At 62.5% G+C, this 111855-nt stretch carries 112 protein-coding genes (2 of these 112 running past the window's edge); 54 read left to right on the top strand and 58 right to left on the bottom strand.

Annotated features, from left to right (window positions below):
• The 3 genes from AB4Y81_RS10300 to AB4Y81_RS10290 form a co-directional block, all read left to right on the top strand.
• Positions 1–91 carry the final stretch of an SDR family NAD(P)-dependent oxidoreductase gene (locus tag AB4Y81_RS10300; protein ID WP_441995772.1) on the top strand. It extends 674 nt beyond the left edge of the window, so 91 of the gene's 765 nt are visible here — the last part of the coding sequence; its start codon lies beyond the left edge, outside the window; the stop codon is at positions 89–91.
• A gap of 154 nt (positions 92–245) precedes the next feature.
• Positions 246–1595 carry an MFS transporter gene (locus AB4Y81_RS10295; protein WP_018777127.1) on the top strand — a complete coding sequence of 450 codons (1350 nt, stop codon included), beginning with the start codon at positions 246–248 and terminating at the stop codon, positions 1593–1595.
• A gap of 17 nt (positions 1596–1612) precedes the next feature.
• Entirely contained in the window at positions 1613–2407 is a 795-nt protein-coding gene (locus tag AB4Y81_RS10290; RefSeq protein ID WP_441995771.1) for a triose-phosphate isomerase family protein, read from the top strand.
• Here the strand turns inward: AB4Y81_RS10290 and AB4Y81_RS10285 are convergent.
• On the bottom strand, positions 2394–6035 hold the full coding sequence (locus AB4Y81_RS10285) for a TM0106 family RecB-like putative nuclease (RefSeq protein ID WP_441995770.1): 3642 nt from the start codon (positions 6033–6035) through the stop codon (positions 2394–2396). The genes AB4Y81_RS10290 and AB4Y81_RS10285 overlap by 14 nt on opposite strands.
• Positions 6036–6144: 109 nt before the next feature.
• Between AB4Y81_RS10285 and AB4Y81_RS10280 the strand changes: the two genes are divergently transcribed.
• The 3 genes from AB4Y81_RS10280 (at position 6145) to AB4Y81_RS10270 (ending at position 9674) form a co-directional block, all read left to right on the top strand.
• Positions 6145–6600, top strand: a complete 456-nt coding sequence (locus AB4Y81_RS10280) for a nucleoside deaminase (protein WP_189075989.1) — start codon at positions 6145–6147, stop codon at positions 6598–6600.
• Between the two features lie 101 nt (positions 6601–6701).
• Positions 6702–7136 carry a CBS domain-containing protein gene (locus AB4Y81_RS10275; RefSeq protein ID WP_018777131.1) on the top strand — a complete coding sequence of 145 codons (435 nt, stop codon included), beginning with the start codon at positions 6702–6704 and terminating at the stop codon, positions 7134–7136.
• A gap of 99 nt (positions 7137–7235) precedes the next feature.
• Complete coding sequence (locus AB4Y81_RS10270) at positions 7236–9674, top strand: Tex family protein (protein WP_441995769.1); 2439 nt, start codon at positions 7236–7238, stop codon at positions 9672–9674.
• A gap of 111 nt (positions 9675–9785) precedes the next feature.
• On the opposite strand, the gene AB4Y81_RS10265 is transcribed toward AB4Y81_RS10270, so the two are convergent.
• From AB4Y81_RS10265 to AB4Y81_RS10255, 3 genes are read right to left on the bottom strand one after another with little or no spacing between them, the layout of a single operon-like run.
• Positions 9786–10805, bottom strand: a complete 1020-nt coding sequence (locus AB4Y81_RS10265; protein ID WP_441995768.1) for an alpha/beta hydrolase — start codon at positions 10803–10805, stop codon at positions 9786–9788.
• A complete protein-coding gene (locus AB4Y81_RS10260; RefSeq protein WP_018777134.1) occupies positions 10802–11194 on the bottom strand; it encodes a DUF1622 domain-containing protein in 393 nt (130 codons plus the stop codon). The genes AB4Y81_RS10265 and AB4Y81_RS10260 overlap by 4 nt, the downstream gene beginning before the upstream one ends.
• Positions 11195–11224: 30 nt before the next feature.
• Complete coding sequence (locus AB4Y81_RS10255; protein WP_441995767.1) at positions 11225–12139, bottom strand: MSMEG_6728 family protein; 915 nt, start codon at positions 12137–12139, stop codon at positions 11225–11227.
• A gap of 83 nt (positions 12140–12222) precedes the next feature.
• On the opposite strand from AB4Y81_RS10255, the gene AB4Y81_RS10250 reads away from it, so the two are divergent.
• The 3 genes from AB4Y81_RS10250 (at position 12223) to AB4Y81_RS10240 (ending at position 14685) form a co-directional block, all read left to right on the top strand.
• A complete protein-coding gene (locus tag AB4Y81_RS10250) occupies positions 12223–13254 on the top strand; it encodes an adenosine deaminase (protein WP_064722035.1) in 1032 nt (343 codons plus the stop codon).
• A 145-nt stretch (positions 13255–13399) separates the two neighbouring features.
• The gene (locus AB4Y81_RS10245) at positions 13400–14308 is read left to right on the top strand and encodes a pullulanase X25 domain-containing protein (protein WP_039240145.1); all 909 of its coding nucleotides are present in this window, start codon (positions 13400–13402) and stop codon (positions 14306–14308) included.
• A gap of 92 nt (positions 14309–14400) precedes the next feature.
• Positions 14401–14685, top strand: a complete 285-nt coding sequence (locus tag AB4Y81_RS10240) for an acylphosphatase (RefSeq protein ID WP_055974464.1) — start codon at positions 14401–14403, stop codon at positions 14683–14685.
• A 6-nt stretch (positions 14686–14691) separates the two neighbouring features.
• Here AB4Y81_RS10240 and AB4Y81_RS10235 read toward each other — a convergent pair whose 3' ends face one another.
• Together AB4Y81_RS10235 and AB4Y81_RS10230 are read right to left on the bottom strand one after the other, a co-directional pair.
• On the bottom strand, positions 14692–15084 hold the full coding sequence (locus tag AB4Y81_RS10235) for a type II toxin-antitoxin system VapC family toxin (protein ID WP_018777139.1): 393 nt from the start codon (positions 15082–15084) through the stop codon (positions 14692–14694).
• Positions 15081–15347 carry a type II toxin-antitoxin system Phd/YefM family antitoxin gene (locus AB4Y81_RS10230; protein ID WP_039240147.1) on the bottom strand — a complete coding sequence of 89 codons (267 nt, stop codon included), beginning with the start codon at positions 15345–15347 and terminating at the stop codon, positions 15081–15083. The genes AB4Y81_RS10235 and AB4Y81_RS10230 overlap by 4 nt, the downstream gene beginning before the upstream one ends.
• An 87-nt stretch (positions 15348–15434) precedes the next feature.
• Here AB4Y81_RS10230 and AB4Y81_RS10225 point away from each other — a divergent pair, with 87 nt between their 5' ends.
• Both AB4Y81_RS10225 and AB4Y81_RS10220 read left to right on the top strand, forming a co-directional pair.
• Complete coding sequence (locus tag AB4Y81_RS10225) at positions 15435–16037, top strand: TetR/AcrR family transcriptional regulator (RefSeq protein WP_434328158.1); 603 nt, start codon at positions 15435–15437, stop codon at positions 16035–16037.
• The gene (locus tag AB4Y81_RS10220) at positions 16034–17095 is read left to right on the top strand and encodes an SDR family oxidoreductase (RefSeq protein ID WP_434328159.1); all 1062 of its coding nucleotides are present in this window, start codon (positions 16034–16036) and stop codon (positions 17093–17095) included. The genes AB4Y81_RS10225 and AB4Y81_RS10220 overlap by 4 nt, the downstream gene beginning before the upstream one ends.
• Here the strand turns inward: AB4Y81_RS10220 and AB4Y81_RS10215 are convergent.
• The gene (locus AB4Y81_RS10215; RefSeq protein ID WP_354627239.1) at positions 17041–17949 is read right to left on the bottom strand and encodes a ribokinase; all 909 of its coding nucleotides are present in this window, start codon (positions 17947–17949) and stop codon (positions 17041–17043) included. The two genes, AB4Y81_RS10220 and AB4Y81_RS10215, sit on opposite strands and share 55 nt — an antisense overlap.
• A gap of 33 nt (positions 17950–17982) precedes the next feature.
• The gene (locus AB4Y81_RS10210; protein ID WP_018777144.1) at positions 17983–18756 is read right to left on the bottom strand and encodes a GntR family transcriptional regulator; all 774 of its coding nucleotides are present in this window, start codon (positions 18754–18756) and stop codon (positions 17983–17985) included.
• Between the two features lie 136 nt (positions 18757–18892).
• Here AB4Y81_RS10210 and AB4Y81_RS10205 point away from each other — a divergent pair, with 136 nt between their 5' ends.
• Positions 18893–20353: an MFS transporter gene (locus tag AB4Y81_RS10205; protein WP_434328160.1), complete on the top strand. Its 1461-nt coding sequence runs from the start codon at positions 18893–18895 to the stop codon at positions 20351–20353.
• A gap of 78 nt (positions 20354–20431) precedes the next feature.
• Positions 20432–21424 (top strand): nucleoside hydrolase, encoded by a 993-nt coding sequence (locus AB4Y81_RS10200; protein WP_434328161.1) that lies wholly within the window; start codon positions 20432–20434, stop codon positions 21422–21424.
• A 70-nt stretch (positions 21425–21494) separates the two neighbouring features.
• Here AB4Y81_RS10200 and AB4Y81_RS10195 read toward each other — a convergent pair whose 3' ends face one another.
• Complete coding sequence (locus AB4Y81_RS10195) at positions 21495–22247, bottom strand: ArsR/SmtB family transcription factor (protein ID WP_434328341.1); 753 nt, start codon at positions 22245–22247, stop codon at positions 21495–21497.
• Between the two features lie 388 nt (positions 22248–22635).
• Here AB4Y81_RS10195 and AB4Y81_RS10190 point away from each other — a divergent pair, with 388 nt between their 5' ends.
• The 7 genes from AB4Y81_RS10190 to AB4Y81_RS10160 all read left to right on the top strand — a co-directional run bounded on the left by AB4Y81_RS10190 (position 22636) and on the right by AB4Y81_RS10160 (position 30341).
• Positions 22636–24717 (top strand): beta-galactosidase, encoded by a 2082-nt coding sequence (locus AB4Y81_RS10190; RefSeq protein ID WP_434328162.1) that lies wholly within the window; start codon positions 22636–22638, stop codon positions 24715–24717.
• Positions 24708–25688, top strand: coding sequence for an ABC transporter permease (locus tag AB4Y81_RS10185; RefSeq protein WP_026267079.1), 981 nt, complete (start codon positions 24708–24710; stop codon positions 25686–25688). The genes AB4Y81_RS10190 and AB4Y81_RS10185 overlap by 10 nt, the downstream gene beginning before the upstream one ends.
• A 56-nt stretch (positions 25689–25744) precedes the next feature.
• On the top strand, positions 25745–26614 hold the full coding sequence (locus AB4Y81_RS10180; protein ID WP_026267080.1) for a carbohydrate ABC transporter permease: 870 nt from the start codon (positions 25745–25747) through the stop codon (positions 26612–26614).
• A 4-nt stretch (positions 26615–26618) separates the two neighbouring features.
• Positions 26619–28268 (top strand): ABC transporter substrate-binding protein, encoded by a 1650-nt coding sequence (locus tag AB4Y81_RS10175; protein ID WP_079581160.1) that lies wholly within the window; start codon positions 26619–26621, stop codon positions 28266–28268.
• Positions 28269–28342: 74 nt separating this feature from the next.
• On the top strand, positions 28343–28960 hold the full coding sequence (locus AB4Y81_RS10170) for a DUF624 domain-containing protein (RefSeq protein ID WP_231375218.1): 618 nt from the start codon (positions 28343–28345) through the stop codon (positions 28958–28960).
• A gap of 134 nt (positions 28961–29094) precedes the next feature.
• The gene (locus AB4Y81_RS10165; protein WP_189075977.1) at positions 29095–29730 is read left to right on the top strand and encodes a matrixin family metalloprotease; all 636 of its coding nucleotides are present in this window, start codon (positions 29095–29097) and stop codon (positions 29728–29730) included.
• Between the two features lie 29 nt (positions 29731–29759).
• A complete protein-coding gene (locus AB4Y81_RS10160; protein WP_144027595.1) occupies positions 29760–30341 on the top strand; it encodes a hypothetical protein in 582 nt (193 codons plus the stop codon).
• Positions 30342–30424: 83 nt separating this feature from the next.
• Here the strand turns inward: AB4Y81_RS10160 and AB4Y81_RS10155 are convergent, their stop codons facing one another.
• Genes AB4Y81_RS10155 through AB4Y81_RS10145 form a run of 3 tightly spaced genes read right to left on the bottom strand, consistent with a single transcriptional unit; the run spans position 30425 to position 32129 of the window.
• Positions 30425–30910: a DinB family protein gene (locus tag AB4Y81_RS10155; protein ID WP_416429221.1), complete on the bottom strand. Its 486-nt coding sequence runs from the start codon at positions 30908–30910 to the stop codon at positions 30425–30427.
• On the bottom strand, positions 30907–31338 hold the full coding sequence (locus tag AB4Y81_RS10150; RefSeq protein WP_441995766.1) for a VOC family protein: 432 nt from the start codon (positions 31336–31338) through the stop codon (positions 30907–30909). The genes AB4Y81_RS10155 and AB4Y81_RS10150 overlap by 4 nt, the downstream gene beginning before the upstream one ends.
• Positions 31339–31373: 35 nt before the next feature.
• Positions 31374–32129, bottom strand: coding sequence for an SDR family oxidoreductase (locus AB4Y81_RS10145; protein ID WP_416429217.1), 756 nt, complete (start codon positions 32127–32129; stop codon positions 31374–31376).
• Between the two features lie 257 nt (positions 32130–32386).
• On the opposite strand from AB4Y81_RS10145, the gene AB4Y81_RS10140 reads away from it, so the two are divergent.
• Positions 32387–33076: a hypothetical protein gene (locus AB4Y81_RS10140; protein ID WP_441995765.1), complete on the top strand. Its 690-nt coding sequence runs from the start codon at positions 32387–32389 to the stop codon at positions 33074–33076.
• Between the two features lie 14 nt (positions 33077–33090).
• On the opposite strand, the gene AB4Y81_RS10135 is transcribed toward AB4Y81_RS10140, so the two are convergent.
• Both AB4Y81_RS10135 and AB4Y81_RS10130 read right to left on the bottom strand, forming a co-directional pair.
• Positions 33091–33591, bottom strand: coding sequence for a GNAT family N-acetyltransferase (locus AB4Y81_RS10135; RefSeq protein ID WP_441995764.1), 501 nt, complete (start codon positions 33589–33591; stop codon positions 33091–33093).
• A gap of 158 nt (positions 33592–33749) precedes the next feature.
• Positions 33750–36095: a glycoside hydrolase family 3 N-terminal domain-containing protein gene (locus tag AB4Y81_RS10130; RefSeq protein ID WP_416429213.1), complete on the bottom strand. Its 2346-nt coding sequence runs from the start codon at positions 36093–36095 to the stop codon at positions 33750–33752.
• A gap of 196 nt (positions 36096–36291) precedes the next feature.
• Between AB4Y81_RS10130 and AB4Y81_RS10125 the strand changes: the two genes are divergently transcribed.
• The 4 genes from AB4Y81_RS10125 to AB4Y81_RS10110 are packed head-to-tail and all read left to right on the top strand — an operon-like array spanning position 36292 to position 40183.
• A complete protein-coding gene (locus tag AB4Y81_RS10125) occupies positions 36292–37398 on the top strand; it encodes a Gfo/Idh/MocA family protein (RefSeq protein ID WP_441995763.1) in 1107 nt (368 codons plus the stop codon).
• A gap of 23 nt (positions 37399–37421) precedes the next feature.
• Positions 37422–38384: a PmoA family protein gene (locus tag AB4Y81_RS10120; RefSeq protein ID WP_441995762.1), complete on the top strand. Its 963-nt coding sequence runs from the start codon at positions 37422–37424 to the stop codon at positions 38382–38384.
• A gap of 1 nt (position 38385) precedes the next feature.
• Entirely contained in the window at positions 38386–39132 is a 747-nt protein-coding gene (locus AB4Y81_RS10115) for a cupin domain-containing protein (protein WP_441995761.1), read from the top strand.
• Positions 39133–39157: 25 nt separating this feature from the next.
• Complete coding sequence (locus AB4Y81_RS10110; protein WP_441995760.1) at positions 39158–40183, top strand: LacI family DNA-binding transcriptional regulator; 1026 nt, start codon at positions 39158–39160, stop codon at positions 40181–40183.
• On the opposite strand, the gene AB4Y81_RS10105 is transcribed toward AB4Y81_RS10110, so the two are convergent.
• Positions 40173–41051: a LysR family transcriptional regulator gene (locus AB4Y81_RS10105; RefSeq protein ID WP_441995759.1), complete on the bottom strand. Its 879-nt coding sequence runs from the start codon at positions 41049–41051 to the stop codon at positions 40173–40175. The two genes, AB4Y81_RS10110 and AB4Y81_RS10105, sit on opposite strands and share 11 nt — an antisense overlap.
• A gap of 111 nt (positions 41052–41162) precedes the next feature.
• Here AB4Y81_RS10105 and AB4Y81_RS10100 point away from each other — a divergent pair, with 111 nt between their 5' ends.
• From AB4Y81_RS10100 to AB4Y81_RS10090, 3 genes are all read left to right on the top strand, one after another.
• Complete coding sequence (locus tag AB4Y81_RS10100; protein WP_441995758.1) at positions 41163–42140, top strand: nitrilase family protein; 978 nt, start codon at positions 41163–41165, stop codon at positions 42138–42140.
• A gap of 223 nt (positions 42141–42363) precedes the next feature.
• Complete coding sequence (locus AB4Y81_RS10095; protein ID WP_039240170.1) at positions 42364–43101, top strand: ANTAR domain-containing response regulator; 738 nt, start codon at positions 42364–42366, stop codon at positions 43099–43101.
• Between the two features lie 167 nt (positions 43102–43268).
• Complete coding sequence (locus tag AB4Y81_RS10090; protein WP_441995757.1) at positions 43269–44636, top strand: MFS transporter; 1368 nt, start codon at positions 43269–43271, stop codon at positions 44634–44636.
• Between the two features lie 136 nt (positions 44637–44772).
• Here AB4Y81_RS10090 and AB4Y81_RS10085 read toward each other — a convergent pair whose 3' ends face one another.
• On the bottom strand, positions 44773–45960 hold the full coding sequence (locus AB4Y81_RS10085) for a TerC/Alx family metal homeostasis membrane protein (protein WP_018777168.1): 1188 nt from the start codon (positions 45958–45960) through the stop codon (positions 44773–44775).
• Between the two features lie 180 nt (positions 45961–46140).
• Between AB4Y81_RS10085 and AB4Y81_RS10080 the strand changes: the two genes are divergently transcribed.
• Both AB4Y81_RS10080 and AB4Y81_RS10075 read left to right on the top strand, forming a co-directional pair.
• The gene (locus AB4Y81_RS10080; RefSeq protein ID WP_441995756.1) at positions 46141–46584 is read left to right on the top strand and encodes a hypothetical protein; all 444 of its coding nucleotides are present in this window, start codon (positions 46141–46143) and stop codon (positions 46582–46584) included.
• Positions 46581–46886, top strand: a complete 306-nt coding sequence (locus AB4Y81_RS10075) for a winged helix-turn-helix domain-containing protein (RefSeq protein ID WP_189075963.1) — start codon at positions 46581–46583, stop codon at positions 46884–46886. Before AB4Y81_RS10080 ends, AB4Y81_RS10075 begins: the two co-directional genes overlap by 4 nt.
• A gap of 105 nt (positions 46887–46991) precedes the next feature.
• Here AB4Y81_RS10075 and AB4Y81_RS10070 read toward each other — a convergent pair whose 3' ends face one another.
• The 6 genes from AB4Y81_RS10070 to AB4Y81_RS10045 all read right to left on the bottom strand — a co-directional run bounded on the left by AB4Y81_RS10070 (position 46992) and on the right by AB4Y81_RS10045 (position 50191).
• A complete protein-coding gene (locus AB4Y81_RS10070; RefSeq protein ID WP_441995755.1) occupies positions 46992–48068 on the bottom strand; it encodes a hypothetical protein in 1077 nt (358 codons plus the stop codon).
• A 129-nt stretch (positions 48069–48197) separates the two neighbouring features.
• Positions 48198–48614, bottom strand: coding sequence for a DUF6188 family protein (locus AB4Y81_RS10065; RefSeq protein ID WP_441995754.1), 417 nt, complete (start codon positions 48612–48614; stop codon positions 48198–48200).
• Positions 48611–49087, bottom strand: a complete 477-nt coding sequence (locus tag AB4Y81_RS10060; RefSeq protein WP_441995753.1) for a hypothetical protein — start codon at positions 49085–49087, stop codon at positions 48611–48613. Before AB4Y81_RS10060 ends, AB4Y81_RS10065 begins: the two co-directional genes overlap by 4 nt.
• A gap of 14 nt (positions 49088–49101) precedes the next feature.
• Positions 49102–49281 carry a PLD nuclease N-terminal domain-containing protein gene (locus tag AB4Y81_RS10055; RefSeq protein ID WP_416429304.1) on the bottom strand — a complete coding sequence of 60 codons (180 nt, stop codon included), beginning with the start codon at positions 49279–49281 and terminating at the stop codon, positions 49102–49104.
• A gap of 192 nt (positions 49282–49473) precedes the next feature.
• Positions 49474–49881, bottom strand: coding sequence for an SRPBCC family protein (locus AB4Y81_RS10050; RefSeq protein WP_441995752.1), 408 nt, complete (start codon positions 49879–49881; stop codon positions 49474–49476).
• Positions 49874–50191 (bottom strand): ArsR/SmtB family transcription factor, encoded by a 318-nt coding sequence (locus tag AB4Y81_RS10045; RefSeq protein ID WP_441995751.1) that lies wholly within the window; start codon positions 50189–50191, stop codon positions 49874–49876. Before AB4Y81_RS10045 ends, AB4Y81_RS10050 begins: the two co-directional genes overlap by 8 nt.
• A gap of 120 nt (positions 50192–50311) precedes the next feature.
• Between AB4Y81_RS10045 and AB4Y81_RS10040 the strand changes: the two genes are divergently transcribed.
• Complete coding sequence (locus AB4Y81_RS10040; protein WP_189075959.1) at positions 50312–50506, top strand: hypothetical protein; 195 nt, start codon at positions 50312–50314, stop codon at positions 50504–50506.
• A 28-nt stretch (positions 50507–50534) separates the two neighbouring features.
• Here AB4Y81_RS10040 and AB4Y81_RS10035 read toward each other — a convergent pair whose 3' ends face one another.
• Both AB4Y81_RS10035 and AB4Y81_RS10030 read right to left on the bottom strand, forming a co-directional pair.
• The gene (locus AB4Y81_RS10035; protein ID WP_441995750.1) at positions 50535–51125 is read right to left on the bottom strand and encodes a hypothetical protein; all 591 of its coding nucleotides are present in this window, start codon (positions 51123–51125) and stop codon (positions 50535–50537) included.
• Between the two features lie 31 nt (positions 51126–51156).
• Complete coding sequence (locus AB4Y81_RS10030; RefSeq protein ID WP_441995749.1) at positions 51157–51660, bottom strand: MarR family winged helix-turn-helix transcriptional regulator; 504 nt, start codon at positions 51658–51660, stop codon at positions 51157–51159.
• Positions 51661–51756: 96 nt separating this feature from the next.
• Between AB4Y81_RS10030 and AB4Y81_RS10025 the strand changes: the two genes are divergently transcribed.
• Positions 51757–52647 (top strand): EamA family transporter, encoded by an 891-nt coding sequence (locus AB4Y81_RS10025; RefSeq protein WP_441995748.1) that lies wholly within the window; start codon positions 51757–51759, stop codon positions 52645–52647.
• A 179-nt stretch (positions 52648–52826) separates the two neighbouring features.
• Here the strand turns inward: AB4Y81_RS10025 and AB4Y81_RS10020 are convergent, their stop codons facing one another.
• Positions 52827–53036 carry a hypothetical protein gene (locus AB4Y81_RS10020; protein WP_179128330.1) on the bottom strand — a complete coding sequence of 70 codons (210 nt, stop codon included), beginning with the start codon at positions 53034–53036 and terminating at the stop codon, positions 52827–52829.
• Here AB4Y81_RS10020 and AB4Y81_RS10015 point away from each other — a divergent pair.
• A complete protein-coding gene (locus AB4Y81_RS10015; protein WP_441995747.1) occupies positions 53023–54054 on the top strand; it encodes a serine hydrolase domain-containing protein in 1032 nt (343 codons plus the stop codon). The two genes, AB4Y81_RS10020 and AB4Y81_RS10015, sit on opposite strands and share 14 nt — an antisense overlap.
• A 350-nt stretch (positions 54055–54404) precedes the next feature.
• A complete protein-coding gene (locus tag AB4Y81_RS10010; protein WP_441995746.1) occupies positions 54405–55532 on the top strand; it encodes an HNH endonuclease in 1128 nt (375 codons plus the stop codon).
• 410 nt (positions 55533–55942) lie between these two features.
• Here the strand turns inward: AB4Y81_RS10010 and AB4Y81_RS10005 are convergent, their stop codons facing one another.
• The gene (locus AB4Y81_RS10005; protein WP_441995745.1) at positions 55943–57829 is read right to left on the bottom strand and encodes an AAA family ATPase; all 1887 of its coding nucleotides are present in this window, start codon (positions 57827–57829) and stop codon (positions 55943–55945) included.
• A gap of 3 nt (positions 57830–57832) precedes the next feature.
• Positions 57833–61168: a helicase-related protein gene (locus AB4Y81_RS10000; protein ID WP_441995744.1), complete on the bottom strand. Its 3336-nt coding sequence runs from the start codon at positions 61166–61168 to the stop codon at positions 57833–57835.
• A 285-nt stretch (positions 61169–61453) separates the two neighbouring features.
• Between AB4Y81_RS10000 and AB4Y81_RS09995 the strand changes: the two genes are divergently transcribed.
• Positions 61454–61654 carry a hypothetical protein gene (locus AB4Y81_RS09995; protein ID WP_079581136.1) on the top strand — a complete coding sequence of 67 codons (201 nt, stop codon included), beginning with the start codon at positions 61454–61456 and terminating at the stop codon, positions 61652–61654.
• Positions 61655–61820: 166 nt separating this feature from the next.
• Complete coding sequence (locus AB4Y81_RS09990) at positions 61821–62441, top strand: dihydrofolate reductase family protein (protein ID WP_441995743.1); 621 nt, start codon at positions 61821–61823, stop codon at positions 62439–62441.
• Positions 62442–62478: 37 nt separating this feature from the next.
• Here the strand turns inward: AB4Y81_RS09990 and AB4Y81_RS09985 are convergent, their stop codons facing one another.
• Positions 62479–62754 (bottom strand): HNH endonuclease, encoded by a 276-nt coding sequence (locus AB4Y81_RS09985; protein ID WP_441995796.1) that lies wholly within the window; start codon positions 62752–62754, stop codon positions 62479–62481.
• 6 nt (positions 62755–62760) lie between these two features.
• Between AB4Y81_RS09985 and AB4Y81_RS09980 the strand changes: the two genes are divergently transcribed.
• Positions 62761–62907: a hypothetical protein gene (locus tag AB4Y81_RS09980; RefSeq protein WP_441995798.1), complete on the top strand. Its 147-nt coding sequence runs from the start codon at positions 62761–62763 to the stop codon at positions 62905–62907.
• A gap of 223 nt (positions 62908–63130) precedes the next feature.
• Here AB4Y81_RS09980 and AB4Y81_RS09975 read toward each other — a convergent pair whose 3' ends face one another.
• Positions 63131–64375, bottom strand: a complete 1245-nt coding sequence (locus AB4Y81_RS09975; RefSeq protein WP_441995742.1) for a flavin-containing monooxygenase — start codon at positions 64373–64375, stop codon at positions 63131–63133.
• 9 nt (positions 64376–64384) lie between these two features.
• Complete coding sequence (locus tag AB4Y81_RS09970) at positions 64385–64717, bottom strand: hypothetical protein (protein WP_441995741.1); 333 nt, start codon at positions 64715–64717, stop codon at positions 64385–64387.
• A gap of 163 nt (positions 64718–64880) precedes the next feature.
• Here AB4Y81_RS09970 and AB4Y81_RS09965 point away from each other — a divergent pair, with 163 nt between their 5' ends.
• Both AB4Y81_RS09965 and cspE read left to right on the top strand, forming a co-directional pair.
• Positions 64881–65456: a hypothetical protein gene (locus tag AB4Y81_RS09965; protein ID WP_018777191.1), complete on the top strand. Its 576-nt coding sequence runs from the start codon at positions 64881–64883 to the stop codon at positions 65454–65456.
• Positions 65457–65688: 232 nt separating this feature from the next.
• On the top strand, positions 65689–65892 hold the full coding sequence (gene cspE, locus AB4Y81_RS09960) for a transcription antiterminator/RNA stability regulator CspE (RefSeq protein WP_011773907.1): 204 nt from the start codon (positions 65689–65691) through the stop codon (positions 65890–65892).
• Positions 65893–65962: 70 nt separating this feature from the next.
• Here cspE and AB4Y81_RS09955 read toward each other — a convergent pair whose 3' ends face one another.
• The 3 genes from AB4Y81_RS09955 to AB4Y81_RS09945 form a co-directional block, all read right to left on the bottom strand.
• Positions 65963–66904, bottom strand: coding sequence for a hypothetical protein (locus AB4Y81_RS09955; RefSeq protein WP_441995740.1), 942 nt, complete (start codon positions 66902–66904; stop codon positions 65963–65965).
• Positions 66897–67535: an ABC transporter ATP-binding protein gene (locus tag AB4Y81_RS09950; RefSeq protein ID WP_441995739.1), complete on the bottom strand. Its 639-nt coding sequence runs from the start codon at positions 67533–67535 to the stop codon at positions 66897–66899. Before AB4Y81_RS09950 ends, AB4Y81_RS09955 begins: the two co-directional genes overlap by 8 nt.
• 61 nt (positions 67536–67596) lie before the next feature.
• The gene (locus AB4Y81_RS09945; protein ID WP_441995738.1) at positions 67597–68076 is read right to left on the bottom strand and encodes a hypothetical protein; all 480 of its coding nucleotides are present in this window, start codon (positions 68074–68076) and stop codon (positions 67597–67599) included.
• 633 nt (positions 68077–68709) lie between these two features.
• On the opposite strand from AB4Y81_RS09945, the gene AB4Y81_RS09940 reads away from it, so the two are divergent.
• A complete protein-coding gene (locus tag AB4Y81_RS09940) occupies positions 68710–71256 on the top strand; it encodes a LuxR C-terminal-related transcriptional regulator (protein WP_235503074.1) in 2547 nt (848 codons plus the stop codon).
• A gap of 141 nt (positions 71257–71397) precedes the next feature.
• Complete coding sequence (locus AB4Y81_RS09935) at positions 71398–72585, top strand: APC family permease (RefSeq protein WP_441995795.1); 1188 nt, start codon at positions 71398–71400, stop codon at positions 72583–72585.
• A 242-nt stretch (positions 72586–72827) separates the two neighbouring features.
• Here AB4Y81_RS09935 and AB4Y81_RS09930 read toward each other — a convergent pair whose 3' ends face one another.
• The 4 genes from AB4Y81_RS09930 to AB4Y81_RS09915 all read right to left on the bottom strand — a co-directional run bounded on the left by AB4Y81_RS09930 (position 72828) and on the right by AB4Y81_RS09915 (position 74832).
• Positions 72828–73154, bottom strand: a complete 327-nt coding sequence (locus AB4Y81_RS09930) for a hypothetical protein (protein WP_441995737.1) — start codon at positions 73152–73154, stop codon at positions 72828–72830.
• 173 nt (positions 73155–73327) lie between these two features.
• A complete protein-coding gene (locus AB4Y81_RS09925; RefSeq protein ID WP_189075943.1) occupies positions 73328–73756 on the bottom strand; it encodes a MarR family winged helix-turn-helix transcriptional regulator in 429 nt (142 codons plus the stop codon).
• Positions 73756–74172: an SRPBCC family protein gene (locus AB4Y81_RS09920; RefSeq protein ID WP_441995736.1), complete on the bottom strand. Its 417-nt coding sequence runs from the start codon at positions 74170–74172 to the stop codon at positions 73756–73758. Before AB4Y81_RS09920 ends, AB4Y81_RS09925 begins: the two co-directional genes overlap by 1 nt.
• Positions 74173–74247: 75 nt before the next feature.
• Positions 74248–74832: a hypothetical protein gene (locus AB4Y81_RS09915; protein WP_441995735.1), complete on the bottom strand. Its 585-nt coding sequence runs from the start codon at positions 74830–74832 to the stop codon at positions 74248–74250.
• Positions 74833–75102: 270 nt separating this feature from the next.
• Between AB4Y81_RS09915 and AB4Y81_RS09910 the strand changes: the two genes are divergently transcribed.
• Positions 75103–75798 carry a uridine kinase gene (locus tag AB4Y81_RS09910; protein ID WP_441995734.1) on the top strand — a complete coding sequence of 232 codons (696 nt, stop codon included), beginning with the start codon at positions 75103–75105 and terminating at the stop codon, positions 75796–75798.
• Between the two features lie 8 nt (positions 75799–75806).
• Here the strand turns inward: AB4Y81_RS09910 and AB4Y81_RS09905 are convergent, their stop codons facing one another.
• The 3 genes from AB4Y81_RS09905 to AB4Y81_RS09895 all read right to left on the bottom strand — a co-directional run bounded on the left by AB4Y81_RS09905 (position 75807) and on the right by AB4Y81_RS09895 (position 78964).
• A complete protein-coding gene (locus tag AB4Y81_RS09905; protein WP_441995733.1) occupies positions 75807–77192 on the bottom strand; it encodes a UDP-glucose dehydrogenase family protein in 1386 nt (461 codons plus the stop codon).
• Positions 77189–78358, bottom strand: a complete 1170-nt coding sequence (locus AB4Y81_RS09900) for a glycosyltransferase family 4 protein (RefSeq protein ID WP_441995732.1) — start codon at positions 78356–78358, stop codon at positions 77189–77191. Before AB4Y81_RS09900 ends, AB4Y81_RS09905 begins: the two co-directional genes overlap by 4 nt.
• Positions 78359–78520: 162 nt before the next feature.
• The gene (locus tag AB4Y81_RS09895; protein WP_082499773.1) at positions 78521–78964 is read right to left on the bottom strand and encodes a MerR family transcriptional regulator; all 444 of its coding nucleotides are present in this window, start codon (positions 78962–78964) and stop codon (positions 78521–78523) included.
• Between the two features lie 140 nt (positions 78965–79104).
• Here AB4Y81_RS09895 and AB4Y81_RS09890 point away from each other — a divergent pair, with 140 nt between their 5' ends.
• From AB4Y81_RS09890 to AB4Y81_RS09875, 4 genes are all read left to right on the top strand, one after another.
• Positions 79105–79527 carry an Hsp20/alpha crystallin family protein gene (locus AB4Y81_RS09890; RefSeq protein WP_018777201.1) on the top strand — a complete coding sequence of 141 codons (423 nt, stop codon included), beginning with the start codon at positions 79105–79107 and terminating at the stop codon, positions 79525–79527.
• Between the two features lie 227 nt (positions 79528–79754).
• Positions 79755–80153 carry a J domain-containing protein gene (locus AB4Y81_RS09885; RefSeq protein WP_416429154.1) on the top strand — a complete coding sequence of 133 codons (399 nt, stop codon included), beginning with the start codon at positions 79755–79757 and terminating at the stop codon, positions 80151–80153.
• A complete protein-coding gene (locus tag AB4Y81_RS09880; protein WP_018777203.1) occupies positions 80150–80527 on the top strand; it encodes a hypothetical protein in 378 nt (125 codons plus the stop codon). The genes AB4Y81_RS09885 and AB4Y81_RS09880 overlap by 4 nt, the downstream gene beginning before the upstream one ends.
• Before the next feature lie 886 nt (positions 80528–81413).
• Positions 81414–82748, top strand: coding sequence for a cell division protein PerM (locus AB4Y81_RS09875; protein ID WP_441995794.1), 1335 nt, complete (start codon positions 81414–81416; stop codon positions 82746–82748).
• A 24-nt stretch (positions 82749–82772) separates the two neighbouring features.
• On the opposite strand, the gene AB4Y81_RS09870 is transcribed toward AB4Y81_RS09875, so the two are convergent.
• Positions 82773–83222, bottom strand: a complete 450-nt coding sequence (locus AB4Y81_RS09870) for a hypothetical protein (protein WP_026267087.1) — start codon at positions 83220–83222, stop codon at positions 82773–82775.
• Positions 83223–83233: 11 nt separating this feature from the next.
• On the opposite strand from AB4Y81_RS09870, the gene purN reads away from it, so the two are divergent.
• Positions 83234–83803, top strand: a complete 570-nt coding sequence (purN, locus tag AB4Y81_RS09865) for a phosphoribosylglycinamide formyltransferase (protein ID WP_039240237.1) — start codon at positions 83234–83236, stop codon at positions 83801–83803.
• Positions 83804–83867: 64 nt separating this feature from the next.
• Here the strand turns inward: purN and AB4Y81_RS09860 are convergent, their stop codons facing one another.
• Genes AB4Y81_RS09860 through AB4Y81_RS09850 form a run of 3 tightly spaced genes read right to left on the bottom strand, consistent with a single transcriptional unit; the run spans position 83868 to position 87133 of the window.
• A complete protein-coding gene (locus tag AB4Y81_RS09860) occupies positions 83868–85220 on the bottom strand; it encodes an MFS transporter (RefSeq protein ID WP_018777207.1) in 1353 nt (450 codons plus the stop codon).
• 40 nt (positions 85221–85260) lie between these two features.
• Complete coding sequence (murQ, locus tag AB4Y81_RS09855) at positions 85261–86211, bottom strand: N-acetylmuramic acid 6-phosphate etherase (RefSeq protein ID WP_416429148.1); 951 nt, start codon at positions 86209–86211, stop codon at positions 85261–85263.
• Positions 86186–87133, bottom strand: a complete 948-nt coding sequence (locus tag AB4Y81_RS09850) for an N-acetylglucosamine kinase (protein WP_431230297.1) — start codon at positions 87131–87133, stop codon at positions 86186–86188. Before AB4Y81_RS09850 ends, murQ begins: the two co-directional genes overlap by 26 nt.
• Before the next feature lie 172 nt (positions 87134–87305).
• Between AB4Y81_RS09850 and AB4Y81_RS09845 the strand changes: the two genes are divergently transcribed.
• Together AB4Y81_RS09845 and purH are read left to right on the top strand one after the other, a co-directional pair.
• Positions 87306–88235 (top strand): endonuclease domain-containing protein, encoded by a 930-nt coding sequence (locus AB4Y81_RS09845; RefSeq protein ID WP_441995731.1) that lies wholly within the window; start codon positions 87306–87308, stop codon positions 88233–88235.
• A gap of 248 nt (positions 88236–88483) precedes the next feature.
• Positions 88484–90154 carry a bifunctional phosphoribosylaminoimidazolecarboxamide formyltransferase/IMP cyclohydrolase gene (gene purH, locus AB4Y81_RS09840; protein WP_018777211.1) on the top strand — a complete coding sequence of 557 codons (1671 nt, stop codon included), beginning with the start codon at positions 88484–88486 and terminating at the stop codon, positions 90152–90154.
• Positions 90155–90285: 131 nt separating this feature from the next.
• Here purH and AB4Y81_RS09835 read toward each other — a convergent pair whose 3' ends face one another.
• Complete coding sequence (locus AB4Y81_RS09835) at positions 90286–91287, bottom strand: trypsin-like serine peptidase (RefSeq protein WP_018777212.1); 1002 nt, start codon at positions 91285–91287, stop codon at positions 90286–90288.
• Positions 91288–91608: 321 nt separating this feature from the next.
• Here AB4Y81_RS09835 and AB4Y81_RS09830 point away from each other — a divergent pair, with 321 nt between their 5' ends.
• Positions 91609–93828: an NADP-dependent isocitrate dehydrogenase gene (locus AB4Y81_RS09830; RefSeq protein WP_110504319.1), complete on the top strand. Its 2220-nt coding sequence runs from the start codon at positions 91609–91611 to the stop codon at positions 93826–93828.
• A 122-nt stretch (positions 93829–93950) separates the two neighbouring features.
• Here the strand turns inward: AB4Y81_RS09830 and AB4Y81_RS09825 are convergent, their stop codons facing one another.
• From AB4Y81_RS09825 to AB4Y81_RS09805, 5 genes are all read right to left on the bottom strand, one after another.
• The gene (locus AB4Y81_RS09825; RefSeq protein WP_441995730.1) at positions 93951–95060 is read right to left on the bottom strand and encodes an FAD-dependent oxidoreductase; all 1110 of its coding nucleotides are present in this window, start codon (positions 95058–95060) and stop codon (positions 93951–93953) included.
• A 106-nt stretch (positions 95061–95166) separates the two neighbouring features.
• Positions 95167–96021: a phosphonate ABC transporter, permease protein PhnE gene (gene phnE / locus AB4Y81_RS09820; RefSeq protein WP_189075931.1), complete on the bottom strand. Its 855-nt coding sequence runs from the start codon at positions 96019–96021 to the stop codon at positions 95167–95169.
• A complete protein-coding gene (locus AB4Y81_RS09815) occupies positions 96018–96773 on the bottom strand; it encodes a phosphonate ABC transporter ATP-binding protein (RefSeq protein ID WP_422758245.1) in 756 nt (251 codons plus the stop codon). Before AB4Y81_RS09815 ends, phnE begins: the two co-directional genes overlap by 4 nt.
• Positions 96773–97702, bottom strand: a complete 930-nt coding sequence (locus tag AB4Y81_RS09810) for a phosphate/phosphite/phosphonate ABC transporter substrate-binding protein (protein WP_079581117.1) — start codon at positions 97700–97702, stop codon at positions 96773–96775. Before AB4Y81_RS09810 ends, AB4Y81_RS09815 begins: the two co-directional genes overlap by 1 nt.
• A gap of 42 nt (positions 97703–97744) precedes the next feature.
• On the bottom strand, positions 97745–98950 hold the full coding sequence (locus AB4Y81_RS09805; protein WP_189075929.1) for a TIGR03364 family FAD-dependent oxidoreductase: 1206 nt from the start codon (positions 98948–98950) through the stop codon (positions 97745–97747).
• Between the two features lie 163 nt (positions 98951–99113).
• Between AB4Y81_RS09805 and AB4Y81_RS09800 the strand changes: the two genes are divergently transcribed.
• The 3 genes from AB4Y81_RS09800 (at position 99114) to AB4Y81_RS09790 (ending at position 101059) form a co-directional block, all read left to right on the top strand.
• The gene (locus AB4Y81_RS09800; RefSeq protein WP_441995729.1) at positions 99114–99881 is read left to right on the top strand and encodes a GntR family transcriptional regulator; all 768 of its coding nucleotides are present in this window, start codon (positions 99114–99116) and stop codon (positions 99879–99881) included.
• Positions 99878–100549, top strand: a complete 672-nt coding sequence (locus AB4Y81_RS09795) for a phosphonatase-like hydrolase (protein WP_441995728.1) — start codon at positions 99878–99880, stop codon at positions 100547–100549. The genes AB4Y81_RS09800 and AB4Y81_RS09795 overlap by 4 nt, the downstream gene beginning before the upstream one ends.
• A 69-nt stretch (positions 100550–100618) precedes the next feature.
• Positions 100619–101059, top strand: a complete 441-nt coding sequence (locus tag AB4Y81_RS09790; protein ID WP_018777221.1) for a DoxX family protein — start codon at positions 100619–100621, stop codon at positions 101057–101059.
• A 15-nt stretch (positions 101060–101074) separates the two neighbouring features.
• On the opposite strand, the gene AB4Y81_RS09785 is transcribed toward AB4Y81_RS09790, so the two are convergent.
• The 7 genes from AB4Y81_RS09785 to AB4Y81_RS09755 form a co-directional block, all read right to left on the bottom strand.
• Positions 101075–102145: a Gfo/Idh/MocA family protein gene (locus AB4Y81_RS09785; RefSeq protein ID WP_441995727.1), complete on the bottom strand. Its 1071-nt coding sequence runs from the start codon at positions 102143–102145 to the stop codon at positions 101075–101077.
• Between the two features lie 108 nt (positions 102146–102253).
• Complete coding sequence (locus AB4Y81_RS09780; protein ID WP_018777223.1) at positions 102254–102946, bottom strand: ABC transporter ATP-binding protein; 693 nt, start codon at positions 102944–102946, stop codon at positions 102254–102256.
• Positions 102947–102948: 2 nt separating this feature from the next.
• The gene (locus AB4Y81_RS09775) at positions 102949–104400 is read right to left on the bottom strand and encodes an ABC transporter permease (protein WP_354627189.1); all 1452 of its coding nucleotides are present in this window, start codon (positions 104398–104400) and stop codon (positions 102949–102951) included.
• A gap of 286 nt (positions 104401–104686) precedes the next feature.
• Positions 104687–105784: a substrate-binding domain-containing protein gene (locus tag AB4Y81_RS09770; RefSeq protein WP_035733403.1), complete on the bottom strand. Its 1098-nt coding sequence runs from the start codon at positions 105782–105784 to the stop codon at positions 104687–104689.
• 54 nt (positions 105785–105838) lie between these two features.
• On the bottom strand, positions 105839–107110 hold the full coding sequence (gene mmsB, locus AB4Y81_RS09765; RefSeq protein WP_018777226.1) for a multiple monosaccharide ABC transporter permease: 1272 nt from the start codon (positions 107108–107110) through the stop codon (positions 105839–105841).
• 45 nt (positions 107111–107155) lie between these two features.
• Positions 107156–108712 carry a multiple monosaccharide ABC transporter ATP-binding protein gene (gene mmsA, locus AB4Y81_RS09760; RefSeq protein WP_189075923.1) on the bottom strand — a complete coding sequence of 519 codons (1557 nt, stop codon included), beginning with the start codon at positions 108710–108712 and terminating at the stop codon, positions 107156–107158.
• A 130-nt stretch (positions 108713–108842) separates the two neighbouring features.
• Positions 108843–110033: an ROK family transcriptional regulator gene (locus AB4Y81_RS09755; RefSeq protein WP_018777228.1), complete on the bottom strand. Its 1191-nt coding sequence runs from the start codon at positions 110031–110033 to the stop codon at positions 108843–108845.
• 305 nt (positions 110034–110338) lie between these two features.
• On the opposite strand from AB4Y81_RS09755, the gene AB4Y81_RS09750 reads away from it, so the two are divergent.
• Positions 110339–111184 (top strand): carbon-nitrogen hydrolase family protein, encoded by an 846-nt coding sequence (locus AB4Y81_RS09750; RefSeq protein WP_441995726.1) that lies wholly within the window; start codon positions 110339–110341, stop codon positions 111182–111184.
• Here the strand turns inward: AB4Y81_RS09750 and AB4Y81_RS09745 are convergent.
• Positions 111181–111855, bottom strand: partial view of a PucR family transcriptional regulator gene (locus tag AB4Y81_RS09745; RefSeq protein WP_055974637.1) — the final stretch only. Its footprint extends 933 nt past the window's final position; 675 of the gene's 1608 nt are visible here — the last part of the coding sequence; its start codon lies beyond the right edge, outside the window — the gene reads right to left on this strand; its stop codon occupies positions 111181–111183. The genes AB4Y81_RS09750 and AB4Y81_RS09745 overlap by 4 nt on opposite strands.

Here is a 111855-nt window from a genome sequence, read left to right as displayed (position 1 = left end):
CGCCGYCGCCATCGCCTTCCTCATCAGCGAGGACTCCGGATACATCTCCGGCCAGACGCTGAATGTGGATGGCGGACTGTACATGCACTAGGCCTTCGCCGATGAAGACCTGGACCCGAGAAAGAAAGATCTACCTTGCCGTGGGCGTCGTCGTCTGCGTCGTGGGCCTGGTGCTCATTTTCTTCCCGCGCTGATAGCCCGCTGAGGTTATCTCCCCCCAATTGACTACTCAAAGAGGAGTTTCGATGTCTGTTGCCTCGAGTTCCACCAAGGAATTGCTGGATTCGCCGGTCCTGAAATCGGCCATATCCAAGGCTTCATTCCGGCTGATGCCCATGTTGGTCATCCTGTACGTAGTAGCTTTCCTTGACCGCACCAACGTGGGCTTCGCCGAAGCGGCACTCGGTGTGGACAAGGGCATCACCGCCGGGGCCTACGCCCTGGGTGCCGGTATTTTCTTCATCGGCTACGCCCTGTTTGAAATCCCCAGCAACCTGCTGCTGACCAAGTTCGGCGCGAAAATGTGGCTTGCACGCATTGCGGTCACGTGGGGCATAGTGTCCGCTTGCTTCGCGTTCGTGCAGGGTGAAACCTCGTTCATCATCCTCCGGTTCCTGCTGGGCGTGACTGAAGCCGGGCTGTTCCCCGGCGTCATCATGTTCCTCGCCGCATGGTTCCCCAACAAGGTCCGTGTGAAGATGTTCGCCATCTTCTACCTTGCCCAGCCGTTCTCGCAGATGATCGGCGCCCCGCTCTCGGGCTGGCTCATAAACATTGGTGACCAGGTTCCGGGGGTTGCCGGGTGGCAGGTGATGTTCTTCGTCGAAGGCATGCTCGCTGTCCTGGCAGGTATTGCTGCCTTCTTCTTCCTCATCAACAGCCCCCAGGATGCCAAGTTCCTGAGCAAGGAAGAAAAGGTGGCCCTGACCGATGTCATGGCGCTGGAAGACACCGTGAAGGAAGAATCCGGCCCCCGCGGCGTCATGGCTTCGATGAAGAATGGCAAGGTCTGGTACTTCACCGTCATCTACTTCTGCCTGCAGATCGCGGTGTACGGTGTCACGTTCTACCTTCCCCAACAGGTGTCCCAGTTGACAGGACAAAAGGTAGGGCTCGCCGTCGGACTGCTGACCGCCATCCCATGGTTCTTTGGCATCTTTGCCTGCTTCTTCATCGGGAAGGCAGCCAACACGGTCCTCCGCCGGCGCCGCTGGGGCACGGCTTTGTTCGTCTCCACAGGTCTGTGCATCTTCGGTTCCGCCTGGGCCGGCGCCAACCACCAGCCGGTCCTCGGCATCATCTTTATCACCCTGGCGGTGTGCAGCTTCCTGGCGATCGGTCCGATCGCATGGTCATACCCGACGGCGTTCCTCACCGGAACGGCTGCAGCTGCAGGCATTGGCCTCATCAACTCCCTGGGTAACCTGGGCGGTTTCGTCGCACCGATCCTGCGCACCTCAGTCAACCAGATGACGGCCTCGGACACGGGGACCATGGGTGTTTACGCCCTTGGGGTCCTGCCCTTCCTGGCCGCGGTGATGATGTTCGGCACCCGTGTCTTCTCCAACAAGGCCGACGAGCTGCTGGACAAGTAGTGATGAACGCAGCAGCCATGACCTCTCAGGACGCCCTGTACATCGGAGTCAGTACCAAGATGTACATGGGGTACGCCCGCAGCCTCGCGTGGCTGGAGCAGTTGGTGGCAGAAGTGGACGCCCGTCCGGCCCTCGCGGCCGGGCGGGTAGTCCCGTTTGTCATCCCCTCGTTCCCGGTCCTCCCTGCGGCGGCTGCGCTGGTGGCTGACTCGCCGCTGGCCCTCGGCGCGCAGAACTGTGGTTGGTCCGACGGGCCCTGGACTGGTGAGGTAGCGCCGTCGATGCTCGCTGAGCTTGGTGTTGGCCTGGTGGAAATCGGGCACGCCGAACGCCGCCGGCACTTTGCCGAAGACGATGCGGTGGTGGCCCTGAAAGTGGGCGCCGCCGTCGGGTCCGGCCTTACTCCGCTGCTGTGCGTGGGCGAGACCGAGGCCTGCGCCCCGGAGGCCGCAGCAGAGATTGTCTTCCACCAGATCAAGGCGGCCGTGTCCGGCGACTGGGCCGTGGCAGCCCGGCTCGTGATTGCGTATGAGCCGGTGTGGGCCATTGGCGCTCCCGAACCGGCCTCGGCCGAATACGTTTCCCAGGTGGTCGGCGCCTTGCGGGAGGCTTTGGCGCAGCACGCTTTGGCGGGCCTTCCCGTGATCTACGGGGGCTCGGCGAAACCCGGCCTCCTGCCCCGACTTACGGGTGTTTCCGGCCTCTTCCTTGGCCGCTTCGCGCACGACGCCGCTAACTTTGGACGTGTCCTGGATGAGGCCCTGAGTTTTTGTACAGCAGACGCCCTTAAGACGTCCTCTAAAGGGCAGTAAGTGTACTAAAACTCCGCTGGCAGAGGGCCACGAAGCCGCCCAGGTTTTCCAGTCCTTCCGGATGTGTCGGCAGGTAGTTGGTCAGTTCGGGGGAACGCACGACGACGGCCCGCCACTGTCCGCGGGAGACCGCCACGTTGATCCGGTTGCGTGAGAGCAGGAACTCCATGCCGCGAGGGACTTCTCCGGCGGCGGATGCAGCCATGGACACGATGACCACGGGAGCTTCCTGGCCTTGGAACTTGTCCACTGTCCCTACCCGGACCTTAATCAGGCCGGCAGCGTGGAGTTCATGCTTGATGAGCTGTACCTGCGCGTTGTAGGGCGCGACCACCAGGATGTCGCTCTCGTCCAGGGCACGGCCCTCCAAAGCACGGCCCTCCAAAGCACGGCCCTCCGGTGATGGGCTTTTCGGGGATTGGGAGGGGTCGTGCCATGTCAGGCCGAGGTGGGCCTGCACTTGCCGGAGGACTTCCGCCGCTTCCTCGGCTGAGGATGTCGAGTTCCCGGTGTGGTGGACGTAGACGGTCGAAATTCCCGGGTCGGCACCTTCCAGCCAGCGCTCTGAGGCTGCGGGTGCCGCTTCCAGCCGGGAGTCGTACGAGAGCTCGGACACGGCACTGCACAGATCCGGATGCATGCGCCATGACAGCGCCAGGAAGTAGCCAAGCTCAGCCGGCAGTGTGTTGTAACCGTCGGATAACCAGCCCAGAGCTGACTCGTCAACGGGCTCAGGGTGCGTCCCCTGGGTGACCTGCGGGAGCTGCTGGGGATCACCCAGCAGGAGGAGCCGCTTGGTTGCCCGGCTGACGGCCATGGTATTGGCCAGGGAGAACTGGCCTGCTTCGTCGATGACCAGCAGGTCCAGGGCTCCCGCAGGGACCTCCTTGCCCACCATGGCCCAGGCTGTGCCGCCGATCAGGGCACCGCCGGGCATGGACAACGCCTCCGCCACGTCGGCCTTCCCGCACCCGTTCCACGGCACGGGGTCGTTGTGTTTGACCTCTTTGGCCACCCGCATCGGGTCCACCCCGGCCTTCTCCACGGCGGCGCACAGCATGTGCTCGACCACGGCGTGTGATTGTGCCACGACGCCGACCTTCCAGCCCTCGGCCACGAGCCGGGCCAAAACGTGCGCGCCAACGTAGGTTTTTCCACTCCCCGGAGGGCCCTGGACCGCCAGGTATGAATGGTCAAGGTCCTTCACTGCGGCGGTAATTGCGTCAATGTATCCGTCGGGCCCGGACCCAACAGCGGGCAGTGCGTCGAGGCTGCGCAGCCTGGGTGGTTGCCGGCGGACCAGATCCAGCGCCGCGTCCTTGGGCCATGCGGGCAACCCGTCCCGGAGCTTGGTGGCCAATGCTGCCAGCGCTGCCCTCTGACCGTTCGTCGGAATGGGGCTGTCAGGGGTCAAAGCCATGGGCAGTTGGGTGAACTCCGTGGAGTCCTTGCGAAGGCTTTCGGCGATGATGACTGACTCGAAGTCCCCGTCTTCGCCCACCTCAGTGACTTTGGTGTTGCTCCAGCCGGCGCGGCCGAGAACTGATGATTCCTTCGCTGACAGGGCCTCCGGCAGCGGGGGGCCGTACATCCTGAAGTAGCTCTTGCCCGGATCCAACCCCGCACCGTCACCGGAACGTCCAAGCAGTTTGACGATCCGGACCGGGTTGCTGCGGGGCGTTGGCCTGGCCCAGTCCTGCAGCAACTCGGCATGGTCCACGATGAACAAGTCACGGGCGTCGTCCCATTGGGAGGTGGGTTTCTCAAGACGATCGAAGTGGCCCCACCAATGCTGCTTGTCTTCACGCCGGTGGTAGCCGACACCCGCTGCGACAATGCGGATGGCCAGGGCATCCGGAGTGGCTCGTTCGGCCTCCGGGAGCCCGGCGAGGTAGTCGAACAGTGCCGTCTCTTCGGGTGCGGCCTCGTACTTGGGAGTGTCTTTACTGCTGTCCTCTTCAGCATCTGCTGCGTCATTGGTCTCGTCGCGGAACGATCCGGGAGTGATGGAGCGTTCCGCCGCCCGCGCAAGCAACCAGTTGCGCAGTTCCAGCGTGGAGAGGCAGTCGTACTCGTTGTAGTCCCGGATACCTTCCAGGATCTCAGCGGCTACGGCAGCCTGTCCGGTGTCCCGGGCCGTACAGAAATCCGCGTAGGCCACCACGGACGCGCCAGCGTCGGTCACGTCACCGGAGCGGAGGTGCTGGCCCATGTACAAGGGCTCAAGTTTCTTGATGCTGTAGGAGTTCGAGGAAATCCGGATACTGTGCCGGACGGTGTCGTAAAGGTCCACGAGGACGCCTTCGCGCAGGAGGTCGTCGACGGCGGTTTCACCCACCACATGTGTCAGGGAAAGATTGCGCAGTGCAGTTTTTTCGTAGGCAGCGTAGTGGTAGATATGCATGCCCGGATATTGTGCGCGGCGCTTGGCGACGTATTCCAGGAAGTCCACGAACGCCTGGCCTTCCTCCGTCCGGGAGTGCGCCCAAAAGGGACGGAACACCGGAGATGCGCCGGGCTCAACAGGGTTCTCCACGACACCGAACAGGTATTCCAGGCCCCATTTTCCGGTAGCTGGATCCTGCCACAGGGGGTCGCCTTCGAAATCGAAGAAGATGTCGCCGGGGTCCGGCGTCGGGAGGCGTCCCAGCGTGTTGTCAGCCAGCACGTTGTAACTGATTGCTTTGGCTTCTCCGGACGCGTCCGTGTACTCCACAGTGCCGTCCGGGGTCCCGGTTCCCGTTTGGAGCCTCGCCTGTTCCCGGAACCGCAGCAGCGTGGGATCGCCCGTGGCCGGCAGGGCGGCCAGCTGGTCGATGGTGGTGACGCCGTCCTCGATCAACTTCTTGCGTCTGCTGATACGCATGCCCGCGACCATGAGCAGATCCCGGTGCAGCTGGACCTGCTCCGCGCAGTAGTCGCAGCGGCCACACGCAGAGTACCGGGGGTCGCCCCAGGCAACCGGTTCGCTGCCTGAACGGTGCGCAGCGGTCATTCCGAGGAACCGTTCGCGGCGTTCCTTGAACACGGGCAAAATTTGGGAAAGCGGATGATCGCTCTGGACCCGGTTGCCCAGCACCAGGGTGACCTGGGGGTCCGGTGTGATGCCGGCCTGAATGAGTTGGTCCCCATAGGCGGCCAGCTGCAGGAGGGCTGTGACTTTGGCGTGGCGCGCCAGCTTGGTGTCGAACACTGCATACTGACCGCCTGGCCGCTTGACCAGGAAGTCGGATCGACCGTGGAACGTGCCATCAAAGAAGGCGGCCTGGAAAACGACATCCGCACCGGCACGCAAGGCATCGAGGGATTCCGCATGCTTGGCCCTCAACGTGCCGCGGTCCATCGCAGTGGCGGGAACGACGTCGTAAACCCCGGTTCCCGTGGCCGGGTCCCACTGGCCGAACCGGTCCACGAATTCCTCCAGAACCCGGTGTTCGTGGACGTCGCCGAGTGCCGCAGTGCGTTCCAGCATGGCATCGGCAGGGAAATCCGGCTTCGGAGTGCGGCCCAGTTTTTCGTCGAGCTTGCGGAGCAATTGGTACTCGCAGGTAGCCGCGATCACCAGATCGCTGGCCGAGAAGACCAGATCCTGCGGGGCGCCTGCCGGCTCCGGATCGAGAAAGAACACCGCGGGCCACCTGCCTTCCTTGCTGTGAATACCCTTGCAAGCCAAGCTATCAGCGGGCCCCGACAATATAGCCCGGCAATGTAGCCTCCCTCCGATTTAGACTGCACCCATGACCGAAACAATGCCCACAGCAGATCCCGCGTTCGAAGCCGCCTACCAAGCCGCGCAGAAGAGCCTCAACGAGGGCGGAATCCCCATCGGAGCCGCCTTGGCGAGGGCCGGAGAAGTCATAGCAAGCGGGCATAACGAGCGCGTCCAGCACGGCGACCCCATTGCGCATGGGGAAATGTCGGCACTGCGTGCGGCCGGCCGGCAAAAGAGTTACCGCGACACCACCCTGTACACCACCCTTGCCCCGTGCGCGATGTGCACCGGGACCATCATCCAGTTCAAGATTCCGCGCGTGGTGGTGGGGGAGGCCGAGACGTTTCCGGGCGAATTCGAACTCCTGCGCTCACGCGGCGTGGAGGTCATTGTGCTGGATGACCAACGCTGCGTGGACATGATGCGCGCTTTCCAGGATGAGCATCCGGAACTCTGGGCCGAGGACATCGCGGAGGACTGAAATCCTTCTGGTCACGGCTACTTGGCGGGCGTAGTCTGGCATCATCGGCGTTGGAGCCGAAGGGCCCCGCGTCGATAATCCCAATCGATGAAGGAGGACCCATGAGTGCCGTGCGTGAATTCATGACGACGAATGCCCAGTGCATCGCCGAGGACAAAACTCTCCAGGAAGCCGCCGTGCTGATGAGGGACCTGGACTGCGGTTCGCTTCCCATCTGCGGCAATGACGGCAAGCTCACCGGCTTCATCACGGACCGCGACATCGTGGTCAAGTGTTTGGCCGAGGGCAAGGACGCCCGGCAAGTCCTAGCCAGCGAGCTCGCCGGCGGCAAGCCCTACTGGGTGGACGCCGATGCCAGCGTTGACGACGCCGTGGCCATGATGGAGGAGCACCAGGTACGCCGCCTGCCCGTCATCAGCGACCACAAACTGGTGGGCATCATCAGCCAGGGTGACATTGCCCGCAACCACTACGCCGAGCAGCGCCTCGGCGAAATGGTGGAGCACATCTCCGCCAAGGAGCACATGGCGCACTAAACCACGCCGGAGGGCAAGGCCAGCTGCCGCGAGGCACTCCCGCCACGGGAACGCCTCGCGGCCCGTTCCCACAGGCAAGCCCTCGTGAGGCAAACTGTCATGGTGACTTCAAATCTCCAACACCAGTCAGCCGACTCCGCCATCCACGCACAAATCGCAGAAGAACTCGGCGTCAAAGCCTGGCAAGTCAAGGCCGCGGTGGAACTGCTCGACGCCGGATCCACCGTCCCCTTCATCGCCCGCTACCGCAAGGAAGTCACCGGGACGCTCGATGACACCCAGCTGCGTGACCTCGAAGAGCGCCTCAGATACCTTCGTGAGCTGGAAGAACGCCGCAAGGCCGTCCTCGAGGCGATTGCCTCGCAAGGCAAGCTGACCCCGGAACTGGAGGCCGCCGTCGTCGGGGCCGATACCAAAGCCCGGCTCGAAGACATCTACCTTCCCTTCAAATCCAAGCGGCGCACCAAAGCGCAGATCGCCCGCGAAGCCGGTCTTGAGCCGTTGGCTGACGTCCTTCTCGCCAACCCGCAGCTGGACCCCGCCGCCGAAGCCGCCAAGTACTTGAACAGCGAGCACTCCATCGAGGACGCCGCCACGGCGCTCGCCGGTGCCCGTGCCATTTTGGTGGAGCGCGTCGGGCAGGACCCGGACCTCGCCGAGGACCTCCGGGAACGCCTGTGGAAGCAAGGCCGCATGGTGTCCCGCGTCAAGAAGGGCATGGAGGCCGAGGGCCAGAAGTTCAAGGACTATTTCGAGTTCACGCAGGTGCCGTCCGGGATGCCGTCGCACCGCGTGCTTGCCCTGCTGCGAGGCGAGAAGGACGGCGTCCTTGAGCTGGATCTCGCCGAAGCAGACCCGGCCGACGACGACGCCCTGGCCGCCGCCCGCGGCAAGTACGAGAACGCTGTGGCCAAGTGCCTCGGCGTCGCCAACCAGGGCCGTCCCGCCGATGCTTGGCTGATGCAGACGGCTCAGCTCGCCTGGCGTGGCAGGATCCTGGACCGCCTCACCACGGATCTTCGCGGCCGCATGTTCGCTGACGCAGAGGACGAGGCTGTGCGCGTCTTCGCGGCCAACCTTCGCGACGTCCTGCTCGCCGCCCCGGCAGGCAACCGGGCCACCCTGGGACTGGACCCGGGTCTGCGGACGGGTGTGAAAGTGGCTGTGGTGGACGGCACCGGCAAGGTGGTCACAACGGACACGATCTACCCCCACGCTCCCGCCAGGAAATGGGACGAAGCTTTGGCAACGCTGGGCCGGCTCGCCAAGCAGCACAACGTGGAACTCGTGGCGATCGGCAACGGAACGGCATCCCGTGAGACGGATAAGCTTGCCACCGAGCTGATCAAGTCCCTTGAAGCTGCCGGCTCCAAGGGGATCCAGAAGCTTGTTGTCTCCGAGGCCGGAGCTTCTGTCTATTCAGCATCTGCCTTGGCGGCTTCGGAACTTCCCGGGATGGACGTTTCGCTGCGTGGCGCCGTATCCATCGCACGGCGCCTCCAGGACCCCTTGGCGGAACTCGTGAAGATCGAGCCAAAGTCCATCGGCGTGGGCCAGTACCAGCACGATGTCACTGCCGCGAAGCTGGACCGGTCCTTGGATGCGGTGGTGGAGGACTGCGTGAACGCCGTGGGCGTGGATGTGAACACCGCCTCGCCTGCGTTGCTGAGCCGCGTGGCCGGCGTCGGGCCGCTGCTGAGCGAAAACATCGTGGCCTACCGGAACGAGAACGGTCCGTTCGCCAAGCGCAGCGACCTCAAGAAGGTTCCCCGATTGGGGGCCAAGGCGTTCGAACAGTGCGCCGGCTTCCTCCGCATCACCGGGGGAGCGGAGCCTCTGGATGCCTCCAGCGTGCACCCCGAAGCGTATTCCGTGGCCCGCAAGATCCTGGTGGCAGCGGGCGGGGGTCCCGCCACGGCGCTGGATCCGCAGGAGTTCGTTGACGGTACCTTCGGCCTGCCGACGGTCAAGGACATCATGTCCGAACTTGAGAAGCCCGGCCGCGACCCTCGTCCGGCGTTCAAGGCGGCGTCGTTCTCCGAGGGCATCGAGAAGATCTCCGACCTCAAGCCGGGCATGATCCTGGAAGGTACGGTCACCAACGTTGCCGCGTTCGGCGCTTTTGTGGATGTCGGGGTGCACCAGGACGGTCTGGTGCACGTCTCGGCCCTGTCCAACAAGTTCGTCTCTGATCCGCGCGAAATCGTGAAGTCCGGCCAAGTGGTCCGCGTCAAGGTGCTGGAGGCCGACCCGGAGCGCAAGCGCATTTCCCTGACGCTCAGGCTCGACGACGAACCCGGCTCTGCGGGTGGCCGCACCTCGGGTGGGCGTGCAGCAGGAGGGCGCGACTCGGGCGGTCAGCCGGGCCAGCGGGGCGGCGGCCAGTCGGGTCAGCGCGGCGGTCAGCCGGGCCAGCGGCAAGGCCAGGGCAGCCCGCAACAACGCAACCCGCGTCAGGGCAAACCCCAGCAGACCCAAGCAGCTCCGGCCAACACCGCCATGGCTGAGGCCTTGCGCCGGGCGGGGCTTGGCAAGTAGGCCTGCCGCCTACGGATCCCCGCGGGCTGCCCTCGTTTGCGTACCCTCCCGTGCTGCTACGGGCTGCAAGGCCCACTGCAGCGGGCCAACAACGGCGGGACCGGGCGAGGGCTACAAGCCCGCTGTCCTGGCTTCCCACTCCATGGCGTCGGCCGGTTGCAGGGCCATGGGCAGCCAGCGGCCGATGCGCTCAAACGCTTCCCTGCGGATGGGTTCCGGGGAGAGGAAGATGTCGTGGAAGGCGTTCGACAGCCGGCTCACTGTGACTGTGTCCGCCAGGGACAGGGCACGGTGGGCCACGGCGTCCACGTTCAGTGCCACGTCCGCAGTGAGCGCATCGGCGGACCACTTCGGTTGCAGGTAGCTCTTGTCGGAGAGCAACACGAGCACGGGTGTGTCGATGCCCAGACCTGCGGCGACTGTTGCCTGGCCGCGGAACACAGCGTCCAGGAATGCCGGCGTGATGGGGAATCCCCGGTCGGGGCGCCAGTCGAGGTTGTAGTCCCATTCGCCGTCGAGGGCTGCTGAGACTGCACGGGTGTAAATTCCCGGATCCACGGGCGGCAGCGGCGCCAGCGGGTGGAGCCGGGCATGCAGACCCACAAGCGGCGCAATTGCGCGGCGGCCAAGTTCGGTGGCCTGGAACTCCAGCCACGGGCTGTTGAGGACCAGTGTCGAGGCCATACCGGGATGGCGGTGCGCCCAGAGGCTTAGTGTCAGCCCGCCGGTGGAGTGTCCCAGCAGGATGAGTGGACGGTCTTCACCCGGCACACCTGAACGCCCCATGGCGTCCARGGCGGCCGCGATGTCGGCGTCGTAATCCGTGAGGTTGGTGACGAACCCCGGTACCAGTCCAGGCCGCAGGCTGCGGCCGTAGTTATGCAGGTCCAGGGCGTAGAAGCGCGCCCCGGCCCGGTGCCAGAATTCGGCGAGGTGGCGTTGGAAGAAGTAGTCGGACCAGCCATGAACGTAGAGGACGTCTGCGTCGAGGCCAACGCCCTCCGGAGCATCGAGCCATTGCGGACCGGAACCGACGTAACGCACCAAGGTGGCGACAGCGTCGCCGTCGAGCTTCAGCGTTTGCTGTTCAAAGCCTTCGCCAAGAATGTCCGGTCCCCACGGCTGCGTCATGCATCCGATCGTAGCGGCTCGGTGGCGTCCGGGCTTTTTTCCTTCTGCCACGGCCAGCGGCCGGTTATTTCCAGCTCGAGCGAAAAGCTGAGGAAGGTCCGGATGAGCACGATGATCGCCAGGACGCCGACACTCTCGAAAGTTGGCGTCACTGCGACGGTACGGATGATGTCCGCCGCCACGAGGAGCTCAAGGCCCAACAGGATGGAGCGGCCCAGCAACTGCCGGTAGGCCCGGTATGGGGTGAACGGCGCCAAGCCCCTGGCCCGTTCCGGCTGGTAGCCGCGCAGGGCCATGGGGATGGAAACCAAAGCTCCAACCACCATGACGGCCACCCCCGCAGCATCCATGTACCTGCCAACGGCCTCGATGATGTGCTGGAAATCCATGGCCCTCCCTGCGTTGGTGGAAACGTGCCGCTACTGCGCGGGTGCGGGGACCGGGAAGAACACCCGGGGATCCTGCAACAGCGCCGGGTAGTCGAAGTCGGAGCGTTTGATCACGTTGGTGACCTCGAAGTTGCGCGCGAAGCGGCCGTTCACGGTGAGGGGGCGCCCATGGATAAGGCCGACGGCGAAGGTCTGGCCGCCGTCGAACGGGACGGCCAGTTCGGTCTTGCCGGGCAGGGTGTTGAACGCCTGCTCCTGGGCCTGGCGCTTGCGCGTGGGCTTCTTCTCAAGCTGCTTCACCGGGCGCTTTTTGGGGCCCTTCACCTGCCGCCGCGACTTTTCCTCGGCGTAGACGAACTGGTACTCGTCTGGGTCCGCCGGCGCCGCGGAACGGGCCTTGCCATGCGGAGGCATGCTGACGGTGGTGAGCTCTTCGGGACGAAGGTCCTCAACGTTGGAGCGCAGGATCCACAGGCTGTCCTCTTCGGGATCTTCCGGGTGGAACTCATGCTTGGGCTCCGGCCACACGTATTCCAGCTTCTCCTCGGTACCCGGGAAGATCTGCGTGTAGTGCTTGGGGTCCTTGCTGATCAATTTTGAACGGTGGCTGAGGTGCAGGTCCTCGTGTCCCAGCCACGGCGGCATGATGATCCTGGACGCGTAGTCCGGGTGGGCGGCCTGCGGCGCGAACTCCGCGATGTTGGTGCGGGTGTTGTCCGGGTGGCCGCGTTCCATCCATTCGTCGGCCATGGCCAGGCCATACATGGTGAGTGCCGGAACGTGGCCCATCCACATGCGGACCGCCGGGTGGGACTGCCAACCGTACTCCGGGATCACCAACGCGCGGAGGACCTGGAGTGCTTCGACGCGCTGTTTGCCGAGCCTTGACGTGTCGAGTGCCGCAGCGCTCTGACGGAAATCGGCGAAAGGGAGGAAAGTCTGCATCCTTTCAGTTTGAGGGTGCCGGGCGTGAGAACCAAGTTGAGTGCTCCGGGACACGTGCCCGTGTTCGGGCCTAGAGTTGCAGGGTGGAAACTATTGGCGAGAAAACAACCACCCCGGCACCTCCGGTTGCCGAACTGCACCTGCACATCGAAGGGACCCTCCAGCCAGAGCTGATYTTTGCCCTGGCCGAACGCAATGGCATTGAACTGCCCTATGAAGACATCGAAGAACTGCGCGGGAAGTATGAATTCTCCGACCTGCAGTCCTTCCTGGACCTCTATTACGCCAACATGGCCGTCCTGCAGACCGAACAGGATTTCACGGACATGACCCGCGCCTACCTGGAGCGCGCCGCCGCCGGAGGAGTACGGCACGCGGAAATCATGATGGACCCCCAGGCCCACATCTCACGCGGGGTGGCCTTGGAGACCTGCGTCAACGGCGTGGCCAAGGCCCTGGCAACATCGGAAGAGGACTTTGGTGTCTCCACCCTCCTCATTGCCGCCTTCCTGCGGGATATGTCCGAGGAATCCGCGCTGGAAGTGCTGGACCAGCTCCTTGCCATGCATGCTCCCATTGCTGGCATCGGCCTGGACTCGGCCGAGGTGGGCAATCCGCCGTCGAAATTTGAGCGCCTGTACCAGCGCGCAGGCGAGGCCGGGCTGCGAAGGATCGCCCACGCCGGCGAGGAGGGCCCCGCCTCCTACATCACGGAGGCGCTGGACGTGTTGCATGTTGAGCGGATCGATCACGGCATCCGGTGCATGGAAGACACCGACGTGGTGCAGCGGTTGGTGGCCGAGCAGGTGCCCCTGACGGTCTGCCCCCTGTCCAATGTTCGGCTTCGCGCCGTGGACAAGCTTGAGGACCACCCGCTTCCCGAAATGCTGGCGATCGGCCTGAACGTCTGCGTCAACTCGGACGACCCCGCCTACTTCGGCGGGTACGTGGACGATAACTTCGGGAAGCTGGTTGAGGTCCTGAAGTTCTCGGTGCCCGAGCAGGCTACCTTGGCTGCCAATTCGATCCGGTCATCCTTCGCCAGCGAGGCGCGCAAAACAGAGCTCCTGGACGAGGTCACAGAGTGGGTCAAATCATCGGTGACGCGGGCCTGAACCGCTCCAGCCGAGACCCGTAGATCACTTGCGGCGCTTGTGATGTCACACTCAGTCACGACACACGGTGTTTACCAACTGCAGTCGCGGGAATTAACAATTCATTGGCAAACTGCAAGGGAATAACCACCGTAGAAGGAGAAGCATGGGCGCGAACACCGCCGAGAACACCAACCTTCGTCTGAAGGCCGTCCTGGACATCCTCGCAGAGGGCGTATGGTCCGGGGCAACGCTGAACGCCGGCGAAGTGCTGGCCGAAGCGACTGCGCGCGTTCCTTTCAACGACCACGAGGCCGAACTGCTCAGTGGCGGAATTCCTCGCGGCCACAAGACGCTCACCTCCGCCTCGGCCAAGTTGGTCAAGGCCGGCTGGCTGGTCAAGGGACGTTCGGGCTGGACCATTCCCGAGGACGGCTTGCGTGCGACGGTCGCGTTCGGCGACGTTGCAGCTTTTGCAGCAGCGCTCGACGCCGGAACGCCGGTACCAGCCGACGTCCCGGTTCCCACCGCGCCGCCGGTGAAGCCCCAGGCGAAGAAGGCAGCGGCGACCAAGCGTGCTGCTGCGAAGAAAGTGACCGCACCCAAGGAAGCGGCCACCGACGTGGCCGAGCCGAAGGTTGCCGCCGCCAGGGTGTCGGCCCCGAAGGCCACAGCCACTAAAGCTGCCGCGGCGAAAGCCGCACCTGCGGCAAAGAAGGCCACCACGCGCAAGGCGCCGGCCAAGGGCAAGGCGGCCACCGCCGTCGAGACGTTGCCGCAGCCGGACGCCGTCGCGATTGCCGGGGACTTCAACAAGATCCTTGGTGCCCCCGAGGATTGGGCGCCGCAGTATGACGAAGCCCAGATGACGTTCAACCCGTTGGTCCAGGTATGGACGCTGACGGCTGAACTGCCTGCCGGCTTCTACACCTACAAAGTGGCCCTGAACCGCTCGTGGGACGAGAACTACGGTGCGTTCGGCGTCCGTGACGGCGCCAACCACGAGTTGAACCACGACGGCGGCACGGTCACCATCACCTACAGCCACGAAACGCGCGACATCGTGATCGGCTAGCTTGTTTGCTGCCGGATCCCGCCCTTGTCAGGCCCGCACGCCCTTATACGGTGAACGGGCCGGACAAGGGCGGATCTGGTTAAAGTGGAGCCATGACTGACGGGACCGTTCGGCTCACAGCCCGCATCACCGGCGTCGTCCAGGGGGTGGGCTTCCGCTACTGGACTGCCCGGAAGGCCGACGAACTCCTGCTGACAGGGACGGTCCGTAATGATCACGACGGTTCCGTCCGGTTGCTTGCCGAGGGTTCGGCAGCCGACGTTGACCGCCTCGTGAAGTGGCTCCAGTCCACGCAGGCGCCGGGCCACGTTGAGAAGGTGGCTTTCGAACTCTCCGACGGTACAGGGGAGTTCGATGACTTCCGGATCGTGGGGTAGGCCTGGCTAGGTTCCGGGCGACGTGGTCGTGAGCCCGGATTCCTTCGCGGCCAAGCACAGTTCCTGGTCATAGGCCACCACGGAGTCCACTTGAAGCCGGATGGCGGTTGCCAAGTGAATGGCGTCTGCGCTCCGAAGTTGCCTGGGCAGCGCTGAGGCATACATTAGATCCGAACGGGTGACATCAACAAGGTTGAGGCCGGCAAGGACGTCGTTGACTTGGTCAAAGGGAAGGCTGCGTCGGCGTGCAGCGCAGTGAAGCTCGGTGTAGAGGAGCATGGAAGCCACCAAGTGACCTCCAGCTAACCGGACTCCCTGGAGATGCGCGGCCAGAGCTTCAGATTCCTGCTCATCCACAACAAGCTTAAGAATCGCGGAGGTGTCCGCGTAAACGATCACCGGTCCCCGCGGAGGTCAGCCAGGATGTCGGCCGTGGTCATATCGCTGCTGACACGCGCCACAAGGCGGAAGTCCACGGGTGACTCGATGGCAGGCCGGATGCTTCCTGCTTGGAGCAATCGTTCAAAGGGCGAAGCGGATGGCGGAATGAGGGTGGCCGCGACCTGGCCGTTATTGGTGACGTCGATGACTTCGCCATTCTTGACGCGTTCCAGAATCTTGCTGCTCTGGTTGCGCAGTTCCCGGTGGGGAATAGTTGTCATGATGATCCTCCGTAGCAATCGTAGCAACTGTAGCATCCACCCCGGCTGTTTGTGGAAATAATATATAGACTGGTCTATTATCTAGATATGTCTTCTTCATACCCCAAAGGAATCGCAACCCGGCAGCGTTTGGTCGAGTCCATGCTTGATCTGGTCCAACTTCACGGCTATCACGGAACCGGACTCAACACTGTCCTGGCCCGGTCCGGTGCTCCCAAAGGCTCGCTCTATTTCCATTTCCCCGAAGGAAAGACGGGGCTCGGTGTTGCCGCCGTGGCGCTGGCCGGCGATCACTTCGGAGAACTGATTGGCAAGGCCACGACGACGGCCACCTCACCTGCGGCGGTAGTGGACGCACTCATTGCCGAACTCAAAAACATCCTGGAAACCAGCGATTATCAGGCAGGTTGTCCCGTTTCCTCCGTCGCCTTGGACGCGGCATCGGAGAATGAGCCGCTGAGGGAGGCGTGCAGCCGCGTCTACGACGGATGGATCCAGGCCGTATCCGGCTACTTGTCCACGTTCGGGGTGGAAGAGGGAAACGCCCATAGCCTGGCGACATCGATCATTTGCCTGGTGGAGGGCTCGCTCATCCTGTCCCGCGCCCACAAGTCCACCCAGCCAATGGACGCAGCCGCCGGGGCGCTCAAGACATTGCTGGCAGCAACCCAGGCCGGAGCAGGCGCGTGAGCCTCCGCCATGCCTTGGTGTTCGGAGCCACGGGCCACATCGGGCAGTGGCTGGTGCGGGAACTCCTGCACCAGGGGGTGACCGTCACCGCCGCGGTGCGCAGCGAAGATTCCTTCCACCGGCTGGCGGGCTGGCTCGCGCGTCACGATGCCGACGGCACCGCAAAGCACGTGCTCGTGGACTTCAACGACGCCGGCTTGGGTGTTGATCCTGGGTCGGACGAATTCCGGTCCGTGACTGAAGTCCACAATGTCGCCGGTGCGTTCGCGTTTGGCATGACGGCCGACGAAGCGTACTCCGCGAACGTGACCAGCGCAGAACGCGTGGTTCGTTTCGCCTCGCAGCTGCCGGCGCTGACCAGGCTGGTCCATCTGTCCGGCTACCGGGTGGGCGGCCAAGACCCGAACGAGGTGCCGTGGGACGACTCGCGCCGCGCCAGGGAATACAAACACCTGGGCGCCTATGAAGGCTCCAAGGTGGAGTCCGACGCCGTGGTGCAAGCGACAGCGCGTTCCCTGGGCGTCCCTTTCACCGTGGTCAATCCGGCCTCCGTGATCGGAGATTCCGTCAACGGCGAGTCGCAGCAGGGTCTGGGCCTCGCGGCGAGCGTCATGGACCTCTCCCGTGGAAAGCTGCCCGCACTGCCCGGGAACAACCGCACGTTCGTCCCCGTGGTGACTGTGGACTACCTGGCGTCATTCATGGCGCTGGTCCCCATCACATCCGAGGCGGAAAACGCCTCGTACTGGGTTCTCGATGACGCCACGCCGCCGTTGCCGGAACTGTTGCGCATGCTCGGGAAGCACCTGAAGGTCAGGGTCCCGTGGTTGAGAATCCCCAGTGCTCTTCTGAAGAGGCTCCCGCCCAAACTCACCGGCGCGGATCCGGAGACGTTGTCGTTCCTCTCGGAAGAGCGGTATCCCACCGCGGCAGCGCTCGCCTTGGCTGAGGCACACGGATTGCATCATCCGCCTGTGGAGACTGCCCTGAAGCGGTGGGCGGATTACTTGGTGGCGGCGGAACCCGCTGCATCGGGCAGGCGCGTCGCCTCAATGTAGTGTTCCAGGGACTGCAAGGCGGGCTGGGACGAGGCATCGCGGACGGCATCAGCGCCCACGGCGTTGGCTACGGCCAAGGCATGGCTGTGGTCCAATCCGGATTGCAGGGCAAGGACCAGGGCTGCGCAGAAGGCGTCGCCCGCGCCGATCGTGTTGGCGATGTCCGTGACTTTTACCGCCGGAGCCTCGGCGACGCGTTCGCCGTCGACGAAGATTGCCGAGCCCTCGCCGCCGTAGGTCACCGCGACCAGCGGCGCATTCTTGAGGGCGGGGATCAGCTCGTATTCGGTTTCGTTCACGATCACCAGATCGCAGCGCTCCAGGAGTTCCGGCAGGATCGGCGCTGCCGGTGCGGCGTTGAGTGCGAAGAATCCCGGTGCGCGGCGGGCAGCTTCCAGAACCACGTCTTGGTCCACTTCGAGCTGGCAAAGCAGGGCTTCTTCTTCGCCGAATGAAACCCCGTCCAAGGCCACTGAGCCGTTGGCGCCGGGGCACACCACAATCTGGTTTTCGCCGTCGCTGTCCACCAGCACCAAGGCAGTTCCTGTCGCCGCTTCCACGCGGGCAACGCTGTGGATGTCGACGCCGGCGCCGGCCATTGCGTCCAGAAGTGTCCGGCCGGCGTCGTCCTGGCCAACGGCCCCCACCATGCGGGAGCGGCCGGAAAGCCGGGCCGCAGCAACTGCCTGGTTGGCGCCCTTCCCACCGGGCTGCTGGCGGAGGACTGCTCCGCCGACGGTTTCACCGGGGGAGGGCAGCCGGCTGGCCGTTGCCGTGATGTCGAGGTTGATGCTGCCCACCACCGTGAGCGTGGAGCTGGAAATGGGCGCGGAAGAGTGCAGGGGAGTGCTCATGGAAGGTCCTTTTTGGAAGAAATCAGCTGAATGTCAGGAGGACTGGATGACGGAGAGGTGGCCGGCTTTCGCGGCTACGAGGCATTTTGCGAGGTAGAACGGGGAGCCGTTCCGGCGCACGTACTGGGTGAGGACCAGCACCGGATCAGAGGGGCGCAGTCCCAGCAGCTTTGCACGGCTTGGCCCGGCCGTACTGAGGCTGATCTCGCATTCGCCGGGTCCCAGGGAAGCGCCGGGTAGTCCGCTGAGCACCTCCAGGAGTGTGGACGCGGAAAGCGTGGGCGCCTCTGCGGCCTCGGCGAGTTGGTCGGCTTCGGGAATTCTCTGTGCAACGTTTTCCTGGAGGTGGGCCACGGGCTCGCCGTTGCGGATGAGCACGCTCTCCCAGAACCAGACGTCCTCATCGGGCTCCACTCCGATACCCGGCGCAACGAACTCCGACGCCGGTTGTTTGATGGCTGCCACGCGCTTGACCTGGATGTCCTGGTCCGGCCCGCCAAGGAGTTGATCGAACGGGCGGATGTGTTCAATCCCGATCCTGGGCAGTGAATCAGCCACGAACCGTCCGACTCCACGGCGTGCCCGGGTGAGGCCGTCTTCTTCCAGCAACATCAACGCTTCCCGGATCACGGTGCGGCTGACATCCATCATGGTGCCCAGCTCGGTCTCGGTGGGGAGCAGCGAACCCGGCGGCAAGATCTTTGTCCGGATCGCCTCTGCGATGCGCGAGTACGCGGCAACACGAAGGGGCTGCCCGGGCTGGGTAGCTATGGGGCGGGACAGGAACTGGACGGCTTTGTCGGTCAAGGGAGGCCTCACTTGGAATGGGTTACCGACACTGTACCGGATGAATGTGACAGGTTGCACAAGCTCGTAATACATGCTTGTATAACAACTCACATCTCGTGGCGCCGCCCCGCGCCCCTGGACAAAGGAGTTTGATGTGAACATCCCCACCGCCACAGGCCAGCAGGCTGCAGATCCGCAGGCCGTAGACCCGCAGACCCCGGCCGGCGATCTTGACGCTCCCGATGAAGGCAGGGTCCACGGCAAGGCTGCCGCACTGCTGATCACCACGCTGGTCCTGGCCGTCCTGGCTTTCCAACTCAACGCCAGCATGATCACCCCCGCACTGCCGCATATCGGCTCCTTCTTCGGCGAGACCCCGGAAGCCGTCGCACAGGTTCAATCCATGTTCTTCCTCGCCGGCGCCATCTCAGGTCCTGTGATTGGCCGGTGGAGCGACTTCATAGGCCGCCGCAACGCATTGCTGCTGGTGCTGGCCATCATGGGCGCCGGAACCGTGTTGTGCATCTTCGCCCCGACCTTGCCGCTGCTGGTGACGGGCCGCTTCATGCAGGGCGTCTCCAGCGCGATCTTCGCCCTCTCCTACATCGTCCTGAACGAGTACCTGCCCGCCCGGCTCTTCGGCACCTCCATTGGGATCATTGCCGCCATCAACGGTGGAGTTGGTGGCGTGGACGGCTACTTCGGCGGGCTCATGGCCGAGACCCTGGGCTTCCAGTCGATCTTCGTCGCCGTGCTGGTGCTGGCAGCCATCGCCGTCGTCTGTGTCATCAAGGTAGTCCCGGGCGGTAGGTCCAGCGTGGCTCCGGGCCGGATGGACTGGTGGGGAGCGGGTTCCCTGTCCGTGTTCCTGGTGTTCATCACCTACTTCGTGTCCACGGGTTCCTCTGCCGGCTGGACTTCACCGGCGGCCCTCGGACTGCTGGCCGGCAGTATTGCATCGTTCACGGCCTTCTGGCTCATCGAGAAAAAGCGCGAAACCCCGTTGGTTGCAGTCCACCACCTCCGTTCCCGCCAGGTGTGGCCTGTCATCGCCACCACCGTGCTGACACTTGCGGGCATCTTCGCCATCATCAACTTCACCGTGGTATTGCTCAGCCAGGACAAGGACAACGGCTTCGGACTGTCCGCGTCGGTGGCAGCCCTGCTGTTCCTCACCCCTGCAGCACTGATTGGCGTGTTCGCCGCTCCGCTGGCCGGCTGGATCGCCGACCGCCGCGGTTGGATCAAGACCGTCCGTGTAGGCACCGCAACCAGCCTCGCCTGCGCGATCATCGCCGCCCTGTTCGCCCACAACCAGATCGCGGTCCTCATCGCCATCGCCGCGTTGGGCATTTTCTACAACGGATTCTTCCTCACTGCCATCAACGGCCTGTCCGTCCTGCTCTCGCCCAAGGAAGCACCCGCAGCTCTGCCGGGCATCAACGGCGCCTCCTTCGGGATCGGGGCGAGCCTCGGCGTCGTGGTTGTTGCGCCGTTCGCAGGCCAAGGCACCGCCGCCGGGTACTCTGCTGCCCTCTGGATTTCGGTATCGATCACCGCCCTGGCGTTCATTGTCAGCCTGTTCATCGCCGCGCCGAAGGGCGAAAAGATCTAACGCGCGACGCCGGTCCGCCGGTTCCGCGCGGACACCCAGCAGAACCCCCATCACCGTTACACCTGAAACGAGAGACCTGTGAACCAGCCTGCACCCTTCTTCCTTGACTGCGATACCGGCATCGACGACGCCCTCGCCCTCGCCTACCTCCTGGCCTCACCCAAGGCCGAGCTCGTAGGAATCGGGACCGTGAGCGGCAACGTCAGTGCAGCCGGCGGCGCCCGCAACACCCTGGACCTGCTGAACCTTGCGGGCCACCCGGACATCCCCGTGGCAGTCGGCGCGCACGATCCGCTGGTGGGCACCTTCCACGGCGGCGCACCGCACGTCCATGGCGATAACGGCATCGGCGGCGTGGACCTGGCTCCGTCCGACCGCGAACCGGTGAAGGCCACGGCTGCCGAACTGTTGGTCCAGTTGGCCCACCAGTACGCCGGGGAGCTGCGGTTGGTGGCCATCGGTCCGCTGACCAACATCGCCGAAGCGTTGCGGCTGGAACCGAAGCTGCCTGAGCTTATTGCCGAGGTGACCATCATGGGCGGCGCTGCGCTGGCACCGGGAAACATCTCTCCTGTGGCCGAAGCCAACATCGCCAACGACCCCGAGGCCGCAGCCGAGGTCCTGGCCGCGGACTGGAACGTGACGCTGGTTCCCCTGGATGTCACCATGACCAACGTCCTGGAGGAAAACCACCGCCAGGAGCTGCTGTCCACCGAACACCCGGTGTCCCAGGCCTTGGGGGAGATGCTGGGCTACTACTTCGGCTTCTACGTCGACATTTTCGGACGGGCCTGCTCGGCCATGCACGATCCCCTTGCCGCCGCCATCGCCGTCAGGGGAGTAGAACCCACCCTGGCCCCGACCGTCCGGGTCCAAGTGGACACCACCGACGGCCCGGGCCGGGGCCAGACGGTCTGCGATCTCCGAGGACAGTACGCCGGGTTCCCGGAGCAGCGCGGCGCGCGATGCCGCGTCGTCCTGGAGATCGGCGAGGATTTCGCTCCCCACCTGCTGGGCACCCTGCAGGCGGCATGGCTCAGCGAAGAGCAGGTAGCACAGCCCGTCGCCTGACGGGCGGGAGACTGAGGTATCGACGACGACGGCGGCAGCGGCCCGCCGTCGTCGTCCTTCTTTAAGGGCCTTATGCGTACATCAGCGAACCGGGCGTGGTGAGCTTTTCCCCGGTTTCCATCCAGGTCTTCAGGCCGGAGAGGATCATGGGCCAGCCGCCGTAGAGCTGGTCGTTCGCCCCTTCGCGGAGTTGATCGTGCGTGACGGTGAGGTGGCAGGAATCGCCGACTGGCTCGATCTCCCACGTGATCCGCGATGTTCCCTCGGCCTTGACGTCCTCGCCCCACAGCGCCGTCATGGTCTGGACGAGCCTGCGTGGGGGATCGACCTCGATGTTCTCGCCTTCACCCAGCGGCGCGTCCGCTTTGGGGTTGCGCATCTCGAAGCGGCTGCCCGGCGTCCAGTCCGACGTCAAGGTGTTCCCGAACTGGTATTTGCTGCGGATTTCGCTGTCGGTGATGGCTTCCCAGAGCTTTTCCGGCGTGGTCTTGATGTAAATCTCGAAGATCTTTTCCATGGGACTTTCCAATCTGGATTTGAGGTCGCTGAGGGCAGCGGCCCATGGTTCTGCGTATTTACTCACCCAGCGATCGTGGATGAGGCGGATGGGGACCGGATTCAGGAAGTGCAGCTTCTCGCGTCCTCGACGGCGGACAACCACCAACCCGGCATCCTCAAGCAGTTTGAGGTGCTTTGCGATGCCGAAACGGGTCATCTCGAACCGGGCTCCGAGGGCGGTGGCGGATTGGCCATCCGCGCGGAACAACTCGTCCAGGAGTTCCCTGCGGGTGGGGTCAGCCAAGGCCTTGAACACGGCGTCCATGGCATCAGGATAGGTGACCTTTTGGTCACGTGTCAACGGTTTTTCGTGGGGGCTCGGCGAGATCGCGGGTGCTCGGTCGAGTTCGCTGAACATCCCCTGGCCGCTCGCAGGCCTCCCGCGAATTCAAGACAGTTGTTAACAAGCTCCGAAAGTTTCCGAACTGTTGTCGAAACAAGTCCGCTCGTTTCAAAACTATTCCGCGATTCCGAATCAATTACTCGAGGCCATACGCCCGAAAGCCGTACTCGAACGCAGATTTCAGGCCTCTAAGTTACTTGCGAGTTTCGGATACTGGACTGTTGTTATTGCTGAAACTTTACGATAGTTTCTCTCTGTGATGTGCGTCGCACTGTAAGTCGGAGCGACGAACCCCGAGTGAAGGACAATGATGACCATCCACCCTGAGGACTTGCGGACCGCAAAAACGCGGCTGCAGCACCTGCATCAGCGATTAGGCGGTATCGCGTACGGCGGGGACTACAACCCTGAGCAATGGCCGCGCGAAGTCTGGTTGGAAGATGCCAAACTCATGCAGCAGGCCGGGGTGAACCTGGTGACGCTTGCGGTCTTCTCTTGGAGCCGCTTGGAAACCAGCGATGGCGTTTTCGACTTTGGCTGGCTGGACGAGGTCATGGATCTCATGCATGAGCACGGCATCGGCGTGGACCTGGCAACACCGGATGCCGTCCCGCCGGCCTGGCTGGTGGAGCAGCACCCGGACATCATGCCGGAACGCCCGGACGGGAGCATCTTCGGATTCGGCTCCCGCCAGCACTTTGACGTGTCACACCCCGTGTATCGGGCCAAGTCGCTGGCACTGGCCGAGCGGATGGGGGAGCAATACGCCAACCATCCGGCGTTGCGAATGTGGCATGTGGGCAATGAATATGGGCCCGTTTCCTACGGACCGTGGGCTGAGAAGGCCTTCCGGGAATGGCTTCAGCGGAAGTATTCCTCACTGGATGAACTGAACGAGGCCTGGAGCACTACCGTCTGGGGCCAGCTCTACTCGGACTGGAACCAGGTCCGGGTCCCGGCCCAGCCCCGAACGTGGTCCAACCCGTCGCGGCGTTTGGACTTTCATCGGTTCACGTCGGACAGCATGCTGGAACATTTCAAAGCCGAACGTGACATTCTTAGGCGCCACAGCCCGGACTTGCCGATCGTCACCAACTTCATGCGCTTTTACAAAACCAACGACTACTGGGCATGGGCAGCCGAAGAAGACGCCGCCGCCCTGGACATCTACCCGGACCCGCGGGAAGAAGACGCTCACATCGCGGCTGCCCTGAACTTCGACCTCATGCGCTCCCTCCGCCACGGCCAACCGTGGATGGTCATGGAACAAGCCACGGGCGCGGTCAGCCAGTGGTCCGTGAATGTGTCCAAGCTTCCTGGCAAGATGCGGCTCGGCTCCTACCAAGCCATTGCCCAAGGCGCCGATTCGATCCTCTTTTTCCAATGGAGGCAGGCGAAGGGTGGGACCGAGCGCTACCACTCGGCCATGGTGAACCATGCGGGCACCAACACCAGGATCTTCCGCGAAGTGTGCGAGCTGGGCCAGGAACTCAAAGCACTGGGCGGGCTGACGGGGACCCGTTCCGCTGCCAAAGTGGCCATCGTCTTCGATTGGGACTGCTGGTGGGCGTTGGAGCTGGGTAACTCCCCCCGCTCGGACCTGAACTACGCGCAGGAAGTATTGCGCTTCTACCGCCCGCTATTTGACGCCAACATCACTGTTGACTTCGTCAATGCCAACAGCGACCTCTCCGCCTACGGCGTGGTGCTCATGCCGGCGTCGTACCTCCTCACGGACGAAGCCGCTAAAAAGGTCGAAGACTACGTGTCCGAGGGTGGACGCCTGGTGGTGTCCTACCTTTCCGGCATCGTGGACCGCGACAACACCATCCGCCTGGGCGGGTATCCGGGCGCGTTGCGAAATGTCCTTGGTGCCTGGAGCGAGGAGATGCATCCACTGGCAGGGGACGGAGAGCAAGTGAAGCTGACCACGGCCGACGGCGGTACTTTCTCCGCGGATTACTGGACCGAGCACCTGCACGCCGAAACCGCGGAGGTCCTGGCCAGGTATGCGTCCGGTCGCCTGAACGGCGCACCGGCAGTGACGCGCAACTCGTTCGGAAAAGGCTCGGCCGTGTACGTGTCGGCCCGCGTCGACGACGGACTCCTCAAGCAACTTCTCGACGACGAACTGCGGACCGCAGGCGTTGAGCCGGAACTGAAGGCACCCGCAGGAGTCCAGGTCCGCCGTCGTGCCGGCACCAGCGGCGACGGCACCGCCAAAAGCTTTCTCATGGTGCTGAACCATAATGATGCGCCGTCCCGGGTGGACGTCCTCGACGGCGGCACGGACCTGATCAGCGGTCGTGCGCTTCAGGGGGCGGTTGAGCTCCCTGCGTACGACGTGCTGATCCTCGAAGAACAGCAGGAGAGGGGGGGACCATGGCACTAAGACTGGATGTTCCACCAAAGGTGGTGCCGGGCGACCAGCCAGGCAAAGCGAAGAGGCGGCGTGACAAGCCCGGGAGCTGGAAGCTGGCCTTCAAACGCGATTGGCGACTCTACACGCTGTTGGCGCTGCCACTGCTGTATCTTCTGATTTTCAGATACCTGCCGATGGCCGGCAATGTGATTGCCTTCCGTCAGTTCCAACCCGGTGGCAGTATCTTCGGGGAGAAGTGGGTTGGCCTCAAGTACGTCACCCTCTTCATCAATGACCCCAGCTTTTGGCAGGCATTCCAGAACACCATCGTCCTGGGTGTCCTGACCCTGGTGTTCTGCTTCCCGATGCCCATCATCTTCGCGCTGATGCTCAACGAGTTGAGGTCGCAGAAGTTCAAGAAGTTCGTCCAGACCGTGGCATACCTGCCGCACTTCATGTCCGTGGTGATCATCGCCGGGATGATCCTGCAGAACTTCTCCATGACGGGAACCGTAAACCAGATCGCGGAGTCCCTGTTCGGAACTTCGGTGAACTTCACGCAGGACCCAGGTTGGTTCCGGCCGATGTACATCAGCTCGGAAGTCTGGCAGACCATGGGCTGGGGAGCGATCCTCTACCTCGCCGCGCTCACCAGGGTCGATGAATCGTTGTACGAGGCGGCACGGATCGATGGCGCCAACCGCTGGCAGCAGACCTGGCATGTGACCCTGCCGGCCATCCGACCCACCATCATCACCCTGCTCATCCTGAACATCGGAACGTTCATGGCTGTGGGTTTCGAGAAGATCCTCCTCATTTACAACCCGCTCAACTACGCAACCTCAGACGTCATCTCCACCTACCTTTACCGGGTAGGCCTGGAATCCAGCAACTTCAGCTACGCGGCCGCGATCGGAATGTTCGAATCCGTCATCGGCCTCACGCTGATCCTCTCAGCGAACGCGATTTCCAAGCGCCTCGCAGGAACGAGCCTGTGGTGAACAAGTCAGCTACTGCCAACAAGGGCGCTGCGGCCCAAGGGGTCCTTTTGAAGAACATGCGGGTTTCCCGTGGGATGCGGATCTTCCGGGCCTTCAACCTGGTGTTTCTGCTGCTCGTGGTGTTCCTGACGATGTATCCGTTCCTGAACATCATTGCCCAGTCGTTCTCCAGTGAAGGCTTCATCAACGCCGGGCAGGTGAACCTGTTCCCGATGGGTTTCAACACGGAGACCTACAAGTTGATCCTGGCCGACTCCACGTTCTGGACCAACTACGGAAATACGGTCCTGTACACAGTGGTGGCAACGGCTATTTCCATGGTGCTGACCACGGCCTTCGCTTACGCCATTGCCAAGAAGGACCTCAAGGGCCGCAGTGTGTTCATCGGCCTGGCAGTCTTCACCATGTTCTTCAACGGCGGCCTGATCCCGAACTACGTACTCATCAGTTCCTTGGGAATGCGGGACACCATCTGGGCGGTGGTGCTGCCAAACGCCATCAGCGTCTTCAACCTGCTCATCATGAAGTCGTTCTTCGAGAACATGCCCCGTGAGCTGGAGGAAGCGGCATCGATTGACGGGCTTACCCAGTACGGGATCCTCTTCCGGGTAGTGCTGCCGCTGAGCAAAGCCATTGTGGCCACCATGGTGCTGTTCTACGCGGTGGCCAACTGGAATTCCTGGTTCCAGGCCTTCCTCTACCTCGACAACCCGGACCTCTTCCCGGTCACCATCTATCTGCGCAACATGATTGCCGGTGTCACCACGGCCGGATCAGCGGGTGGGACGGCTGAAAACGTCGGGCAGATCGCAGCCAATATCCAGTCGGTCACCATCGTGCTCACCGTCATTCCCATCCTTTGCGTCTACCCCTTCGTCCAGAAGTACTTCTTCTCGGGCGTCATGCTCGGCTCCGTCAAGGAATGAACCTATGAAAGGAAACCCCATGATCAGCACACGAGAGTTCCGCAGGAGGGACTTCCTCGGCCTCGCATCCGTTGTCACCATCGGCCTGATGATGACCAGTTGTGATTCCGACACCTCCGAGAAGGTGGACACTTCCAAATCCCGCAACGGTGCGATGGAGAGTTTCAAGGTTGGTGACACATTCAAGGCGACGACGCCGTTGACGTTCACGTTCCTGTTCTCCGACCAACCCACCTATCCCTACAAGAAGGACTGGCTGCTGTTCACCAAGATGGCCAGCGACAACAACGTCACACTGGAACCGACCATCGTCCCCAACAGTGACTACGAGCAGAAGCGCAGCCTGCTCATCAGCTCCGGCAGTGCACCGGAAATCATCGCCAAGACCTACCCGGGACAGGAGTCGGCGTTTGTCTCCGCGGGAGCGGTGCTGCCCGTCAGCGACTATGTGGACCTGATGCCGCACTTCCAGGAGAAAGTGAAGAAGTGGAAGCTCGAACCGGAAATTGAAGCGCTGACCCAGGAAGACGGCAAGTACTACGTTCTTCCCGGATTGCATGAGGAATTGTGGCCGGACTATTCCCTGTGTTTCCGCAAGGATGTGCTGAAGAAGGAAGGTCTTTCTGAGCCGAAGACGTGGGACGAGTTCCGCGATGTGCTGCGCTCGCTGAAGAAGGCCTACCCGGACGTTGTTCCCTTCTCCGACCGGTTCAAGGGTGACAGCGTCCTCAACATCGCCAGCGCAGCGTTCGGGACGGTGGCCGGTTGGGGATTGGTTGACGGGCTCCAGTTCGATGAAGGTAAGAAGCAGTTCGCATTCGCCGCGGGGTCGGACAAGTTCAAAGACCTGGTGACGTACTTCAACTCGCTCATATCCGAAGGACTGATGGATCCCGAAAGCTTCACCCAGACGGACGATTCCGCTATCCAGAAGTTTGTCTCGGGTAAGTCCTTCGTCATCAGCGCCAACTCCCAGAATGTCATTACCTATCGGACCTCCATGGAACAGTCATTGGGCAAGGGCAACTTCGAGATCGGCAAGATCATTGTTCCAGGAGGCCCTGCGGGCGACATTATTGGCGGCAGTCGCTTGGAGAACGGCATCATGTTGAACTCCTCGGTGAAGGATAAGGACAGCTTCGTGGCGCTTATCCAGTACATCGACTGGCTTTTCTACAGTGATGCCGGGCAGGAATTCAGTAAATGGGGTGTGGAAGGAACCACGTTCACCAAGGAAGGCGGTAAGCGCAAGCTTGCGGCCGACATCAACTTCCAGGGGCTCAACCCTGCAGGCACCAAGGATCTTCGTGTTGACTACGGGTTCTCCGGCGGCAACTTCGCCTACGGCGGCACGACGGAACTCCTGCAGTCCACGTTCAATGAAGAAGAACTGGCCTTCCAGGAAGCGATGAAGTCGAAGAAGCCGCGCCCGGTCGCGCCGCCGGTCCCGTTCAACGACGTCGATCGCGAACAAGCCACGTTGGCGCTCACCCCGCTGAAAGACCACGTCAAGCAGAACACCCTCAAGTTCATCACCGGCCAACGTCCCCTCGGCGAGTTCGACGCCTACGTCAAGGAACTCGACAGCAAAGGCCAGACGAAATACGTGGAGCTGGCGAACAAGGCCTACAAAGCGTACGCGGACAAGAAGTAGATCCGATGGCAGGCAGGAAGCCAGAATTCGGAACGGGACCACTGTTCAAAGCCGCCGGCACTGTATATGGCATCATGACCGGGAGTGCTCTGTTGGTGTTGGCCAATGCACCGGCGGTTCTCATGCCGTTGCTGGTCGGTGTACTCGGGCCAGGTGCGCTGCTGGGGTTTGTCCTAGTGGGACCTTCTGTTGTGGCTTCCTGCTATGCCTTCAATCGACTTCTTGCAGGCGGGGACAGGGGAGTGTTCCGTGACTTCCTGGCTTCGTACCGTCTGAACTTCAAGCAGGCACTGCTCGTTTGGCTGCCCTACATGCTGTTCCTGGGTGTCATCGCTTTCAACCTGAGCGTCCTCCCCGGCTCACCGGACGCTGCCTCAGGATTCGGGATACAGTTCGCCGCACGGATAGGTCTGGTGGGTCTCGCGCTCCTGGTCTGCACTGCCGCCATGAACGCGATGCTCATCCTTTCCCGCTTCAGCTTCCGCGCCCGGGACGTCTACCGGTTGTCCCTCTACGCTTTGGGCGTGGAGAAGAGGGTGTCGTTGGGCACCGCCGGGATCCTGTTCGTGACCGCCTTCATTCTGGGAATGACCACCGTCTGGTTGATGCTCTTTACAGCCGGTTTGGTGCTGTACCTCGTCTGCCTCAATTCCCTTTCAATGCTGAGGTTCGTTGAAGCCAGGTTCACCTGAGGACGGCGCAGGATCCTGCCTGGCGGTGTCCTATCCGAACCGACAGAAATCAATCAGCACTCTTTCAAGAGATCTGCGTCACGTTCTCGAGGGCGGCCCCACAGAAAGAGTAGGGGGTGCAATGGGCGTCCTCTGTGGCAAGTGATGGGGAAAAATATGAACAGGGAGAATTGCGTCCGCGGATCAAATTTCAACTCGGCACAAAAGGGCCGACGTCGCTTTGGCTTAAATCGCTGACCGTAGGGTTGGTGATACTTCTGATGACAGCACTTGGCATGAGCCCTGCAAAGGCATATGTCCTTGAGGGCGTTCGGTGGGAAGGCACGCCGACCAGCGGTTGTTGCGCAACCATTTACATTCAGTACCAGCCAAGTATGTACAGCATCAACATAGCAGGCTGGGATAATGGTCGTTATGCATGGAACGTCGCTCCGGACAACATCTACCTTCCCAGCGGACCCGGCGCGCTGACGGTTGACGATGCGTACGCCTCTACCGTGGGATGGGATGGTGTCACCTATTACAGCTGGCACAGCTGCTCGACAGGAAACTGCTTTGCTTATGCCAACGCGTATCTGAACTATTACTACACGTCAGGCTACTCTTCGGCCACGATCCAAGGAGTCGCAGCTCACGAGCTGGGTCACGCTATCGGACTAGGCCACGCCGGCGGCTGCGTTCTCATGACTTCCTCCACCTCCACACGAAATAGCTGTGGGGTATTTGGGCCAACCAATGATGACAACAACGGCACTATTGCCCTGTACTAATTGCTCTGTTCAGAGAGGATGCTGAAATCATGAGGACACAATTCATAAAGAAGTCCGCATTTCCACGTATGGCTTCAACGATAATCGCCCTAGTTACTATTGCGGGTCTCTCGGGATGCGCAGGTTCGCCCGAGGCGGCTAATCCCAGCAGCTCCGCCAACACTGTAGGCATGGACGCCAGTTGGGCGGAGAGCTACGACAATTTGACGGATCTAAAAGCGCACAGCGCGCTGGCTGTCGAGGGAAGCTTCACGCGAATCATAGACGAATCCAAGATCAAAACTGTCCCTATCACGGATTTTGAGTTCACCGTTGACGAAGTAATCCATGATCCCGCGGGCACCCTGAAAGAGGGGACCCGCATAACCGTGCGACAGACCGGCGGGTCTGTTGACGGGGTTCTTCATCAGATCTCAGACGACCCGTTGTTCAAGATTTCTGAAAATGCCGTCCTGTTCCTCAAAGAGCCGGAGCCTGGCCTATTTTATGTAATCGGTGGACCGTCAGGGCGCTTTGAAGTCATCAACGGAAGGGTCACACCTTTCGACGCTGAGGGAACAAAGTTTGAGGGCACCCTGGAAGACTTCGCCGCAGCGGTGAAGGGTTCCTAGGTCGTCAAAACTCAGAGGGGGCATGTCGCCGAGAACTGCTTTCCTATCCAGTTTTTGGGTAAGCCGTCTTGGTGGCAGCCCCCTCAATCTCCTGTGATCTGCTCCCGCAAGATATCCGCGTGCCCGCAGTGCTGGGCCAGTTCCCGCAGCATGTGCAGATACACCCAACGGAGGGGTAGCGGTCCACGGCGGTTCCCGTGGAGAAGATCGTCCAGCCCAAGGTTGGACGTGGCCTTCCGCGAAGCTTCGCAGGCCACCGAGTATGCCTCTTGAATGCTGGCGATGGTGTCATCTGCGCCAAGGATGAAGGACTCGTCAGGTGTGGCGGGGATGCCAATGTCGGCCCGCGACCTGCAGGTGATGGCTTCGTCGAACCACACCTTTTCCACGAAAGTCGCGTGCTTCACCAGGCCCAGAAGCGTCGTACGCGACGGGACCAGCCGCCGTCGTGCTTGTTCTTCAGTGAGTCCGTCCAAGCTGGCGTTCAGCGCGCGGCGGTGCTCGTCCAGGAAAGCCTCGAACTGCGTCCGGATGTCGTCGTGGGTGACGTCCTGCGTGGAGGCGCTCATGCGAAAACCACCGTTCCGTCCTCGTCGATCCGCCAGCCGGGGTTGTGCGCGACCTCCCAGACGATGCCGTTGGGATCCTTGATGTGCCCGTGGAAAATGCCGCCGAAAGCACCTGCCTGTGCGGGCTTGATCAGCGTGGCGCCCGCAGTCACAAGTGCGTCGATGGTGCTGGAAACCTCATCTGGGCTGCCGACGTTATGGGAGAGCGCCACCCCACTCACGCCAGGGGTTTGGATGCCGCTGGCCAGGTCCTGATCGAACTTTTCGGCGTCGAACAGGCCGAGCATCAAACCCGGGGCAACTTGGAAGAAGAGGATTTCGCCGGGCACGTCCATGTGCGGCTCCCAACCGAGCCCGTCCTTGTAAAAGGCGCGGGCCCGGTCGAGATCAGGCGTGGCGAACGTGATGAAGTGCAGTCGCTGGTCCATACGGACATGCTAGCGACAGGGTACGACGCCGGGACTTAGGCAAGGTGCTGACGGGTACCGTTCAGGTGGGAAGCCGGGGCGTCAAAGAGCGCGGCGATGTGTTCGGCAAGTTCGTTGACATGCGTGTAGCCGGGGAACTTGCGGTGCGGCGCGGCCTCCTTCATGGCATCGTCCAAAAGGGCTTTCACAATGAAAACCACGGCGGCCGAGGTCTGTTCCTTGGGCTCGGTCTTGTGACCGGACTGTGCTGTGCTGAAGCCGTCCGCGACACCGAGGACCCATGCTTCAGAGGCGGCCTTGACCGCCGAGTAGCTCGCGCCGCCGGCGGTAGGGTTCGCTGCAGCCGTGGCGGAAACAATAGCCAAGCGACCCCGCGGTGATGCCTCCAAATCCGGGTAGAACACGCGGGAGGTGTTCCGGAGCGTGGTCATGATGCTGGTGTGCAGGACGTCCCAGTCCTCGTCCTTCTGACCCGTGATTCCGTCGCCTCCGCGCCATCCGCCGACCAGATGGATGAGTCCGTCCACTGGGCCCAGATCGCTTCGAACTGCGGCGGCCAGCTTCTCCACAGACTCAAGGTTCGCGAGGTTGCACGTGTAGGGGATCACGCCGTCGTGGTTCTGGGCGAGTTCCTCCAGGCGGGCGGCGTCGAGGTCGACGGCGGCAACCCGGGCTCCCGCAGCGAGCAGTGCCGCCACAACTGCCTGGCCGGCGGCACTGGTTGATCCTGCCACCACAACGTTGAGGGCCGGGGTGGATGCCACGTCGTTGTGGTCATTCGTAGTAGGCAAGGTGTGTCCTTCCAAGACGTAATCACGGTCGGAAGGAGCATATCGGGTGGACAAGGTTGGCTTATGCCTAGATTAGCTTAGGGATAGAGGATCTAATGCTCAGTGCGTATTGGGTCCTCTAAGCAAGCCAGTGAGTGTGGCTGCTTGACGTTGAAGTTCCGATCGGTGGCAGCGTCTGCGGGCCCAAAAATCCAGATGATTGAGCGACTCGCCATGGCCTGTTGAGGCACCGTCGGCAGCGGTGGGAGGATGGAGCGGTGGAACCCCTCTTCGACTTCCTTGGCAGTTACTGGTGGCTCATCTTCCCCATCGGCGGGATGGCTGGCGGTTGGGCGAGATCGTGGTCCAAAGCGAGTGAAGAGCGGCACCGCCGCAAGGTCGAGTTGCTGAAGTTGCGCAACCAGCTGGCGGTGCACGAGGAAGCAAACCAGGCTGAGGTGGTCTCACTGATGACCGCCCACGATTCGGTCAATCACAGATGGCTGGAGTACGAACTCGACGTCGGCAATCTCATCGACTTTCCGCTGATAACCGACGTCCGTGAACCGCTCACGGTCGCGTTCCTGCGCGCCAAGAAGGAAGCCGACGGCCTGCGGCCGGGCGCGCCGGAGGAGATCTCGACGCCGGCCCGGCTTGCTGAATATCGGGCGGCCGTTCACAGCTACGAGTTGGCCTTCGACGTAGCCGAGCGCGAAGCCCGGAGAATCAAGGACGGTAACTTCAGCGGCCCGGAGCGGCAACGACTGGCTACGGCCCGGAAACTGCTGCGCATTGCCGAGGACACCGCAGCTACACCTGCGGAACGGCAAACTGCGTACAAGCGCGCACGCAAGGAACTCGACGGCCTGATCGTCCTTCCCGAAGCAACAGTTGCCGCGCTGGAAGGCAAGATCGCCGGAATGCTGGATACCCGGAAGGACCCGGACACGGACGTGAAGTTCGCGTGACGCCGGAGAGGCAGCTAACGGAGCTTGACACCCATCACGGTCCGAACCGTGGAGCCCGCAAGGTCGTCCTCAAGGTGCCGCATTCCGATCTGTTCGGCAACGCGCCTGGAGGCAATATTGTCGGGGTGGATGATGGCTACCAGGCGATCAACTTCCACCACATCCCGGGCGTATTCGAGGCAGGCCAAAGCGGCTTCCGTGGCATAGCCCCGCCGCTGAAGATCCAGGCGTACGTGGTAACCAACCTCAAGCTCGGACCGGCCATTGACGTTCTGCCACGTCAACCCGCAGTCGCCGACAAAATCGCCGTCGTGGGTTTCCACGATCCACAACCCGTACCCGTGGCGGGCATAGTTCGCCTGGTTCCAGTCGATCCAGGCGGCTGCTTCATCCCGGGTTTTGGGCGCCGGGTAGTACGTCATGACGTGGGGGTCACCGAGCAGGCTGCTCATCCCCTCGATGTCAGCAGGCGTCATCTCGCGAAAGCGCAATCGTTTGGTTGGGAGGGGGAGCATCTCCGAAGCCTACCGGCAGCTGACCCCGCCGTGGGCCGTGCTTCCGCTACCTTCTTTGAACTCCGTTGGACGCTTATGCAACCGGAATCGGCTGAATTTGGGGCCACCGAATGCCAAAGTGGGTCGTGAACCTACAGGCAGCCCACGCGGGTACCCGTTCAAGCCGTAGCCCGAACCCGCACCGGAGTGAGCATCTCCCGTTCGAACCCGACCACACGGCGTGGCCCGTGGAGGATCACCTCGTGGGTGGCCGCATCTGAGGCGCAGGAGGTGGAAACGTGCAGCTTCACCAGGCCGGGCGTCACGACGCGCTGCAGGTCCAATCCGGTAAAGGACGTGCGGTCCGCATGGACCACGAACTCCACCTCGGAAGAAGCTCCCGCTGGCAACTCCACCCGCGCATACCCGATCAACTCGCGGACCGGACGCACTACTTCGCCGACGGGATCTTCCAGATACAGCTGGACAACCTCGGCGCCATCACGGAGACCGGTGTTCGTGACCGTACAGCTGACGGTAACCGAGTCCGACGTCGACATCGTCGGCACGCTGCTGTGGTGACCCGACAATTCGAAGCTGGTGTAGGACAAACCGTGCCCGAACCCATACAGCGGCGAGGGATCCAGCGCACTGACTTCAGTGCGACCGGCAAGCCGGGAGTGCAAGTAGGTGCCGGGCTGGCCACCGGACGACCTCGGCACGGAGACTGGCAACTTGCCGGAGGGATTGACGACGCCGGTGAGCACGTCCCAGAGTGCCTCACCGCCTGCTTCGCCAGGGAAGAACCCTTGAACGATCGCGTCGGCCCGGTCGACGAAGTCGCCGAGTGCATAGGGTCGCCCGCTCAGGACGACCACCACGGCACGGGATCCGGAATCCGCGCAGGCCGCAAGGACCCGGTCAAGCATCCGGTGCTGATCGCCGGGAAGGTGGAGGTCGGCGGCGTCGTTCCCTTCGCCTGAGGTGCCGCGACCAAAGAGTCCCGCATTGTCACCGACCACCACCACACAGGTGTCCACGGAGGCGGCTATCTGGCATGCCTCGGCAATTTCAGTCTCCGTTGCCACCTCACAATTTCCGGTCACGGAACTGAGCACAGAATCAAATCGCCCGGCCGCAACAGCCGCGACCGAAGGAACGGAGATGCCCATGGGAACATCAGGATGCGATGCGCCGACATGGGCATCGAAGGAGTAACAACCCAGCATGGCGAACGGGTCATCGGCCAAGGGACCCACCACACCCAGAGATCCGCCGGATGGCAACGGGAGCGCTGGAGCTCCGTCGAACGATCCGTTGCTCAACAGGACCAAGGACTGCGCGGCCAACTCATGCGCAAGGGCCCGGTCTTCGGTGCGATCGAGTTCAATAGCTGCTGACAAGGCCGGCGGAGCAGGGGAGAAGTCGGGGGACAGGAGCCCCACCTGTGCCTTCTGCGTCAGGACCCGGCGGAGTGCCTGGTCAACCACAGCTACGTCCAGGGCGCCCTCTTGGACACGGGCGAGGAGCGGCGCGCCAAAGCAATTCACGGTCGGGAGCTCCACATCAACGCCCGCGGAGAGGGCCAATATGGCCGCCTCTCCGGAATCTGCTGCAACGCCGTGGGTGACATCGAGGAACGCGACGCCGAAGTAGTCCGCCACCACTGTGCCGTTGAAACCCCACTCCTGACGGAGCAGCCCGGTCAAAAGGGCACGATTCGCGGCGGCGGGTACGCCGTCGATGTCGGTATAGGCGTGCATCACCGACCGGGCGCCACCATGCCGGAGGGCCATTTCGAAAGGCGGCAGCATGACGTCGGCGAGTTCCCGGGGACCCATGGAGACAGGGGCATGGTTGCGGCCGGCCTGCGAGGCCGAGTAGCCCACAAAGTGTTTGAGGGTGGAAACGATCCCGGTTGATTCCAGGCCCTGAACATAAGCGGTTGCCACAGTTCCCACCAGGTAAGGGTCCTCGCCGATCGTCTCCTCGACCCGGCCCCAGCGGAGATCACGGACAACGTCCAGCACCGGAGCCAGGCCCTGATGCACCCCGAGGGACCGCATGCTTTCACCGATCCGGGAGGCCATCTCCTTCACCAGGCCAGGATTGAAAGTGGCGCCCCAAGCCAGGGGGACGGGGAAGGCTGTGGCCTTCCAGGCGGCCAACCCGGCCAGGCATTCCTCGTGGACTTGGGCGGGAATGCCGAACCTGGATGCGGCCATGATCTGTTCCTGGGCTGCGGCCAGCCGTCGCGCACCTTCCGCGGGCTCCACGGGAACAGTCCCGTACATGCGGGTGATCTGTCCCAGGCCATCGGCAATGATGTCGTCCCAGGAGCGGTCGTCTCCGGCCATTTGGCTCTGCAAAGGCGCAACGGAATCACCATCTGTGGAGGCGTTGACCCACACGCCTGCCAACTGTGCCAGCTTTTCTTCCAGAGTCATTTCACGGATGAGATGCTCCACGATGCCGGACGCTGGAACGCGGGCGAGTGCGTGCTGATCGGCGGCACCGGTGCTCACAAGCTTCTCCTCGGGATCTGGGTTGGTTCTTAGAAAGTATCAGAAACTTTAATCAACTTGCTAGGCAGATTTTCTGTTGATTTATGAGGATTTTCTTCATAGCGTTGTGTCACTGGTGGGCCGTTGTGGATAAGTTGCTCACTAAAAAATCAGAAACTTTCGGACATAATTGCCTACGCTCAACGGAGAGACCCATATGCAGACTTACAGGGTGGCCATCATCGGAACAGGCGGGATCGCAGCTGTTCACGCGTCCAACCTGGCCCGCACCGACAACAGAGCGACGTTGATCGCCGCGTGCGATGTCGAAGACGCACGCTTGCAGGCCTTCGCGGATGAGCATGGGATCGCCGGCCGCTACCAGAGCCTCACGGAGTTGTTGTCCGAGGCCAAACCGGACATCGTGCACCTGTGTACTCCGCCCATGATGCACATTGACCAGGCGATCGAGTGCCTTGAGGCCGGTGTGCACGTCCTGTCCGAGAAGCCTCCGGCACTCAGCCTTGCCGACTTCGACAGGCTCAACACCGCAGAAGCCAAGGGCGGCGCCCAGTTCTCGTGCGTTTTCCAGCACCGCTTCGGTGACGCCTCAGCAGCTGCAAGGGGTTTGATTGGTGGCAGCGATTTCGGACGACCCCTCGTAGCCCGCTGCGACACGCTGTGGTACCGGCCGGATGAGTATTTCGATCTTCCGTGGCGCGGCACGTGGAAAGCGGAGGGCGGTGGGCCCACGATGGGCCACGGCATCCACCAGTTCGATCTCCTCCTGCACCTCCTGGGGCCATGGGACGGGGTGCACGCAATCGCCTCGCGGCAAGCCCGGGCCACGTCGACCGAGGACTTCTCCGCCGCGCTCGTCCGCTTCGAAAACGGCGCGGCCGCAACGGTCATCAACTCGCTGCTCTCACCGCGCGAAACCTCGGACATCCGCGTGGATTGCGAATACGCCACCGTCGAACTCAGCCACCTTTACGGTTACGGCACCAAGGACTGGACCATTACGCCCGCGCCTGGCCACGAGGCCGCCGTCTCCGCCGCCTGGTCCTGCCAACCGTTGGAGCGGGGCAGTGGGCACTCTGCGCAGTTCCTCGCCATGTATGACGCGCTCGACGCCGGCCTGCCGCTCCCAGCCGGGGCGGACTCAGCCCGGCAGACACTGGAGTTCGCTGCCGCGATTTACGCGTCGGCCTTCACAGGTGCCCCCGTTCGTCGCGGAGAGATCGTCCCCGGCCACGCCTTCTATGAGGGCATGGACGGGGATGGCCGGGGGACCCGCGTCCTGGCCGCCACCGCCCGCGCCTAACCACCACGTAAACGGAGAACACCATGACCAGCACAACCCAAAGCTCCTACACTCAAACCCTTGGTTACACCGACGACGGCCGTGCCCTGACCTTCACGGTCGGCGCCCAGGACATCGCCACGTACACCTATCTGCCTGTAGATGAGCAGTACGAGAGCCCCCGACCCTTCTTCCACCCACTGAAGACACTGGAAGGCGATGAAGTTACCATCTCCAGGCCGTGGGACCACGTCTGGCACAAAGGCCTGTCCTGGGCGCTGCCGAACGTGGGAGAGCGCAACTTCTGGGGCGGTGCCACCTACACCCGGGACACCGGCTACGCGAACCTGGACAATAACGGTGCCATGAACCACCAGGCATTTACGTCCATTGAAGACTCCGGCGAAGGCATCACCGCTGCGGAAACACTGCTCTGGAGTGCGCAACCCTCCGGCGCCGGGCAGAATGGTCAGCCGCTCATCGTCGAGAAGCGCCGGTTCGGCATTCAGCTCCTTCCCACCCTCAATGCGTGGGCACTCCTCTTCGAAACAGAGATGAGCAACGTCTCCGGCGCCGAGATCGGCATCGGGAGCCCCACAACAGAGGGTCGCGACAACGCAGGTTACGGCGGGCTGTTCTGGCGCGGGCCGCGCTCATTCACAGGCGGGGAATTCCGCTCCGAAGCAGGGACCGGTGCTGACGAATTCATGGGCACGCGCTCAGAGTGGATCGCTTTCACCGGTCAGCACGACGTCACATGCCGGAAGTCCAGCATCCTGTTCGTCGAGGACCAAGCCAACCCTGGTGCCTCCAACCAGTGGTTCGCCCGCTCCTCCATGTTCGCCTGCCTCGGGTCGGCTCCATTCTTCAGCGAAGTAGTCCCGCTCACGGAGGCCGAACCGCTCACGTACCGGTACGCCGTCGTGATTGCCGACGGCGACCTGGAAGGCGGGCAAGCTGCCGCGCTCGCGGTCGCCGCCAAGGCAGCACTGGAGGGCTGGGCCTGACATGTGCAACACATTTCCGGGGGCCACCGCCGTATCCGAAGTCAGTATCTATGACTGGCCAGGGGCGGATGGCGGAGCCGGCGGCTCACCGCACGTGCACACCGCCTCTACGGAGGCATATGTGGTGCAGCAGGGGACTGGTCGCTTGGAAACCTTGGACTCGCGAGGGTTCACCTCCACGCCGTTGGCCCCCGGAACGGTGGTCTGGTTCACTCCGGGTACCGTCCACCGTGCCATCAACGACTCGGGCGATTTGAGGGTGCTGATTGTCATGCAGAACGCCGGCCTTCCGGAGAACGGCGACGCGGTGATGACCTTTCCGCCCGAGCACCTGGTGGACGTTGACGCTTACGCGCGTGTTGCGTTCCTTCCGTCCCGGGATGCCGACGGCGGTGACGCGGCGGCGGAGGCGGCCGCGCGCCGTCGTCGGGACCTGGCTTTGGAAGGTTATCTGGCCCTGAAGGCGGCCGTGCAGGAGTCGGGGGTCGGGGCGCTGGCGGAATTTCATGCCGCGGCCGCGAGGTTGGTGAGCGGCAAGACCGGAAACTGGCGAGACTACTTGGTTGGGGGCGCTGCGCGGCAGGCGGAGCTGACGGGGCGGCAGTTGGAGTCTCTCGAGTCCATGGAAAGTTTCTACTTGCAGGATGCGAGGACTACGATGGGCGAACGGAAAACCCGCAGGATCTATGGCATGTGCGGCCGGATCCAGGCGTGGGAACTTTCCGAAACAGACATCGCCGCGGGGTGATCCCGGGCTGGAAAGGTGGGGACCCATGGTGACCAAGCAGGACTCTGGACGGGCCACGATCAGCGAGATCGCCCGTGAGGCCGGAGTCTCGGTGCCCACCGTATCCAAGGTTCTCAACGGCCATGCCCATGTTGCCGCAGCCACACGTGCCAGGGTCGAAGAGATCATCGCCAAGCGTGACTATGCGCGGCGGCCGGCCAAACGGAGCAAGAAGGCCGGGCTCGTGGATCTTGTGTTCCCAGGCATGGGCTCCGAATGGGCCTGCGAGATTATCGAAGGCGTAGAGCGCGTGGCGCAGGAAGCCGGCTACGGCACCGTCGTCAGCAGCCTGTCCCTGGACGGTTCCAGGATCCGTCCTTGGCTGGCGAACCTCGCTGAGCGGAAGTCCGACGGCGTGCTGCTTGCAGTTTTCGGTCTGGACCAGAAGCAGATTCAGCGCATCAAATCCTTGGGTATCCCCGTCATTCTGATCGATCCTGTGGGGCAACCCGGGCCGGACCTCATGACCGTGGGTGCCGCCAACTGGGACGGCGCTTTCTCTGCCACCGAGTATCTGCTGAAGTTGGGCCACACCCGGATCGGAATGATCGGGGGCCGCGAGGACCTCCAATGCAGCGGCGCCCGTGAGGACGGCTACGTGGCAGCGCTGCGGCGGGGTGGTATTGAGCTGGATCATTCCCTGATGGTGCCGGGCGATTTCTCCACCGAGTCCGGTTCCCATGGGACGGAAGCGTTGCTGGCTCTTTCCAACCGGCCCACCGCGATCTTTACCGGCAACGATGCCCAGGCGCTCGGTGCTTACCGGGCTGCACGCTCAGCAGGCCTTCGCATTCCCGATGATCTTTCCATCATCGGCTTTGACGACATCCCCGCCGCTGAATGGATAGAACCCGGCCTCACCACCATCCGCCAGCCCGTGGTGCAGATGGCCGAAACTGCCATGCGCGCGCTCCTCCGCCACCTCGAAGGAGATGAGGAGCTGCCGCAGCGGATCGAGCTGGGGACTGAGTTGGTGGTGAGGGGCTCGACGGCGGCGCCGGCTAAAGACTGAGGGCGTCGATGGATTGCAGGAACAATGGGATGAGTGGGTCGTTGTTTCCGCGCAGCCACGCGGTTCCAACGCTCCACACTGAGGACTCGAGGTCGATGGGCACCAATTGCACGCCTTCCGGAAGGGTGGCGGAGGTGCTGGCGGGAACCACGGCGGAGCCGGCTCCGGCTGCAACGAGCGCCAGCACAGTGAGAAGGTCCGAGGTCTCATAGAGGACGCCTGGCCGTGCGCGCAGATCCGAGAAGAGATTGCTGGTTTGGGCAGTGAGTCCTGGGCCGCGCGCCGGATCAAGGCGAATGAGAGGACGACCATCGATGAACCGATGCAGCGCATCCCGGGTCGATAGGGGAGCCGACTCACTCTTGGGAATCGCAAGGGCCAGACGATCGCGGCGCATCATCCGGGTGGCAATGTCCGGTGGGGCAGGCAGCCGAACAAATCCGATACTGAGCGTCCCGTTGCGCAGTGCCTCGAACTGCGCTGTGGATGACATGTCGTCCAATCCGATGTCGATGGCCGGATGTTCGGTCCTGAAGGCGGCCACAGCACGCGGAGCCACGTCGATCGCGGACATGCCGAATCCCACCTTCAACGCACCCTCAGCCCCCGCCGCGATACGTTCCATGCGCTGTGCGAGCCCGTCGGCGCGGCGCACGAGGTCGACCGCATCGGCAAGCAGCGCCTCTCCGGCACGGGTGAGTGCTGCCCCGTGCCGACCCCGGGTGAACAGCTGGCTTCCGGCCTGACGCTCCAGGAGCTGAATCTGTTTGGTGAGGTTGGATTGCGTGGTGGAAAGCGCCTTGGCCGCCAGCCCGAAGTTCCCGGTTTCGGCGACAGCAACGAAGGAGCGAATCAGCCGTAGTTCCATTCTGGGGATCCTAGTTTCATTCCCGAAGGGAATCAAAAGTCCTTAAAGTTTCATTAGACGGAATGCTAGGTGGCGGCGAGCATGGGAGGTGTCCCAACCAAGGAGAAACCAATGATCACCGCCCCCACCCTTCGCGCTTCGGTTGTCCAGTTCGAAGCCGCCCCGGATCGCCCGGACCTCAATCTAAGGACCATTCGCCGGCTGGCCATCAAGGCGGCGAGGGACGGCGCCCGGATTGTTGCGTTCCCGGAAATGTGCCTGATCGGTTACTGGCATCTACGCAAGCAGACCCCGGAACGCTTGTATGAATTAGCACAGTCCGAGGACGGTGAACACGTCCAAACCATCAGGAAGCTTGCCGCAGACCTCGAACTGGGGATCGGTATCGGGTTCCTGGAAGTACAGGCCGACGGGAGGCTTTTCAATTCCTACTCCGTCTGCCTCCCGGACGGGACCGTTCACACCCACCGGAAACTCCACGCCTTCGAGCACGAGGCCATCAGTAGCGGCTCGGAGTTCACAGTGTTCGATACACCTTGGGGTGTCAAAGCAGGGATTCTGATTTGTTGGGACAACAACCTGGTGGAGAATGTGCGTGCCACGGCCCTCCTCGGGGCAACGGTGCTTATCGCTCCCCACCAGACGGGCGGGACCAACTCGGCCAGTCCCCGGGGCATGAAGCCTGTCCCTGCAGAGCTATGGGACAACCGTGCAGCGGATCCCGCGGCCATCGAGGACGCGTTCCGGGGGGTCAACGGCCGTGGGTGGCTTATGCGGTGGCTGCCTGCCCGTGCCCACGACAACGGCATGTTCATCCTTTTCAGCAACGGTGTGGGCCGCGACGACGACGAGATCCGGACGGGGAATGCGATGATCATCGATCCCTACGGAACGATCGTGGCCGAGACCTGGGTGGCGGACGAAGCCGTGGTAACGGCAGATCTGGACTTTGATCTCGTGCCACTTTCAACCGGGCGCAGATGGATTCGTGGCCGCAGGCCAGAGCTGTACGGCATCCTCGGCCGCCAGCAGGGAAACGAGCTCGACGCTCGTGCAGCGCGCTTCTCCAAGGACCCTGTGGACGTCTGAACGGACGTTCCCTCGTGGCCAGCGGCTAGCGGGCCCGACTCAGGGTGAGGGGGCAAACCATCAGGGGGCGTTTCACCATAGCCGCAGGTCAACGACGTCTTGCGCCGCACTTTGTACCGTCGATCGTTGGGCGATAAGGTATTGCCAGACCGTTTTGCAGAGGGCGGCCCTTTTCGCTCCTTTGCTGTCTGCTGGGGACGCATTTCAGTCAGTAGGAACGTGCATGGTCAACCCCCTCCCCGAGCATGAAGCTCTCCAGAACGGATACTTTTTGGATCTCGTCCTGGGAAGCGAGGACGTTGAGGCTTTTCTCAGCGACCTCGCGGCTTTCTCAGCCGAGAGCCTCTCTCACCCGGAGAGCCCGGTATACAGCGGCATCACAGTGTTACGTCGCAAGAAGTCGGCAACTGCCGCAAGCAGTGACGAGCGCGCCCGCGTCATGGATCAGCTCCAAAGCACCTTCGAAGGCCCCTGCCTCACGGCCATGGACAAGCTCACCCCCGTACTGGTCCCGGACCTCCTGAGCGACCAGCGTTGGCCGGCCTATATCCAGGCTGCCTCCGACCAAGGGCTTCGCTCCATCCTGAGCGTTCCGCTCCTGGTCGAGGGCGATACGCGCGCTGCCCTGAACCTGTACTCCGAGAAACCGGATGCGTTCCAAGCCGAGGACATGGAGCGGGCCGAGGTCTTCGCCTCCCACGCCTCCAAGTCGCTGCGTCTCGCCTTGAAAATCGCACAACTCAGCGATGCCCGGAACGACCTGGCAACGGCGATGCAGTCGCGCACCGTCATCGACCTCGCGGTCGGGGCGATCATGGCGCAAAACCATTGCAGCCAGGAGGAAGCTTTCACTATCCTGCGGACGGCCTCCAGCAACCGGAACATCAAGCTGCGGCATCTGGCCAAGTCCATCATCGCGGCTGTGTCTTCGGGGAAGATCACGACGCACTTCGAGGAGTGAGTACATTCTGCTGGATCATCGTCGCCCGCACATCGGTGCACCCGCGGAATTCCGGGATTGGGTGCCGGTGCCACGCCGGATGATCCAGCAAAATTTGCCTGAACCAGTAAGTCCGCCCACCGAACCCGTTTCGTAACCCGAGGCAACCATGGAGCAGACTGGGTTGGGTGACCGCCAAGAAACCCCGTCCCGGGCTCGCGATTGCTGCGCTGAGCCTCGGAACTGCACTGAACCCGCTGAACTCGTCCATGATCGCTGTGGCACTGGTGGTCCTTCGGGAGCATTTTGAGCTCGACGTCGCAACAGTCACCTGGGTGATCACCTCGTTCTATCTGGCGTCCGCGGCAGGGCAACCCCTCATGGGCAGGCTGGCTGACCGCTTCGGGCCCCGGCGGCTGTTCATGTTCGGCATGGCCTTGGTCGCTGTTACTTGTGCGATCGCACCGTTCCTGCCCAACTTTGCGCTGGTTTGCGTGGCCCGCGCGCTCATGGCTGTAGGGACCGCGACGGCGTACCCGTCCGCCGTCGTGATGGTCACCGAACTAAGCCGGCTGGCGAACTTGCCGTCCACCCGGCCGCTGGGCCGGATCCAGATGGCCAACACCTCGGCCGCTGCTGTGGGTCCCGTGGTGGGCGGCCTGTTGGTGAGCCTGGTGGGGTGGCAGGCGCTGTTCGCGATCAACGTGCCCATTGCGTTGCTCGCGTTGTTTGTTGTCCGGCAAACTGCACCTGCCGATTCCGGGAGGGAGACCGGTTCGCTGGGAACGCTGATACGGGATTCCGACATCCCCGGCATCCTCGCGTTCGTCACCTCCCTCATGCTCGCCATGATGGCGCTGCTCAACGTGATGCCGGGCTACCGCTGGTACCTTCTGGGAGCGGCTACCGTGATTGGCGCACTTTTTGCCTGGCGCGAGCTGCGGTTCAGGCCGCCGTTCCTGGACCTCCGGCTGCTGGGCCGCAACCGCCCGCTGTTGCTGGTCTATGTGCTGTTCATTGTTTTCAGCGGCGTGTATTACTTTGCGTTCTTCGGCCTGCCGCAGCTGCTGCAGGAAGCGGGCCATTACGACGCCGGTGTTGTAGGCCTGCTGATGCTTCCCCTTGCGGCGTTGTCGGTTGTGGTGACGCCGCTGACGGTACGGTTCATTGAGCGGTTCGGTGTGCGTTCGGTGCTGATCGCCGGCGTCGGGATCCTGACGCTCGCGGCAGGAACACTTGGCGTCCTGACGACGACGTTGTGGGCTCCGGTGGTGTTCGTGCTGACTGCCTTGATGGGTGTTCCGTATGGTGTGGTCAGTACGGCGTCGAACCAAGGCCTGTATGTTTCGGCCCGTCCCGAGGAGAGGGGTGTGGCGGCTGGCATCTTCCAGACCTGCCGCTACCTTGGCGCGATCACCGCAACCGTGCTGATCGGGGTGCTGTACGGTCCGGGTGTGAACCAGGCGAACTGGGGCATCATGGTCCTGGTGATGCTCGGACTGAGTGCCGTGGTGCTGGTGCTCGCGGTGATGTGGCGGAAACCGGCGGCCGTTTAGCGGATCGGTTGGGTCCGATTCGATGGTCCGCTGCGCATTCGACGTTGCCCGTCATCGAATGTGCAGGTGAACATCGAAACGGGACCCTGGCAGTGGTGCCAGAGTCCCGTTTTTCATGCTGAACCGAGGGCTGTGCTTAGCGGTTGAGGAACGCCTCGTGCTGGCGGTGGGCTTCTGCCACCTGTTCGCGGATCTTCTCCACGTCCTTGGCCTTGTTCCGATATTTCAGGGGCATCTGGACGATCTGGGCTTCCTCCGCGGTCAATGCCCGGTAGATACGCTCGCGCTCATTGGCGTCGGCGGTGTAGTCGAGGTCCAAGTAGTCCACGGCGTGGCGGCGGGCGTTGTTGATGGCAGTTTGGGCCTTGCCTGCCGGGCTAATCAGTGAGAGCACCACGGTGATGACCAGGACGCCGATGATGACGCTCAGCGAGAGGCCGGTGGTGATTTCGATGACGTTGACGTGTTCACCGCCATTGATGAACGGCAGGTTGTTCTCGTGCAGCGCGTGGAGAATCAGCTTGACGCCGATGAACGCGAGGATGGCCGCCAGGCCGTAGGAGAGGTAGATGAGGCGGTCCAGTAGTCCGTCGATCAGGAAGTAGAGCTGGCGCAGGCCCATCAGCGAGAACGCCGTCGCCGTGAACACGATGAAGACGTTCTGCGTCAGGCCGAAGATGGCGGGGATGGAGTCGAGGGCGAAGAGGATGTCCGTGCCGCCGATGGCCACCATCACCAGGAGCATGGGAGTCAGGGCACGCTTGCCGTTGACCATGGTGAAGAGCTTGTCGCCGTCGTATTTATCCGTGGTGTGGAAGAGCTTTTTGGCGAGCCGGATGATGAAGTTGTTCGCTTGGTCGTCGCCGTGGTCGCCGGGTTTGAGGAGGTTTCCGGCCGTAAGGAGCAGGATGAGGCCAAAGATGTAGAAGACCCAGGCGAACGAGTTGATGAGCGCGGCGCCGAGGAAAATGAAGCCGGTGCGGGCGATCAGTGAGAACACGATGCCGAACAACAGGACCTTCTGCTGGTCTTCACGCGGCACCCGGAAGCTCGCCATGATGATCAGGAAGACGAACAGGTTGTCGACCGATAGGGCCTTCTCCGTAATGTATCCGGCGAAGTACTCCGAACCCATCTGTGCTCCGCCAAAGACCAGTACCAGGATGCCGAAGACGACGGCCAGGCCTACGTAGATGGACGACCAGATGGCTGCTTCCTTCAGGGAAGGAACGTGGGCCTTGCGGATGTGGAAGAAGTAGTCAAAGGCCAAGAGCGCCAGAATGACGACGATGGTGATGCCCCAGATGAGGGGAGAGACGGTCATATGATCCTGCTTTCGTGAGGCGCGCGAGTGGTGTTGCTCACCGAGGGTCAAACTCGTGGAATCAAATTTACCGGGTCTGATGGGGCTGGTGGTAACGGGAGGGCAGTGGAAAGTACTTGACAGAGTGGAAAGTACTTTCTTAGAGTTGCTCTATCAAGTAAACGCATCTTTGGGGGAACCATGAACGACACCACAGGCGGCCCTTCCACTGCAGAAGCACGCGAGCTCCTTGCCAAGGCAGAGGCCATCAGTGCCACCTCAACCAACGCAGCGGCCTGGCCGGTTGCCGTCACGTTTACCAGCCTCGCGATCATTGGATCGCTGCTCATGATCGGTATGCACATCGTGCTCGTGACAGGTTACGGCGCAGCCCTGTTAGCCATTTCGGTGGGTGCCTGGGCTGCCATCACAGCCTCCGTCTGGCCCATGTTCCAGCGGTCCACCAAGGCTGGCTACACCAGGCGCTTCCTCACGTCCTTGTTTGCGTACTTTGCCCTTTACGTAGTTGCGCTCGTGGTGGGCGCCTCGTTCTTCCGGGACGGCAACCTGTGGTTCTACCTCCCGGCGGCCATTGCTCTCGGTGCAGTGGGCCTGGCAGCGGCTTTCCGCGAGTTGCGCGCATGACCACTCCCGCAGAACACCCGCGCCACAAGCTCAACGAACTGGTCCATTCACCCGTCCGGTTCTCCATCATGGCTGCGCTCGCCGGCGCGGAATCGATGGACTTCAAGGACATCCGCGATGCCATCCAGGTGAGCGATTCCGTCTTGAGCAAGCAACTGGCCATCCTGGAGAAGGCCGAGTACGTGAAGATCAAGAAGAGCTTCGCGGGGAAAATGCCGCGGACGTCGGCCAGCCTCTCGGCCACTGGGCGTGAAGTGTGGGCAGCGCACCTGCAGACGCTGCGGGAGATTGCGGGCGGGTGATCTCTCCCGTATGTGAAGTACGACGGCGGAACGCGCCTTGAGTGCCAGAGGTCCGGACATGCGGGGGTTGCTGCAGGCTTTTCATGTCACAGCGCGGCGCATCGCCTATCTCGTTTGGATTTGGGTCCACTCGTCTTGGTTTGCCGGCCGGTGCCAGTACTGCCGGGGCTGTTGGGATTCGCGGGCGACGTCCGTGAGCCAAAGGGTGCTGCCCGGGTCCCAGCCCGCAATGACAGTTGCCGTGTCCTGGTCGACAGCAAGCGCGCGTCCTGCCGCGTTCAAGTACCCGGTGACCGTGAGATGCACGGCGTCCCATTCCGCGGCCGCAAGCTCCCAGTCAGGGATGACCCAGCGACCGTGCCGAGCTGTTGTACGGAACCAGTCGTGGCGGCGGGACGCTGAAACTTCCAAGGGGAACGCCCGGCACAAAGCAGTCCAGTCCTCCGCGGTGTGGATATCCAGGATCCGGCCAGTTCCACTCACGGGAATTGTCGTGGCATCCTCCCAGCCGAGGGAATCCTCCACGAGGCTGAGGCCTTCGGGGATGCGCGGCACGGTCTGCACGAGTCCGTGCGCGATGGACCACCATTCTCCACTGAAGTTGGCTTGCGGGTCTTTGGGTCGTTCCCACGCTGCGCGGGCTTCTTCGGCACGTTCCTTGCGGGCCCATTCGGCCAGGGTCTGTTGTGGATTCCGGGGGAGTGGTGCGGGGTCGCTTGCCGGCCGCCAGTCGATGGCCCATTGGCTCGGTTGGAAGCCTTGGTGCCACCAATGAGTGGCGTCGGACGCCAGCAAACCCGCAGCCACATGTGCCAACGCGGCGGTCACGGCGTCGGTGCCGGCGAGTACGTCCTCGCCGTCGGGAGGCTGCCAGTATCGGGCCGTGTCCACGCTGCGTTGGAGGGAGTACTGCACCAAGGCGGAACTGACGGCTCCCACGTCCAGCGAGGCGATGCCGGCGGCGACATCGGCTACCGTCGGGATGGCTGGAACAGGTTCCAGTTCATGTCCCGGAGAGCCGCTGAGCCTGAGCATGACCCGGGAGCTGCCAGCCCCCGGATCGAGGTTGTATCCAAGCTCGAGTGCGGCTCGCCGGATGAAGGGGTCGGCCTCTATTGCGAGCTCAAGGCAAAGGCGCCTCCCGCGCGGGCCACGGAGCAGGAACTCAGCATCGGGCAGCATCCGCCCATCCTGCCATACCCGGTATTCCATCGAGGCGCACCAGTCTCGCTGTCAATACTCCGGAACTTCCGCTCGCTCGCCGTCCGCTGTGACCGCTAGCTGACGCTGCACAAGACTTGGTCGAGTTTGCTACCCCGTCCGTAAACCCCAGCTTGCGATGCTGCCCCCGGGGCAAGAAACGAGCAACAATCCTTGGGACCCATTAATCGTCCAAGCCTCGTAGTTTTTATCCGCAGGGACATCCATGGCGCTCCCGTCGGCGAAGTCCACATGAAGGGCGCCGCGGTTGTCGGCCAGGCCCGCCACGATTGATGACCGGGTGATCGAGAGAGCTGGACCCAGAAGGGCAGGTTTTCCGTTGGGGTCAAGCTGGTGGATGTTCCCGGCAGCAGATTTGAAGATGAAGTCCGACTCGATCCTGAGGATCATGCCGCCGTCTGTGCAGATGGTGAATGCATGGTCGACCCGGCATTGGACTATCAGGTCTGGCCCCGGAGTAACCGGCCACGACCAAAGCACGTGGTCGTCCACTGGGATATCGCTCATGTTTGCATCCACATCTGATCTTCCGGTCCCAATGCGTCGACGAAACTGGTCAGCACACTCATTCCGTCAGGCTCCGCGCCCCACCCGTCCTCGAACGCATCAAAGGAGTCATCGAGAACCACAAGATCCTGCACCATGGGGTGTCCCTCATGACCAATGGTCCTGTGGACCCATCTGGTGAGTTCCCGTATCTGCAGGTTTCCAGCAAGGACCTGGCTTGCGTAGTGGTGGGTGGCAGCAAGTTGAGCTTCTTCCCGGGTCATGGATCCCGTTGCCATGCCAAGCGAGCTGAGGGCATCAACTATCAGCGTTCCGAGCTGGAAGACGTTGATGTCAGGTGATGCTCCAGCAAGTTCGCGGAGAGATTCGTTGTCATAACCTTCGACCAGCGCATTTGTGGCTGCCGAGATGGCTGGAGTTGCAGCATCCTGCCTGAGGATCCACAAAGCTCTGGCCGTAAGGAGTTCGCCCAATGCTGCGCTATACACTAAAGCGTCTGCCGCCGGAGGCTGTTACCCGACTGGGCAAGCCGAGGCTTTGCGTAAAGCCAAGCGAGTAGCCCGAGCAGCGGAACAGCAAATAAAAGCAGTACCCATAGGATCCGGGTTGTTTGGTTCAGACGGACTTCCCCGAGCACGTCGAAGACTGCCCAAATGATCGAGCCCATAACAAAGGCCGCTGACGCCGCCGCCAACAGCACCAAGGCCCACTGCCAAACTTCCACGTTGTCCCCTCGGCCAGATTTCCGTCAATATAGCACCCTGAAACCGCTCCGCGGCCGGGTGCCAGAACATTTCGGCCGCCGCCGTTGTGCTCTGGCCGAAAGCACGACGGCGACGATCGCCGGCCGCTGCAACCGCTAGCTGACGCTCACCAACACCTGCTCGATACGCGCAAGCAGGCCCGGCCAGCCGTTGCCCATGCCCTCGATGGCCTGCCGTCCCATGGGTGAGTCCAGGTTGAAGCCGGCGTGTTCGAAGTGAAGTGTTGTCCTGGCGTCGACCGTTTCCAGCGTCCAGGTGATGGTCGTATCCAAGCTGCCTTCGGCGAAGACAAAAGTTATGGAATCGCCGGGCTCGACGGCGGTGACTTCGCACTGCTGCTGGCCCCAGGCGCCCATGTCCATGGTGAAGCGGTGTCCGACCACGGGTGCGATATCGCCAGGCGCCCACCAGCGGGCGAGCAGTTCCGGCGTCGTGAGGGCGGCCCACACGGCTTCTTTGGGGTGGGGGAAGGTGCGCTCGAGGCGGATCGTGTTTTCAGTCATGGGTGTTCTCCTCATCCAGAAGACCGGCCAGGGCATCGAGCCTCTGGTTCCAGTAATGCTCGTAGTGCTGCAGCCAACCGCTGACTTCACGCAGTCCTTGCGGCTGGAGGTGGTAAATCCTGTGCCTGCCTTGCCGTTCCTCGCGGATCAGGCCTGCCTCCTTGAGGACGGCCAGGTGTTCCGACGCCGATGAGCGGCTGAGCTCCAGTCGACCCGTCAGCTCGCCCGCGGTCAGGGGACCGGCGAGGAGGATGTCGAGGATGGTCCGCCGCGAAGGGTTCGCGAGGGCGCCGAAGACGTCGGAGGGCACGGGTTTATGATATGTCGGAAATTTCCGAAATGAAAAGTTAGTCGTCTTACGCTGTGACATTCGGGTTGTTTCGTAGACTCACAGTTCAAGGAAGATTTCGCCAGTTCGGGGGGAAGACCTGTGAAGAACGCACCGAGCCCATTGCAAGTAGTGATGTTCTTTGCCTTGGCGATCATCTTTGCGATGTGGCCACCGCTGGTCTGGTGGCGGGCCGCGGGAGCCGTGCTCATGCTGGGATTCGGGTGCTACGGAGTTTATGTCCTGCGGAAAGCCAAGCGGAATGCTGCACCCCGGGAGGCCGGCGAGTCTGAGTGATCCGGTAGTGATGGACTGGATGCCACCTCTATGTCTGCGTAGATTTCGTGGGATACTGCATCCCTGGTGGCAGGCTCTCCCCAATGCCCGCTACGAAGCCGAAGTCTATTCCGACGTCGTCCGGTTTTGACTCGCGCTCCAGCTTCCGTACCTCGCTGGGCGTGAAGTAGCTTTTCGCGATTCCGCTTTCCGTTTCGAACGTGAAGGATCCAAAGATTGTTGGGTCGGAGCGGTGCCTTAGCAGCAGTGTTGTGTCTGTGCCATTTATCTCCACGGCCGCCGGATGGTAGCTGTCCATGCTCCGGCCCCATATGGGGAAGGAGAGTGGGAAGGCCAACTGAACGGACTCAGGAAAGGCGCGGGGGACGCGCTCTATGGAGAGGGAATGCTGGGCTGCGCCGTCAACCTGAACAGTCATGGTGTGAGGGTCAAAGCTCTGGGTGGTTCCGTCCAATAGCCGCGTCGCGGACCATATGAAGCCTCTTGGAAGCACTGAGATGGCGTACCGCTCAGTGTGCCCACCAGCTTGGCATAGTGAGATTGCATCGTAGGAAGTGCCGTCACCACCCACCATGGCCTTGCCGATTGCGATCGCCAGCTGCTCAGAGGAAGTGTCCACGCCTCATCCTTGCATGGGTGAGGCTGGCTGCTTAGGCGGGGCCGCCGTCGTTGTTTGCCAGGAGGAACTTCCGCAGGAGGTTCGCCAGCTGTTCGCGTTCGGTCTTGGAGAGGCCGTCGAGCATCTTCTGCTGATTCTCCACGTGGTGCTCCACCACCTCGTCAACCAGGGCTAGTCCCTCGGGGGTAAGACTGACCAGCAGCTGACGGCGGTTCCCGGGGTTGGTTTCGCGGTGGATCAGGCCGCGGTTCACCAGGCGGTCGACGCGGTTGGTCATGGCTGCGGAGCCGATCATGGTCAGGCTGGCGAGCTGCCCGGGAGTGAGTGGCGCCTCGGCTGCCGACCGCCGAAGGGTTGCCAGGACGTCGAACTCCCAAGGCTCCAGCCCGAACTGGTTCATGAATCTCTGCACATCGAGTGACGCCAAACGGTTCGCCCTTGCGAGTCGGCCCAAAATGCCCATGGAGCTGACATCCAGATCGGGGCGCTCCCGGTTCCATTGCTCAAGAATCGTGTCCACTGCGTCGCGGTCCATTGCCCTCCCATGCTTGACCTCAAACAGTACAACACCTACATTGTCATACATCAAATAGTTCGACATCGAAATGTATGGAAGTGAACAATGGCTCGGATGTCTCCCCGCGACCTCTTCATCACCGCGCTCGCGCCGATTGTCTGGGGTTCCACCTATCTGGTGACAACTCAATTCCTTCCCGCCGACAGGCCGCTCCTTGCCGCAACCGTGCGGGCCCTGCCTGCCGGAATCGTGCTGATGCTCGTCACCCGGACATGGCCGCGGGGAACGTGGTGGTTCAAAGCAGCGGCACTGGGCGCACTGAACATCGGGCTGTTCTTCTTCCTGCTGTTCTTCACCGCATACCAGTTGCCGGGTGGGTTGGCGGCGTTGGTTGGGTCGATCCAGCCCCTGTTCGTGCTCTTCCTGGGTGCGTTGCTGCTGGGGGAGAGGATCCGTCTCGCGCACATCGTGGCGTGCGCCGTGGGAGCTGCCGGGGTCGGTTTGTTGGTTCTGCGTTCCGACGCGTCGCTGACGGTCATTGGTGTGCTTGCCGGGATGGCGGGTGCGCTGAGCATGGCGGCCGGCATTGTCCTGACGAAACGTTGGGGAAGGCCCGACGGCGTGGGGCTGCTTGGGTTTACCGGCCTTCAGTTGGCGATGGGTGGGGTCATGCTCCTGCCGGTGACGCTGGTGGTTGAAGGACTGCCGACGTCGGTTACCTTGCCTAACGTTGCGGGCTTTGCCTACCTCAGCGTCATTGGTGCCTTGGTGGCCTACGCGGTGTGGTTCCGGGGGATCCAGCGGCTGCCGACGATGGTGGTCTCGTTCCTGGGCTTCCTGAGCCCGCTGGTTGCGACCGTGCTGGGGTTCGTGTTCCTGGGGGAGGCGTTGTCGGGCTGGCAGATTGTGGGCGCGGTGTTGGTGCTGGGGTCGGTGTATTTGGTGCAGCGGGCTGGGGCGGCGGCGGGTCAGCCCGTGCCGGCGAAGGTGAAAGTGCTTAGCTGACGGGGGTGGAGTTCTGATGCTTGTCCCGCAGGGGTGGCGGGAGGACGATCAATTTAGCCCTAGCGCTGGAATGCGCTCGCGGTGTTGTGTCGTCGCGGCCCCGAGCCGTATCCAGGAGGCAGTGCTCATCGGCTGGACGTAAGCCGGACTGGCGCTGGCCCCGAGGTCTTACTTCGCGTTCAAGTTGGTGCGTTGATGAACCGCCATGGCTGGCTCGTTCGACTGACTGCAGGGTTGGTCGCGTCGATGCTGGCCGGATCGGTGCTTGCCGGGTGCACATCACCGGGCCCGTCGCCGTCGCCGTCTCCATCGCCTTCGGACTCGCCGTCGCCGTCGTTCAGCGACGCTGAGGCCATCAGCTCGCTGGAGTACGCGATGCAGACCTTCATGGACCAAGACGCTGTGGCTGTCCTCGCCCAGCTGCGGTGGCCGGGTGGTGAATGGTCGAAGGCTTACGGAGTGCGAGATCTGGACACGAGGCAACCGGCCCGGCCGCAGGATCGAGTCCCCGTTTCAAGCGTTACCAAGACCATGACGGCGGTTTCTGTGTTGAAACTCGTTGAGGACGGACTGATCGCTCTTGATGATCCCGTCAACGGGCTTTTGGAGAGCTTTGGGGTTGGTCTCAAACCTCCCGTCCCGATCACGCTGAGGCAAGTGCTCTCCCAGACGTCGGGAATGCCAGATTACCGAGACGTGATGATCCGGAGCTTGGAGGACTTTGTGTCTGCTTCCTTTCAGGGGCTGACCACTCCGCAGGCTCTTCGGCTCGCCGGTACGTTGCCTTGGGAAGCGCGAACTGTCGGGCTATTCCATTACTCCGACTCGAACAACCTGGCATTGAGACTGATCCTGGAAAAGTTCCGTGGCAAGTCATACCCTCAGATTCTTCGCGACGACATCATCAGCCCGCTCGGGCTGACCCATACGACTATCGACGAGGACGCGCCGGACGCCCCTGACCTGATCAAGGGCTACGTCAGCGTCCGAGGCAAGCGCGTCACCGGTGGCCCGGTCCTGGAACAGCTGGGTTCCCCGCTGCCAGTCGTGGTCTCGACCATGGCCGACGTCAATGACTTTATGGCTGCCCTGTTTGGTGGTCGGGTCTTGTCCGCCAATTCGTTGACGGAGATGAAGAAGGTGGTGATCGGACCCTTTGCGTTGGGGCTGGTCAAGTGGTCCCCGGACTGCGGCGGCGCACCGCGCTTCTTCACGAAAGGCGGTTTCCTCGACTTCCGGACCGTCGCGCTCAGTTCCGACGATGGGCGATACCAAGCGTCAATGGCCGTGTCTCCTGCTCCGGAGCCGTCGTTGCGGGCGGGTGAGGACTTGGTGGACGAACGCGATCTGATGAGCAGTCAGATGCTGTCGGCTCTGATGGAGGTGCAGGATCGGTTGTGTGGGTAGGGGGATGGCCCTCGGGGTGGCTACGGCGATTTCACGACTGGATAGGGCGGGACTCTGGTGGTGCCGTTGACGAATGGACTGACGTGGGCGGCTTTGCTTCCTCTAGTTACTGTTATTTGCCCCTCCACGGGCCACGACGGTGGTCCACTGGCCGTTGTGCGGCTTGTTTCTACCGGCACGGGTATTCGCGACTAGCACCGGTATTCCGCCGGCCTTCAGACTTAGGCTATTTGGACGAATTTCGTCGCTCACGCAAGACGGAGCGCTGGTTTTCAGCCAAGCACTCTTCGCACATGTTGGGCAATTAGAGCGGGGTCAAGGACCACCTCTCCTTCCTATATCCTGGCAGCATGAAGCGCGCCTTTCCCGAATCGCCGGTGGTTCCCGGCCGACACCTGAGCACGCGTGAAGCAGCGGAAAGGATCGGCGTCAATCAGTCGACAATTATCGACTGGGTGCAAAGCGGCAAGTTTGCCCGCGTCTACCTCGAGTTGGGACCGGGCGCCCATGGTGCTTTCAAGATTCCCGAGATCGAAGTGGACGACGCTGTGGCCACGAGGTCGGGCTCCTGGGATTCAAGGGTTCGACGGGAGGCGCAGGCATGGCTGGCTGTCCGGACCAATGACGGTGCAGATGCAATTCACTATCTAGACCTCGAGGATTTTCGAGTCGGCGATACTCGGGTGCCGTTGAAAAGCCGACAGCGTGGCATCTGGAAGCCGAAGTCTCTTGATGCTGCTTTGTCCATCACCACGACATTTAGACGGGCTGGGCAGGAACGGCCATACGAAGACGAAGTGGGTTCCGACGGCTTGCTCCGCTACAAATGGCAGGGTGACGAAGCGAACGCAGCTGACAACCGGGCACTACGCAGTGCCATGGAGAACGGGCTTCCGCTTATTTGGTTCTTCGGCGTAGCCCCAGGCTTGTACCAGCCAGTCTTTCCGGTTTACTTACTGGCTGAGGAGCGCGGAGAACAGCAATTCGTTGTTGATATTGATCCCCAACGCGTAGCGTTAGACGGGGCGGGAGATGTTGAGGACACGCGAGACTTGGAAATCGTTAAAAGATATGGGACACGCCTCGCACGCACAAGACTTCATCAGCGTCTGTTTAGATCCACTGTCATCAATGCTTACGACACACGGTGCACCGTCTGCAATCTAAAGCACAAGCAGCTTCTGGATGCAGCGCACATCATCCCCGATGCCCATATGGAAGGCATCCCAGCTGTATCTAACGGGATGGCTATGTGTAAGATTCACCACGCAGCTTTTGATGCTGGAATTATGGGTATTCGACCAGATCTAATAGTTGAAATACGAAGTGATATTCTCGCGGAGGTCGACGGGCCCATGCTGAAGCACGGGCTGCAAGAACGTCATGACCAAAGGCTTATGAGTGTTCCGACACGAAGGGCTGATCGACCAAGCGCAAGCGCCCTCGAGCATGCGTATGAGCGTTTTCGGGGTGCGTGATTCGCTGCGCGGAGCACTTTGTCAAATACGACAGTGTTGTGTAGGGAGACCGTGCAAAACTACGTGACGACTGTATTACCGTGAGTTTCGCCTAAGGAATTGGATCAGAATAACAATGAGCCAGAAGCCGCCCGTGAGGAGTGTTAAGACCACATCAAGTATGAGCCTACCGGTACCGTAACGCTTCTTGCTCAAAGTGCTCTCCCATTCATAGGTCCAAATATCTATGAGAAGTCTAGTCGGACTCTTGCTCAGAGATACTACTGAGCCGCGATTCGATACGTGCAAACTAAATATCGAGGTGATTCGGTCCGAATCAGCCTGCCGCTGGAACGAGACACAGATCGGCTGGGCTTAAGTCGGCCGAGTGGCAGGATTCTGGATCGGCGGTCACAGAGTCTTGCCCACGGTCAGGGCGCTAAAAAAATCCGTTGAGCCTCCCGTGCCAAAGCCGCAGGAAGCGGGCGGGAATGGACTACAACAAGCTCCAGATTGGCCCTAGTCAAGGAAGTATAGAGTCTCCCATCTGACCCAGAGTTGGCGCGGAATATGGAAGGCTCGACGGCTACAACGGCGTCAAATTCCAAGCCTCTTGCCTCTTCCGGGGTCAGGAACGAGTAGGTCCGATCCGCGTCGTCCGCCCAAGTCCACTTATCCTTGGGCATCCAACCCAACAGCCTGGCCTCCCGGACCACCGCGTCAATGTTTGGCGTTATAACAGCCAACGTTCCATCGGGTCGAATTGTGGCCAACCGCTGACACTGTTCCAATGTGATGGACTCGACAGTTCGCCGGATCGCGGCGGCGTTGATAATTCTTGGTGGAATACCACGGCCCAGAGGCGAAGCCTTGCGGAAACCAACCGACTTCGGGAGGAGTGCTGCGGCAAAGTCTGCGATCGCTTGGGATGTGCGATATCCGGTGTTGATAGTGCTCTCGTCCCACCGAGTAGCGGGGATACGACTTGTGATGTCCGACCATGTCTTGACTTGTAGTGAGTGACGCTGCTGCATGTCACCGACCAACGTCCAGTTGCCGGCGTTCATTTCTTCCAGTATTCGCCACTCGAAGAGGCTCAGATCCTGGGCCTCATCTACCACCACGTGTTCGAAGACTTCGCCTGGCTCCAAGAGGACCTGCATATAGGCAAGAAGGGGCCACATCAAGGGGTCTTTTCGGGCGCTCTTGAAGGTAGCGGGAAGGTCACCCGCCCAAGCACGGAATTTCGCCGAACGTCCTTCCAAGTGCATGGTTGTCACGAAGCCGTCGTAGAAAACACCGAGCGCTTCGAGTCCCTTCATATCACTCCGGCGCGACCTTAGGGCTGCAGCCCTAACAACTTCGTCAGCTCCTTCCGGAACCCTCACGGAATCTACAGGGCGAGGCCGGTAAGCATCGGGCTCAAACCCCAGAACTTCAAGGATCAGTCCGTGGACGGAGCTCACCACGATCCTTCGCTTATTGATTCCCAAATCTGTCGAAGCGGTAGATACATGTGCCTCCCACGCAGGAGTAGGTCCGAGAAGCAAAATCTGCCCGAGGGACTCCTCGCGATCCTCGTGTACCATCCAGGCTGCGCGGTGGGTGGCGATGATCGTCTTTCCCGTGCCGGCATGTCCTTGGATTACAAGTGACTTTTCCGTCGTGCGGGTAACTAGGTCGTACTGTTCCGGTTGCAGCGTCGCCAGAACAGATGAGAGCCCCAGGGACCGAGGTGCTGATAAAGATTCCCGGAGAAGGTCTTCCATGGTTGTCGCTGCCGTAACTGCTGTAGCGCTGGGTTCTAAGGGTTCAGCCGAAGGCATCCGTTCCGGTTGTGTACGCGGGGTGCCTGCCCTGGCTTTAACACCCGCCAGCCAGCGTGAGCGACCTTCTGATTTTGCTGGAGGAGGTCTTTCAGATTCGCTGCTCTGAGGAAATGCTTGCCGTTCGGGCCGACCAACCCAGATATCGGCGTAATTAGTAAGCCTCCGTACCTTCTGAACAAAACGGCGCTGAACCCGAACATTTTTCGTCTGCCACGTCTTGAGATGCCGGAAGAAGATTTCGGCCGCGGGGGCCGTCCAGCTGATGACAAAAAGGTCACCCTGATCCATGTGCATGGGTCCGATGTAGTAATTCTCGACTTTCCCGGGTTCGTCTCCCTCTATGGAAATGCGACCGGTTAGGGGACTGAAATCAGTCCTCTTTCGCTGGCGGAGACCGGCAACACGAGGCTTTTCCTGCTTTCCCACCAGTTCGAGGTAGTGGTCGTTCATGGCATTCTCGTACGCGAGGATCTGCTGCTTGTCGTCCACTCGCTAGATGACTTCCAGCTGCAACAGTGCGAGGTTTTCCAGATCCAGGCTGGAGTGGGCGCTCTGGGCTATCCTCGCAAGCGCATCGTTGCGTCGCTCCTCGGCCCTGCGTAGTTGTCCCTCAAACATGTGGGCGGTCTGGGGAGTGGACTGTACCAACCGCCCGTTGATCGACCTTTGATGATTCTTGAAGACTTCTTCTGCACGGATTTTGCGTTCCAGAATGAGGGCATCGTTTTCCGACTGACGACGGTCTTGCTCGGCATGGCGTCGCTCTTCCAGGTCTACTAAGAGCTGCTCGGCATAGAGATCCGCATTAGCGTGCACAGCGCTGGTGGATGCTGTCAGTGTGCCCTCAGCCACACTGGTCATGAGCAGGGCTCCTGCTTCAAGGCTCCGTGACTCACCTGTCTCCAGATCGACTGCCTCAACCCACAGTTCGCTGGTCGAGCGTAGCCCGGACCAACCGGCCGCAGCCAGCGCCAACAAATATGTGCCCGATGGGCAGTCTGCATCGGCTGTAGCTCGAAGGGTCGCAAATCTCGGAACATGATGGGGCTTCAAGTCACGGGAGGCCACCCGGACCAGCGGGTGGTGTCCGTTGAGGAGTGAGCCGCCGCCTACTCGGGCTTCCTCTGCGTCAAGGCTCATGACAAGGGGAGTCTTTGCCCGCCCAGCCCTTTCGACCCGCGAAACTTCCGCTGAGGTCTGACCTTCGCTCCTCCTCCAGTCGACAATCTTAAGCAGCATCTCTTGGCTCACGTCGACGCGTAGCTGCTTACCCTTGACGTCCACTTTGCCTGAACCACCGCGCAGCCGAGCCCAGTCTGCCACGAGATGAGCAAGCTCGATCTGCCCTAAGTAGCGGCCGCGACTGATCCTGTCCTCGACCGAGTTGATGCCGAATTGATCCTCAGCTTGCAGTTTGGACGAATGTTCATCTAGCTCAGCTGCGTCGGCCTTGCCCTGTTCGACGGCGGCAATCGTCTCATTTATCCGTCGGTCCCTTTCGCTGTCCGTCAGACGGAAGTCAACTACGAGCTCGTTTAGGCTCTCAAAAGATTCCGCAAGAATAGGCTCCAGCTCACCAATGGAATGCTCGAAGACACCAACCCGAGCCATTAATTTCTCTAGAATTCGAGACTCAATAGTTCCCGGGGTGGAGAAGTTCAAGATAAGGATTTTGTCCGATTTTTGACCGATGCGGTCGAGACGGCCGATCCGTTGTTCCACCTCCATCGGATTCCAGGGCAGGTCATAGTTAACGATCAGAGAGCAGAACTCGAAATCAAGGCCTTCGCTGGCCACTCGGGTGGCGATCACGATATCGAAGTCCCCGGCACGGAAGCGCCGCATTATTGACTCACGTGCGTCAGGCGTGACTCCTCCGTGCAGCGCCGCCACACGATGGGTCTGGGACAGCTTTCCGCAAAGGTAACTGAGTGTGTTTCGAGAGAAAGTGAAGACGAGGGCGGACCGCCCGGTCATTTCTGAACCTCGAAGAGCTTTGGAGAACGCATCGAATTTGGTATCGATACCAGCGAGACGCCGCGCGAGCGTTTGGAGGTGCGCTGGGGGGACCTCAGCCGAGAGCAGGCTGCCTCCTCTGCCCGGAGTCGGTGAGCCGTCGCCGTCGTTCCCTTCCTCCGTTTCAGATCCCAGAACCTGTCTTGCTGTGGCGGGTAGGCACGAACTTGCAAGTCGGAGAGGCATTTGCAGAGCAAAGGCGGGAGGCAGGTTCCGCTCCTGTGCAATCTGCCTCAGCCAGTCTACGTATGCGTCGTAGAAGGCTTGTTCCTCAGGCATCCACTCGACTACTGCGTTTACTGCTTCGCGAACTGACCGAGCTGTGTGCACCTCAGTTTTTCTAGTCCGTGTTATGGCCGAAGATAGGCCGTGCAGCTGGTTGCAAGCATCGCGGATAACCGGCGCCGAAACCACCGAGTACTCATCCGTATTGAGAAGTTCCTCGAGCTTCTTGAACGCGGCCCGCTCGCGAAGGGCGCGCCCCATTCGAGCGCTTGCTATTTGGTTGAGCCAATGTCGTCGTTGGGCATTGGAGACCTTTGGATTCGTTGCACTCCTTCGCAGCGCTTGCAGGGCTTCGTGGTGGTCGATACGGAGGTCGAGGTCTGCTCTTGTCTCGATTTCGCCGGGCATGATGAGGCGCATCATTGACAGCAAATCGTCGTTGCCGAGATTGAGTGGGGTGGCGCTCAGCAATACCAGGGAACCAGAGACGTCACGAAGGAATAGCCCAAGTTTGAGGCTCGCTGTGCCTTGGTTGCGCATTTGATGTGCCTCGTCGATGATGCACAGATCCAATGCAAAGTTCAGCTCCTCCATCTGCTGCAGATCCTCGAACGTCCGGAACGTTTGGATGGAGACTACGATAGCGAAATTCTGAGGGAGGGTCCCTGCTTCGAGCTTCTCGACAACTCGACGGAGGTCAGCCGTTCTGTAATGCTCCAGCTCAAAGCCGAAGCGCTCGCTCATCTCACGCTGCCATTTCGGCACAAGTGCGGCCGGGCAAACCACCACAACTCGATTTGCTTGACCTCGTGCAGCCATCTCAGTCCAAAGAAGACCAGCTTCAATGGTCTTGCCCAAGCCGACCTCGTCGGCAATGAGCATTCGCTCCATTGCTGAATCCAAATATTTTAGGACCGGCTTGAACTGAAAGGGGTTGATGATTGTCTTTGTAACACCGTAGGAGAATATTGCGTCTGTTACACCTCTGTTGAGCTTCGCCCTTGTGACCATAGCCGAGAATGCCTCCGGGGAAGCAGGCGTCTCTTGAAGCCAGGATTCGGCAGATGGGATATCCGGAATCGGTTCCAGCTCTGACTCCGAAACCGTTACTGTCCTTCCGTCCTGACGAATCACATATGACCACCGGGGTCCCGTCAATAATCGCCGCATGATAAGGATGTCTCCGCCAGTACTCATGGAGATCGCTCCACCTGAGGCCGGGAACTTGGGTGCTTCGATATGAATCGCTTCATCCCACCAAGATTCGAGCCAGTCCATCCCGATGACGCCCAGAGAACTTTCGTCAGCATCCTCAAGACTGACCTGTTCGGGGGGCATTGGCGTCCGACCGGGTACAGCTTGTCCGTCGATGACAAGGGCGTTCATCTCGCCGTTCACTTTGGCCCAGTAAACTCCCGGCCTTAGTGAAACTTCATGGTCGCGGCTGTGCAGTACTCGATATTCGTGGCTCAGGTTCAAGTCTTTTGGCTGCGGGGCCACAAGCAGGATTCTGCCGGCGCTTCCGTCATGGAGTAGTCCGAGGTCCGAGATCTGCGGGTGATACCCACAGGTGTTGTCGGCTGTCATGAGCACTCGCTTACAGATGCCGCAGACCTAGCCCTGATAAACCCCATGCACAACCCCCATGTTGAGAACGCGAACGTGACTTGGGACCACGTCGCCAAGATATTTTGATTGTAAATGCAAGTTTTATAGACCGGTGGTACGGGTGAGCGTGTCGCGGTTCGCTGCGTTCCGAGGCTCAGTCGATGTCCACGGAGACAGTGGACTTGAAGGAAGCCTAGAAAGTCGTTGATTTCTGCGGATGACCTTAGGCTTCTTGGACGACATCGTAGGGGGACGATTCCGAAAATGACTACGGCACGTAAGCTCCGCATTTTGAACATTGCATCCACAGTCCTGCTGTTAGCCGTTTTGACTTTGCAGTTCACCAAAGTGATCGATGGGTTCTGGAGCATGACACTCCTGGTGCTGGTCGGGGCCCCGACGACGGTGGCTTGGGTGATTCTTGAGCGGCGCCAGGGCGCCGAGAAGATGCGGGACTCGGCTTAGCCCGGCTTCTCGTCTATAAGGCCAAGACGGTGGGCCTGTGCAAGCGCAAGATGCTGTCGGCGTCGTCGTATCTTTCCGGTGACCATTGCCTGACAGTCCCTACTGTGGAACTCTCGACTTGATCCTGCCGCCGGGGTGGCGGCACGCAGCAGGGAAGGAGTCCGACATGGGACTGATCCACATTGACCTGTTCACCACTCTCGATGGGGTCGCGCAGGCGCCGGGCGGGCCGGAAGAGGACACTGCCAACGACTTTGCGTTCGGCGGCTGGCAGGCGCCGCTCATCGACGAGGTTGTCGGCGAGCAGATCGATTCCGGTATGGCTGGGATGGACGCGCTGCTATTGGGCCGGCGGACCTATGACATTTTCGCCTCGTACTGGCCGCACCAGAATGGCAAAATCGCGGAGCTGTTCAACCGGATTCCGAAGTACGTGGCCTCGCGTCAGTCGCCGGAGCTTGAGTGGGAGGGCTCCACGCTGCTCGGCGCCGACACGGTAGCCGGGCTGCGGGAGCTCCGCGGGAAGCATCAAAACATCCACGTCATCGGGAGCCTCGACTTCGTTCAAACCCTTTTCGCGGAGCGCTTGTTCGATCAGCTCAATCTGTGGGTTTATCCGATCCTCCTGGGCCACGGGAAGAAGGTGTTCGCCGATGGGGTGGTGCCTACGAACCTCAGGCTTATCGAGCCCGTAGTTGCTTCACCGAAGGGTGCCGTGATGCAACGCTACGCCCTGGTTGAGGGGACTCCTGGGGTGGGAAACATGGCGGAGATTGATCAGGCGTAGGGGCCGCGAGAGCCGACAGCCAGAGGTGGTGTGCAAGTCACGCCGATCGAAGCCTTCGTCTTTCGCCGAGAGGAACCGCAACATCAGTCCCTACATAGGATCCGCGTCGCCGCTCGAGGCGCGTCAATTGCCCGGGGCTCGGGATGCGGGCGCTCTTACGCCGATTGCAGTGAGCACATGCGGCAACGAAGTTCCGGGGCGATGTCGCGCCGCCTTTGGACCATGGATAGAAATGATCTCCGTGTTCCGCAGCTCTCGTGCAGCGCCTCCGGTAACCCGACTCCAACTCACATTGCCCGCCGGCTCGCAGCATTCCATCTTGGCGCTGGTACCGCGTGAACCGACGTTGCGGATCTCGACGCCGAACGTCGCTCGTCCGCTGGGTGATAGCCACAACCAGCAACATCACAATGAAGACCGCGGGCGGCCCGATGGCGATCCAGAGGCCGCCAAAGACTTCCTGTAGGACGTTTTCGAGTGAGCCAGTGCCGAAGTTGCCGAGGGCCCGCGGGGTTGTAAAGGACAGGTAAGCAGCCGCAAACAGCCAGACCCCGGAGACAAGGACGAGCAGCCGAAGGGATTGGCGCGTCCAATAGATGCGCCGCAATTCAGATCGAAATGACTGGCCCTCGGTCATGCCGTGACGTTAGCAGCACCGCACTCCGTTTATCGGCAGGCCGGGGCGAATGTCAGCGCCCAGCAACCCGCCTTGCCACGTACTCCGCGTCCAGCCCCACGCCACCAACGATTGACGAGTAGTGCCGGGTCAGCCACGGCAACCCGACCACATACAGCCCGGGAAACTCCGTCACTCCCCGGGAGTGCTTCGGGTAGCCCCACTCATCCACCAGCGGCAGGTCCACAAACCCAAAGTCCAGCTTGTATCCGGAAGCCCACAACACGGAAGTGATGCCCGCCTCCGCAAGGCTCACCCGTGAAAGCTCCGCAGGCAACCAGTCATCCGCTTCCGCAGCCGCCTGCTCCGGTGCATCGATCCCCGCTGCCGCAATATACGCATCAATCGCCTTGCGTGAACGCTGTCCAAACGCGGACTCGACGGCGGCGAGGCGTTCGGGGAGGTCGTCGCTGAAGGTGATGACGCCGTCGTCGACTGATTCAAGGTGACCGTGCAGGTGTATGCCGCGGCGGCCGAGTTCGCGCAGGTGGATGCTGTGGCCGCCGTCGGTGCCCGAGAGCAGGGGATTGGGCGCAAACCGCAACGCGGGGGAGGGTAGTGCCTCACGGGTGAGTGCGTTGACGCCGTAGTCAGGTCCGTGTTTGCCGGTCTCGAGCATCCAGTAGATGAGGTCCTGGCCGCGGTAGCGGCGAGGGGCTTCGGGAACGACGGAGATGGCGAGGTGGACGTCGCGGCCGGCGTCGTGCAGCTCCTCGGCGACCTGCCCGCCCGACTGGCCGGTCCCTATGACCAACACGGCACCGTCGGGCAGTTGCTCCGGATTGCGGTACTCGTGGGTGTGCAGCTGGGTTACGGCGGCGGGGAGCTTGACGGCCGGGGCGGGAACCTTGGGCAACTGATAGGCGCCCGTGGCCAGGACGACGTTCCGGGCTCTCAGGCTCCCTAGGGAGGACTCGATCAGGAACCCGCCCTCCGGAGAAACGGACAACCGGGTCACGTCAACGCCCGTGTGCACTGGTGCCGCAATCAGCTCCGCGTATCGCCTGAAAAGGTTCACTGCGGCGTCGCGGGGGATGAAGGCGTCACGGTCGCCGTCGTCGAACGGCATCCCGGGAAGGTCCAGCGAAAGGTTGGGCGTGTTCATGTAGAAGCCGTCCCAACGATCCTGAAAAGCGCCACCCAAAGTGTCGCGCCGCTCCAGGAGTTGATGCTCCACGCCGAATTGCGTGAGCCAGTAACTCGTCGTGAGGCCGGCTTGGCCTGCGCCGATAACGACGGTTTCCGGGATGCGTCCCATGGGTGGACTTTACGCCCGGCCACCCCTTGGGAACAGTGCGTTGGGGAGAACTTTGCGGAGCACATCCTCCACACCGGGAGCAACGGACGGCGCCTTGCCGCCCAGCTCGAAAAGCGGCAGGTAGCCCATGTGCCGGGCGGCATGATTCGCCATGGCGAGAGGTCCGACGTCGACTCCGGACAACGGCTCCCCGCGCAGCAGGCGTGAGGCGCTGCGCTCGCATCCAGAGATCTCAATGATGACCTCGAGGTCGAAGTTCCGCAGCAAATGACTGCTCCAAGGACTCTTGGGATGCGCGTGATCGGACAACGATCCGCCAGGCGGGATCTCGGTGGTACTCAATGTGACTGGCCCCCTGGGCGCTCGTGCTGTTCCTGTAGGAGGAGTGCAAGGTCGGGCCCGGTCGTGACGCTGCTGGCGTCATATCCGGCCGACTTGGATCACTAACCAGAGGTGTCTTGCGACAAAAGCCGGGCACATCACCGCGGATACAGGAGGGTTGGACATGGGGATTTGGGCTGACATAGCGGAGATCATTGGCGCGCTGGCTACGGCCACGGCGCTGTTCTTCGTCGCCAAAGCAACGCGACATTCGCGGCAAACAGTGGAAGAGTCCCAGCGGATGCGCCGCTTGGAGGCAGAACGGGACCAAAGAGCAATCACGACGGCGGAGCGGCGCCAGGCCGGGCGGGTCGCCTTCTGGCCGGTCAAGAAGAAGTTTCAAGGCAAAGAGCAGTGGGGCATCGAACTGGTCAATTCCAGTGAGGCGCCGATCTTCCGGTTGACCCTGGAACGGCCCGAAGGGGTCACGCGGAGGGACCACCCGATTCCGGCGATCAAGGCTACGGCCAAGATCCTCCCTCCCGGCCGCTACTTCTTCAGCCATCAAGACCGTTGGCCTGTATACATCGACGCGAGCCACGTTTGTGAGCCCCTCCCCGGGAACATCGACTACATGGGCACGGTGACCTTCATGGACAGCGACGGTCGTCACTGGGTGCGAGGTGCTGACGGAAAACTCCAACAGCAGGCTCCCGAAGGCGCGGTTGCATCGCAGGGTGCGGTCCATTCGGGACTGTGATCCAGCTGATTTTGGGGCTGTCTGGCACATCCGATGGATAAAACATTTCCCAGCACTAGCTATCTGCTCAGAACTCTGTAGACTTGATGGTGTTGTTGTGTTTGGCATTTGGTAGTTCAGGCAGTCCCCATGATCCATCTGGATCGTGACCTTCTGAAGTAACGGTGGAGAACACCCCACACCGGAGACCCGAAAGTCGGGAGAATCTCCACCTTCAGTAAGGACTGAAAAAATGGCTACAGGTACCGTGAAATGGTTCAACTCCGAAAAGGGCTTCGGCTTCATCTCTCCTGAAGATGGCAGCCAGGACGTTTTCGCTCACTACTCTGCGATCAACTCCTCGGGTTACCGCTCCCTCGAAGAGAACCAGAAGGTTTCCTTCGACGTCGAGCAGGGCCCCAAGGGTCCCCAGGCAGTAAACATCCAGGCTATCTAGTCTTCGGATAACGCAAAAAGCAGGGCCGGTCACTGACCGGCCCTGCTTTTTTGTCGCCCTCAACCCATCGTTAGACAAACTTCGTCATGCGCGACCAGATAACTATGGACATCAGGCCAGCCAAAACCAAGCCCCCCGCCATGAAGGCCAATCCGACTTCTACCTGAACAGGGAATGGCGGGCGTGGACTGAATCCACCCCAATAGTTGAAGATGCCTTCTCCGGCGGCCGTAAGGATATTTCGCGGATCGTAGGGCCCTGCGAAGGGCGCCACCATAAGTAGCCCGCCGGCGGCCAAGCACGGTATCAGTATGCTTCTCGTCACCAACCCGACAAATAGACCAAGTAGCCCGAACAGGATCGCCGTTGACGCGCTGAATGCAATCTGGACTGCAGGGCTTCCAGCTGAGGCTTCAGCTACAGGGTAAGGAAAGCTCCCACCGGCCGAGGGCAGAAACGCAGCCCTGAGGACAGGCGCCGCAACCAGACTCAACGTGGCTGCAATCAGCACGGCAGCCGGGGAAACGATTACGACAGTAAACGCCTTCGCCACGACGTATGGCCTGGCGCCTTGCATCACCACCCTATCCTTCAGGATCCGACGACGAGCGTCACCAGCCGCCACTCCGCATCCGTATATGAAGAAAAGTAGTGGGATGACCAAGAACGTGATCATCTCAAGCCCGGTACCGACTGCGTTCGTCCCTTCAAGAGCTTGGAAAGCGAAATAGGCTCGTTCATAGTCGTAACGTAGCGGATTGTCCACCAGCTTCTGACCGTCCTGGACCGCCAACCTTACGGGTTGCTCCATTGCCTGTGGCAGGGAAACCCCATTAGCGGATGCCTGGGCCTCCGTCGCATGGAGACGAGTCATGCTGGCATCTACGTTGCTGACACTCCCAGTGAATGCGAACACTAGAGACAGCGATAGTCCGGCTATGGGCAGCAGCAGCATTCTGCCCCAGTACTGATACCTCAGTTCGGTTCGTATGGAACGGAGTAGGTTACTCATCAAAGTCGTCGACCTGGATTAGTGGTTCGCCTGCATTTCGCTGAATCTTTCCGCATCGTATTGAGAACTCAGAGGAGGCGACGTCCCGATAGAAGGAGGATTCATGATCAGAGATGAGCACACAGCTCCTATCTGAAGCGTGCTCCAATAGCTCTAGTAAGGCGGTGCGGCCCGTGTTATCCAGGCCGGATAGCGGTTCGTCCAGCAAGATACAAGGTCTCCCAGATGCAAAAGCGGCCGCTAGTGTAATCTTTTTCTTTTGACCGAGGGAGTAGGTTGCCGATCGCTTTGCAAGTAGATCATGGTTGAAAAATGCCTTCACCGAAGGCTCCTCCAGAATCGCCCTAGGCGATGCGTCCAGTAAGGCTCCCAAGTTCTGTGCACCTGTGAGACTCCCATGTACTGTGGAGTCATCGAAAGCTGCGGCAACGTTATTCGCCAGTGAACCATTATGCCAAAGAATGCTTCCCTGGTACCTCTCCAGTCGAGCCAAGCACTTTAGGAGAGTGGTCTTACCGTTTCCATTATCTCCGCGAAGTAGATGTATTCCTATCGAAGGAAGAGTCAATGATACATTGAGCAATACGTCCTTACGCCCATAGCGTTTGGAAAGATCTAATATGCGTAGCATGAGTCCTCATCATTGGAGGGCCGGCCGTTGACGGCCGGCCCCAAGACTGCGGGTTATTTGCCTAGTCCTGCCACGCGTACCAAGCGCCATCGCCGTAAACATTTGCACTCTGGACGACGGTTGTGTGATAAATGTTGACGTTGCCCCACGGGGTAGGAGTGCCTATCCTCGCGTCGGTCAGTGCAGTGGTTGAGAAAGTTGGTTCTCCCTTCTTGAGGGTTGGCTGCATCGTGTTGCCATTGTTTGATGTAGATCTAGGGGTGGTCATGTCTTTGAGCGTCTGTGTGCTGTCAGGATCGTTGGCGGCATGAGCGGGAACCGCCGTCGTGGCAATGATTGCGGATAGAAATACGGCGGCAATGCTGGAGCGTGGTTTCATGATCGTGTTTCCCCCAATGGAAATGAGAATTGTGCGCAGAAATGTGTTGCATTTGCACGCTGATGCATGAGAAATCACTCTGACTGTTGGCGGCTCGTTGCGCCGCAGACTGCGCGGGTGATTGTCAATACTCTCAGCCGGGAGCGGCAGTTTGTCAAGCATTTTTATTTGAGGGTTATGAGATAAGAGTTTCCCAATTGTCGGCACCACTTAGGTGACAGCATTCAGCACCTAAATTTGCTCTTTTCGCCACCTAGAAAGCCGCATATGAGTCTGTGCATGACGGTTTTGCCACCTAGTCCGCGTTTCTCGGTGTAGCCCGCCTAGGTTCGTAGGTCGGGTCGACTCCGCCCCCTACTCCGCGATCACACCAGCGGCCTGCGGCTCCCTCCATGAGGCGTCCCGTAGGCATTGAGCCCTGCCGGTCAGGGACGTATCCTCCTTTTGTCGCCCCCCGGGTAGAAGATGTCTACTACCGATGGAGAGTGGATTCGAATACATATCCACATAGCGAATTACACCAATGTAATTCATCCAACGCAGACCGTAGCGTCGGTAGCAAGAGACCACGACGCAAGGGGTACCGATGATCTGCCCGAACACCAAACACCAGCGCGAACTCCGCCGCCACCACCTAGTTGATGCCGCTCACCACCTGAATCGACCCAAATCATCACCTAGATTTGGCAGATCTCGCCTGTGCAAGCCATTTTCAACACCTAGTCCGCTGTTCAAGATCTAACCTGCGAGGTGAGCCGAATGTCGGTCATGCACAGAAGCAGAAGGTTGGATCGGGTGTTCGATGTAGAGGTCCAGCGTGTCCTGGACTATGTAGCGCACGGCATTGGTGTGCGCATCGTTGGGGTACCCGGCAGCGGCAAAAGCACGGTGGTGCGCAACGTCATCGCAAGCCTGGAGAAATCCGGAGCGATGGTCCATGTCATCGAAGGTCTCCGTACACACAGGAACATCCCCTTCTCGGCCATCAAGAGCCTTGGACTCGATCTGCGGCCAGGCCGCAGCGGGGTGTTGGATCTGGCTGATGTCCTTTCAAGTCACCTGGCCATGAGTGGCAAACATGTCCTGATCCTGGATGACATCCATTTCGTTGACGACGAATCCTTGGCTGTTCTTGAAGCTGTCCGTGGCCGTTCGAGCAGCCCGTTGATTGCCACGGCACCCGAGAACGTCACCTTCTCCGAGAGCCAACTGGCTGTCCTCAACCACGGGCGGGAAGCCGTCCTCCAGCTGGACCCTCTTCACTACGAGCAAGTCCACACCCTGCTCTCCCAAGTGCTGGGCGGATCAGCCGATGCTGACACGACAGCGCGGATTCTGACCAAGGCGGCCGGCAACCCTCGCCTCATCGTGAAGATCGCGGAGACCGCCTCACTGAGCGATCTGTTGGTCAGGCGTGGTGGGTTGTGGCGCATGACCGGTGAGACGCTTTGGAGCGATCATCTCCGCGGAACCATCGAGGGGTTGTTGGCGGAGCTCACCGCGGACGAGTTTACGGGGTTGAACGCCATGGCCATTCTGGGTACGGCCCGTATCGATGTCCTTCAGAAGATCGTGCACCCCGACGTGCTGGATGCGCTCGAGCGCAAGGGCCTGCTGTCCGTCATGGACGATCACCACAACGGCGCCACGGCGGCGGTCAGCCCGCCTGTGGTCGCAGACTACTTCAACGGACAGAAGTCCCTACGGGACAGGCACCTGCTGCGGAGCAGAATCGCTGGTGTGCTGGAGTCAACGCCAGCGGCTGCCGACACCTTCACCACCGCAGACTGCCTCTCCCGTGTGCTCGCCTCACTCCGCCGAGAGCGCAGCAGCGACGACGCCGTTACGGCCAGGCACTTTCATGAACACAGCACGGTCCGTGAGCGCGCCCGCTTTGAACGGTGGGAAGCCGAAAAGTCTGTCGCCAATGCGGCTGCGCTGTTGCGCATCTATTGGGGCGCACCTGTGGATGTGAAGCGCGCCCAGCGCGTCTGCACGGAAACATCAACCCACGACGCTGACCCTTCGGACCTGCTGCTGTTCACCATCTCCAAGGCCCTCCTCGCCATCAACACGGGCAGGGGATTGAACTCGGCCGTTGGGATTCTGAAGAACTTGGGTGAAACACATCCAGGACTAAAATTTGGTGCGGACGCCGCCATTCTATTTTTCAGCGGATCCCACAGCCGCGTCCCCATGGCCCGGCTTGAGTCGGGAACAGGCCAGGTGCCGGGGATCGGCAAGCTGATCGAGGGCCTTATGCATCTTTACCGCCTCAATCCGACCATGGCCCTGGAAGTCATCAAGGACACAAAAGACGACGAGACCTTCCCGCACCTACGGCCATTCATCACCGGCTTCTCCCTCTTTGCCAGTGGCAAGATCGACGAATCGCTGGTGTTCGCACTGGACTGGCGTGCCGAAGCCCGTAAGAACCTCGACCAGTTTGGAGTGGTCAGCAGCAGTTACATCGCGGTCCACGGGCTGCTCTACCGCGGCTACTTCGAGGAAGCCGAATACCTGATGAGCAGCGTGTTCGCGATGGGCCGGCCGGGCTTTGTGGTGGACGTACTTTACGACGCCATGCTGCGCCTTGCGGGCCTGCGGCACGCCACGTCTTCGGCGGCGCCGGAACTATCCATCGCCACTCAGGCGCGGACGGAAGTGCCCGACGTCGGTCCGCTGCCTGGTGTGGGTAAGGGGACTTACGCACTGGTCGCCGGCAGCAACACTCGGCCGGCGGGATTTGACCGCCGCGCCTTACAACTGATCAACCGGCAGCTGAAGAGCGGTTACGTACTGGAAGGAATGATGACGGCGCTGCTGTGCACCTGCCTGAGTCCGGCTCGCCCGGTGCTGGACCTGCTGAAAAGGATCCTCAGGGAAAGCAACATCACCGTTCATGAACAGTTCCTTGCCATCGCAACTGCTGTGGTGGAGGGAGACCACAAGACGCTCAGCAGTTTGTTGAAGCACTACGAACCGGACATCGACCTCTACCAAGTTGGCATGTTGCTCCAGGGCGGCCTCAAACGTCATGTTCTGGACGGCGACTCAGACACTGCGGAAGTCCTCGCGGGGGAGTCATCACTGTTCGCGGCCCGATTCCCGGCAGCCTTCGAACCGGTCTCCTTCATTGCGGTGAAGTCAATGCTCCTCACGGACAGGGAAACCGAAATAGCCTTGCTGGCCGGGTACCGCTCGAATGTGGAGATTGCTGAACAACTTGGAATCAGTGCCAGGACCGTGGAGAACCACATTTCCAACGCTCTGCGAAAGACCGGCGCAACTTCGCGCAATCGTCTCTTCATCCTGGCCAGAAATTCACTGCCGCCCGAGTGACACTGGATATGCTGTCAGCGTCCCTCCCACGGCACTTACATACGTGCCGTGGCAGATGCTGAAAGGGCTCTTGTGAACCAGCCACCCACGTTGGCCCGACGCCTAGGTACCTTCGACGCTTCCCTTATCGGCTTGGGATCCATGATCGGAGCCGGCGTCTTCGCGGCCTTCACCCCCGCAGCCGCAGCAGCCGGATCAGGCTTGTTGATCGGGCTGGTGATGGCGGCATTCGTGGCCTTCTGCAACGCCACCTCCTCTGCGCAGCTCGCGGCGAGGTACCCCACTTCCGGGGGCACCTACATTTACGGTCGTGAACGGCTCGGCCAATGGCCCGGGTTCCTTGCCGGATGGGGGTTCGTCATCGGCAAGACGGCCAGTGCCGCCGCGATGGCAATGACCTTCGCCGCCTACGCCGCACCGCAGGGCTGGGAGCGGCCGGTGGCGATCGCCGCCGTCGTACTTCTGACCGCCGTGAACTATCACGGCGTGACCCGAACCGCGGGCCTTACCCGGGTGCTCGTGGTTGCCGTGCTGGGTGCCTTGGCGATCGCTATTGCAGCAGTCTGGGGTGGTTCCGGCCCGGACTTCGGGAACATTGTGGGCGAGGGGCTCCTGGCACACGGCTGGTACGGCGTCCTCCAGTCGGCCGGCCTGCTGTTCTTTGCGTTTGCCGGCTACGCCAGAATCGCAACCATGGGCGAGGAAGTACGTGACCCCCGGCGGACCATCCCCAGGGCAATTMCCATCGCGCTGGGAATCACCATTGTCATCTACGCCGTCATTGCGATTACCTTGCTCGGAGTGCTCGGTCCGCAAGGGGTAGCGGAGACACCGACGCCACTGGCCGACGCCGTAGCGACAGGCTCGATGGCGTGGGCGGCTCCGGTGGTTCGAGTCGGCGCGGCCGTGGCCTCGTTGGGGGCGCTGCTGGCCTTGATTGCGGGCCTCGGACGCACCAGCCTGGCGATGGCCCGGGAACGTGACCTACCACCATGGCTGGCTGCCGTGCACCCCAAGTACAAGGTCCCGCATCGGGCAGAAACGGCCTTGGCCGTTGTGGTGTGCCTCGTGATCGCAGTGGCGGACCTCCGGGGCGCCATTGGGTTCTCGTCCTTCGGTGTGCTGCTCTACTACCTGGTGGCCAATGTGGCCGCGTACACCCAACCGCAGGAAGACCGCCGATATCCCAAGTTCCTTCAGGTGGCTGGGGCTGTGGCCTGCGTGGGTCTGGTGATGACGCTGCCGCCGCTCTCCGTGGGGCTTGGTGTGCTGATGTTCGCGGCGGGGATCATCTACCGCCTTCTGCGGCTCCGCCGAAACCGGACCTAAGTGTAATGAGGTCCGGCTGGGCACGACTCCACCGGGGGTAGTGGGGTGGAGCCGTGCCGTAGTGCCGCCTACGTCTGGAGCAGGTGGGGTTACCCGCCGGACACCGGGATCCCTGCTCCGGAGGCACAAAAGAACCATATGGCCGGATTTCCGGCCCTAGGTATCGAAACCCCGAAACTAGGTGGTCCTGGGCGCGGTTTAGTTCGCAAAGAGCATGAAATTAGGTGTTGGGTGGGGCCGCTCTAGGTGTTGGCACGTCGTCGGGCATTCCTGCGCTCAACGGATTCCATGAACGTGACAATGCTGGCGAGGGTCATGGCAAGGGAACACATCACCGCCAGCACTGCGGGAGTCTCCTGGAAGGGAACAACCAGCAACGGACTGAGCATCATGGCGTTGCCGAATCCGGACGCCGCAAACACTCCCGCTTTCAGCAGCAAACACCTCAACGGGTCCATTACCAAGGCGGCTACCGGCGCCACCACACCCAATGCCATGGTGAGCACAACCGCGGTAGCCCGCAGGTCCGCGGGATCAAGCACCTTCAGGCCTTCCGGGGGTGGAGCCATTCCCAAGAGGGTAGCCGACACCGCAGAACAGACAGCAACAATGCTCGTGAGTATTCGAAGGGCTGCAGGGTAGAAGTGCGTAATCACTGGAAAATCCTCGTCGTTCGTCGGCCCTACCCCCGGCATAGGGGTAGTGCGACGAACTGCGGACCCATGACGCGAAATACCGCCGGCTAATCCTCCGGATGCGCCAACCGCTTCAACAGGGGGACTAGGTCACCGCCGGAAGCAGGTCCGAAGAAGTGGGCATCGGCGAGTTCAACGGCGGCAATGGCAAGCGGGGCCAGCTCTGCCCCCGCCGCTGTGACTCGCAGCCGCTTGGACCGCGTGTCTGCAGGGTCCACTTCGCGCTCGATGAGGCCCTTCTGTTCCAATGTGCGCAGAACCTGCGACGCCATCTTCACATCGGTGCCGGCCTGACGGGCTACGGCCAGTTGATTGGGATGGCCGCCCTCTTTGTTGAGCCACCAGGTGCACGCCAACAGGACGAACTGCACGTGGGTGATGCCGTGCGGGGCCAGGGCCGCCGCGACCTCACGTTGCCAGCGAAGAGTCGCGTGCCACAGCAGGAATCCTGGACTTTCGCCGGGGCTGAGCGGCATCAGAGCTGTGCGTGTTCGACGAGGGAAGCCATGGTCTCGGGCCAATCTGCCGTGATACCAGGTCCAATCCCGGGCCCGATATCGTCTGCCCCGGCGCCGGAGATCTCCATCCGGTAGGTAACCCGGACGCGGCCGCCGTCGAGCTTTTCGATGCGGTGGGTGGTCCGCAGCAGCAAGCCGTCGAATCGCGCTTCGTCAACGAAGAGCTCACCCGGCACCACCTCGGCGAGCTGCAGCGCGATGGGGTCCTCGCCCGGAGGTGTCATCAGGATGGTCGCGCCCTCAGCGAAGGGGCCGTCGATCTCGATCCCCTCGATCTCGGCGTTCCAGTCGCCCCAACTTTCGACGTCGGCCCACAGGCGCCAGATGTCCTGTTGTGCCGCGCCGGTCTCAACGCTGTGTTCGTAGTCCCACATGGCTGCCTCCTCTGGAAGATGATCTATGCACAGACTATCTGTGCATAGATCATCTTGTCCATGGAGCGCGAGGATTTACTTTTCGCAGCCGATGCCATCGTGGTCGTTGTCCAGGCCGTAGATGTCCGAACCGATCACAGTCACAGGGCCTCGGACGTATGAGGGACCGTTGCCTTTGCCGCCAGCGCAGTCGACGTCGGAGTCAATCGGCACGCAGGCACCGGCATAGTTCGGGTCGCATTGGCTTTGTGCCGGCGCGACGGGAACCGCCTTGGGTGCCGCGTTCGCGGCTGCCTGGTCGGCTGCAGCTTTGTCGGCCGCGGCCTTCGCTGCAGCTGCCTGGTCGGCAGCCGCCTTGTCCGCGGCCGCCTTGTCCGCTGCTGCCTTTGCCGCTGCGGCTTGGTCAGCTGCCGCCTTGTCTGCAGCTGCCTTATCCGCCACTGCCTTGGCCGACGCGGCACGCTGGTCATTCAGTGCCTGTGCTGTGGCTGAATCCAACCACGTCAGTTTCCCTGTCTGATCCACGGCGCACACGTATGTCTCGCCTGCCAGAACCTGGGTCTTTTTCTCCGCAGAACAGGACGTTCCCGAGATCTTGCTGGGTGTTGGCGTGGGCTTTGGTGATGCGGTGGTGGCCGGCGACCCGCTGGAGCTGCTCACTGAGCTGGCAGTTCCAATCGGTGCGCAGGCCGTCAACAGAATGAACAGTGATCCCATGGCCGCGATGCCAAGTGCTTTGGGCCGAGTACTCCGGCTGGATGCTGACTGTTTTTCGGCGCGCGAAAATTGTTTTTGCAACGTAATGCCCCCTTTTAGTGCGCCGATGCGATGGCGCGTGCTGCGACCATAACACCCGCCTTAAGGGCGAGAGCGAAAAAGTCGCATATTACGTGCCACATGGCTGAGCCTGGCCTGTGCAACCATGGGTGGATGCTTGGTGAGAACGAGACCATGGGAAAGGCTGGGCTTTTCCGTCTCTTGGCAGCGGACTTGCAGGCACTCGGGGCTGGACGGCAGCTCGTTGGCATCGACGGCGTGGATGGCAGTGGCAAATCAACCTTCGCCGAGGGGTTGTCGGAAGCGCTTACGTTGTCCCAGGCCCGCCCGGTCCTGATTATTCACGTCGATGATTTCCTCAATCTTCAGGAAGTCCGACACCGCCGGGGCCGGGCATCGCCCGAGGGATTCTGGCTGGACACATATGACTACGACGCGCTCGAAAAGTACGTCCTCACCCCGCTCGGGAAGGGCGGCGACGGAGTGTATCGTCCGGCAGCTGCGGATGTCCGAAAGGATGTGCCGCTACGCCCCGAACCCCGGAAGGCGCCGGACAACGCGATCATCCTGGTGGAGGGAATGTTCCTCCACCGCGACCGGATGGCCGGCCACTGGGACTACTCCGTTTTCCTCGATGTTCCCTTCGCGGAAACGGCCAGGCGCATGTCCGTCAGGGATGGCAGCAACCCGGATCCTGAACACCCCTCTATGCGCCGCTACGTTGGTGGGCAGCGGCTCTACTTTGAAGAGAGCCGGCCATGGACGCGCGCCTCACGAGTTGTCGACAACACTCTTCCCGAACAGCCCAGGCTGCTGTCTGCAACAGAGGCCGCACAGCGGCAGCGCTGATCAGCGAGCTACGCCCGCGCGTGCCGCTTCCGGTCGGCACCGCCGGTGGTGCCTTCCTCGTCGACAACCACTGACGCGCCCGTACCCAAGCCGCGCACCGTCCACCCGGCGCCCCGCCAGGCTTCTGCGTCCAGTACGTTTCGAGCGTCCAGCACCATCCGGCGTCGTACCAGTGAACCGGCAACAGAAGGCGACAACGCGACGTACTCGTCCCATTCGGTGAGCAGCAGCACCAGTTCGGCGCCTTCGAGGGCACGTTTGGTGGAGGCCTCGAAACGGATCTGCGGGTAGCGGATCCAGGCATTGTTGATGGCTTTGGGGTCGGTGACGGTGACGTGAGCGCCGGCGTCGGCGAGTTGCTGGGCGACGTCCAGGGCGGGGGAGTCGCGGATGTCGTCTGTGTCCGGTTTGAAGGCCGCGCCGAGGATGGTCACTGTGCGGCCGGACAGGAAACCGCGGCACATTTCGCGGGCCACCTCCACCGCGCGGGAACGCTGGTCCAGGTTTACCGAATCAACCAACGCCATCCACTCATCCACGGACGGTACGTCCAGTTCCCGCGCCTGCGCCCGGAAGGAACGGATGTCCTTGGGCAGGCAGCCGCCACCGAAGCCGAGCCCAGCGTGCAGGTAGCGGTTGCCGATACGAGGATCCAGGCCCATCGCCTCACTCAACTCACTCACGTCCGCGCCCGACGCGTCGCACAGCTGGGCCATCGCGTTGATGAAGCTGACCTTCGTGGCCAGGAACGCGTTCGACGCCGACTTGATCAGCTCCGCAGTCGCGAAGTTGCAGACCAGCCGCGGGATGCCGGCGCAGATCAGAGGTTCGTATACCGCATCCAGCACGGCGGTGACGGGCGCCCCCGCAGCGGCGCCCTTGCCACCCGGAACCCCATACACCAGCCGATCGGGCACCAGCGAGTCCTTCACCGCGGTGCCTTGCCGCAGGAACTCCGGATTCCAGCCGAGCAGGACGTCAGAGCGTCGGGCCAGCACCGTGCGAAGCGTTTCCACCGTGCCTACCGGCACAGTCGATTTACCGACGACGGCGGCGCCCTTCGCCAAGTGCGGCAGGAGGCTCTTCGTGGCGCCCATCAGGTACGAGAGGTCCGCGGTGTCCGAGGTCTTGGACTGCGGGGTACCCACGCAGAGAAAGTGCACCTGCGCGTCCGCTGCAGCCGCGAAATCCGTGGTGAACACGAGCCGGCCCGTGGTGCGGCCGTCCTTCAGGAGCTCATCCAGACCCGGTTCATGGAACGGGGCCAGCGCCTTGTTGAGCTGCTCCACCTTGGCGGCATCAACGTCGATGCCCACCACGGTGTGGCCCATGGACGCCAGAGTTGCAGCGTGGACTGCCCCGAGGTAGCCGCAGCCGATCACGGAGATCTTCATGAAGAGGGTCCTTTGCTTGAGGTGAGTTCCGAGGGGCCGGTTGTTTCGCTGGGCACGCCGGAGATGACTTCGTTGTAATGACGGACCAGCTCGGCGCTGAGTACCGGCCACGTCCGGCCCTGGACCGAAGCGGCAGCTGCCGTTGCGAACGCGCGGCGCTTGGCGTCGTCGCCCATCAGGTCCTGGACGTAGGCGCGGAGCTGGGTGAGGTTTCCGGGCTCGTACAGCCAGCCGGTGCGGGAGTTTTCCACCAGGTCCAAGGGGCCGCCGCGACCCGTGGCCACCACCGGAACGCCCGACGCCATGGCTTCCTGGATGGTTTGGCAGAACGTCTCGAACTCTCCGGGGTGGACGAAAAGGTCGAAACCGGCGACGGCCTCCGCCAGGGCTTCGCCGGCGAGGAAACCGGCGAAATGGGCGTTGGGAAGCGCGGCTTGGAGAGCTTCGCGCTGCGGGCCATCGCCGACGACGACCAGCTTGGTGTTCGGCACATCCGCCAGCACGGCGAGATCCTCCACCTGCTTCTCGACGGCGAGCCGGCCGACGTAGCCGATGATGCGCTGACCGTCAGGCGCTACTTTGCTGCGCCACGCCGTCGAACGTTTCGCGGGATTGAAGCGCGCGGTATCCACACCGCGCCGCCACATGTCCACGCGAAGGATGCCGCGTCCGCGCAACTGGTTCAGCGCGAACGTGGACGGCACCAGCGTCCGGGTGGCCAGGAGGTGGATGTTGTCCACGCGGTTCCAGGCCCAGTTCTCCAGGAACGGCACGCCATAACGGCCCGCGTAGCTGGGAACTTCGGTTTGGTAGATCGCGACCGTCGGGATGCCGAGTTGGTGGGCGGCCTGCACGGCGCGCCAGCCGAGGACGAAAGGGGAGGCGAGGTGAACGACGTCGGGCGCGAAATCGGCAAGGATTCGCTTGACCCGATTCACACCACCCAACGCCACCCGCACATTCGTGTAACCGGCCAGCGGCACCGAGGGAAGCCGGTGCACATACGCGCCCTTCTCGACGCTCGAAACATCAGTGTCCGAGGTCGACGGCGCGATCACCATCACCTCATCCCCGCGCTCCTGCAGATGCTCCAGCACCCGCAGTATCGAGTGGGTAACCCCATTCATCAGTGGCAGGAATGATTCGGCGACGATTGCGATCCTCACGCCTCCCACGGTGGTCGCGGCGGGTGGCTTACTGGGTGCGCGGGGGTGGCCTGTGCGGGAAGAGTGGGTTAACAGGTGGGTTGGGTTGGTCTCCGACTCGCAGAAAGCAGGGGGAATCTTGAAGAAAACACTCGCGCTTGGAGTAGGAAAGCCGGAAGCGACTTACTGATGTTCGGCTGGTCGCCCACCCCGCGCCCTCTTCAAATCCTTCCGCAGCCCACGGTTGTCCGCGCGGAGTTCCTCGTTGTGCTCACTCAGCCCACGGTTGTCCTCGCTCAGCCCGCGGTTCTCCTCCTCGAGCTCCAGTACCCGCTTCACGCCGGCCAGGTTCAACCCTTCATCCAGGAGCACCCCGATCCGGCGCAGCGTGGTCAGGTCGTTTTCGCTGTAGCGGCGCGTGCCGCCGTCGGTCCTCTCGGGGGTGAGCAGACCCTTGCGCTCGTACTGCCGGATGTTCTGCTGCCCGGTTCCCACCAGTTCCGCGGCAACTGAGATCGCATAGACCCCTTGCGTGTCCCGGCCACCATCAGTGCCGCCGTCGGACGCTGGGGTGGGCAGGCCGCCGTCGTGCTCCTGGGCAGCAGTCGCGCGATCCGAAACCGCCATTAGAACCTCCGAAATCTTTCAAAAAGCTACTTGCACCACTCTCTCACCAGTGCTATAAAAAATCTATACCAGCCAACACAGATCGAACAGGCTGGAACCTACAACAGAATCAGCATCAAAACCAAAGGAGTGAGAACCCAATGCTGATGCGCACTGACCCGTTCCGCGAATTCGACAGGCTCGCCCAACAGGTTTTTGGCACAACAGCACGCCCGGCCGGAATGCCGATGGATGCATGGCAGGAGGACGGACAATTCGTTGTTGCCTTCGATCTGCCTGGCGTAAGCCCTGATTCGGTGGAGTTGGATGTCGAACGGAACGTCCTGACGGTAAAGGCAGAACGGAAGTCGCCCGCGGGCGAGAACACGGAGATGATTGCCGCCGAGCGCCCGCAGGGTGTCTTCAGCCGGCAACTCATCCTGGGTGACACTTTGGACACCGATGGCGTCCAGGCCAGCTATGACGCCGGGGTACTCACACTCCGCATCCCCGTCGCCGAAAAGGCCAAGCCACGGCGCATTGAAATCACATCCAATGGGCAGAGGCAGGAGATCAACGCATAATCCAGTCCGTCCTGCCGGAAGGCTCACCCGGGGGTGGCCGACCGGCAGGGCAGCGACCGGGAACGACGGAGGCGGCCGCATCGGAAAAGTCGGGCGCAGGCTTCGTGCCACGTCACAGCGTTTCTTAGCGCACATGAAAGCGACCCCCGCCCATCGTCTCCCGATTGATGGCCCCCGGCCCAGGCTGGGGGCCATCGCCTGATCCGCAGCATGAACCGGAACCCGCAGTGAGTACACAACCCGACTACTACGCCACCCTCCACGTGCCGCCGGACGCGACGGCGCGTGAAATCACCCGCGCCTACCGCGCACTGCTGCGAACCCACCACCCGGACACCCGCCAAAAGGTCGACGACGGCGACACCACCTCCGCGGCCGACCTCCAGGAACTGCACGCCATCATGCAGGCGTACGTCGTGTTGTCGGACCCAGGAAAGCGGGAGGCATACGATCGGGCGCGGCGGAGTGGATCCATTGTTGGTGCCGGCGGAACACCCGTGAAGGTCCGGGTGCACAGGCGCGAACCACGGCCTGGGACGAGCGGCGAGCAGTCACCGCTCACCTTTGGGCCCACCCGTTGGGAACCTTCTTCCAGAAACCTGAGAACACCAAGGAGTAATCCATGAGTGCTTGGCGTCCGTATGACGGCCACATCATCCCCGCGTTCTACGAGCGGTTCGAACAACGCTGGGGCAGGGGGACAGCGCCGTTCCTGGACCCGGAAGTCCACGAGCAACCCCTTCCCCGGGCGCAGTGGATCAACCCGGACACCGGTGCCGCGGTCGCCGTCGTCCCCATCTGGACCGACGATCCAGAGCATCGCTCCTTCGGGGTGTTCTATTTGCCGCCGGCAGGTGACATCTGGATGCTGCGCCCCGGACCCACCACGTTCGTGGAACCAAAAGGAGGCGCCAACCAGGAGCAGGTGACACTTCGCAACGACGCCTTCAAGAAGGCCGTCAATCATGCCAAGGAGTTCATCTACGGCCCGCAGCTGTGAGTGAGCGTTCGAGCGTCTTGTGGGTTGCCGCGAGGAGTGAGGTCTCGACCCAAAGGTGTGCTTGCAAAGTGCCGAGAGCCAACCCCTCGGCGAGGTGAGTGCCGACGCCTCGGCCGGCGTCGAGCGTTTATGACCCGCAAACCGATGGCCGCCATGGATACGCATTGACGCCACCCAAATTTGGGTGGCGCGGAACCACAAATGTGGCGCAGGGCAGTTTGGGTGGCGCGGAACCACAAATGTGGCGCAGGGCAGTTTGGGTGGCGTGGAACCACAAATGTGGCGCAGGGCAGTTTGGGTGGCGTGGAACCACAAATGTGGCGCAGGGCAGTTTGGGTGGCGCGGAACCACAAATGTGGCGCAGGGCAGGTTGGGTGGCGTGGAACCACAAATGTGGCGCAGGGCAGGAGGTGTGGCCGCCCCAACCCGGCGGACCGCCGTCGTGGTTGGCGCGAGGGGCGAGGTTTCGACCGAAAGGTGCGCCCCCAAAGTGCTGAGAGCCAACCCCTCGGCGAAAGGTGCGCCCCCAAAGTGCCGAGAGCCAACCCCTCGGCGAAAGGCAGCCCCCAAAGTGCCGAGAGCCAACCCCTCGGCGAAAGGGCGCGTGGGCAAAAGAAGGCTGGTGCAGCCTGGGAAAGAATTCCAAGGCGGCTGCACCAGCTGCTAGTACGACTTTCTGTTAAAAGTTGTGACACCTATCCATTGGCCGCTCCTAGTTCCCGGCTTCGGTTTGTTTCCGGGCTTCAATGTCAGTCAGGGGGTGGTGGTCTGCCCCGGGAGAACACCTCCCATCTTACGGCGACCAGCAGGAAAAAGCGCTGAAATTCGCGGTATTTCAGGGGCGCCTGACGGGGGAGAGCGGCTCGTCGTGGCACGATTGAACACGATGAAACTGCGCGCTGATCAGACCGGAAACCGTGGCCTCCCTATGCCCCTTTGGCTGCAGGGCGGGTTGGAAGCGGCCCAGGCAGCGTTCATTTCGGCCATTGTTGTGCTGCTTCCGCTCGTCGGAGTGTGGGCTACAGACGGTTTCCAGGACCGCGCCGTCGACACCCTCGCACGGCTGGGTGGGCAGGCCTGGTTGCTGATCCACGGGGTGCCGCTGGAACTGGCTCACGTGAACGTGGGCGCCGCGGCTGCGCAGCCGGGGTCGGGACTGTTGTCTTTGATTCCGCTGGGTTTGACCCTCATCCCGTTCCTGCTGGCATGGCGTGCCGGTCGTCGCTTGGCCCGTGCCTCCTACACCGATCAGCTGTGGCAGGCGTTCCTGGGCGCTTTCGTTGTGTACGCGGCGTTCGGCGCAGCCACCGGATTTGTGTGCCGCACACCCGAAGTAGTCGTCAATCTGTGGTTGGCCATGTCCATCCCCTTGATCTCGTTCGGCCTGGGCATGATCGTCGGCGCCCGACGCGAGGCCGGTTCCTGGAGCCGCCTGATCGGTGTCGACGCCGTCGCCTGGCTCTCCAAGACCAGTCAGCATTCACGATGGGCAGGCTCGTATGTCGGCTCAGCACTGAAGGCCGGTTTCGTGGCCGCGATGGCCGCAGTGTGCTTGGCAGCCGTGCTGTTGGCTGTGACCATTGTGTGGCACTGGACGGACATCATCGCAGTCTACGAAGGCCTGCAGGCCGGCGCCTTGGGCGGCGCTGTGCTCACGATCGCCCAACTCGGCTTCCTGCCCAACCTGGTGATCTTCGCTTTGTCATGGTCCTCGGGAGCCGGCTTCTCACTGGGCATCGGCTCCACCGCGGGTCCGCTGGGCACTTCCGTGGGACCACTTCCGGCGGTCCCGATCCTGGGCAGCCTGCCGGCTGGGCAATTGGATTTCGGAGCCATGGCGCTCGCGTTGCCGGTAGTGGCAGGCATCCTGGCCGGCTGGTGGTTCCTCCGTGAAGGCGAAAACCACTTCGACGAGTGGCTTTCCATCAAGATCAAGGCCCGCTGGTTCACGGCCACCGTGTCCACGCTGTTCCTGGGCGCTTTCATTGGTTCCGTCGCGGGCATGCTTGGTGGCGCACTGGCGTGGGTCGCGCGCGGTTCTGCCGGCATAGGGCGGCTCACGGAAATCGGGCCCCACCCGCTGTGGACGGCAGTCTGGCTGGCTGCGGAGGTGGGTATCGGCGTCGTGATTGGCTACGCAGTCGGGCCCTGGCTGGAACGCCGCCAGAAGCTGCGTGAGGCCAACCTGGACGAGGCAGCGTACGACGACGAGCACGCCTGAGCGCGCAGGTCCGGTGTTGCCGGGCTACCTGAGCGAGCCCGGCATGGACTTCTCTAGTTGCGTCAGGCACTGGGTCTTCGCGGACTCCGTCAGTGCTGACCGTGCGCAATCCTGGTACGTGCTGACCTGCTTGAAGAAAAGGGCCGACGTAAGGATGAGCAGGCACATAACGCCGGTCACCACCAGGCCTGAAATGGTCCCGAAGAGAATCAACCGCGGGTGCTTGTACTTGACGGTCCGCACCAGAACCGCGATGCCCAACACCAACGCGGCCAGCGTCAGAATGGCACTCAACCACACGTAATTCACGTTCAGGGAGAACACAAAGAACGCGCCCAAAGCCGACAAAAGGAAAGCGCGGAAGAGGTTCTGGGTCACGCCGAGGGCGGACTTTTCGGCCTCGGAGCGAGGTTGCTGGCTCGGCCGGGGGCCGACGTCGGGATTCATGTTTTCCAGCCTACGCGAGCCGCCCATAAGCTAGTGCAATGCGCATTGTTGTCCTTGTCTCCGGTACCGGTTCCAATCTTCAGGCTGTCATCGACGCCGTGAAGTCGGGTGAACTGGATGTCGAGATCGCCGCTGTGGGCGCCGACCGTCCCGATACCTACGGTGTGGAGCGCTCTGACGAAGCCGGCATTGAGACGTTCGTGGTGAACTTCAACTCGTTCGAAACCCGCGCGGAGTGGGATGCTGCCTTGCGGGACAAGGTCCTGTCCTACAGCCCGGATGTTGTGGTCTCCTCAGGATTCATGCGGATTGTCAGCGCGGACTTCATCGACGCTTTCGGCGGTAAGTACGTCAACACGCACCCGGCCCTGCTGCCGGCATTCCCCGGCGCCCACGGTGTCCGCGACGCCATGGCCTACGGCGTGAAGGTCACAGGCTGCACGGTCCACTGGGCCGACGCCGGCGTGGACACAGGGCCCATCATCGCGCAGGAAGCTGTATCAGTGCTTCCGGACGACACTGAGGAAACCCTGCACGAGCGCATCAAGGTAGTGGAGCGCCGCCTCCTGGTCCAGACCCTCGCCGAACTCGCCGCCGCAGCCAACTGAGCCGGCCCACGCACGGGAACCCCAAGGGCGCCCAAGGGCGCCCACCCCTCGCTGGGTAAACGGGCTAGTCGAGGATCTGCTGCTTGGTCTCCGGGGCGAAGAACGCCATCCAGAGCACGGAGAGCAGCACCAGCCCACCCGCCAGCGCGAACGACGTCGCCAAACCGAACTCCGGCCAGAAGAAGGAAGCAAACACCAACGGGCCGAATCCGGCGCCGATGCGGGAAAACGTAGAAGCCCAGCCGAAGCCGGAGCCACGCAGCTCTGTGGGATACAGCTCGGACACGTAGGCGTACAGGACCGGGATGGCCACCTGCACCACAAAGCCGAACACCAGCAGCCAGAACACGGCTGCGGAGGGCACATCCACCACGAACGCCACAATCACCAGCGTCAACGCGGACAGCGGACCGGTGATGGCGAGGATCCACTTGCGTCCCACACGCTCCACCAGGACTGCGGCCACCACGACGCCCAAAAGCCCGACGGCGGCCATTCCCGCCGTGGTCACGAACGCCTTGTACTCCTCAAACCCCGCGCCGATGAGAATGCGCGGCATCCAGGTCAGCGACAAGTAGTAGACCAGCAGAATGCTGAAGAACAAAGCCCAGGCAGCCGTCGTGATCTTCCAGTTGAACTGCCAGATCCGCTGCAACTGGGTCCACGCGGAACCCGCCGAGAGCCTGGGAGCGGCTTGGGGTTCGGGCAGGCTGTAAGCGCGCGGCTCAGCCCCGGTCGCGTCCACCAGCCCATCGATGACGGCCGCCGCCTCGGCCCGCCGGCCCTTTCGGATCAGGAACAGAGGAGACTCCGGAACACTGCGCCGGATCCAGAAAACCAGCAACGCGGGGAGCACCATGATCAGCATGGTGAGCCGCCAGTCGCCGTAAGCCGCAACCAGCCAGGCCGATACGAACCCGCACAGGGCAGCGCCCACCGGCCACCAACCGTCCATGGCTGTCAGTACCCGGCCACGTTGCTTGCGCGGCGTGAACTCACCCACCAACGCATAGTCCACGGGGATGCAGCCGCCAAGGCCAAAGCCGGCCATGAAGCGGAAGATGCAGAACCACACGATGTCCGGCGAGAACGCACCCAGAACGGTGAAGATGCTGAAGATCAGGAGGGTGGCGGTGAAAGCCTTCTTCCGCCCAATGGTGTCGGCGATAGTGCCCCAGGCGAACGCACCCACGGCCATGCCGATCAGGTTGGCGGTACCGATCCACGCAGCGTCGGCCGGCTGCAGCGACCAGTGCTTGGACAGCAGGGGGATCAGGATGCCGTTGAGCGTGACGTCCCAGGCATCGAACATGAACCCGAGGCCACCGATCAAGAAAATCCTGCCTTGAACCTTCCACCGCCACGGCAGTTCCTGCACTACTTGTTCGCCGCTGGGCACGGCTGTGTATGTATTCATTGGGCCTCCTGCATGCAACTTTATGCGCTGCCGGGCAACGTTACTTCTGGTTCTCGATGGCCCTGCGCAGGAAACCGCCGGCTTCCTCCAGCGCACCCTTGGCCTGACCAGCATCAATGCCCGTCAGGAGCACCAGAATCGCGGCTTTCACCGAGCCGCCCACGGAGTCCAATGCGGCGGCGGCTTCCTGGGCGGAAACCCCGGTGGCGTGCTGGACGGTCCTCTGCGAACGGGCCTGCAGCTTCTCGTTCGTCGCACGCAGGTCCACCATGAGGTTTCCGTAGGTCTTGCCCAGCTTCACCATCACCAGCGTGCTGATCATGTTGAGGACAAGTTTCTGCGCCGTGCCGGAGTTCAACCGGGTGGAGCCGGCGATGAACTCCGGACCCACCACCACCTCGATCGCCGCATCCGCCACATGGCTCACGGCCGAGCCCTTGTTGCACGCCAGCGACGCCGTGAACGCACCGCGCTTCCGGGCTTCCTCCAGCGCGCCGATCACGTACGGGGTCCGCCCGGAGGCAGTGATTCCGACGACGGCGTCCGCCTCGGTCACGTTGATATCGTGCAGGTCGCGTGCGCCGGCCGTTGCGTTGTCCTCGGCGTATTCCACAGGGTGCTGGATCGCTTTGGGTCCGCCTGCGATCAGCCCGACGATGAGTCCCGGCGGGGTGCCGAATGTCGGTGGGCACTCACTGGCATCGAGCACACCCAAACGTCCGGCCGTCCCGGCTCCCACATACAAAAGGCGGCCTCCGCGCTGGAGCCGCTCCGCAACGGCGTCGACGGTGTGCACAATGGCCGGGCTGGCCGCTGCGACGGCGGCGTGTACTCCCGCGCTGTGGGCGAGCATGGCCGCCACGAGTTCTTCGGTGTCCAGGATGTCCAGGTTGTCCAGGCCTTCGGCGGCGGCTTCGGTCTGCAATCCGGCTAGTTCCGAGCGCAGGCCTGCGAGTTTGTCCGCGTCAGTCGGGCCAGTTTGTTCCGTCACGGTGGATGTACCTTTCCTGGATGAGCCCGCGGCGCGTCGCAGCGAGGGCAGCACCGTCCAAGCCATCGCCGAGCGGCGCCACCACCTCAATCCCAGCCGAAGCGAGGGACTTCCGCAAGAGCGCGGCAAAGAAGTCCGATCCCACCACTCCGCCCAGCAATGCCACGCGCCGTGACGTGCCGTCCCCGCCGGAGGCGAGCTCCACGGTGCGGGTCAGGATGCGGCATGCCTCACCGACGATGCCATGCGCGACGGCGTCACCCGCCTCCGCTGCCTGCAGAACCAGCGGCGCGAACCGGGCCATCGCCCGGTAGGGGTTCTCCTGTTCGGCCAACCATCCCGGAAGGAGTTCCGGCGACTCGACCAGCGCCCCTGCCGCGGCCGACAACGACGTGGAGGGACCGCCGTCGTGCGCTTCGAGGACTGCCTGCAGACCCCGCTGGCCGATCCAGCGGCCGCTGCCGCGGTCACCCAGATACGGTCCCCAACCGTCGGCCCGGTGCAGGACCCCGGCTTCATCAAAGCGGAAGGCAACGGCGCCCGTGCCGACAATCAACGTAGTGCCCGGGGCGCCCTGGAGTGCGCCGAGCTGGGCGGCCGTGGCATCGGACAGGACAGCTGCGGGGACGCTGAAGCGCTGCGACAACAGGGTGGCCAGTTCCTGGGCCTTCGTCTCGGAAGCTGCCACGCCCGCTACGGCCGCCCCGACGCTGGTGACCGCACCGAGGGGAAGAGCGGGCGGAAGCAGGGCGACAGTTTCAAGGAGCAGCTCGAACGCCAGTGTGGGGCCATTCTCCACGTGGACGCCGGGAAAACCGTGTTGGTCTGCGGCGCCCAGCAGCTCAGTTCCGCGGCGCAATTCCACGCGGCAGCGGCTCTTTCCTACATCGGCAACAAGAACGACATCGTTGGGCGCTTCCATGGCTCAACCCTATGTTGCATGTCGTTGTGGGGCCGGCTTTGCGTGCCATTGTTCGGATATCAGGCGCAGACCGGGCCTCACAACGCCCTGTGGAGGAGGGGTCGCCCCGGCTCGGAGGGACGAATCTGTGGATAACTGAATGTTGGATATCGTTTTTCGGGAGCATGGTTGAATGCGAAATCCGACACCCTTGCCAGCCTCCCTCGATCCCGGTGGCTTCCTCGTGAAAGACGCCTACGCCGAGGGAGTCCCGCGATGGCGCCTTCAGGCCGGCGACCTCATCACCCCCAGCAGGGGCATACGAGTGCCAAGAACCGGCGAGCCCGACCTTGAGTTGCTGGGCCGGTTGCACTCCTCAGTGACGCCACGGAGCGCCGTGAGCCATGTGACCGCCGCGCTTCTGTGGTCCATTCCGCTGCCCCTTTATCTGGAAGAGGAAGGCCGCAGCGGCCTGATCCATGTCACTCGACGCCAGGAGATAGGCCGCGTAAAACGTCGGGGAGTGGTTGGGCATCGGGCTCCACTCCTGGCCAGGGATGTCCGGGCCTTCAAGGGCATCAATCTGACATCTCCGGAGTGGACGTGGGTGGATCTCGCGCGACACATGGGCCGGGCTTCCCTCGTAGCCTCCGGCGACTACTTGCTGGCGCGGACGAACCCGCTTTCTTCGATCGATGCCATCCAGGAAGTCATTGACCGGCGCCCCAAGGTTAAGGGAATCCGGATGGCTCGAGAGGTCCTGCCGCTGTTGCGCCCAGGAGTCGACTCACCGCAGGAGTCCCGCTTGCGCGTGATGATCGACGACGCCGGTCTGCCTGAGCCGGCGGTTACCCGGCCGATCTTCGACGAGCGTGGAATCTACATTTCCACGCCCGACCTGCAGTACGAGGAGTACAAGATTGCTCTCGAATATGAAGGTGACCATCATCGGAGTGACCCGGTGCAATGGGGTAAGGACATTGAACGTGATGATCGGCTCCGGGCCATGGGGTGGATCGTGCTGAGGTTCTCGCAGGTCCAGATGAATGCCGGCTGGGCACATTCCGAGCGGAAGATCAGGGATGCCCTGAGTTCGCGCGGGTGGCTGCGACTGCCGTCGTGAGTTGTGGGGCTTGGTGTGCGTTCCATGTCGGAAGGATGGCGTGTAGAGCGGGCCCCGCAACGGGGGGGCCGAGTTTGTGGGGCCTGGTGTGCGTTCCATGTGGGAAGGATGGCGCGCAGAGCGGGCCCCGCAACGGGGGTGCCGCAATCCAGGAGCGAAGACGCAAAAGCGGGGTGCCAACGAAACACGATAAACTCTCCGTATCCCCACCACCCGCGACATCTACGCGAACTAAGACGGAGACTTTTGTGAGCTTGACGCAGCTTGACCGTGTTCCCATCCGCCGTGCACTGATCTCGGTTTACGACAAGACGGGACTGGAGGAGCTCGCGAAGGGCCTGCACGCAGCAGGCGTCGCCATTGTTTCCACCGGCTCCACCGCCAAGAAGATTGCCGCCGCAGGCATCCCGGTCAAGGAAGTCGAAGAAGTCACCGGCTCCCCGGAAATGCTGGACGGCCGGGTCAAGACCCTGCACCCCCGCGTGCACGGCGGCATCCTGGCCGACCGTCGCGTTCCGGCGCACATGGACACCCTTGCCGGCATGGAGATCGAAACCTTCGACCTCGTGGTGGTGAACCTGTACCCGTTCGTCGAGACCGTGAAGTCCGGCGCGGCGCAGGATGACGTCGTGGAGCAGATCGACATCGGCGGCCCCGCCATGGTGCGTTCGGCCGCGAAGAACCACGCCGCCGTCGCCATCGTCACGGACCCGAACTTCTACGGTGCCGTTGTCGACGCCGCTGCGCACGGCGGTTTCGACCTGAACACCCGTCGCCGCCTGGCTGCCAAGGCCTTCGCGCACACGGCCAGCTACGACAACGCTGTTGCCTCCTGGACCGCCAGCCAGTTCCTGGACGAAGACGGCGACGGCGTCATTGACTGGCCCGCCTACGCCGGCTTGGCCTTGGAGCGCTCCGAGGTCCTCCGCTACGGCGAAAACCCGCACCAGCAGGCTGCCCTCTACGTGGACAAGGCCGCTCCGGCGGGCATTGCCCAGGCCGACCAGCTGCACGGCAAGGCAATGAGCTACAACAACTTCGTCGACGCCGATGCCGCCCTCCGCGCAGCGTTCGACTTCGCCGAGCCGGCTGTCGCAGTGGTCAAGCACGCCAACCCGTGCGGTGTCGCCGTCGGTTCCGCTGACGCGGCCGACCCGATCGCTGACGCCCACGCCAAGGCACACGCCTGCGACCCCGTCTCCGCTTTCGGTGGCGTCATCGCTGCCAACCGCACCGTGACTGCAGGCATGGCCCGCACCGTTGCCGACATCTTCACCGAGGTCGTCATCGCACCTGACTTCGAGCCCGAAGCCGTGGAGATCCTCTCCAAGAAGAAGAACATCCGCCTGCTCGCCCTGCCCGAGGGCTATGGCCGCTACCCGTCCGAGATGCGCCAGGTTTCCGGTGGTGTCCTGGTCCAGATGAGCGACAAAGTGGACGCCGAGGGCGACAACCCCGCCAACTGGACCCTCGCTGCCGGCGAAGCCGCTGACGCCGCCACCCTCGCGGACCTCGCATTTGCCTGGACTGCCTGCCGCGCTGCCAAGTCCAACGCCATCCTGATCGCCAACCACGGTGCTGCCGTGGGCATCGGCATGGGCCAGGTCAACCGCCTGGACTCCTGCCGCCTTGCCGTGGAGCGCGCCAACACGCTGGGCGTCCAGGTGGAGTCCGACGTCGAAGGTGCCGGCGGCGCGTCCAACGCCAGCGGTGCCAACGCACCGGAACGCGCACGCGGCGCGGTTGCAGCCTCCGACGCGTTCTTCCCGTTCGCTGACGGCCTGCAGATCCTGATCGACGCCGGAGTCCGCGCCGTCGTCCAGCCCGGTGGCTCGGTCCGCGACGAGGAAGTCATCGCCGCAGCCAACGCTGCCGGCATCACGATGTACTTCACCGGCGCACGCCACTTCTTCCACTAGTCCCCACCGCCGCCCCAACCTCGCTGCGCTTCGGCCAGGGAACCCGGGCGGCGTGGGCCCACCACGGAAACGGCGGCCGCCCCCGGAAGGGGACGGCCGCCGTCGTTGTTAACAGGGACTTGCTACATCAGTTACGAAGCCGCAGCGGTGTTGTAGGTGGACTGGATTACTGTGCCCCAGTAAGGGCCGTACATGGTGCTGGAGTTGCTGCCGTAGCCGTAGCTGTTGACGGAGTTCTGGTAGCCGCTGGAGCTGTTGCCGATGAACCACGGACCGCCCGAGGAACCACCGGTCATGTTGCAGGGGATGCCCTGCGTGGCGAACTGCGGGTTGTAGGGATCGTTGGTGGCGGTGCCGGAGCAGCTCTTCAGCGATTCGCCGTTGAAGGGTGAGGCTGCCGGGTAGCCGAAGGACTTGTAGCTCAGGCCGCGGGCGGCGTTGAACTGGACACCGGAGGAGCCCACGACGTCGGCGAGCTTCTGGCCGTTGAGGGTGTTCATGACGGCGAAGGCGGTGTCGTACTGCATGTTGCCGTTCGATGCCCACTGGGTGGGGGCGTACAGCGCCTTTGCCGTCCACTTCCCGTAGGGTGCTGCACCGTTGAGGTAGGCGGGCACGAAGACGAAGTTGGTTGCGTAGGCGCCCGGACCCTCGTTGAGGCAGTGGCCGGCGGTGGAAACTGTGCTCTTGTTGGCCGCTGTCACGGAGTTGCCGGAGCAGACGTAGTTGGAGCCGCCCAGGGTGAAGAAGATCTTGCCGATGTGCTTGACCGGCGTTTCGCTTTGGTTGACCTTCCGGTCGATCGTGGTGGAGTCGGTGGCCGCAGGCTGGCCGGCGATGCTGCTGATGGCGCCCGGGGCTTCGGTGGCGGGCGCTTTGCCCAGGTTGAGGAGCCGGCCGCGTTCCAGTGCCTTTGCGGCCAGGATGTCGCCGGACTTGGCGTTCTTCATGCGTTCCGGTGTCCAGTAATCTGCAGCGCCGGCGTCGGAGACTGCATGGCTGCTGACCGCTGCGCCGCTGGTGTCCGCGTCCTTTGACGGTGCTGCGTTGGCGCTGGTTGTTCCTACCAGCGCCAGGATTGCGGCAGCGGACAGACTCAGCAGGCTTGTGGCCAGGGTCTTGGTTTTTGTCACGTTGTTCCTACCTATCGAGGGAGTGAGGCGGCCAGTGATGGCGACCGCCGACTGACGGAATCGAAGCTACCCAACGTATGACAAGTTTGTAAAGAGATGTTTCAGAGTTTGTGATAATTTGCTGTCATTTCTTTGTCGTGCTGTGGGGAGGAGTACACGACGGCGGCAGGCAGCTGTGGCGGCCAGGTCGCCGTCGGGGGTAAATCGCTTTCCCGGGCGGTAACCCAGAGAGTGATCCCGGACACGAAGAGCCGCCTAAGCGGTCTACTCGGGTAAGTTAGGAGTGTTGAAATCTGCAGACTTTCAGGGAGAACCCCGCCAATGGCCAAGATTATCTATACCCACACAGACGAAGCGCCGATGCTGGCAACCTACTCATTCCTGCCGATTGTGGAAGCGTATGCCTCGACCGCAGGTGTAGAGGTGGAGACCCGCGATATTTCGCTGGCCGGCCGCATCATCGCCGTCTTCGGCGATTTCCTGACCGAAGAGCAGCGCACGGGCAACGCCCTTGCCGAACTTGGTGAACTGGCAAAGCAGCCGGAAGCCAACATCATCAAGCTGCCCAACATCAGCGCCTCCGTGCCGCAGCTCAAGGCTGCCATCGCCGAGCTCCAGGCCCAGGGCTTCGCCCTCCCGGACTACCCGGACAACCCCTCCTCGGACACCGAGACGGACATCCGCTCGCGCTACGACAAGATCAAGGGTTCCGCCGTGAACCCGGTGCTGCGCGAAGGCAACTCCGACCGCCGCGCACCCCTGTCGGTCAAGAACTACGCCCGCCAGAACCCGCACTCCATGGGTGCCTGGTCCGCTGACTCCAAGACCAACGTCGCCACCATGGGCCAGAACGATTTCCGCTCCAACGAGAAGTCCGTCGTCCTCGACGCCGCCGACTCCCTCAGCGTCCAGCTGGTCCGTGAAGACGGCACCACCAAGGTCCTCAAGAAGGACTTCCCGGTCCTGGCCGGCGAAGTTGTTGACGCCACCGTCCTGCGCGCCGACGCCCTGGACGAGTTCCTCAAAGCACAGGTTGCCCGCGCCAAGGAAGAGGGCATCCTCTTCTCCGCACACCTGAAAGCCACCATGATGAAGGTCTCCGACCCCATCATCTTCGGCCACGTGGTCAAGGCTTACTTCTCCGAGCTGTTCGACACCTACGGCAAGCAGCTCGCAGCCGCCGGCATCAGCCCGAACAACGGCCTCGCAGCCATCCTGAGCGGCCTGGAAGACCTGCCGGAGGACGTCCGCGAAGGCGTCAAGGCAGCCATCACCAAGGGCCTTGAAGAGGGTCCCGCGCTGGCAATGGTTGATTCCGACAAGGGCATCACCAGCCTCCACGTTCCCTCGGACATCATCGTTGACGCCTCCATGCCGGCCATGATCCGCTCCTCCGGCCACATGTGGGGCCCGGACGGCAAGGAAGCCGACACTCTGGCCGTCATCCCGGACAGCTCCTACGCCGGCGTGTACCAGGTTGTGCTGGACGACTGCCGTGCCAACGGTGCGTTCGACCCCACGACCATGGGCACTGTCCCCAACGTGGGCCTCATGGCGCAGGCAGCCGAGGAATATGGCAGCCACGACAAGACCTTCGAGATCCAGGCAGCGGGCACCGTCCAGCTCGTGGACAGCAAGGGCAACGTCCTGACCGAACACCAGGTCTTCCCCGGTGACATCTGGCGCGCTTGCCAGACCAAGGACATCCCCGTCCGCGACTGGGTCAAGCTGGCTGTCACCCGTGCACGCGCTTCCCAGACCCCGGCAGTGTTCTGGCTGGACGAGGGCCGCGCACACGACGCCAACCTCATCGCCAAGGTCAACGAGTACCTCAAGGACCACGACACCGAGGGCCTTGAAATCAAGATTCTCTCCCCGGTTGAGGCCACGGCCTTCACCCTGGAGCGCATCCGCAAGGGCGAAGACACCATCTCCGTCACGGGCAACGTCCTCCGCGACTACCTCACGGACCTGTTCCCGATCCTCGAGCTCGGCACCAGCGCCAAGATGCTCTCCATCGTTCCGCTCATCAACGGTGGCGGCCTGTTCGAGACCGGCGCCGGCGGCTCCGCTCCCAAGCACGTCCAGCAGCTGGTCAAGGAAAACCACCTCCGCTGGGACAGCCTTGGCGAGTTCCTGGCCCTGGCCGTGAGCTTCGAGCACCTGGCCACCACCACCGGCAACGCACGGGCACAGGTTCTTGCTGACACGCTGGACCGCGCCACGGGCACATTCCTGCTGGAAAACAAGTCCCCGCGCCGCAGCGTCGGCGAGCTCGACAACCGTGGAAGCCACTTCTACCTGGCCATGTACTGGGCACAGGAACTGGCCAAGCAGACCGAGGACGCCGAGTTGGCCAAGGACTTCGCCGGTATCGCCGAAGCCCTGACCTCCAACGAGGAGACCATCGTCGGTGAGCTGGCAGCCGTGCAGGGTCCCGCCGTCGACCTCGGCGGTTACTACCGTCCGGACGCCGCCAAGGCTGCCGAGATCATGCGCCCGTCGGCTACGTTCAACAAGGTCGTTGCGACCCTGAAGTAGTCACCGCGAAAAGACCCCGCGAGCATCACGCTTGCGGGGTCTTTTTCGTCCCCCCATTGGAGTTTTTGTACACATTGCGTCCTTAAAAGCCCCTCTAAAGGGCATTAGGTGTACAAAAACTCCTAGCGGTCGGCCAGGAACCGGTCAGGTGCCACGCCGCCGTCGACGATGTCCTTCAGCACCCGGCCAATGGCCGGCGTGAACTTGAAACCGTGCCCCGAGAATCCGGCGCCCACCACCAACGGGCCGAAACCGTCCAGGACGAAGTCCTCCGTGGGGGTGGTGGTGTAGGTGCAGCTGATGGGAACCGCAGTGGAAGGATCGACGCCGGGGAGCCACTCTTCCGCGTACCGCACCAGGGCTTCGAGCTGCTGGGGGATGGGCTCGAACGTGCGCTCATCAGGGTCCATGACGGGCCCGACCCCGTGCCAGCCGGCCTTGACGCCCTCTCCAGGGGTGAGCATGCCGTAGACCGGGCTGAACCAGTATTCGTAGATTTCGTTGTTCGGGTCGGGGTCCGGATTGTGGTTGAAGCTCGGCCACACCAAGGTGTTATCGGTCGGGGTGAAGTGGGCGGGCTGCTCCTGGGTGACCACCAGTGCGGGCAGCTTGACGAGGTCCTTCAGGACTTTGGGGGTCCAGGCTCCGGCCGTCACCACCACGCGGTTGGCGGTGTACTCGGTTTCCTCCGTCACCACCACCACCGAATCGGCGCCGTCCACCCGGATGTCCCGGACCGGCGTCGAATACTTGAAGACCGCGCCGTGCGACTCCGCCGATTTCCGCAGCGCCACCAAGGCGTCAGCCGAGCGGATCCGGCCGGATCCTGGCACAAAGAGGACATCGGTGGAGAAGTTCATGCCCCGCCAACGGTCCGCGGCCTCGTCGGCGGACATGAAGTAGCTCTCGATGCCGCGTTCCTGGTGTGCTTCCCGCACCAGTTCCAGCTTGGGGATGTTGCCATGGTTGGCCAAGCCCACGAGGTCCAGCAGCGGCGCCCCGTTTTCTGCCGCGAGCTCGTCCCAGAGGGTCTTGGACTCTGCGAGGAGGTCAAGGTAGTCGGCCTCGGCGTAGGCGGTGTTGAAGTTGCGGGTTGCTCCGTGGGAGGCGCCGATGTGGTGGCCGGCCTCGAACTGTTCCAGCAGGACCACCGAACGTCCGGAGCGGGACAACTGCCATGCAGCGGCCGATCCCATGGCTCCTCCGCCAACAACTACAACATCAACCTGCATGCCTGCTCCATCCACAACGTCCGCGAGACCAACCGTGGCTCCAAGAAGAGCCACCTCCCATTCTGCCCCCAGTTGGGTTGGAACGTGGATTGGGCCGGAATGCGGGTTACGCAGCCAACCGCCGGCGGATCCACGCGGAGAACTGGTCCACCACGACGATCAGCACCAGCACGATCAGGATGTGCGTGAGCATGGAATCGAACTGGAAGGACTTGATGGACTGGTTGATCAGCAACCCGATGCCACCGGCGCCCACCAGGCCAAGGACCAGTGAGGACCGCACGTTCACGTCGAAGCGGTACAGCAGCAGGCCCACGAATTGCGGGATCACCATGGGCAGCGTGGCATTGGCTACCTGCTGGATCCGGTTGGCGCCGGCGGTCCGCAGTGCCTCCTGCGGCCCGGCGTCGATCTCCTCCATGGACTCGGCCCACAGCTTTCCCATGACACCGGTGTTGTGGCAGATCAACGCGAGGACGCCCGCGAACGGACCCAGGCCCACGGCGGTGACAAAGATCAGGGCAAACACTATGTCCGGAACCGCCCTGAAGAAGGACAACACAGCCCGGGCAGCTTGGTACACCGAAGGATGCGGACTGGTGTTCCTTGCCGCAAGCGAGGCCAGGAGCAGGGCGAACGGCACGGAAAACGTGGTGCCGAGCAAGCCGATCCACAGGGTCACGAGCGTCGCTTCCAGCCCGGGCTTCACGGTCCGTTCCCAGCTCAGGTCCGGCGGGAAGGCATCACCGATGAACGCCGCCATGCCTTTCCAGCCGTCCACCAGCAACTCGGGTTTGAAGCCCGTCCCTTGGATGGCCACAGCGTGAAGTCCGACGACGACGGCCGCCCCTGCCGCCGTCGTGATCCACCGCAGGGGCTTCTTCGGGCGGACCAGAGCCACGCGGCTTTTGCTTGTTGAGTCCCGGCGCGCGACGGCGGGGGTCAGGGTATGGGGTGTCATGCTGCGATGTTCCTGTCCGGGGCATACAACGTGTTGAGGTGTTCGGCGGTGACTTCCGTGGAGGGAAGGTCGAAGTTCATGGAGCCGTGCAGCAGCCCGATGGACCTGTCCGCGTAACGCAACGCAAGGTCCGGCTGGTGCAACACGGCCGCGACGGCAAGGCCTTCGGTGTGTGCGAGTTCGCGCAGCAGTGCCATGACTTGTTCAGCGGCGTGCGGGTCCAGTGCAGAGACCGGCTCGTCAGCGAGTACGACGTCGGCCCGCTGGCACAGTGCCCGGGCTACTGCCACGCGTTGCTGCTGTCCGCCGGAAAGCCGGCCAACTCGCTCGAAGGCACGGTCCGCCATGCCAACGCGGTCCAGGCAGTCGAGGGCTTCCTGCTGGACTTCGGCGGGGAACAGCAGCGGAGTGAGGGAACGGACTGTGGGGATGCGTGCCAGGGCTCCGGCGCAGACGTTATCCAGGGCCGTGCGGCGCGGAATCAGGTGGATCTTCTGGAAGATCATGGCCATCCGCTGCCGCGCCTGCAGGAGTTCGCGGCCCTGGAGACGGTCCAGTGCCGTGCCGTCAATGCTGATGCTTCCGGCATCGGGAGCGGTGATGCCCATGACGCAACGCAGCGTGGTGGACTTGCCCGAGCCGTTGGCGCCGAGGAAGGCAACCAGTTCACCGGGGGCGACGGAGAAGTCGACACCCTGAAGGACGGTCCTGCCGTTGAAGGACTTACCCAGCCCTTGGACGGAGAGCGGCATTACAGATCCTTCTCCGTGAGGTGCATGGTCTTGGCGAGCTCGAACAGGGGCGTGTAGTTGTCCTTGGTGACCTCCAGCAACGGGCCTGGAGGGGTCACGTCCAGGAACTCTCCAACCTTGGCAACGTCGGCGGGCTCCAGTGACAGGAACGCCTCCTTGACGGCTTGTTTGAAGGCGGGATCGGCGTCGCCGCGAACGGTGATGGGATCGTTCGGGATGGGGTTGGACGTCCAGACCTGGCGGAAATCGTCCTTGGCGAAGGTTCCCGCGGCGATCGCCGTGGCCAGCGTCTGCGAGTTGATCTCGGCCGCGTCCACCTTCCCGTTGGTCAGGGCAAGGAGTGCCTCCGGGTGGCCGCCGGTGTAGTCCATGGTGAGGTCGGCGTCAGCGATGCCTGCCTCACGGAGACCGAACCGGGGCAGGACATCGCCGCTGGTGGATCCGACGCTGCCCAGGGCCAGGGACTTGCCCTTGAGATCGCCGATTGCCTGGATGGGGCTGTCCTTGGGTACCCAGATTCCGGCCGTGTAGCTGCTGAGCTCCTTTTCTGCCGTGCCGAATGAAACCAGTGGTTCTGCGCCTGCCTTGGTGTCGGCGAACACGTAGCCCAGCGGACCGAACTGCCCCAGGTCCAGCTTGCCGTTGCGCATGGCGAGGACTTCGGCTGCGTAGTCCTCCACCACCTGGACTGTGACCGGGCATTCGAGCTTTTTGGAAAGGGCAGCGGCCAGGACGTCGTAGGCGGGCTTCAGCTTGGCCGGGTCCTCGTAGGGCTCGATGCCGAACTTGATCCCGCCGTTGGGGCAGGTGGCCGACACCGTCCCGGGGGAGGACTGGTCTGGAGAGGACTGGGCTGAGCCGCCGCATGCGGTCAATGCCAAAGCAGCGGCGAGGGCAAGCGCGGAGCCGGTGAAGAGCGTGGTTTTCATGGGAATCCTTAGGCGAAGGGAGGGGTGGGGGAACGGAGGAACTCAGGACAGACGCGACACATTGCGGTGCGCCAGGCCAAAGGACAGGGTCATGCCGACGCCGGAGGTCACGGACACCACGGTGACGCCCGGTTGGATGTTGCGGACCAGGATCGGGGCAACGTCCGAGGACGCGTAAATGCCTTGCCAGCGTTCGATGATTTCCAGGGGCCGGCCGATCCTGCCGCTGATGTCGTTGTTCAGGGCGTCGGTGACTGCCTCGTCCAGGAACGGGTCGGCGGTGCGGTGGTAGTGGTGCGAGTCGCCCAGGATGATGGTGCCGTCCGGGCGTTGGGTGAACATGACGTTGGCGCCGATGTCCAACAGTTCCGGCTGCTTGGCTTTCACTTCGGAGCGCAGGGCCTCCGCCGCGGGCATATCGGTGAAAGCCGGGTAGCGGAGCATGGACGTTGCGGTGAGCACAGCCGGTGTGAAGCGGACTCCGGCTGGCCCGGCAGCCAATGACATCTGGAGCGCGCACCGCTGGATCCTGTGTTCCGCAGCGAGGTCCGGGAACAGGTAGTCGACATCGTGGCCCACGCACACGAACACTTGCTTCGCCTGCAGCGCGCCGCGCGATGTCTGCACGGTCACGCCGTCCGGCGATTGGCTGAAGCCCAGTGCCGCGGTGTTCCAGTGAAGTTCGACGCCGGGCTGCCGGCTCAGCCATTCGGCCAACTTTGCGACGGTGGTCCGGGGATCGACGCGGAGGTCGTCGCGGAGGAAGGCTCCACCGACCAGGCCGGGCCAATCGCCTTGGCGGGTGCCGCCGTCGGGCAGTCCGGCCGCAACCGGGTCCAGGCGCTCCCGTGTCGCGTCAGGGGAGAGCAGTTGCACTTGGCCGGGCTCCCGGGCTGCGGAGAGTTCGCGCAGGACAGCCATCTCTGCATCGGTACGGGCAAGGACCACTGCTCCGGATTCAACGGCCCAAAAACCTGCCTGCTCGGCGAACTCGAGCCAGTACTTCCGGGACGTCCTTGCGAGCTCGTACAGATCGCCGGACTGCGCCGTGATGCAGCAGTGGCCGAAGTTCCGTACCGAGGCGCCGGCGGCGTGGTGGTCGCGTTCGATGATGGTGACAGTCAGTCCGTTGGCAACAGCGTGAGCGGCATGTGCCAGGCCGATGATGCCGGCGCCGACGACGACGACGTCGACGGCTTGGCCGGGGCTGTTGCCGGTGGCTGAGGTGGGGTTGCTTGCGTTGTTCACACTATCGACCTTGACGGCACGCAAGAGGTGAATCAAGCCACATTGCCACTTGTATATACAAGTTAATCAAAATTTAACCTCCGTTCATGTTTGTTCACGCCGGATTCATGTGGGATGCAGCGAAAGAGGCTCTTTTGATGCTGGCGACTTGTATTATCAACTGGTGAGCACTCAGCAAAACGCACCCCTCCATGTCCGGCTCAGCGAGGAATTCATGCGCCGCATCACTGACGGCGAATGGCCGCCAGGTTTCCAGCTTCCAAGCGAGGCGGAGCTGTGCCGGGAGTTCGGAACCTCCCGCGGACCGATCCGCCAGGCGCTCGCCTTCCTCCGTTCCGAAGGCGCGGTTACAGGTGGCCGGGGCCGTCCCCCGATGGTCCGTTCGTCCGTGCCGTCGCAGTCGTTCTCCACCTTCAACTCGTTCACCGAGTGGGCGCTGGGGATCGGCAAGAAGCCCGGCCAGCGAACCCTGGAGGTGGCACGACGCGAAGCGAGCCCGGAAGCTGCGGAAGCGCTCGGACTGGTGCCGGGGACAACGGTTGTGGAAGTCCTGCGGGTCCGCTATCTGGATGAAGCTCCGGCCATGATTGAGCRCACCACGTTCGTCCTGGACGTAGGCCGGAAACTGTTCGACTTCGACACCGACTCGGGATCCATTTTTGCGTTCCTCAAGGACCAAGGCGTGGATCTGCACAGCGCACGGCACACCATCGACGCAGTAGCGGCCAGCGACGAGGACGCAGAACTCCTGGAGCAACCCGAAGGAATTCCGCTCCTGCGCGAACGCCGCATCACCCGTTCCGGTGACGGCCAGCCCCTTGAATACTCAGAGGACCGCTACCTGCCGGCCCTTACCAACTTCACCATCGACAACACCGTGGAGCGCAGGGCAGCCCTGGTCCGCATCCACACCGAAGGAGCCACCCCATGATCAAGCTCGTAGCCTGCGATATGGCCGGAACCACCATCGACGAACACGGTGACGTCTATGTTGCCCTGGCCCGCTGCGTCGAAGAAACCGGAGCCGCCACCAGCCCCGAGGCCGTCCAGGAGTGGATGGGTGCGGACAAAGTGGAGGCCATTACCGCTTTGATCGAAGCCGGGGGAGGAGCCGCAACGGAGGACGCAGTGACCGCAGCGTTCGCGCGGTTCAAGGAACTCCTGGGCGGGTTCTACGATGCCAACCCGCCGGTCCCGCTGGAGGGCGTGGAAGACGCGTTCCGCGAACTCCGCCGCCAGGGCGTCAAGGTGGCCCTGACGACAGGCTTTTCACGCGACGTCGCCCGGCCGCTTCTTGAGCGGCTGGGGTGGGGCGTCGGCGACGGCAACCTGCTGGACGCCGTCGTGTGCTCCGACGAAGTAGCCGCCGGGCGTCCGGCGCCGTTCATGATCCACCGCGCCATGGAGCTGACGGGGGTCCAGGATGTCCGCTCGGTCATGGCAGCGGGCGACACCGTCAACGACCTCGCTGCGGCCAACAACGCAGGGGTCCTGGCCGTCGGCGTAATAACCGGCAAGCTCGGGCGCGACGAGCTTGCCGCGCACCCGCATCACCACATCCTGGCCGGAGTGAAGGACATCCCGGCGCTGCTGTCCTAGCTTCTCTTTCCAAGGTCGCCGGATTGCGGGCGTTTGGCCGGGAGCGCCGGGCATGGAAGATTGGACTGCGTGAAATTCCTTCACCCTTCACCCAAGTCCTCCGCCCGTGGCGTCACGATCCTGCGCGTGGTCTTCGGCGCGCTCATCATGGTCCACGGCTTCCAGAAGTTCATGGCCGGCCATGCCGCGTTCGCAGCATCCGTTGCTGCCATGGGTGTGCAGAAGCCGGAAATCGTTGCGTGGCTGGTGATCGCCGGTGAGCTGGGACTGGGGCTGCTGCTGGTCCTCGGAGCGCTGACCCGGGTGGCCGGATTCCTGTCGGCTTTGATGTTCGCCTCGATCTGGTTTGTGACGGAAGCGGGCAAGCCCCTGCTCACGGACAAAGCGGGCGTGACGGCGGAGCTGCTCATCATCTACTTCGCCGTGTCCGTGGCCTTCGTTTTCCTGGGCTCCGGGGCCTTCTCGCTGGACCGCAAACTGGCCAGGCAGCCAGGCCGCAAGGGGTCTTAACCCGTCCTGGTTAAATCACCGGGCGTCATTGGGATAACGGACACCCAATTGTGAACGGACGCCGTCGAAGAGGCGCATCACATTGATGGATTCTTCCAGCGGCATCACCGGGCTCTCGAGGAGTCCTTGCTGAACACAGCGGGTCACCTCGCGCAGTTCATAGGTGTAGCCGATGCCTGCAACGTCGAAGTGCTCGTGACGGGGCTCGTCCCAGCCGACCCTGATCAGCAGCTCACGCGGATTGTTTACCGATCCCACTGTCTGCAAGTAGCCAAGGCCGCCGGCAACGGTGGCTGTCCTTGGCCCATGGGCCATCAGGGACGACGTCAATTGCGCCTGTGCGCCCGTGTCATATCCCAGCGTCAGTGCGTTCTGCGTGTCCACGCCGTCCTCATTCAGCGATCCGATCGCCGTGACCGACTGCGGGAAGCCCAGCGTCCCCAAGGCCCAGAGCAAGGGATACACCGTGATGTCCAAGAGCGCTCCGCCGCCGTCGTTCAGGGCCCAGATGCGGGCCGAAGGATCGTACGGTGCCGGGAATCCGAGATCCGCGGTAACCCACTGGATTTGCCCCAGCTCACCGGACGCTGCGATCTCGAAAGCCCGCTGCATGCTCGGCAGGAAGCGGCTCCACACCGCCTCCATGAAGAACACGTTCTGCTCACGCGCGATCTTCACCAGTTCCATGGCCTCACGGGCATTGATGGTGAGGGCCTTCTCGCATAAGACGTGTTTCCCGGCCCGCAACGCCGCAGAGGCGATCTGGAAGTGCTGGGCGTGCGGTGTCGCCACGTAGACCACGTCCACCGCAGGATCCTCGAACAGACGCTGGTAGCCGGGAACACCGGCGTCGTCCCCGTATCCCTTGGCGAAACCCGAAGCGTTGGCGAAGGCATCCGCTGCAGCCTGGGTCCGGGAACTCACGGCGTAGAGTTCCGCGTCCTCCAAGAGGGCCAGGTCCTGGGAGACGCTCTTGGCGATATTGCCCGTGGACACCACGCCCCACCGCAAAGGCCGGCCGGTGGCAGCGCGAGGATCCTGGTTGTCCTGGGTTGTGAGCCACGGCACGGCAATAGGAAGAGTCATGCCAGCCATCCTCTCATTCCGCGCAGGCGTTGGCGGCCAGGGGCACAGCCGTCCTTGTGGGCGCACTCGCCGGAGCCATTCCGGCGCTCGTGGCGGTGCGCGTCAAGGTCATCGACGCGATCCGGTTCTGAGCTCCTCGGTCAGCCGGCCCTGCTGGAGACGGAAGCAGCGTTCGGTTTTCTGAGCCAGGCTGCGGTCGTGCGTGACCACCAGGATGGTGGTGTTGTGGTCGCGGCTCAGGGAGCTCAGGAGTTCGATGATGTGCTCGCCGGTCTGCTCATCGAGGTTTCCGGTGGGCTCATCGGCGAGGATCAGCTTGGGCTCGTTGGCCAGCGCCCGGGCAATCGCCACACGCTGCTGCTCCCCACCGGACAACCGGTTGGTCCGCCGCGAATGCTTCTCCGGATCCAGCTGAACCTGCTCAAGCAGTTCCTTGGCCCGCTTCAGCCTGGCCGCTTTGCGGACTCCGGCGAACTCCATGGGCAGCATGACATTGTCCACGGCACTGAGGTTGGGGATCAGGTTGAATTGCTGGAAGACGAAACCAATGTCGCGGCGGCGGTACTCGGTCAGCTTGCCGTCCGGCAGCCCCGCCAGGCTGACGCCATCGACGACGACGTCCCCTGAGGTGGGCTTGTCCAATGCGCCCAGGAGGGACAACAGTGTGCTCTTGCCGCTGCCGCTCTTGCCCACGATGGACGACAACGAACCCTTTTCGAGCTCGAAGCTCACGCCGTTGACTGGCTTGATGGTCCGGTCACCGGACTTGAACTGACGGACAAGGTCCTTGACTTCAATCACGGCTATTCTCCTCGGAGTACTTCGATGGGACGGATGCGGGCGGTCAGCAGCGCCGGAACCAGCGCACCGATGATGGCGACGGCGAACACCGCGGCGATGCCGGCCGCGAGGACGCCGGGGGAGACGCTGGCCGTGACGGAGCTGAGCAACTGTGAGGCCCCGCCAAACGGACCTCCCTGCCCGCCGCCGGGGAAGCCGCCACCACCGGGTACCGCCCCGTTTGGCATGGCGCCGGCAAGGCCGCCGCCGCGCTGGTTGGTGGGGGCCGCCGTCGTGGTTGTGTTTGAACTGATCAGTGCCGAGGCGATGCCGCCACTGGCGAACGATGCAATCACCGCGCCCACTACGCTGCCCATGGCAACGAGAACCAGGGACTCGAGGACAAATTGCAGGCCGATGGTGCGGTTGGGAGCACCGATGGCTTTCAGCACGCCGATTTCGCGGCGGCGTTCACGGACCAGCATGACCATGATGAGCAGGATGATGATCCCCGCCGTGGCGAGGGCCGCAATGAAGGCGACCATGGAAATGTTCTTCACACTGTCCAAGGAGCTGACGGCTGTTTCAAGGTTGCGCTGGCCTTGGGTGACGTCGGCTTTATCCGTGCCGAGAGCCGATTGGACGGCCGTTTTGGTGCTGTCGACGTTCTCCATGCTGTTGACCGTGACGATCATGCTGGAGAGCTCGTCCGGTGTTGACGCCAGGGTCTGGGCTTCGGGGAGCGTCAGGTAGACGGCATTGTTGCCGAACGCGGTGCCGGCGTCGAAGATACCGGCCACTGTGAACGTCTTGTCCTGCACGGTGAAGGTGGACCCGACACTCAGGCTGTTCTTTTCTGCCAAGGACGTGCCTACCAGGGCCTTCCCACCGGCAGCCGTGTAATCGCCCAGCCCGGTGCCGCTGGTGATATTCAGTGCTTTGCCGGTGCTGTCGACCTCCGCACCGATGCCCGTTGCCGTGATCGGAAGGGCCCGGGCGGGCAGGGCGGTGGTGCCCGTTCCCGAATTTCCGTTGGCATTGTTGCGGTTGCCCAGGGTGCCGGCGTCGATGGCCGCTGTCAGGTTGGTGCTGACCGTAGCCTGCTGGCCGCCAGGGCCGAAGCCGCCTCCAGGAGCCGCCTGCTGCGTGGTTCCTGTGGTTCCTGTCGTTGCAGTCTGCAGGCGCAGGGCCTTGGTTCCGACTACCGAGGTGACATTGGCGACCGACGCCACGGTCCCGGCTTCCGCCGTCGTGAGGGGTTCGCCGCCGCCTTCGAAGCCTTGCCCGCCCGCCGGGTTGACCGTCAGGGTAGTGCCTACGGAGGCGTTGAGCTCCTGCACTTTGGCGCCCACCGCCTGGTTGGCCACGAGCATGGCCAAAGCCAGCCCGATCGCTACGGCGAGGACGGCGACCACCGCCGCTGTTCTGATTTTGTTGCGGAAGGCATTGCCTACGCTTCGGGCAAGGACGCTCACGTTTCTCCTCTGGACCTGCAAGTTCGTGGCCCACGGGACGCGGGCTGCAGGTCCAACATTGCTGAGCGCTGCTGTGCGGCACTCCAGCCGAAGCTATGTGTGGGCTGTGAAAGCCTGGGGTCACGAATTCTGCTGGATCATTCACTTTCGCTGTTACCCGGAACCCCGAATTCCGGAGTTCTGGCCCGCCCCGGGGGCTCGATGATCCAGCAGAACCTGAGCAAGCGAAAGCCCCGGCCCGCCTGCTGGCGGACCGGGGCTTGCTGTATTACTTGGTGCTCGGGTGTTACTTGGTGATCGGGCCGAGTACCGGATCGTCGACGTAAGCCGTCTTGACGTTCTCAGCCGTAACGATCTGCGGCGGCAGGAGGAACGCAGGAACGGTCTTGACGCCGTTGTTGTAGGAGTCCTTGTCGTTGATCTCCAGCTGCTTGCCGGCCTGGAGGTCCTTCACCATGGTGATGGCGTGCTCAACGAGCTTGCGGGTGTCCTTATTGATGGTGGAGTACTGCTCGCCGGCCATGATGGACTTCACGGACTCAACTTCGGAGTCCTGGCCGGTGACCACGGGCAGCGGCTTGCCGGCGGCCTTGACGGACGTCAGCACTGCACGGGCCAGGGTGTCGTTCGGGGACAGGACGCCGTCGAGCGAAGCGGTGCCGTAGCTGCCGGTGAGCAGCGTGTCAGCGCGACGCTGTGCGTTCTCTGCCTTCCAGCCCTGGGTAACGGCCTGCTCGAAGGAGGTCTGGCCGGAGACAACCTTGAGGGTGCCGTCGTCGATCTTCGGCTTCAGGACGCTCATGGCGCCGTCGAAGAAGACCTTGGCGTTGGCGTCATCCGGGGAACCGGCGAAGAGCTCGATGTTGTACGGGCCGGAAGGCTTCTTGGCCTTCAGTCCGTCCAGCAACGCCTGGCCCTGCAGGACACCGACCTTGAAGTTGTCGTATGCCACGTAGTAGTCCACGTTGTCCGTGTTCAGGAGCAGACGGTCGTAGGCGATAACGGTGGCGCCGGAGTCCTTGGCCTGCTGAAGCTGGGTACCCAGCTGGGCGCCGTCGATGGCTCCCACGATGATGACCTTGGCACCCTTGGTGACCATGGCGCTGATCTGGTTCTGCTGCTCGGACACGCCGCCGTTGGCGAACTGGACGTCGGCCTTGAAGCCGGCGCCGGAGAGGCCATCGTTGAACAGCTTCTCCGCGAGGACCCAGTTTTCACTGGTCTTCTGCGGAAGTGCGACGCCGATCAGCGAGTCCTTGGGGAACGCTTCCCCGCCTGCCGTGCTGCTGCTTGAGCCGCTGTCAGTGCGGCCGCAGGCTGTCAGCGCCAGTGCCGCGATGGCAGCGACTGCTGCTGCCTTTCCTGCTTTACCAAACATTCGCATATCTTGGTTCACTTTCTGTGTGGGTGGGGTGGAGCGAGTCGAGCGGAAGCGGGATTACGCTTCCTTGGAGATGACCTCTTTGGTGGAGGTGGTTTCGTCGGGCTTGAGTTCGTTGTTGTTGCGCTGGAAGTTCTTCAGCAGCAAACCGGTGATCGAACGCTTGCCCTGGGACTTGTTGTAGACGTCGAAGGCAACTGCGGCCAGGAGCACCAGGCCCTTGATGATCTGGGTGAGGTCGGCGCCGACGCCCAGAAGCTGCAGGCCGTTGTTGAGGACGGCCATGACAAGGCCACCGACGATCGAGCCGATCACGGTACCGACGCCACCGGTAACGGCTGCGCCACCGATGAAGACGGCTGCGATGGCATCCAGTTCCCAGCCAACGCCATCGAACGGGCCCGATGCCGTGGAGCGGCCAACGAAGATCATGCCGGCCAGGCCTGCCAGGACGGACATGTTCATCATGACCATGAAGTTGACCTTCTTGGACTGCACGCCGGACAGCTCGGCTGCGTGGCGGTTGCCACCCACAGCGTAGACGTGGCGGCCAAGGACCGTCTTGTCTGCGATGAAACCGTAGATGAGGACCAGGACGGCCAGGATCAGGCCGGGGATGGGGAAGGACGTTCCGGGGCGGCCGGTGGCGAACAAGTACGTGGCGTAGAGGATCGCTCCGCAGATGAGGACCAGCTTGGTGACCTCAACCCAGAGCTCGGGAACGTCTGCGCCCAAAGCCTTGTTGGCAGCGCGGGCACGCAGCGACATGATGACGACGAATGCCGCAGCAACGATGCCCAGGAGCAAGGTGAGGTTGTTGAAGCCGGTGTTCGGGCCGATCTCCGGAAGGTAGCCGGAACCGAGGTACTGGAAGTCCTTGGAGACCGGGATGGTGTTGGACTTGCCGACAAACTGGTTGAAGCCGCGGAACAGGAGCATGCCGGCCAACGTCACGATGAAAGCGGGTATGCCGACGTATGCCACCCAGAACCCTTGCCAGGCACCGATCACGGCACCAAGGAGCAGCCCGAAGAGCACACCGGCCCACCAGGGCAGGCCCCAGTCACGCATTGCGAGGGCCACGAACACGCCCACGAATGCTGCCACGGATCCCACGGAGAGGTCGATGTGGCCGGCGATGATAACCAGGACCATGCCGATGGCCAGGATGAGGATGTAAGAGTTGCCGTTGAACAGGTTGATCACGTTGCCGGGCGTCAACGTGCGGCCGTCCGTGAAGATCTGGAAGAAGACGATAAGTGCCACCAGGGCGAAGATCATGCCGAACTGGCGGGTATTGCCACCAAATAGCTTCTTGAGCGCGTTCATTGTTTTGGTCCTTGTGTCAGGAAGGGGCGGGGCTGGGCCAAAGGGTCAGGCTGCTTTGCGGGAGGAAGTCATCAGCTTCATGAGGCTTTCCTGGCTTGCTTCGTTCTTGTCCAGGACGCCGGTGATGGCGCCTTCGAAGATGGTGTAGATACGGTCGGACAGGCCCAGGAGCTCCGGAAGCTCCGAGGAAATGACAATCACTCCCTTGCCCTGGTCGGCCAGCCTCTGGATGATGCCGTAGATCTCGTATTTGGCGCCCACGTCAATGCCGCGGGTGGGTTCATCCAGGATCAGGAGGTCCGGGTCGGTGAACATCCACTTGGCCAGCACCACCTTTTGCTGGTTGCCACCGGAGAGTTTGGCTACGCCCTCTTCAACCGATGGGGTCTTGGTCCGAAGCGACTTCCGGTATTCCTCCGCGACGCTGAACTCCTTGCGGTCATCAACTACGGTGTACTTGCTGATGGCGCGAAGGTTGGCCGCAACGGTGGTCGTCTTGATGTCGTCCAGCAGGTTCAGCCCGAGCGACTTCCGGTCTTCGGTCACGTAGCCGAGTCCGGCGTCGATCGCTGCCCTGACGCTGCGGAGCTGGATCGGCTTGCCGTCCTTGTAGATCTGGCCCTTGATGAACCGGCCGTAGGAGTGGCCGAAGACCGACCTGGCAAGTTCCGTGCGGCCGGCGCCCATAAGGCCCGCGAAGCCGACGATCTCACCGCGGCGTACAAAGAAATTGGATCCCTTGCAGATCAGGCGGTCCTGGATCTGGGGGTGACCCACTGTCCAGTCCTTGACCTCGAAGAAGACTTCGCCGATCTTGGGCTCGTGGTCCGGGAAGCGGGACTCGAGCGTCCGGCCGACCATGCCTTTGATGATGCGGTCCTCATCCACGCCATCGCGTTTGACGTTCAGCGTTTCGATCGACTTGCCGTCGCGGATGATGGTGATTTCGTCCGCGATCTGTTCGATCTCGTTGAGCTTGTGGGAAATGATGATCGAGGTGATGCCGCGGCCTTTGAGGCCAAGGATCAGGTCCAGCAGGTGCTGGGAGTCCGATTCGTTCAGTGCTGCGGTGGGCTCGTCCAGGATCAGGAGCTTCACGGACTTGTTCAGCGCCTTGGCGATTTCCACCAGCTGCTGCTTGCCGACACCGATTTCCTTGATGGGGGTGTCCGGGTCTTCCCGGAGGCCTACCCGGGCAAGGAGCTCGAGGGAACGCTTACGGGCCTCGGCCCAGTCAATGACACCCCACTTCGTCGGTTCGTTGCCCAGGAAGATGTTCTCCATGATGGACAGTTCCGGGATCAGTGCCAGTTCCTGGTGGATGATCACGATGCCGGCCGCTTCACTGGCGCGGATGTCCTTGAACTGCTGCGTCTCGGCCTGGTACACGATGTCGCCGGTGTAGCTGCCGTAGGGGTAGACCCCGGACAGGACCTTCATCAGCGTGGATTTGCCTGCACCGTTCTCACCACAGATTGCGTGGATCTCGCCGGCCATTACGCGCAGGCTTACGTTCGACAAGGCTTTCACTCCAGGGAATTCCTTGGTGATGGAGCGCATCTCCAAAAGGATGGGCTCGCCTTGCGTGTCGAGGGTTGTCATCAGCCCTTACGCCTCCAATGCATGACTTCGTTGTCGGCCCCGCAAACGGCGGAGCTGTCTGATGAAAAAGTAAACTGGATCACCTATCTTGTCGTCAAGACTTGAACGCATGATCCTGCTAACGATTTCGTTACCTACCAGTAATACCGGCGTGCTGGAACACCAAAGCGGCCGCTCCGAGGGCCTCTGCCCGGGCGCCGAGGGAGGACATTGCCAGGTGCGTCGTCTCGCCCACCACGGGCACGGCATGGCGTACCAGGCCCCTGCGGATGGGGTCCAGGAGCAGGTCGCCAAGACCAGCCAGCGGGCCACCGACAACAATGACCTCGGGGTTGATCAGGTTGGAAACGTTCCCCAGTGCACGTCCCACGGCCAGGCCGGCGTCGTCCACGACGCGCTGTGTCGCGGAGTCCCCGGCGAGGCAATTGCGCACGATGTCCTGGGGCGTCAGCAATGTCTCCTGGCCGCGGCCCAACAGCTCGATCATGGTGGTGGTGGACGCTATCGTTTCCAGGCAACCCCGGTTCCCGCAGCGGCACACGAGGCCGTGTTCATGGATCGTCGCGTGGCCGATTTCACCGGTGATGCCGACGTTGCCGTAGTACGGGAATCCGTTGAGGATCAGGCCGGCGCCAATGCCCGAACCGATCTTGAGGAACATGAGGTTGGAGACCCCGCTGTGCGGTCCCCAGGTCACTTCGGACAGCGCGCCAAGATTGGCGTCGTTGTCAACAAAGACGGGGCAATTCAGTGCTTCCTCCAGCCTGTGGAGGATGTCGATGCCCACCCATTCGGGAAGGATGGCGCCTTGCGCGACGGTGCCGGATCTGCGGTCGATCGGGCCGGGAATGCCGGCTCCTGCTCCGACTACGGCCGTTCGGTCGATGCCGTTCTCACGGAGCAGTTTCTCCAGCAGGCGGACCGCAGCGGCGATGCCCTCTTCCGCCTGGTGACCCAAGGGCAACTCGATGTAGTCCTCGGCAATAACGTGGTAGCCCAGCGAGGCCAGAACCACCCGCAGGTGGCGGCGTCCGAAGTCGATTCCGACGGCGACAGCCCCGTTGCTGTTCAGCCGTACGTTGGTTGCGCGGCGGCCGGAGCTCGTGGTCGGTTCGGTGGACACCAGGCCGGCGTCCTGCATGATTTTGACAATGTTCGAGATCGTGGCGGTGGAGAGGCCGGTCTGCCGCGAAAGCTCGGCTTGCGTGGACGGTCCGCTCAGCAAACACTCGATGATGCGCTGCTGATTGAGGTGGCGGAGCGCGGACTGCGAGCCGGGTTTTCTTGGGTGGCTCTTCGTTGAGCGCTGCGTAGCGGGCATGACAAGAAGATTGCCCCAGAAGATGCGTTGTAGTCAAGAAGTGAACACAGCGAGTCAAGCATCACTGACATACTCCAACGCAAGGACACTCTCTAAGTACCCCTTGTGAGGCCCGATATGCGCCCTATCCCCAACTTTTTAGGCGCAGAGCGGGCCCCGCAACAGGGAGGCGCGTGCAATGCGTCCCGGGTTCGCGGCCCGCAGGTCCAATTGCATCGCCGCATGCAACGGAGCGAAGCCTAGGCTTGAACCAAGAAGATGTCCCATGCCCACGGACGGCAGGGATCAGGTGAAACAAGGTGGTAATGATGCTGCTCGCAATCCTGCAGGCGAACGCCTCCGTCATGGACGTGGACGCCAACCTGCGCACAATCGAGGACGCAGCCCAGCGTGCTTCCAGCGCGGGAGCTGCTCTGCTGCTCACCCCGGAGCTGTTCCCTGTTGGTTACGCGCCACTGCGCCTGCATGCCGAGTTGGACCCCGCCACTTTGCCGGCCGTTCGCGAACGCTTGGCCGGGATCGCGCGCACTCACGGCATTGGCTTGGTCTACAGCCTGCCGGCCGTCGCCCCCAAGGAGGCAGCACACGACGACGCCGCGCAGCCGGCTCTGGCCGCCGACGCCTGGCACATCACGGCCACTTTGCTGGACGCTTCGGGCGACGAAATCCTCAATTACGCCAAGGTCCACCTCTTCGGTCCCGAGGAACACAAGGCGTTCGTCGGCGCCCAAGTACCTCCCGCCGTCGTGGATTTCAACGGAATCCGCACGTCGATGCTGATCTGCTACGACGTCGAGTTCCCTGAAGCAGTGCGTGCCGCGGCCACCCGCGGTGCTGAACTCCTGCTGGTGCCGACAGCCCTTTCCGCCGGGTTCGAGAACGTGCCGCAAGTGCTCATCCGCGCCAGGGCATTGGAAAGCCAGCTCAACGTGGCCTACGCCAACCATTCCGGCCACGAGGACATCTACAACTTCCTGGGCGGCAGCGTGGTGGCCGGTCCTGACGGTTCGCTGCTCGCCGCCGCAGGGGAGGGCGCCGCGTTGTTGTTCGCGGAGGTCGGTACGGAAACGGTCAAGGCCGCCCGTGACGAAGTCCCGTACCTGCGCGAACGCAGGCCGGAACTGTACAGCGAGTGGGAGCAGCAGGCCTAGGCAGTGGCCTCCCGGTCCGCCGTCACCAATCCGTCCACGTACTGCAGCGCGAACCACAACTCTGCCCGTACCTGCGCCTGGTTGAGGTCCATGTCCAGCAGCTCCCCGAGGACGCCGATCTGCCGGCGCACACTGTTCCGGTGCAGGCCGAGCAATTTGGCGGAGCCGTCCCAACTTCCGTTTTCGCTGAGCCATCCCCGCAGCACGGACAGCAGCGGATCCCTGCGGTCCGGTTCCAACGCCAGCACGGGCGCCAGAAGCCGCTCGGCCAGCATGGTCCCCGCTTCGCGTCCCAGAAGGCCGGTGACCGACCACGTCACCTCGTCCACGCGTGCGCTCATGCCACTGGAGACAACCCGGGACCGCAGGGAGCTTGCCCGCTGGTAGGCCGCTGAGAGCCCGTGAAGTTCCGTCGGTTCGCCAATCACCAGGCGCCAGCCCAGTTTTTCGATGTCGGCCAGCAGCGAATCATCGACCCTCAAACGGGTGATCGCCGCGAAACCGTACTCGGTGATCTCCACCAGCTTGGTGTCGAGCAGACGCCGCCATTGGAGCACCTCGCGGACGGGACCATCGTCGGCCGCCCCATCCACCCTGACACCCTGCACCACCCGCATCTGCGCCGACCTGGTGGACGACAAACTCTGTGCCAGCAGGTCCTTGAGGCCGTT

Origin of the sequence: Paenarthrobacter sp. TAF1 (assembly GCF_052113825.1) — a bacterium.
Classification (GTDB): Bacteria; Actinomycetota; Actinomycetes; order Actinomycetales; family Micrococcaceae; genus Arthrobacter; species Arthrobacter nicotinovorans.
Note: the sequence above shows the minus strand (reverse complement) of the source record. Positions and strands in the feature narration are given on the sequence as shown.

Excerpts from the sequence above, each read along its gene's own strand:
- AB4Y81_RS10295 (WP_018777127.1), top strand. The coding sequence starts at position 246 with ATGTCTGTTGCCTCGAGTTCCACCAAGGAATTGCTGGATTCGCCGGTC.
- AB4Y81_RS10290 (WP_441995771.1), top strand. The coding sequence starts at position 1,613 with ATGACCTCTCAGGACGCCCTGTACATCGGAGTCAGTACCAAGATGTAC.
- AB4Y81_RS10280 (WP_189075989.1), top strand. The coding sequence starts at position 6,145 with ATGACCGAAACAATGCCCACAGCAGATCCCGCGTTCGAAGCCGCCTAC.
- AB4Y81_RS10275 (WP_018777131.1), top strand. The coding sequence starts at position 6,702 with ATGAGTGCCGTGCGTGAATTCATGACGACGAATGCCCAGTGCATCGCC.
- AB4Y81_RS10270 (WP_441995769.1), top strand. The coding sequence starts at position 7,236 with ATGGTGACTTCAAATCTCCAACACCAGTCAGCCGACTCCGCCATCCAC.
- AB4Y81_RS10260 (WP_018777134.1), bottom strand. The coding sequence starts at position 11,194 with ATGGATTTCCAGCACATCATCGAGGCCGTTGGCAGGTACATGGATGCT.
- AB4Y81_RS10255 (WP_441995767.1), bottom strand. The coding sequence starts at position 12,139 with ATGCAGACTTTCCTCCCTTTCGCCGATTTCCGTCAGAGCGCTGCGGCA.
- AB4Y81_RS10245 (WP_039240145.1), top strand. The coding sequence starts at position 13,400 with ATGGGCGCGAACACCGCCGAGAACACCAACCTTCGTCTGAAGGCCGTC.
- AB4Y81_RS10240 (WP_055974464.1), top strand. The coding sequence starts at position 14,401 with ATGACTGACGGGACCGTTCGGCTCACAGCCCGCATCACCGGCGTCGTC.
- AB4Y81_RS10230 (WP_039240147.1), bottom strand. The coding sequence starts at position 15,347 with ATGACAACTATTCCCCACCGGGAACTGCGCAACCAGAGCAGCAAGATT.
- AB4Y81_RS10225 (WP_434328158.1), top strand. The coding sequence starts at position 15,435 with ATGTCTTCTTCATACCCCAAAGGAATCGCAACCCGGCAGCGTTTGGTC.
- AB4Y81_RS10215 (WP_354627239.1), bottom strand. The coding sequence starts at position 17,949 with ATGAGCACTCCCCTGCACTCTTCCGCGCCCATTTCCAGCTCCACGCTC.
- AB4Y81_RS10195 (WP_434328341.1), bottom strand. The coding sequence starts at position 22,247 with ATGGACGCCGTGTTCAAGGCCTTGGCTGACCCCACCCGCAGGGAACTC.
- AB4Y81_RS10190 (WP_434328162.1), top strand. The coding sequence starts at position 22,636 with ATGACCATCCACCCTGAGGACTTGCGGACCGCAAAAACGCGGCTGCAG.
- AB4Y81_RS10185 (WP_026267079.1), top strand. The coding sequence starts at position 24,708 with ATGGCACTAAGACTGGATGTTCCACCAAAGGTGGTGCCGGGCGACCAG.
- AB4Y81_RS10180 (WP_026267080.1), top strand. The coding sequence starts at position 25,745 with ATGCGGGTTTCCCGTGGGATGCGGATCTTCCGGGCCTTCAACCTGGTG.
- AB4Y81_RS10175 (WP_079581160.1), top strand. The coding sequence starts at position 26,619 with ATGAAAGGAAACCCCATGATCAGCACACGAGAGTTCCGCAGGAGGGAC.
- AB4Y81_RS10170 (WP_231375218.1), top strand. The coding sequence starts at position 28,343 with ATGACCGGGAGTGCTCTGTTGGTGTTGGCCAATGCACCGGCGGTTCTC.
- AB4Y81_RS10160 (WP_144027595.1), top strand. The coding sequence starts at position 29,760 with ATGAGGACACAATTCATAAAGAAGTCCGCATTTCCACGTATGGCTTCA.
- AB4Y81_RS10155 (WP_416429221.1), bottom strand. The coding sequence starts at position 30,910 with ATGAGCGCCTCCACGCAGGACGTCACCCACGACGACATCCGGACGCAG.
- AB4Y81_RS10150 (WP_441995766.1), bottom strand. The coding sequence starts at position 31,338 with ATGGACCAGCGACTGCACTTCATCACGTTCGCCACGCCTGATCTCGAC.
- AB4Y81_RS10135 (WP_441995764.1), bottom strand. The coding sequence starts at position 33,591 with ATGCTCCCCCTCCCAACCAAACGATTGCGCTTTCGCGAGATGACGCCT.
- AB4Y81_RS10125 (WP_441995763.1), top strand. The coding sequence starts at position 36,292 with ATGCAGACTTACAGGGTGGCCATCATCGGAACAGGCGGGATCGCAGCT.
- AB4Y81_RS10120 (WP_441995762.1), top strand. The coding sequence starts at position 37,422 with ATGACCAGCACAACCCAAAGCTCCTACACTCAAACCCTTGGTTACACC.
- AB4Y81_RS10115 (WP_441995761.1), top strand. The coding sequence starts at position 38,386 with ATGTGCAACACATTTCCGGGGGCCACCGCCGTATCCGAAGTCAGTATC.
- AB4Y81_RS10110 (WP_441995760.1), top strand. The coding sequence starts at position 39,158 with ATGGTGACCAAGCAGGACTCTGGACGGGCCACGATCAGCGAGATCGCC.
- AB4Y81_RS10105 (WP_441995759.1), bottom strand. The coding sequence starts at position 41,051 with ATGGAACTACGGCTGATTCGCTCCTTCGTTGCTGTCGCCGAAACCGGG.
- AB4Y81_RS10100 (WP_441995758.1), top strand. The coding sequence starts at position 41,163 with ATGATCACCGCCCCCACCCTTCGCGCTTCGGTTGTCCAGTTCGAAGCC.
- AB4Y81_RS10095 (WP_039240170.1), top strand. The coding sequence starts at position 42,364 with ATGGTCAACCCCCTCCCCGAGCATGAAGCTCTCCAGAACGGATACTTT.
- AB4Y81_RS10085 (WP_018777168.1), bottom strand. The coding sequence starts at position 45,960 with ATGACCGTCTCTCCCCTCATCTGGGGCATCACCATCGTCGTCATTCTG.
- AB4Y81_RS10080 (WP_441995756.1), top strand. The coding sequence starts at position 46,141 with ATGAACGACACCACAGGCGGCCCTTCCACTGCAGAAGCACGCGAGCTC.
- AB4Y81_RS10075 (WP_189075963.1), top strand. The coding sequence starts at position 46,581 with ATGACCACTCCCGCAGAACACCCGCGCCACAAGCTCAACGAACTGGTC.
- AB4Y81_RS10070 (WP_441995755.1), bottom strand. The coding sequence starts at position 48,068 with ATGCTGCCCGATGCTGAGTTCCTGCTCCGTGGCCCGCGCGGGAGGCGC.
- AB4Y81_RS10065 (WP_441995754.1), bottom strand. The coding sequence starts at position 48,614 with ATGAGCGATATCCCAGTGGACGACCACGTGCTTTGGTCGTGGCCGGTT.
- AB4Y81_RS10055 (WP_416429304.1), bottom strand. The coding sequence starts at position 49,281 with ATGGGCTCGATCATTTGGGCAGTCTTCGACGTGCTCGGGGAAGTCCGT.
- AB4Y81_RS10050 (WP_441995752.1), bottom strand. The coding sequence starts at position 49,881 with ATGACTGAAAACACGATCCGCCTCGAGCGCACCTTCCCCCACCCCAAA.
- AB4Y81_RS10030 (WP_441995749.1), bottom strand. The coding sequence starts at position 51,660 with ATGGACCGCGACGCAGTGGACACGATTCTTGAGCAATGGAACCGGGAG.
- AB4Y81_RS10025 (WP_441995748.1), top strand. The coding sequence starts at position 51,757 with ATGTCTCCCCGCGACCTCTTCATCACCGCGCTCGCGCCGATTGTCTGG.
- AB4Y81_RS10015 (WP_441995747.1), top strand. The coding sequence starts at position 53,023 with ATGCAGACCTTCATGGACCAAGACGCTGTGGCTGTCCTCGCCCAGCTG.
- AB4Y81_RS10020 (WP_179128330.1), bottom strand. The coding sequence starts at position 53,036 with ATGAAGGTCTGCATCGCGTACTCCAGCGAGCTGATGGCCTCAGCGTCG.
- AB4Y81_RS10010 (WP_441995746.1), top strand. The coding sequence starts at position 54,405 with ATGAAGCGCGCCTTTCCCGAATCGCCGGTGGTTCCCGGCCGACACCTG.
- AB4Y81_RS10000 (WP_441995744.1), bottom strand. The coding sequence starts at position 61,168 with ATGACAGCCGACAACACCTGTGGGTATCACCCGCAGATCTCGGACCTC.
- AB4Y81_RS09995 (WP_079581136.1), top strand. The coding sequence starts at position 61,454 with ATGACTACGGCACGTAAGCTCCGCATTTTGAACATTGCATCCACAGTC.
- AB4Y81_RS09990 (WP_441995743.1), top strand. The coding sequence starts at position 61,821 with ATGGGACTGATCCACATTGACCTGTTCACCACTCTCGATGGGGTCGCG.
- AB4Y81_RS09985 (WP_441995796.1), bottom strand. The coding sequence starts at position 62,754 with ATGCTGCGAGCCGGCGGGCAATGTGAGTTGGAGTCGGGTTACCGGAGG.
- AB4Y81_RS09975 (WP_441995742.1), bottom strand. The coding sequence starts at position 64,375 with ATGGGACGCATCCCGGAAACCGTCGTTATCGGCGCAGGCCAAGCCGGC.
- AB4Y81_RS09965 (WP_018777191.1), top strand. The coding sequence starts at position 64,881 with ATGGGGATTTGGGCTGACATAGCGGAGATCATTGGCGCGCTGGCTACG.
- cspE (WP_011773907.1), top strand. The coding sequence starts at position 65,689 with ATGGCTACAGGTACCGTGAAATGGTTCAACTCCGAAAAGGGCTTCGGC.
- AB4Y81_RS09955 (WP_441995740.1), bottom strand. The coding sequence starts at position 66,904 with ATGAGTAACCTACTCCGTTCCATACGAACCGAACTGAGGTATCAGTAC.
- AB4Y81_RS09950 (WP_441995739.1), bottom strand. The coding sequence starts at position 67,535 with ATGCTACGCATATTAGATCTTTCCAAACGCTATGGGCGTAAGGACGTA.
- AB4Y81_RS09945 (WP_441995738.1), bottom strand. The coding sequence starts at position 68,076 with ATGCTTGACAAACTGCCGCTCCCGGCTGAGAGTATTGACAATCACCCG.
- AB4Y81_RS09930 (WP_441995737.1), bottom strand. The coding sequence starts at position 73,154 with ATGGCTCCACCCCCGGAAGGCCTGAAGGTGCTTGATCCCGCGGACCTG.
- AB4Y81_RS09925 (WP_189075943.1), bottom strand. The coding sequence starts at position 73,756 with ATGCCGCTCAGCCCCGGCGAAAGTCCAGGATTCCTGCTGTGGCACGCG.
- AB4Y81_RS09920 (WP_441995736.1), bottom strand. The coding sequence starts at position 74,172 with ATGTGGGACTACGAACACAGCGTTGAGACCGGCGCGGCACAACAGGAC.
- AB4Y81_RS09910 (WP_441995734.1), top strand. The coding sequence starts at position 75,103 with ATGCTTGGTGAGAACGAGACCATGGGAAAGGCTGGGCTTTTCCGTCTC.
- AB4Y81_RS09905 (WP_441995733.1), bottom strand. The coding sequence starts at position 77,192 with ATGAAGATCTCCGTGATCGGCTGCGGCTACCTCGGGGCAGTCCACGCT.
- AB4Y81_RS09895 (WP_082499773.1), bottom strand. The coding sequence starts at position 78,964 with ATGGCGGTTTCGGATCGCGCGACTGCTGCCCAGGAGCACGACGGCGGC.
- AB4Y81_RS09890 (WP_018777201.1), top strand. The coding sequence starts at position 79,105 with ATGCTGATGCGCACTGACCCGTTCCGCGAATTCGACAGGCTCGCCCAA.
- AB4Y81_RS09880 (WP_018777203.1), top strand. The coding sequence starts at position 80,150 with ATGAGTGCTTGGCGTCCGTATGACGGCCACATCATCCCCGCGTTCTAC.
- AB4Y81_RS09875 (WP_441995794.1), top strand. The coding sequence starts at position 81,414 with ATGAAACTGCGCGCTGATCAGACCGGAAACCGTGGCCTCCCTATGCCC.
- AB4Y81_RS09870 (WP_026267087.1), bottom strand. The coding sequence starts at position 83,222 with ATGGGCGGCTCGCGTAGGCTGGAAAACATGAATCCCGACGTCGGCCCC.
- purN (WP_039240237.1), top strand. The coding sequence starts at position 83,234 with ATGCGCATTGTTGTCCTTGTCTCCGGTACCGGTTCCAATCTTCAGGCT.
- AB4Y81_RS09860 (WP_018777207.1), bottom strand. The coding sequence starts at position 85,220 with ATGAATACATACACAGCCGTGCCCAGCGGCGAACAAGTAGTGCAGGAA.
- AB4Y81_RS09850 (WP_431230297.1), bottom strand. The coding sequence starts at position 87,133 with ATGGAAGCGCCCAACGATGTCGTTCTTGTTGCCGATGTAGGAAAGAGC.
- AB4Y81_RS09845 (WP_441995731.1), top strand. The coding sequence starts at position 87,306 with ATGCGAAATCCGACACCCTTGCCAGCCTCCCTCGATCCCGGTGGCTTC.
- AB4Y81_RS09830 (WP_110504319.1), top strand. The coding sequence starts at position 91,609 with ATGGCCAAGATTATCTATACCCACACAGACGAAGCGCCGATGCTGGCA.
- AB4Y81_RS09825 (WP_441995730.1), bottom strand. The coding sequence starts at position 95,060 with ATGCAGGTTGATGTTGTAGTTGTTGGCGGAGGAGCCATGGGATCGGCC.
- phnE (WP_189075931.1), bottom strand. The coding sequence starts at position 96,021 with ATGACACCCCATACCCTGACCCCCGCCGTCGCGCGCCGGGACTCAACA.
- AB4Y81_RS09815 (WP_422758245.1), bottom strand. The coding sequence starts at position 96,773 with ATGCCGCTCTCCGTCCAAGGGCTGGGTAAGTCCTTCAACGGCAGGACC.
- AB4Y81_RS09810 (WP_079581117.1), bottom strand. The coding sequence starts at position 97,702 with ATGAAAACCACGCTCTTCACCGGCTCCGCGCTTGCCCTCGCCGCTGCT.
- AB4Y81_RS09795 (WP_441995728.1), top strand. The coding sequence starts at position 99,878 with ATGATCAAGCTCGTAGCCTGCGATATGGCCGGAACCACCATCGACGAA.
- AB4Y81_RS09785 (WP_441995727.1), bottom strand. The coding sequence starts at position 102,145 with ATGACTCTTCCTATTGCCGTGCCGTGGCTCACAACCCAGGACAACCAG.
- AB4Y81_RS09770 (WP_035733403.1), bottom strand. The coding sequence starts at position 105,784 with ATGCGAATGTTTGGTAAAGCAGGAAAGGCAGCAGCAGTCGCTGCCATC.
- mmsB (WP_018777226.1), bottom strand. The coding sequence starts at position 107,110 with ATGAACGCGCTCAAGAAGCTATTTGGTGGCAATACCCGCCAGTTCGGC.
- mmsA (WP_189075923.1), bottom strand. The coding sequence starts at position 108,712 with ATGACAACCCTCGACACGCAAGGCGAGCCCATCCTTTTGGAGATGCGC.
- AB4Y81_RS09755 (WP_018777228.1), bottom strand. The coding sequence starts at position 110,033 with ATGCCCGCTACGCAGCGCTCAACGAAGAGCCACCCAAGAAAACCCGGC.
- AB4Y81_RS09750 (WP_441995726.1), top strand. The coding sequence starts at position 110,339 with ATGATGCTGCTCGCAATCCTGCAGGCGAACGCCTCCGTCATGGACGTG.